Raw genomic sequence first — 86,138 nt, 5'->3', positions numbered from 1 at the left:
CGACCAGCGAATCAACTGCTCACGCTCGACATCAGCCAACACCAGCTCAGCCTTCGGACGCCCGGTTCTCGACATATCCCCATACTACCCACTTAACTCACGAATTTACGACGCGACACACTAGGAGGTGAGCAGGCCGCGGATCCGGTCGTACTCCGCGGCCATCTCGGGCGTGGCCAGCATATCGTCCAGATCGGCGGACACCTGGAAGTCGACGTCCTCGATCGAGCGGATCGCCAGTTCGTAGAGCTCGCCTCGCCGGCCGCCCTGGAGGTAGCTGTTCCAGTGCATCAGGGCGGTCAACGCGGCGACGATCCCGCGGTCGAGGTCGTCGTCGACGAGGATCCCCGCGTCGATCCGCTCGATCAGGGCCCCCAGCTCACCGGCGTCGACGGTCAGGATCGACGCGCGGGCGGCGGCCAGCGCGGCCCAGGCATCTTCGGAGAGCTCGTCCGGCACGGCGTCTTCCACGGCTTCTTCCCGGAGCAGCCGGGTGATCGTCGCGGCGCCGAACGCCGCTGCGCTCTCATCGCTCGCCGCGATGACGAGGTTCAGGATCGCCGTTTCCAGTTCCGGGTATTTCACCCGCCGGACCCTATCCGGTCCGCTTCCGCGACCGCCGCCGGCCGGGCGGCCCGGCGGCGCTCCACCGCCACGCCTGCCACGGCCAGCGCGAACCCGATCGCGCTCACCACGACGCCGGCCCACGCCGTCGCGCGGTAGCCCAGGCCGGCCGCGATGACCACGCTGCCCAGCGCCGCGCCGATGCTGTTGGCGGCGTTGAACGCCGACTGGTTGAGCGCCGCCCCCATCAGCTGGGCGCCCGGCGCCACCGCGATCAGCCGCGCCTGCAGGACCGGACCCAGGAACAGGATCGTCCCGCCGATCAGGAAGGCCCCGGTGAACAGCCCGAACGCCGAGCCGGCGGTCAGTCCGAAGTAGACGTTCGCGACGATCACCGCGCCGAAGCCCGCCACCATGGCCCGCTGCAGGTTCCGGTCGGCGGACCAGCCGCCCAGCACGTTGCCGACGGTCATGCCCAGCCCGACGGCGACCAGGACCCAGGCGACCGACTCCGGCGACAGCCCGGTGACCGACGTCGTGATCGGCGCCAGATAGCTGTCCACCGCGAAGAACCCGGCGATCCCGATCGACGCGGTCGCCACGACCAGCCACACCTGCGGCCGCCGCAACGTCCGCAGCTCGTCGGCCGGCGACCCGCCCGAGGCCGGCGCGTCCGGCACCGTGAGCGCCACGGCCAGCAGCGCGAGCAGGAACACCCCAGCGATGACCAGGTACGCCGTCCGCCAGCCGACGGCCTGCCCCAGCCGCGTGATCACCGGGACGCCCGCCACGTTGGCGACGGTCAGCCCGCTCAGCACCACCGCGAACCCCCGGCCCTCGCTGCCGGGCCCCATCAGCGACGCCGCCAGCAGCCCGGCCGCCCCGAAGTACGCGCCGTGCGGCAGCCCGGCCGCGAACCGGGCCACCAGGACCAGCCCGAACGTCGAGGCCAGCGCGGACGCCGCGGTGCCGAGCACGAACAGCACCAGCAACCCGAGCACCAGGCGTTTGCGCCGCAGCCGCGCGGTGATCGTGGCGATCAGGGGCGCGCCGACGACCACGCCCAGCGCGTACGCGGTGATCATCCAGCCGGCGTGCGCGACGGCGTCCGATTCGGACCGGGCGTACTCGTCCCCGAGCACACTGCGCGCGATGTCCGGCAGCAGCCCGGCCGGCACGAACTCGGTCAGCCCGATCGCGACCGAGCCGAGGGCCAGGGCGAGCAGCGCGGCCCAGCGGCGCCGGCGGGTGAGATCCTCCATTCCGGCGACTTTAGCAACGCTGTTGCGTTAGTTCCAGACGCCGACGGTAAGGTGACGCGGTGCACCTGGCTTTCCTGCGGGACTACCACGAGGCCCTGGTGATCGCGCTGGCGCGGACCCGGCCCACCCTCGAGCGGGGCACGGTCGCCGAGGTCACCGGGCTGACCCCGCAGGCGGTGTCGAAGGTGCTGGCGCGCCTGGTCGAGGAGGGCCTGCTCGCCCCGGCCGGCGTGCGGCGGCCGGCGCTGGGCAAACCGGCCGCGGTCTACCGGCTCGTCCCCGAAAGCCGCTGGGCGATCGGCGCGCAGGTCACCCGCCGCGAGCTGCGCCTGGCCTTGACGGACCTGGCCGGCACCGTCCGCGCGTCCGCCGCGACCCCGCTGCCGGACGACTTCACGCCGGAGCAGCTGCTGGTCCGGCTCGCTTCCGGCGTCACGACGATGATCGCCGAACACCGCCTGAGCACGCCCGATCCGGCCGCCGACGCGGACCCGGCCCGGATTCTGGCGGGCGTCGGCGTCGGCATGATCGGGCCGCTCGACCAGTCGAGCGGCACCGTCCGCGGCGCGCACCGGCTGCGGCACTGGCGCGACGTCCCGCTGGCCGAGCTCGCCGAACGCGAGCTGGGCCTGCCGGTGGTGGTGGACAAGGACGTCACGGCCGGGGTCACCGCCGAAGCCTGGCGTCGCGGCCCCGCCTTCCGCGACGCCGCACTGGTGGTGGTCGACGCCGGGGTCGGCGCCGGCCTGTGGCTGCGCGGCGCCGCCCACCGCGGCGCGCACACCAACGCCAGCGAGTTCGGCCACACGGTCGTCCAGCTCGACGGGCCGCGGTGCGCGTGCGGCCGGCACGGCTGCTTGGAAGCCGTCCACGAACGGGCGGCCGACCCCGCCGCGGCCGCGGCCGTGCTCGCGACCGGCGTGGTGAACCTGCTGCAGACGCTCGACCTGGGCCACATCGTCCTCGGCGGCGCCGACCTGCTCCGCCACGGCGACGTCTACCGGGACGCCGTCGAGCACGCGGTGCGCACCCAGCTCCCCGGCGCCGGCTGGCTCACCGTGGAAGTCAGCTTGACGACGCTGGGCACCGACGTGGTCGCGGCCGGCGCGGCGATGCAGGTGCTCAACAGCCGCTACGGCCTGCCCGACCCCGCGGGCCTGCAGCCGCTCACCGGCCGGCCGGCCTGACCGGCGACCACCGGCCGAGCCACTGCCGAGCGCCGTACGCCTCGTACGTCTCCACCTCGGTGAACCCCAGTTTCGCCGCGAGCCGCATCGAGGGGACGTTGGCGGTCCGGGTGCGCAGCGCCACCGGCTCACCGGGGCGAGCGCCGGCGAACCAGCCGAGCGCCGCCGCGCACGCCTCGGTGGCGTACCCGCAGCCCCACGCCTCCGGCAGGAACAGGTAGCCGAGCTCGGTCTCCGCGTCGCGCCGGTCGAGCGTGATCATGCCGATCATCGCGCCGTCGAGATCGGCCACGAAGAGGCCGAAGCGCCGCCCGGGCACCGCGGCCACCGTGCGCTCCAGCTCGTCGCGCGGCTGCGCGCCACCGATGTAGCTGCCGACCTCGGGCGAGGCGAACAGCTCGACGAACGCCGCGCGGTCCCGGGCTTCGGACTCGCGGAGCACGAGCCGCTCGGTCCTGATCGGGGCCGGTGGCCAGGGTCCGGGCTCGGTCATGGCGGGCAACCTATCGCGCGGACCGGACCGACCTGGCCACACTGGGCTCATGGAGTACGTCGGCCAGGTGCCCGCCCCGCCGCTCGACCGGTTCGTCGACGACATCTACTGCCAGACCGGCGTGCCGCGCCACCGCCTGATGAGCGTCCCGCCGATGCCGTCGGCGCACCTGTTCCTCAACCTGGGCGAGCCCGTCCGCCTGTACGACTCCGACCCCTCGGTGCCGTCGGCGGTGTTCGCCGACGGGTGGTTCATGGGGATGTGGACCCGGCGGTTCCGCGTCGAGTTCCCCGCGCGGGTGCGGCTCGTGGGGGTGCACTTCAAGCCGTGGGGGCTGTCGCCGTTCGTCGGCGTGCCGGCGAGCGAGCTGCGGGACCGGTGGGTGCCGGTCGACGCCGTGTGGCACCGGTCCCTCGACCGGATCCGCGACCGGCTCGGAGAGCTCGGGTCGGCCGGCGAGACGCTGCGGGTGGTCGAGGAGGAGCTGCGCGCCCGGCTCGCCGAGGCGCCGGCGCGCGGTTTCGACCTGGTCCGCCACACCGGCGGACGGCTGGCGACCTCCTACGGCGCCGTCCCGGTCGGCGCGCTGACCGAGGCGGCGGGCGTGAGCGGCAACCACCTGGCCGCGCAGTTCAAGGCCCACGTCGGGATCACCCCGAAACGGGTGGCGCGGATCTACCGGTTCGCACGGCTGATCCTGTCCGTGGACGCGCTGGGCCCGACCGGCTGGGCGGATCTCGCCCACCGCGTCGGCTACTTCGACCAGGCGCACTTCGGCAAGGAGTTCAAGGACTTCACCGGCCACACCCCGACGGAGTTCCTGGCCCTGCGGCGCCGGTTCCCCGCCGAAGGACCGTTCCCGCCGATCCCCGCCGAGTGATTTTCTACAAGCGCGGCCCGGCCCGGGACACCAAGATCGGGCGAAACGACCTGAGGAGGCCTTGTGGGCACGGTGATCATGCAGAACGTGGTGTCGGTGGACGGCTTCATCGCCGACGAGCACGACGACGTCGGCCCCCTGCACGAGTGGTACTTCTCCGGCGACACCCCGATCACCGGGACACCACCCGACGAGCAGTTCGACCACTCCGGGGCGGGCAACGGCTTCCGGGTCTCGAGCGCGTCGGCGCCCTACGTCCGGGCGATGTGGGAGAGCATCGGCGTGATCGTCATGGGCCGCACGCTGTTCGACCTGATGAACGGCTGGGAGGGGAAACCGCCCGCGGGTGAGCACGTGGTCGTCGTCTCCCACCGGCCCAAGCCGGCCGGCTGGCACCCCGAGGCGTCCTACCACTTCGCCGACGGCCCGAAGGCGGCGATCGCCAAGGCCCAGGAGCTGGCCGGGGACCGGACGATCGCGGTGAACGCGGGCGAAGCGGGCAGCCGGATCTTCGCCGCCGGCCTCGTGGACGAGGTGGCGATGGACGTCGTGCCGGTGGTGTTCGGGTCGGGCAAACGCTTCTTCGCCGGTATCGAGGGACAGCAGCTGCTGGAGGATCCGCACCTGGTCATCCAGGGTGACCGGGTGCTGCACCTGAAGTTCAAGGTGCGCCGCTCACCAGCCGGCGGGGCGTAGGTGGGGCAACGACTTCGGCCGGTCCAGGTCGAGCCGGGCGGCGATGTCCGCGGCGGCCCGCTCGTGGTCCCGCGCCGCTGACGGGTCGTCGCCGGTGCGGGCGAGTTCGGCGTGGGCCTGGGCTCGTTCGTGGAGGTGCTCGCCCTTGACCACGAGCGTGAAGTGCTCGACGGCCTCGGTTCCGTTGCCCAGCGCGAGCTGGGTCCGGCCGAGTTCGATCCGGGCGTAGGCCTGGAGGCGGGCGTCGTCGTCGAGCATGGTCACCGCGGCGCGCTGCGGCTCCAGGGCGTCGTGGGCGCGTCCCGCCGCGCGGTGGGCCGTGCCGATGAGCACCAGGGCCTCGGCTTCGCCTTCCCGGTCGCCGATCCGCTGCCGCAGGTCACGGGCCTGGTGGAGGTGGCCGAGGGCCTCTTCGCCGTCGCCGAGCGCGATGAGGCACCGGGCCAGCGCGGTGAGCACGTGGTCGTTGGGGCTGAACCGGCCCAGCTCTTCGCAGCCGGCGTAGGCCGTGCGCAGGAAGGCCAGCGCCGGCTCGTAGTCGCCGTTGAGCCAGCGGACGACGCCGCGGGTCCAGCAGGTGATGATCCGGGCGTCGATGCCGAGCGGGGACAGGCGGGCGAGGCCGGCCAGCTCGTCGGCCGCCGCCTGCGCGTGCCGCGCCGCCGGCTCGTGGTCGCCGCGTTGCAGGTGCATCAAGCCGAGCAGGGCGAGGGTGTGCGCGTGGGACTCGGTGTTCTCCGGCTGCTTCGCCGACGCCGTCAGCAGGTCGAACGCCCGTGAGGTGTGGCCGGCGGACCAGTGGGCCAACGCCAGCAACGTGCTCAGCAGTCCTTCGCCGCCCTCGGCCGTCTCCTGCGCCGCGGCCAGGCTCTGCTCCAGCAGTTCGATCGGGTCGCCGCCGAGGTCGCGCTCCAGGAAGTGCCAGAAGGAGATGGCCAGCTGCCAGGCGTGGGTGCCGTAACCCTCGGCCGCGGCGCAGCGCGTCGCGGCCAGGAGGTTGCCGCGCTCGGCCAGCAGCCACGCGTGCGCCGCCGCCGCTTCCGGGCCGCCGGCCTCGAAGCTGGCCGCGGCGTCGGCGACGGCGGCCAGGTAGTGGTCGAGCATCTTCCCGGTCATCCGCGGGTCGTCGGAGAGCCCGCGGGCGTACTGGCGCAGCAGGTCGTGCTGGCGGTACCGGCCGGGCACGGCCTCCTCGGCCAGGTGGACGTCGACCAGCCGCTGCAGGGCGTCATCGGCCCGCCCCACCGGCGTGCCGGTCATCGCCGCGAGGACGGCGGTGTCCGCGTCGGCGCCGGGATGGCGGCCCAGCGCGTAGAAGAGCTGCTGGTCTTCCGGGGGCAGGTGCTCGTGGGACATCCGGAACGCCAGCGCCACCTCGCGGTCGGCGAACAGCTTCGGCAGCCGCCGGCGCGCGTCGGCCAGCTGCGCGGACAGGTACGCGATCGGCCAGGCGGTGCGGTGCGCGAGCCGGGCCCCGGACAGCCGCAGTGCGAGCGGCAAGCCCGCGCACAGGCGGACGATGCGCGCCACGGCCTCGGGTTCGGCGGCCGCCCGGTCGGTGCCCACCAGCCGGGCGAAGAACGCCGTGGCTTCTTCCTCCGGCAGGACGGCCAGGGAGATCGGCCGGGCCCCGGCGAGGTCCGGCAGCCGGGCCCGGCTCGTCACGATCACGAGGCCGGGACCGGCGGGCAGCAGCGCGGCCACCTGCGTCTCGTCCACGGCGTTGTCGAACACGACCAGCAGCCGCAGCGCCGCGGTCTTCGCGCGCCACTGCGCTTTGGCGTCGCCGGTCGCCGCGATGCCCAGCTGGCCCAGCAGGACCTCCAGCGCCTCGTCCGCGGTCAGCGGCGTCTTCCCCGCGCTGTGCCCCTGCAGGTCCACGAACACGACGCCGTCGGGAAAGCGGTCGGCCAGCAGGTGCCCGGCGTGGACGGCGAACGCCGTCTTGCCGACCCCGGCCATCCCGTCGACCGAGTAGACGGTGGCCCGGTCGCCGGCCGGCGTCACCAGGCGGGCGAGCTCGGCGGCCCGCCCGGTGAAGTCCGGGAGATCGCGGGGCAGGCAGTTGCGGCGGGCCGGGCTCCGGCCCGGACCGGCGGGCGGACGCGCTTCGCGATCGCGCCCCAGCAGCCGCCGGTGCGTGTCCGTCAGCGCGGCGGTCGGGTCGATGCCCAGGTCCTCGGACAGCCGGGTGTGGACCTCCCGGTAGTGCCGGAGGGCGTCGGCCGTCCGCCCGGCCCGGTGCAGGGCCGTCATGTACAGGCCGGCGATGCGTTCGTCGTACGGGTGCCCGGCGGCCAGGGCGGCGAGCCCGGCGACCAGTTCGGTGCCTTCGCCCAGCCGCAACCGCGTCTCGGCCAGGTCGAGCTGGGCCGCCAGCCGGGCCCGCTCCAGCCGGTCGCGCTCGGTGTCGGCCCAGTCGCCGGTCAGGCCGGTCAGCGCCGGTCCGTGCCACAACGCCAGCGCCTCGGTGAGGGTCGACACCACCCGCGCGTCGTCGCTGTCCGCACCGGCCTGCGCGCAGAGGTCCTGGAAGACGTACAGGTCGACCGGGAGCGGCGTGGCGTCGGCGATCAGCGCGTAGCCGCCGGACCGGCGGACGACGGTCACCCCCGGCACCGCGCTCACGGCGCGGCGCAGCCGGGAGATGTAGCTGTGCACGGTTTCGCGGCCGCGCAGCGGCACCGCGGCGCCCCACACCCGCTCGGCGAGCCGGTCGGTCGACACGACCCGGCCGCGCTCGACGACCAGCGCGGCCAGCACGCACCGCTGCCGCGGGTGCCCGAGGTCCACCGGCGCGCCGTCGACGGACGCGGCCACCTCCCCCAACAACCGCAGCACCGCACTCACCTCCCCGAGCGTCACGGAAACCGGACACAGCGTATACGCTCCGTCAGAGGCCTGGCACCGCCCGCGCGTCAGCCGTTCAGGTCGGCCAGCAGCGCGGCCGCCGCGCGTTGCCCGGACACCAGTGCTCCCTGCACCGACGGCGTGTCGCGGTGGTCGCCGCAGACGTAACGACCGGGGGCGAGCCGCACCGGACGTCGCAGCGGCGCACCGGGCCCGAACACCGGCAACGCCCGGGGCAGCGCATAGCCGGCCAGCAGATCCCAGCCGCCGGTCCCGGTGCCGTAGATCCGCGCCAGCCGGCGCCGGACCTGCGGCTCCAGGCCGGGGTCGGCGCGATCGGGCACCGACGCGGAGATCAGCGCCGAGCCGCTCGGGGCGTACCCCGGGGCGACCTCGCTGAGCACGGCGGTGTTGAGCAGCAGCTCGTCGAGCCCGTCGACCAGCAGCGTCGGCGACCGCAACGGCGTCGTCGCGGCGCGGTAGTAGAACGTCGTCACCGCGTGCCAGGCGGGCGCCTCGACGCCGGGCAGGAGCCGGGCGGCGGTGTCGCCGTCGGTCGCCACGATCACGGCTCGCGCGGGCAGGTGCTCGCCGTCGCCCGTGCGGACGCCGTCGGCGGTGATCTCGGCGACCTCGACGCCGGTGCGGACCGTGCCGGGCGGCAGGCCGTCGGCCAGCTGACGCGGCAGGGCCTGCATGCCGTCAGCCGGCAGTACGCCGCCGCCACGCAGGAAACTGCGCCACAGCAAGTGGAACATCCGCGCGGACGTCCGCAACGACGGGTCCAGGAACACCCCGGCGAGGAACGGCCGCAGCACCTGCTCGACGGTGGCCGCGCTCAAGCCCCAGCGCCGCAGCTCCTCGGCGGTGCTGCGCCCGGCGTCGGCCCGGACGGTCGCGTCCGGCGCCAGCAGGTCCCGGGCGGCCAGGGCCGCCATCCGCGCGGCGTCACCGGGATGGCCGGCGGCGAACCCGGCGGCCCCGCCCACGGCGGGCAGCCCGTGCCACGGACCCGCCAGCCAGCGGCGGCCTGTCTCGGTCACGGCGATCGTGCCGCGGGTGAACGGCTTGGGCCGCAACGCTTTCACGTCGACCAGCCGCCGCACCGCGGGGTACGCGGGCAGCAGGACCTGGAACCCGCGGTCGAGCCGGAACCCGTCGACCACGTCGGTGCGGACCCGGCCGCCGACGTCGTCGCCCGCCTCCAGCACGGTGGTCCCGATCCCGGCCCGGTGCAGCCGAGCGGCGGCGCTCAGCCCCGCCAGCCCACCCCCGACGACGATCACACCCGATTCTCCGGCCACGTACGCTCCCTCCGTCACGGTGCGGGGTTCCCGGCCCGGCCGAGTCCAACCGCACCGGTCACGAACCTCACCCGCGCGAGTCGGGGATCGCCGGTCCCCCGATGTCCGCTCTCTGCCACCGTACGGGCGGGCGCGCGATGCTCGCAGTATGGACATCACCGGAAACACCCTCTTCATCCCCGGCGCCACCAGCGGTATCGGGCTGGCGCTCGCGCTCGCCCTCCGGGAGCGGGGCAACACCGTGATCGTCGGCGGCCGGCGCACCGACCGGCTGGAGAAGATCGCCGCCGAGCACCCCGGGATCGGCACCGTGCGGATCGACACCACCGACGCCGCGAGCATCCAGGCCGCCGCGAAGGACGTGCTCGCCCGCTACCCCGAGCTGAACGTGCTCGTCGCCATGGCCGGCGTGATGCGCGTCGAGGACTGGCACCGGCCCGAGTCGTTCCTCGAGTCGGCCGAAGAGGTCGTGACGACCAACGTGCTCGGCCCGATCCGGCTGATCGCCGCGTTCGTCGAGCACCTGCGGAGCCGGCCGGACGCCACCATCGTGACCGTCTCTTCCGGACTGGCCTTCACCCCGCTCAAGCTCACCCCGAGCTACAACGCGTCCAAGGCGGCCGTCCACATGCTCAGCGAGTCCCTGCGGCTGCAGCTGGCGGACACCACCGTGAGTGTGCTGGAACTCGTGCCGCCGTCGGTGCGCACGGACTTGCTGCCCGGCCAGGCCGAGAGCGACCACGCCATGCCGCTGGACGAGTTCGTCACCGAGGTCATGACGATCCTGGAGACCCGGCCGGAGGCGAAGGAGATCCAGGTCGAGCGCGTCAAGTTCCTCCGCTACGGCGAAGCCCGCGGCGACTACGACCAGGTCGTCGCGACGCTCAACCAGGCCGATCCCCACTGAGCACCCGGAACTCGGTGCCGTCCGGATCCGCCAGCACGACGTCGCCGTCGTCGCGGAAGCCGAGCCGAGCGGCGCCCAGGGAGATCAGCTCGTCGACCGCCGCCCGCTGGTCGCCGTCCGCCGGGAGCAGCTCGAAGCGCTGCCGGTTCGGCACCATGGGCGTGCCGTCCCAGGTGTCCCACGCGAGTTTCGTGCCGCCGCGCGGTGACTGGATCGCGGTCTGCTCTCCCTGGTCCCACACCAGGGGCCAGCCCAGCGCCTCGCTCCAGAACCGGCCGACCTGCCGGGTACCGGCACAGGTGAGCTCGCCGAGCGGGCCGCACCCGGCGAGGTAGCCGTTGCCGGGCTCGATCACGCAGAACTCGTACCCTGCCGGGTCGCCCAGGACGACGTGCCGCTCCTCGGGTCGCTGCCCGACGTCGACGTGGCGGCCACCGAGCCCGATCGCCGTGTCCACTGTGTGCCGCTGGTCGTCGAGGTCGGCGCTGGTCAGGTGCAGGTGCATCCGGTTCGCGCCGAGCCGGCCGGGGCGGCCCGGGACGAACCGCAGGCCGAGCTGGGCGTCCCCGCCCGGCAGCAGCACACCGCCGTCATCCTCGACGACCTCCCGGCCGAGCAGCCCGGCCCAAAAACCTGCCGCTCCAGTCGGGTCGTCCGCCTCGAAGGTCACCGCAAGCAGTCTTGAACGCATCACCGGAACGTAGACACCACTCCCGTGAGAGGGCAAGGCGATATCGAACCCGGCGGCCATAGGACTTTCCTATAGCGGCTGCTGACAATTCGTCTTTGCTTCCCGTGCTTTTCCGGACCTACCGTGGCCAAGACGAACACGGAGAAGAAAGGACCGGTGGCATGACCACGATCGGAAACGGATCGGGACCGCGGGAACTCGCGGGAAAACGAGCCCTGGTCACGGGTGGCACTCGCGGCATCGGCGCGGCCGTCGTACGGCAGTTCCTGGACGCGGGCGCCGAGGTGCTCACGACCGCCCGCTCGGCGACGAGCACGGCGCCGGAGGGAGCCTCCTTCGTAGCGGCCGACGTGCGGACCCGAGCCGGCGTGGAAGCGCTTGCCGCGGCCGCGGAGGAGGTGCTCGGCGGGGTGGACGTCCTGGTCCACAACGCGGGCGGGGCACGACCGCACGCGGACTCGTCGGCCATCACCGACGAGGAGTGGCAGGACGCGCTGGACCTGAACTACCTGGCGTCGGTCCGGCTGGATGCGGTGCTGCTGCCGGGAATGCGGGACCGGCGCGCGGGGGCGATCGTGCACGTCTCCTCGGCCGCGGTGCTCACCCCGGTCGGGCCGTTCCTGCACTACACGGCGGCGAAGGCGGCGCTGGAGAACTACAGCCGGGGCCTGGCGCTGGAACTGGCCCCGCTCGGCATCCGCGTCAACGCCGTTTCCCCGGGCCGCACCGCCACTCCCGGCGGCGAAGCGACGCGGGAACAGTGGGCGAGCCTGAGCGTGACGCCGGCCGAGACCAACCCCGGGGACACCACGCCGCTAGGGCGCGACGGCCGGCCCGGGGACATCGCCGACGCGGTGCTGTTCCTCGCGTCCGACCGGGCGAGCTGGCTGACCGGACGGAACCTCATCGTGGACGGCGGCGAATTCCCGATGGGCTGACGCTGTTCCGGGGAATTGTTCCCGGCCGTCAGGACACCGGCGCAAAAGAATGCGACCAGGTTTCCCGGCGCAGCAGTTCGAGCAACGCCGTTTCCGCCGGTCCCGGGCCTTTCCGGAGAACGGCGACGACGGGCTGGGTCACGGCCGGGAAGACCGGGCGGACGAGGTGCGCGTGCCCCTCGGGCACCGCCGAGGCCGGGACGAGCGTCACGCCCAGCCCGGCGGCGGCCCACCGCACGGCCGTCGCCGTCTGGGACACGCGGGCGACCGCGCTCGGCGTCAAGTCGTTGTCCCGCAACACGTTCAGCAGCACGGCGTCGAGCGCGCCGTCCCGGTCGAAGCGCACCCACGGCTCCCCCGCGAGCCCGCTCAGCTCGACCCGGTCCGCGGCGAGCCGCGGGTGCCCGGCGCCCAGCACCACGACGAACTCCTCGTCGCCGAGGTGATGGGCGTCGTCGGGGGTCTGTTCGCAGGCCGCCATCAGGGCGAGGTCCAGCACACCCCGGCGGCCCAGCCGGTCCAGCTCGGCGGAGCTCGGCTCCTCGAAGACGGTGACCTCCAGCCGCGGGAAGCGGCGGCGCAACGCGCCCAGCGCGCCCGGCAGCTGCCGGGTGCCGAAACCCAGCTGCACCGCGACCGTCAGCTCGCCGACCAGCTCGTCGGCCCCGGCCCGCGCCGTCGCCCGTGCCCGCCGCGACGCGTTCACCGCGACCTGCGCCTCCCGCAGGAACGCGCGGCCGACCACCGTGGGCACCAGGCCGGACGGCGTGCGGGCGAACAACTGCACGCCGAGCTCCCGCTCCAGGCCGCGGATCTGCTGCGACACCGAAGGCTGGGCGACGCGCAGCCGTTCGGCCGCCGCCGTCACCGAGCCCTCGTCGGCCACGGCGAGGGCGTACTCGTACTGCCGGAGGCTCATCGGGCGCTCGTGGCGAACGAGTGGATGTAGGCCAGCGCGGCGTTCATCGCCGCTTCGAGCGGCCGCACGTGGAGCATGGTCTGCGAGAGCAGGACCCCGCCCTGCAGGGCGGCGAGCAGCGAGAACGCGAGCTCGTCGAGGTCGGCGTCGGCCCGCAGATCGCCGCGGTCGCGCATCGCGCGCAGGCCCTCCAGCAGGAGGTCCTTCCAGCGGAGGAAGCCGTCGGCCAGGTCGGTCCGGGACTCCTCGTCGCTGACGCTCAGCTCGCCGGCCAGTGCGCCGAGGTTGCAGTCGCTGCGGCAGCCGTTCTCGCGCTGCCGCTCGATCCCGGCGTCGGCCCAGGCACGCAGCGCCTCGAAGCTGTCGAGCGCCGAGATCCGCGGCAGGCCCGAGTCCGCCTGCCGGGTGATCACGGCCCGGATCAGCGCCTGCTTGCCGTCGAAGTAGTGGTACAGCTGCGATCCGCTCACGCCGGCCGCGGCCCGCACGTCCTCGATCCCGGTGCCGGCCACGCCGTGGCGGGCGATGAGCTCGGTCGCGGCTTCGATGATGCGGTCCCTGGTGGCGCGGCCCTTCGGGGTCAGGCGACGCGGTTTCGGCGCTTCGGTCACGGCGTCAGCCTACCGCAAGACTGGGTTGCGCAATCCAGAAACTGTCCCTACTGTTCTGGACAGAACAACCCAGAAAGTGAGGCCGACCCCATGTCCCCCACCCGCACCGCCCTCGTGACCGGCGCCACCGCCGGCATCGGCCGGGCCGTCGCGCTCGACCTCGCCGCCCACGGCATCGACGTGATCGCCCACGGCCGCGATCCCGAGCGAGGCGCCCAGCTCGTCGAGGAGATCACCGCGGAAGGCGGCACCGCGCGCTTCGTCGGCGCGGACCTGACCGACCCCGGCGAGGTCGTCGCGCTCGCCGCGGCAGCCGGTGACGTGGACATCCTGGTCAACAACGCCGACAGCTACGCGTTCACGAGCACGCCGGACACGACCGCGGACAGCTTCGACCGGCAGTTCGCGCTCAACACCCGCGCGCCGTTCCTGCTGGTCGGCGCGCTGGCGCCGGCCATGGCCGAGCGGGGGCACGGCACGATCGTCAACATCACCTCGACCGCGGCGACCTCGCCGGCACCGATCGGCGGCGCCTACGGGGCGTCCAAGGCGGCCGTCGAACTGCTGACGCGTTCGTGGGCCACGGAGTTCGGCGGCCGCGGCGTCCGGGTCAACGGCGTCTCTCCCGGCCCGGTCCGCACCGCGGGCACCACCGCCATGCTCGGCGACAACGTCGACGTCCTGGGCCGGGCCAACCTCCGCGAGCGCATCGGCGAACCCGAGGAGATCGCCCGGGTGGTCCGGTTCCTCGTGGACTCCGACAGCAGCTACATCAACGGCACCGTCGTCGTCGCCAACGGCGGCGAGCCGAGCGGGCTGCCCGCATGAGCACCTACGAATGGCTGCCCGACGGCTTCGACGTCCGCACCGCCGACACGAACGGCGCCCGGCTCTCGGCCGCGGTGGGCGGCCACGGTCCGCTGCTGGTGCTGCTGCACGGCTGGCCCCAGACCGGACGCGCCTGGGCCCGGATCATGCCCGCCCTCGCCGAGGACCACACGGTGGTCGTCCCCGACCTGCGCGGCACCGGGGCCAGCGAGCGGCCCGCCGGCGGCTACACCAAGGTCAACCAGGCCGACGACGTGCGCGGCCTGCTCGCCGCACTCGGCCTGGCCGGGCCCGCGGTGGTCGTGGGACACGACATCGGCAGCATGGTCGCCTTCGCCTGGGCGCTGCACCGGCCCGCGGACGTCGCCGCCGTCGTGCTGCTCGACGCCTTCCTGCCGGGGGTCGATCTCGAGGAGTCGATGAACGTCGTCACCGGTGGCTCGTGGCACTTCGGGTTCTTCATGGCGCCGGTGTTCCCCGAGATGCTCCTGGACGGCCACGAGCGGGAGTTCGTCGAGGCGACTTTCACCGCCCGGAGCACGCCGTCGACGTTCACCAGTGAAGAACTCGACTTCTACGCGCGCTCCTACCGCGGCCGGGACCGGCTGCGCGGCGGTTTCGGGCACTACCGGACCCTGCTCGACGACGGCGTGGAGAACCGGGGCGTCCTCGCCGAGCGCGGGGTGAGCGTGCCGGTCCTGTCCATCGGCGGCCGGGATTCGGTGGGCGGCCAGACCACGGAAGCCCTGCGCCCGTACGCCGGGGACCTCACCGGCTTCATCGCCCCCACCGGCCATTTCGTCGCCGAAGAAGCCCCGGAATGGTTCGTGCGCACCCTGCGCGAGTACCTCGCGGGGGCCCGGCCGTGAAGGTCCTCGTCATCGGCGCGACGGGCTTCGTCGGCGGCGGCGTCGCGCGTCACCTCGCCGGAGCGGGCCACGACGTCACCGGCCTGGCCCGCTCCGGCGAAGCGGCCGGACGCCTGACGCGCCAAGGCATCACGCCGTTGCGCGGGGACGTCGACGGCGGCCTCGCCGAGGTCGTCGCGGCCGCGACGACGGCCGGCGCGGTCGTCTTCGCCGCCCAGCTCGACGCCGAGGCCGAAGAGCGCGTCGTCGCGCACCTGCTCGACGCGCTCGCCGGCTCCGGGAAGACGTTCCTGTTCACCTCCGGCAGCGGGGTCCTCCTCCAGCGCACCGGCGGTGCCTGGAGCGAAGACAGCTTCGCCGAGGACGACCCGTTCACGGTCGAACCGCTGGCCGCGCGGCGGCTGGCGGTCGAGGAGCTGGTGCGGGCCGCGGCCGGCCGGGACGTGCGCGCGATCGTCGTGCGGCCCGGCATGGTCTGGGGTCCGGGCGACCACGGCCACGTGCCGCTGATCCGCCGGTCGGCCGAGCAGACCGGTGCCGCGTGCTACGTCGGCGAAGGCCTCAACACCTACTCCCACGTGCACCTCGACGACGTCGCCCGGCTCTTCGGGCTCGCGCTGGCCCGGGGCACCGCCGGCGCCCTCTACCACGCGGTCGCGGGCGAGACCCCGACCCGGTGGATCGCCGAAGCCGTGGCCCGGGAGCGGGGGTGTGCCACGCGAAGCCTCACCCCGGCGGAGGCCACGACGGTCTGGGGCACCTTCGACGCCCTGATCCTCGCCGCGTCGAGCCGGTGCCGCGCCCCGCGCAGCCGCCGGGAGCTGGGGTGGGCGCCCCGGCACACCGACCTGCTGGGCGCGGTCGGCGCACCCCCGTCCGGCCGTGCCGATGCACGCCCGTTCGCGGGCGTCCGGGACACCGCACTCCCTTGAGCTGCAACGGAACTTCATAGATCCGTCAGGTGACGGATGTCTGTTGTGGTCCGATCGCGAAGCATTGCTTCACGGGGCTCCACGCTCCGGCCTCGATACCGAGGAGGAGCGATGTCCCGTGCTACCCCTGTTTCGACCGTCGTGATCTTCATCTTGGCCCTCAATCTGCGCCCGGCCGTGACGAGCCTGGGCGCGGCCCTGCCGGACATCTCGGTCGCCGGGAGCCTGGTCGCCGCCGTGCTCGTCGCGTTGCCCCTGTGGGCGATCGGCCTCGGCGGCTGGGCGTCGCCCTGGCTGTGCGCCCGGATCGGGACGCACCGGATCGTCACCGTGTCGCTCCTCGGGCTGGCGGCTTCGCTGTTCGCACGGGTCCTCGGCGGCCCGGTGCCGCTGCTGGCCGGGACGGCGCTGGCGTGCCTGGCCATCGCCGCGCTCGGCACCGTGCTGCCGATGCTGGCCAAGGGGTCGGCCGCGTTCACCCTCGGGCTCGGGCTGGGCAGCACGGCGGGGGCGCTGATCACGCCGCTGGCGGTGCTGTCGTCGTCGTGGCGGGTCGGCCTGGGCGTGTGGGCGCTCACGGCCCTGCTGGCCCAGCGGGTGTGGCGGCGCACGCACGTCGAGTTCCTGGCGCCGAAGGTCGCGACCGGGCCGGTGCGGGCCCGGGCCCTGACCCTCCACTTCGGACTCATCTCGACGGTCACCTTCCTGGTCATGGGCTGGCTCCCGGGAATCCTGCGCAGCGCGGGTGTGCCGCCGGCGAGTGCCGGCGCGTACCTCGCGCTGTCGATGGCCATGGGGCTGCCCATGATGTGGCTGGTGCCCGGCTGGACGCGCCGGTGGCGCAACCAGACCCTGCTCGTGGTCGTCCTGGCCGCGCCCAACGTCGTCGGCGTGGCCGGGCTGCTCATCGCACCGGCGGCCGCGCCCTGGCTGTGGGCCGCGGCCACCGGCGCGGGCATGGGGTCGCTCGCGTTCGTCCTGACGACGATCTCGTTGCGCAGCAAGGACAGTTCCCTGGCGCTGTCCGCGGTGGTCCAGGGCGTGGGGTACGTCATCGCCGGCTTCGGCGTGCTGGCCTGCGGCTGGCTGCACACGCACACCGGCGGCTGGCAGATCCCGCTGGTGCTGGTGCTGGCGATCCTGCTCGGCCAGGTGGCCAGCGGGCACATCACGGTGTCCCAGCGGGTTCCGGCGGAACCGGAACCCGAACCGGCGCCCACGCCGGAACCGGCTCCGGAGCCGGCACCGACGCCGGCTCCGCACGTCCTGCTCCCGGTGCGCCAGCAGGACGCGCCCGGGGCCGCGGCCTGATGTTCCCTTCCCGGTCCGCTCCGGGCACACCCCTGGCCGGGGTGTGCCCGGAGTTCACCCGTTTCAGCGATGGCGCTCGCTCATCAGTTCGATAACGTGGAGGGCGTGACGACAACCAGGCGCGTTCCCGCGGATCGGCCGAGCACCCTCGGCTCGTTCGTGGCGGCCGTGCGCCGGTGGTTCCGGCGTTTCCGCCGCGCGATGTCAGCCCGAAGCGGACCGGTGCCGGGCGGCTTCCCGGGCGATGTCGATGCGCGAGTGGACGTCGAGCTTGGTCAGGATGTGCGAGACGTGCGTGCCGACCGTGCGCGGCGACAGGTACAGGCGGGCCGCGATCTGCGGGTTCGACAGTCCTTCGACGACGAGCGCGGCGATCTTGCCTTCGGTCGGGGTCAGGCTGTCCCAGCCGTGCGTGATCTGGCGGTGCTTCACCGTCGGGCCGCGCCGGATGCCGAACGCCCGGAACCGCGCGCGCAGCCTGGCCACGTCCCAGTGCGCGCCGAGCTCGGCGTAGAGGTCGAGGGCGTAGGTGAAGGCGGCCCGCGCCGAGCCGCGGTCATCGGACGGGGTTTCGGCGAAGGCGATCGCGGCGGCTTCCAGGGCCTTGGCCCGCGAGAGCGGGCGGCCCGCGTCGCGGTAGCCGTCGGCGGCCTGCAGCAGCGTCGCCGCGTCCAGCTCGAGCAGGCCGTGGCAGTACGAAGCCAGCGCGAGGCGGTGCGGCACGGTGGAACCGGCGGCGATCTTGCGGACCCGGGCGTCGATCTCCACCGCAGTCCGTGTGTCGCCGGTCGCCGCGGCCAGCCGGGCGGCGTCGGCGAGCAGGTCCTCACCCTCGTCTTCGCCGGCCAGCGCGTCGGTGAGCGCGGCGAGCGCCCGCTCGGGCAAGCCGTCGTGCTCGAAGGCGAGGCTGCGGGCCCGGGCGAGGGACTCCACGACCCGGCCGCCGATGCGTTCCGAATACGGCGACGCGACGTCGAGGTGCTTGCGGGCCGCGGGGCCGTCGCCGCGGTGGAAGTGGATGATCGCGGCGACCCCGTGGTCGCAGCACGCCACGCTCGGGTCCTTGAGGTCGTCCGGGACGACGTCCACCTCGGCCAGCGCGTCGTCCCAGCGGCCGGTGCCCAGCAGCAGCTGCCCGAGCGCGCTCTGGGCCTGGGTCAGCCGCACGACGCTGCCGGTGCGGTCGGCCAGCTCGCGGGCGCGCGTGGCGGCGGCGAGTGCGTCGGTGTAGCGGTCGAGCGCCCCGAAGGTGACCGACTGGTTGATGCGCAGCAGCAGGCCGAGGTCGGTCAGCGCGGGATCGCCCTGCGCCTTGGCCATCGCGCGCTCGAACAGCGGCAGCGCCGCGGTCCACTCGCCCCGCATCATCGCCACCAGGCTCAGCACGTGCAGCGCCCACCCGGTGGCCCAGCGGTCCTCGACCTGCCCGGCCTCCTCCAGCGCCTCGGTGGCCACCCGGCTCGCGGTGACGACCTGGCCGAGGTCGCGGTGCGTGCGCGCGATGAGCACGAGCAACCGGGCCCGGTGCCGGGGTTGCAGGCCCGGCCGGGCCACCGCGTCGTTCAGCGCCGCCAGGGACTCAGCGGAGCGGCCGGTCATCCCGCGGCACTGGGTGACCGTCGTGTGCAGGTCGACGAGCAGGTCGGGGTCGTCGAGGTGCTCCAGGGCGCGGCACGCGATCCGCTCGGCCTGGCCGAAGTTGCCCAGCCGGTAGTGCGCGTCGGCCAGCCGGCAGGTCAGCGCGGCGGTCACGGCGTCACCGGGCCGCGCGTCCCGCACCGCGCGGCGCAGGAGCGCGACGGCGACCGCGGGCGCCTGGCCGATCAACGGCGCGGCCACCTCCAGCAGCCACTGCACGGCCCAGGCCGGCACCGGCACCCGGCTGTCGGTGGTCGACACCATCGGCAGCAGGTGCAGCGCGACCCGCTCGACCGGTGCGCCCGCCTCGGCCAGGGACCGCGCGGCTCCCTGGTGCCAGGCGACCCGGACCGACGTCGGCATCTCGTCGTACAAGGCCTTGCGGATCAACGGGTGCCGGAACGCCAGGTCGTCGCCGGCCGCCACCAGCACCCCTGCGGTCCGGGCCTCGTCGAGAGCGGGCAGCAGGCCGGGAAGCGGGGAGCCCGTCACGGTCACGAGGTCCCCGACCGAGAAGCCGACCCCGAGCAACGCCGCCGCCCGCAGCACGGCCCGCGTCGGCTCCGGCAGGAAGCCCAGCCGGTCCGCGATCGCCTCCGGCAGGGAGTCCGGGGTGTCCCCCTCGGCGAGCTGGGCGATGCCCGCGTCGTCGACGTCCAGGCACGAGCCCCTGGTCAGGGCGTCGAGCAGTTCGGTGAGGTACAACGGGTTCCCGGCGGCGTCGTCGGCCAGCCGCTCCAGCTCGGCCCCCGGTCTGCCGCCGGCCAGTGCGGTCACCAGCTCGATCACCGCCGGTTCGGCCAGCCGGCCCAGTCGTAACCGCTCGCCCGGCCCGACGATCCGGTACAGGGAGCGCAGGTCGTCGCGGCGCGGGACCGGGCGCAGCACGCCGATCAGCAGCAGCGGAAGCTGCCGGACCGAGCGGGCGAGGCGGCCCCACACGGCCACCGTCGTGCGGTCGGCCCACTGCAGGTCGTCGACGACCAGCACCACCGGTCCGTCCTGGCAGAGCTCGTCCACCAGCGCAAGCAGCTGCTCGGCGGCCGCGGCGGCGAGGTCGGCGCCCTTGCCCGCGACCGCACTCCCGTGCAGCAGCCCGGAGATGGCGCTGCGGCGGGAATCCTTCGCGGACGGCGTGATGTGCAACGCATCCAGCAACGGCAGCAGCGGCAGCGCCTGTCCCAGCTCGTCGCCGGCGCCCCAGTAGACCTGGCAGCCCAGCCCGGTGGCGGCGCCGCCACCGGCGCGGACCAGGGCGGACTTGCCGATGCCCGGTTCGCCGTCCACGAGCACGGCGCGACCACGGCCCGCGACCACGTCACGCACCCAGCCGACCAGCCGGGAGACCTCGTCGTCCCGGCCGATCAGGAGCTCGGCACCCTCCGTGAGCGGTCGCACAGGGGAGATAATAGGAGGGAAACTGTTACCCAACAAGATGTACACTGTCGTTGCCGGAACGTCGGCCGGGGTTGCCGAACCCTCCTCACGGGAAAATAACAATTCGGCAATTGATCGGCTTTCCGGTTAAACTCCATTCCGCCACTTGTCGTTGGGGGGTCATTAACCGCCCGTTGACCACCGGTTGCCCCGGCTCTGCGATGGTCCATCGAGGCCCGAACAGATCAGTCACGTACAATTGACCACCGGAGGAATCGATGCGGGTTCACCGAGCGGTCGCCGTCGGCGCCGCAGTTGCCTTGAACGTTTTGGCCCTGGCCGTCCTGGGTACTTACCCCACGGCTGCTGCCCGTGACGAGAACGTGACATCGGCCCTCGTGAGCACGGCCGTTCCGGACGAAATGGGGTACAACCGCGTTTCGACCGACGAAATGGGTTACAACTAGGTCTCCCCGACCTCCCCGGCCACAGAATGGGTTACAACTCGGTCTCCGCGACCCGACGGCCGCAGCCGGATCAATTCCCGGCTGCGGCCGTTCCGTGTCCGCGGAGCGGCTCGTTCGATGATTTCGATGAATCGCCCCGGACTTCCCGTATCGTTTGCCGCGTCCGCGCCGGGTTGCCGATTAATCCGCGGGCAACCGGGTCAGCGTTCGAAAACGCCGGTCAGCCGGCCGCGGGCGAGAACGGGGCCGGTGATCACGGGCAGCAACGTGCGGGGCCGCGCCCGCTCCGGTGACAGTGAGTCGGGAACCGGCGCGGACAGCGCGAACAGCTGGAAGACGTAGTGGTGCGGCCCGTGCCCCTTGACCGGCGCGGGACCGTGGTAGCCCCGGCCGATGGTGGATCGCAGCACCCGGACCCCAGGACCAGGCTCTTTCGCTGTCAGGGCACCGGTTTCCAGCGGTCCGGCCGACGGATCGACCAGCGCTACGCAGTGCACGGCGGGTTTGCCCAGCGGGACGTCGACGTCTTCGACGACCACGAGGAGCTGGGCGGTGCCGGGCGGAAGCGTCGTCCAGGCCAGCTGGGGAGACCGGTCGCCGCCGCCGACGTGCTTGGCGCACTGCTCCAGCGGCAGCGGGCCCCCGTCGTCGAAGTCCCGGCTGGTGAGCGTCAGCTGTTCGGGGCCCTGGAGGTTGGGCTGATTCCAGGCCAGGTGGGCGTCTCCGGCCCGGCGGTTGCGCAGGAGCCGGCCGAGCAGCGTCATCGGGTCGTCTCGACCATGCCGACGACCTCGGCGGTGGTGGTGGTCACCGAGGCGCCGCACGGCTTCGGCGCCACCGAGCCGGCCGTGCGCGACCGCCAGCAGTCGATCACGAAGGGGCCGCCGAGGATCGCGCCAGGCAGCCGGTCCAGCTCAGCGGCCGGCCACGTCGACGAGCGAGAGATCACGAGCCCCCGCCGCCCAGAGCAGAAAGCCCAGCAACCACGACCTGGGGCGGATCGGCGCAGTCATCGAGATCACGCAGCGCGGCCAGCAGAGTCCGCCGGGCGGGCGGATCACCACCGAAGGATCCGGCAGAGCACCGGCCGCCTGATCAGCACCGGCGGCCTTGAGCAGGGCGACCGCCGACGCGATCTCGTCGCACGGCGTGCCTTGCGGGACGAGTTGGTGACGGCCACGGCAGGCCCCGGGCGCGGCGAACACCTTCGGTGTCGCCGGCACTCTCTTGCTCTCGGCGAAATCCGTCACCAGCACCGCCCGGCCGTCGCAGAGGCTGACCGGTTGCTCGTGCGCAAGCCGCGTCATCCGACGCGAACCACCGCGCGGGACGGCGAGGCGCGCGGCCGGCCTTACCCGGCGCTCGCCTGGGGTTCGTCCGGGACGACGACCAGGCTGACGACGCGCCGGATGCGGCCCTCCCGCACGTTCTCGAACCGCGAGACGACCGCCTTCTCGATCTCCTCGACCATCACGGCAAACTCTTCGTCCGTCAGCCACACCGCCGCTTGCCGGTAGACCACGCCGTCCGCGTGCGGGTCGGCGCCGGGGTGGGCCAGGTAGCGGTCGAAGTCCCCCAGCAGCGACGCCGCGAACGTCGTGTACGACCGCAGGTGGTCCTCCTTCGACATCGCCGCGCGCGCCTCGGGGTCGACCACCGCCTCCTTCTTGCGCACCCGGTAGCTGCGCTCGATCGTGCCGCGCACCCGCCGCTCCCGGGCCACCTCCAGCACCCCGGCCTCGGCCAGCACCGCGATCTGCCGGTACATCGTGGCCGGCGCCACGTCGGGGATGCGCTCGCGCAGCTGCGCGGTGGTCAGCGGATCGGCGTCGAATAGCGCTTGCAGGATGCGCATCCGGACGGGGTGCAGGAGCAGATCGGCGGTCGCCATGGACCAATGTTCTCACATGCGATACTGTTCTCACAGTCGAGAACATTTGCATGATCGAGAATGATGGGGGACGACTCATGCGGGACGTCGACACGACGGTCACCGCGGACGACGGACTGCCGCTGGCCGGCACCCTGACGCTGCCCGCGGGCGTCGGCCCGCACCCGGCCGTCCTGCTGCTGCACGGATCCGGACGGCTGGACCGGGACGCCGGCACGCGCCGGCTCCGCACGGGGTACGGCCCCGCGCTGGCCGAAGCCCTTGCGCGCCAAGGGATCGCCTCGCTGCGTTACGACCGGCGCGGCGTCGGCGCCACCCCCGGCGACTGGCTCGCGACCGGGTTCGCCGGCAACCGGCGCGACGCGGCCGCCGCCGTGCGCGCCCTGGCCGCCCGGCCGGACGTCCGGGCCGACGCCGTCGGTGTGGTCGGGCACAGCGAAGGCGCCCTCCACGCCATGGCCCTCGGCGCGCACGCCGACGTCGCCGCGGTGGTGCTGCTGGCCGGGTTCGCCCGCCTCGGCGAAGACGCCCTGCGGTGGCAAGCCGGGATGATCGTCGGCGACCTCCCCGCGTTCGTGCGACCCGCGCTGCGGGCCTTCGCCCGGCGACAGCTGACCCGGATCAAGACCACGGATACCACCCGGGTCGCCGGGTTCCCGGTGAACGCCCGATGGATACGGGAACTGCTCGCCCACGACCCGCGCCCGGACCTCGCGGACATCCGGGTGCCCGTCCTGGCGATCACCGGCGGGAAGGACGTCCAGGTCGACGCCGCGGACCTGGCCGAGATCCGCCGGCTGGTGCCCGGCGAGGCCGAGGTCCACCGGATCCCCGACCTCACCCACCTGTTGCGCCGCGACGCCGGCCGCGCATCGGTTCGGTTTTATCGCCGGCAGCTGCGCCGTCCCGTCGACGCCGACCTGCTCGCCCAGGTGTCCGGCTGGCTCGCAAACCGACTCGAGTAACTCTGACAAAACGAATTGTTCCCGGGCTCGATGCTGCCCATTTTCGAACGAAAGGCATTCGCGTGACCACCATTTCCCCGGTTCAGCGGAAAAGCGGGCTGGCTCTTTTCTGGACCGTCACGTTCACGACGAGCTGGGCGTTCTGGCTCGTCGCGATCCTGCTCGGCGGACCGCCGACGAGCTCCCCCACCGTCGTCCCCTACCTGCTCGGCGGCTTCGGCCCGGTGTTCGGCGCGATCGCCGTCCGGGTGCGGCGCGCCCGCCGCGGTGAACCCGCCCCGGCGCACGCGGTCGGCTCCCGGCCGGGCGTGCGCTGGTTCTGGATACTTCCCTTACTGGCGCTGGCATCAGCGACCGTGGTGGCCGCTGCACTGCTCGCGGACGTCCTCGGCGGTCCCCCGCTGAGCCTGACGGCGGGGCAGCACCTGGTCACGACCGCCGGCGGGCCCGTGGCCTTCGTGATCAGCATGCTGATCGGCGGCCCGCTGGCCGAGGAGCCCGGCTGGCGCGGCACGGCTTATCCGCGCCTGCGCGCGTCGATGACCCGCCTTCAGGCCGGTTTGCTGCTGGGTATCATCTGGGCCGTGTGGCATCTGCCGTTGTTCTTCATTCCCGGCACGATCCAGGCTTCTTTCGGCCTATTCGGCTTGAGCGGGCTGCTGTTCATTCTCGGCGTCGTCCCGATGGGGTTGCTGACCGTTTTCGCCTACGAACGCGGCGGTGTTCCGGCGTCGATCGCGGTCCATTTCGGCGTCAACACGACCATCGCGCTGCTGACCGTCAACGCGCCGCCGGCGCAGGCGATCGTCCTGGTGGTGCAAGCCGTTGCCGCGCTCGCGTTGCTCGGCCGCGGTCCCCGTCCGGCGCGGGCCTGACGCCACGGGAGCCGGCCGGCGGTCGCCGCGGAGGCGACCGCCGGCCTCTTGTCACCGGGTCGGAGTTCTGCCTACCATCATCCTCGTCACGCGGGTTGAAACGATTCATTTCGTCGGGGATCGACCGCCGCCCTGTCAACGGAGAGAGGAACGCGATGTCTTCGCGCCTGATGACGGCTTCGTTGGCCCTGCTGACCTTCCTGACCCTGGGGGTGGCGCCCGTCGAGGCGTTTCCCGCGCTCGGCGACGTCCAGGCCGGCGGCCTGCAGGTCGAGCACCAGACCGACCCGCTCGGGGTCGACGTCGCCCGGCCGCGGTTCGGCTGGGCGCTGACCGCGAAGGACACCGCGCGTCAGTCGGCGTACCGGATCGTGGTCTCCACCGAGGCCGACGGGCCCGCGAACGTGTGGGACAGCGGCGAAGTGCGGTCGTCGCAGTCGTTCGACGTCACCTACGCCGGCCGCGCCCTGAAGGCGCGGACCCGCTACTTCTGGCGCGTCCAGGTCTGGGACGCCGCCCGGCACGCTTCGCGGTGGAGTGCATCGGCGTCGTTCGAAACGGCGTTCCTGGCACCGGGCGAGTTCCAAGGTGACTGGATCGGCGCGCAGGCGACCTCGACGCCGCCGTCGTTGACCGGCGCGAGCTGGATCTGGTACCCCGAAGGGAATCCGGCCGACTCGGCACCCGTCGGCACGCGGTACTTCCGGCGCGCGTTCGACCTGCCCGCCGGCGACCGGATCACCTCGGCCCAGCTCGAGCTCACGGCCGACGACAGCTTCACCGTGTCCGTCAACGGACAGCAGGTCGCCGCCTCGCCGCACGTCGGCGACTCCTGGCGGACGGCGACCGTCGTCGACGTCTCGACGGCGCTGCGTCCCGGCCGCAACGTGATCGCGGCCGAGGCGACCAACGCCCAGCCCGGGCCGGCCGGCTTCCTCGGCAAGCTCCGGGTCGAAAGCTCGGGCGCCCCCTTCGAGCTCGTCACCGACGCGACCTGGAAGTCCGCGAACGCCGCCGCGACCGGCTGGCAGCAACCGGGCTTCGACGACGCGGCCTGGCCGCAGGCGCTGGTCGCCGCCGCGTACGGGTCCGGCCCGTGGGGCAGCTCGGTCTCCACTCCTCCCCCGCCGGAACCGTTGCTGCGCAACGAGTTCACCCTGGACAAGCCGATCAGGTCCGCCCGCGCGTACATCGCCGGTCTCGGCTACTACAAGCTCTACCTCAACGGCGCCCGGGTCGGCGACCACGAGCTCGACCCGGGGTTCACCGTCTACGACAAGACCGCGTTGTACACGACCTACGACGTCACCGCGGCCTTGCGCGCGGGCGGCAACGCGGTGGGCGTGAGGCTGGGCCGCGGGTACTACGCGATGACGAACCCCGACGAGTGGGTCGCTTCCCCGTGGCACAGTGAACCCAAGCTGAAGCTCGAGCTCGACGTCACCTACCAGGACGGCAGCACCAAGCGGGTCACCAGCGACAACACCTGGAAGGTCGCCGACGGGCCCACCCGCACGGAGTCGCTCTGGTTCGGCGAAACCTACGACGCGCGGCTGGAGCGGCCCGGCTGGACCACCACCGGGTTCGACGCCACCGGCTGGCGGCCCGCACTGCCGGTGACCGGACCCGCCGGGACGCTGCGCGCGGAGGCGTTCCCGCCCATCAAGGTGACCGACGACCTGCCGATCACCAGTGTCACCGCGCCCCGCGACGGCGTGCACGTCTACGACGTCGCCGGCCCGACCGCCGGCTGGGCGCGGGTCGGCCTGCGCGGGCCCGCCGGCGCCCAGGTGACGATCACCTACGGCGAGAAGCTGAACCCGGACGGCACGGTGGACAACGTCGGCGGGTTCGGCATGCAACTGCAGTCGTACACGTACATCCTCAAGGGCGACGGCCTGGAGAGCTACCAGCCCAGCTACAGCTACGCGGGCTTCCGCTACGTCCAGGTCGCCGCGCCGGCGGGCGTCACCGTCGCCTCGGTCGACGCCGAGCGCGTCCACACGGCCGTCGCCACCACCGGCGGCTTCACCAGCTCGAGCCCGCTGCTCAACCGCTACGACGACGCCGAAGCGAACACGATCCTGAACAACCTGCACTCCGTCCCGACCGACACCCCGATGTACGAGAAGCGGCCCTACACCGCGGACGCGCACCTGTCCGCCGACTCCGCGATCGCCCACTTCGACATGCGGGACTTCTACGAGAACTGGATGCGCGAGCACCGCGACGACCAGAACCCGGACGGGTCGATCGGCCAGACCGTGCCCGCGACGGTCGGCGGCAAACAGGTCAAGGACCCGGTCTGGTCGGCGAGCTTCGTCCTGATCACCTGGGACCTCTACTGGTACTACGGCGACACCCGCGCCCTCGCCGAGAACTACGACGCGATGAAGGCGTGGCTCGCCTTCTACGAGCAGGACATCGCGAAGACCGGGAACATCTACACCGGCTTCAGCTACGGCGACTGGCTCGCGCCCGGCGCCGCGAACCCGCCCGAGGGCACCCGGCTCTCCGGTACGGCTTACATCGACAAGACCGCCACGACCATGGCCAAGATCGCCCGCACCCTCGGCCACGAAGCTGACGCCGAGCATTTCGACGCCTTCGCGGGCACGGTCGCGAACGCGCTCAACACGACGTTCCTCGACAAGGCGTCGGGGGCCTACTACGACGACCGCGCGGCCGGCTACCGCCAGACGTCGAACCTGCTGCCGCTGAGCCTCGGCATCGTCCCGGCGCAGAACCGCCCGGCCGTGGTCGCCAACCTCGTCAACGACGTCAAGACGCGCGGCGTCCACCTGAACACCGGGGCGCTGGGCACGAAGATCATCCTCCCGGCGCTCACCGACGCCGGGTACGGCGACCTCGCCTACCAGGTGGCGACGAACCCGACGTACCCCGGCTGGGGCTACTGGTTCACCGGTCTCGGCGCCACCACGATGTGGGAGGAGTGGGCCGCCACCTCGCGCTCGCACGACCACGCCTTCCTCGGCACCGTCGACGACTGGCTCTACCAGCGCGTCGCCGGGATCGAGCCGGCGGCGCCCGGCTACACGGCGGTCAAGATCCAGCCCCACCCGGTCGGCGACCTCACGAACGCGTCCGCCCACGTCGAGTCCCCGCTCGGCCAGGTCAGTTCGGCGTGGACCCGCGACCACGGCCGCTTCACGCTGCGCGCCGGAGTGCCGGCCGGAGCGACGGCCGAGATCTCGGTGCCGGCCCGCGAGGCCCGCGCCGTCCAGGCACCCCCGGGCGCCCGGTTCACGAGGGCTCAGAACGGTTACGTCACCTACCGGGTCGGCTCGGGCGACTACGTCTTCCGCTCGACCTTGTGAGGATCGGCCGGGTGACGGGTCAGCTGACCCGTCACCCGCGTGACCCGGCCCGTCACCGACGTGATCCGAGCCGGAACTCGCGTGATCAGGGCCGTGACTCGCGTGATTGGGCCCGGAAGTCGCCGTGGTACTCCCAGGCTCAGCGCAGCGTGCCGGTGGCGGTCCGCCGTCCGTGGCGGTCGCGGACGGCCGTCGTGACTCCGTCCGCCGAGACGTCGGCGCGGGCGATCAGGCCCTGGTGGTCGAACAGCGGTGAGACGAGCCGGTAGTCGAAGGTCTGGTCGCCCTCGCAGCCGGCCGCGTGGGCGGCTTCCGCCATGGCGAGAGCCTGGAGCGGGCCGTGGGTGAGCAGGCCGGGATAACCCTCGACGTCGCGGCTGTAGTCGCGGTCGTAGTGGATGCGGTGGGCGTTGTAGGTCAGGGCGGAGAAGCGGAACAGCAGCGTCGGCGTCACGTCGAGCGCCCGGTCGCCGTCGGCGGGCGGGACCACCGGGCCGTCTCCGGGCAGGCTCGGTAGGCCGGCTTCGCGGTAGACGACGTCCTGCTGCTCGTCGACCACGACCTGCCCGCGCTGCGAGATCCGGTGCGCGACGACGACGAACGTCAGCGCACCCGACCCGCCGTGTTTCTCCGTCGTGGACAGGACTTCCGAGTGCCGGGTCGCGGGTTCGCCGCACCGCAGCGGCCCGGACGTCCGGACCCGGCCGCCCGCCCACATGCGACGTCGTCCCGGGCCCGGCGGGGCGAGGACCCCGCCGCGCACCGGGTGCCCGTCCGGGCCGAGATCCGCCTGCGCGGGGCGCTCCAGCAGGTACAACCAGTGCCACAGCAACGGAAGCCCGGCCTCGACGTCCGGCAGCGGCACCCCGAGCAACGCGGCGAGCGCCTCGGCCGGTTCCGGCTGGATCAGCTCCGTGCGGTCCATGTGTCTCCTTCCGCGCGAGGGTTCAGGACGGGATCAGGTGCCGCTTGACGAGCTGCCGCGCGATGACGTTCCGCTGAATCTCGTTGGTGCCTTCGCCGACGATCATCAGCGGCGCGTCACGGAAGTACCGCTCGACGTCGAACTCGGTGGAATAGCCGTACCCGCCGTGGATCCGCACCGCGTCGAGGGCGATCTCCATGGCCGTCTCCGACGCGAACAGCTTCGCCATCCCGGCTTCCAGGTCGGCGCGCTCACCGGAGTCGTACCGGCGGGCGGCGTGGTGCACCAGCTGGCGCGCGGCCTCGAGCTTGGTGGCCATGTTCGCCAGGAGGTTGCCGACGGACTGGTGCTGCCAAATCGGCTTGCCGAAACTCTCGCGCTCCTGGGCGTAGCGCAGGGAATCTTCGAGGGCGGCGCGCCCGACCCCCAGCGCCCGGCAGGCGACCTGGATGCGGCCGATCTCCAGCCCGCGCATCATCTGCGTGAACCCGCGGCCTTCCGTCCCGCCGAGCAGCGCCGTCGCCGGGACGCGGAAGTCGTCGAAGGCGAGTTCGCAGCTCTCGACGCCCTTGTAGCCCAGCTTCGGCAGGTCCCGGGAGACGTGGAAGCCGGGGCCGGGCTCGGCGAGCAGGATGCTGATGCCGCTGTGGGCCGGGTCCGCCGTGGGATCGGTCTTGCACAGCAGGGCGATGAGCTGGGAGCGGCGGGCGTTCGTGATCCACGTCTTCGCGCCGTTGACGACGTAGGCGTCGCCGTCGCGGCGGGCGGTGGTGCGCAGGGCCTGCAGGTCGGAGCCGCCGCCGGGTTCGGTCAGGGCCATCGTCGCGCGGATCTCGCCGGTCGCCATCTTCGGCAGGTAGGCGTCCCGCTGCTCCGGCGTCCCGTGGTCGAGCAGCAGCTTCGCCACGACCGTGTGCCCGCCCATCGCGCCGGCCAGGCTCATCCAGCCGCGGGCCAGCTCCTCGGTGACGGCGGCGTAGCACCGCGCGGACACGTGCGCCTCGCCCCACGGTCCGGGGATCGCGAGGCCGAAGATGCCCATCGCCTTCATCTGCTCGATGAGCTGCTCCGGGTAGACGTCGCCGTGGTCGAGCTCCCGCGCCACGGGCCGCACTTCGCGGTCGACGAACTCCCCCACCAGGGCGACGATCGCCACTTCCTCTTCGGTGAGCCCGTCCATGACGACTTCCTCTCTGTGGCCGGCCTGCCAGGTAATGGTGGCCCAGCCGGCCGGCCCCGGCAGATCCCGCGCTACCCGGCGACGCCGAGGTACCAGTGATTCGGGCGTGCCGGCCGCCAGTTCCACGGCGGCGGAGTGCTCCTGCCGGCGATCACCGCGTAGGCCAGGCCGGGCTGCTGACCATCCCGATGATGGCGGGCATCCTGGTCTTCTCGATCGTCGCCGGCCGCCGGATCAGCCGCACCGGCCGGCTGAAGCCGTTCCTCGTCACCGGCGCCGTCAGCCTCGCCGCCGGGTTCGCCGGGCTCGGGCTCCTCGCCCACCAGGTCGCCGACCGGACAGCGGCGGGTGTCCCGGCGCCGGCCGCCTACGGGCCGCCACCGGGCACATCTCCGCCATCTCCGCCGGCGTCGCGCTGCTGGGCGTGCTCGCGGCGGTCCTGCTCAAGCCGGTTGTGCGCACCAGCCTGGACGTGCCCGCCCCGGTGAAGGACTCGTCCACGACCGGGTGACGTAAGCGTTTGCGGGCCCAGCCGGTTTCACGCCGGCCGGGCCCGCAACACGTCGGTCAGGAGGTTTCCGCCGCGCAGGACGTGTCGTGCGCCGGGCGCTTGCCCGTGACCAGGAAGTCGGTCACCGCGTTGTTGCCGCACTTGTTCGGGGCGACCACGTAGGCGCCGTGGCCACCCTGGTCGATGGTGACCATCCGCGCCCGGTCACCGAACGCCGCGCGCAGCTTGCGGGCGTTCACCAGCGGGGTGCCCGGGTCGCGCCGGTTCTGCACCAGCAGGACGTTCGACGGCCCGTTCCCGGTGATCCGCACCTTCGGCTCCGTCGCCGGGGCCTGCCAGTACGCGCACGCCGAGATGTTCGCCGAAGCCGCGCCGAGCATCGGGTAGCGGACCCGGTCGACCGCGACGTCACGCTGGTAGCCCGCCACCGACTTCGGCCAGACCGAGTCGGTGCAGATGACGGCGAACCGGGCGGCGAAGGCGTTCTCCGTGGCGGCCTCCGCGGTCAGCGCCGGCACCTTGCCCTGGTCCAGCGACTGCCACGCGGCCGCCAGCATGGGGAACGAGGTGTCGCCGTAGGTGAAGCTGAAGTTCAGCCCGCGGAAGATCCCGCCGGTGAACGCGCCGACCGGCTTCTTGTCCAGGCGGGCGGCCAGGTCGTAGAACTTCGCGGTCACCTGGGCCGGCGTGGTGCCCAGCCCGTACTCCGGGTGCGCCGCGGCGAACTTCGCGAAGTCCGGGAACCGGTCTTCCAGGCCCCGGCCGAAAGCACGCATCGCGTCGACGTCGTAGCCGTCCGGCCCGAGGTTGCTGTCCAGCACGATCCGGTCGCCGCGCCGCGGGAACATCGTCGTGTACACCGCGCCCAGGTACGTGCCGTACGAGCCGCCCAGGTAGGAAACCTTGGTCTCGCCCAGCGCCTCACGGATGCGGTCCATGTCCCGCGCGGTGTTCGCCGTCGTCACGTGCGGCAGCATCCACCCGGTCTTCGAGGTCGCGCACTGCTTGGCTTCCGCCTTCGCGACCTCCGCCTGCTTCACGACGTCGGCCGCGTCCTTCGCGTAGGGCAGGTTGCCGATCGCCTGCTGCTCCGGCGTCAGGTCGCAGGTCACCGGCGTGCTGTGCCCGACGCCGCGCGGGTCGAACCCGATCACGTCGTACGCGTCGCGCACGCTCTGCGGCAGCGGAGCCGGCAATCCCTTGAGCGTCAGCAGCTGCGGGTAGTCCCAGCCCCCGACGCCGGGCCCGCCCGGGTTCGTCAGCAGCACACCGCGCCGCTTTTCCGGGTTCTTGCTCGGCATCTTCGAAACCAGGAGGTCGATCTCGCGCCCGCCGGGGTCCCGGTAGTCCAGCGGCACCTTCAGCGTCGTGCACTGCAGGTCCGGGGTGGGGAACGTGGTGGCCGGACAGGTTCCCCACTTCAGGGTGTCCGGCGGTGACGGCGCGGCGGACGCGCTCGGCACCAGGGCCGTCGCGGCGACCGCGGCGATCGCCGCGGCCAGCAAGAACTTCTTCATCGGTGTCCCTTCTCGTGGCGCCCCCTCGGCGCCAGGCGATGGTCGAATCCCATCGCGGACAGGGCTCACCGAACAGTGCGACGGCATCACCAGGGCGCGTGACGTGACGTCACTGGTGGCGTTGCCTCGAGTACGGGACGCTGGGCCCGGCTGCGGTGTGCAGCCCCAGCGTGACGCCGACCGCGTCCGACAGCCGCGCGTAGACGGGGACACGCACGTCGAGGGCGAACAGGCGCAGCACCCGGTTGACGGAGAACGAGCGCGTCACGAGGGCGATCCGGCGCTGCTCGGCCCGGGCGCGGGCCGCGGCGCCCTCCAGGACGCGCACGCCGGCGATGCCCAGGACCGGCACGTCCGACAGGTCGACCACCGTCGTCGCGGGCAGGTCCCGCCAGAGGGCGCGCTGCAGCAGCCACGCCGTGGTCCCGTCGAGGGTGCCGGCCGCGGCGACCACCAGCACCCCGGCCCCGGCTTCGCTCTGGCGCACCAGCAGCCGCGGCCCGGCGGGCCGCGGCTCCCGACTGGAAGGCGTTCCAGGGAATGGCTGTGCAGGAATCATGGCGCGGTCTCCCGGAGGCGTGGACAGGACCGTCCGCGCGGGGCCTGGGCGCCGACCTTCACTCTCCCGCCACCGTAATGCCCGCGACGGCGCGTCACAAACGCTGACGACGGGTGAGCGGCCAGGTCAACCCGTGCGGCCGACCCCGGTTCGCCCGGTCGGCTGACGCCCGTGACCGCACGGTGATACGACGGCCGGTCCCGGTGGCCGCCCGGCTGCCGTGATCACCACTCCTCCGGCACTGTCCGAAGTGGACTAGTGCGCCGCGCGGAGCGGTGCGCTGACGTCGTGCAGGTAGCGCAGGACGTAGTAGTAGGTCTTGAACAGCCCGCACTGGGCGTAGTCGATCCCGTGGTCGTCGCAGAACTTTCGCACCAGCGGTTGCGCGCGGCGCAGGTTGACCCGCGGCATGCTCGGGAACAGGTGGTGCTCGATCTGGTAGTTCAACCCGCCGAGGGTGAAGTCCACCCACGGGCCGCCGCGGACGTTGCGGCTGGTGAGCACCTGCTTGCGCAGGAAGTCGAGCTTCGTCTTGTCGGTGTAGGTGGGCATCCCCTTGTGGCCCGGCGCGAACGAGCAACCCATGTACACGCCCCACAGCCCTTGGTGCACGGCGATGAACGCCAGCGCCACCGGCGGGGACAGCACCACGAACACCGCGCCGAGGTAGACACCGATGTGGGCGAAGAGCAACACCGCTTCGAGCCGGCGGTGCTTGACCTCGTCGTCGCGCACGGCCTGGATGCCGGCCCAGTGCAGGCTCAGCCCTTCCAGCAGCAGCAACGGGAAGAACAGGAACGCCTGGTACTTCGACGTCCAGCGCACGAGCCCGCGCTTGTCACCCGTTTGCCCGCGGGTGAAAGCAAGCAGCGGGATGTCGATGTCGGGGTCCTCGTCCTCGTGGTTGGGGCCGGCGTGGTGACGGGTGTGCTTGCCCATCCACCAGCCGTAGCTCATGCCGACGATCCCGCCGAGGGCGTAGCCCAGCCGGTCGTTGGCCCGGCCGGTGCGGAAGATCTGGTTGTGCCCCGCGTCGTGGCCGAGGAACGCGATCTGGGCGAACATCACGGCGAAGAACACCGCGGTCGCCAGCTGCCACCACGAGTCGCCCAGCAGCACGAACGCCACGCAGCCGCCGGCCAGGGCGAGCAGCGTGAGGCTGATTTTCACCGCGTAGTAACCGTAACGCCGGTCGAGCAGTCCTTCGCTGCGCACCAGGCGGCCGAGATCACCGAAGTCGTTGCGCGACGTCGCGCGCGCGCCTGCTTCGGCGCTCATCGGAGACGTAGTCATGTGTTTCCTTCCCAGTCCTGCGGCGCCGAGGACTGGGGCGACCACTTGTCTACCCGCGGCGGATTCCCGGGCGCGGCTCGCGCTAAACAAGATCACGCTGTGCCGCGCCTCTCCCATCTCGTTTATCGGGGAGCCGTCCGGGTAGCCGACCACATCACAGGCCGATGTCCGCATCGGTACAGCCGAGGCACGGATCTGCCTCTACCCCCGGAGGTTCGCATGACTCAAGACCGCGACCAGTCACCGCAGCGAGACAACGGGTCGCCCCCGACGCCGGAAGCGGCGGAGGACGAAGCTCGCGAGCCGGTTCCGCCCGTGGCGCCTTACTCGGCCGCGCCGCCGCCCTCGGCGCCGCCCGTGGCCCCGGCCGCGACGCCACCCGTCGCGCCCTACTCGGCCGCGGCCGGACCGGGCGGGTTCGCCGCACCGCAGCCGCCGGAACCGCCGGAACCGTCCTGACCCACGCCCCGGGGCCGCGTCACTCGCCCATCACCAGGCCTTCGATCGTGTGCTTCTGGGTGATGGGCGTCAGGGTGCCGACGATCGGGCAGCGCAGGTGGGCGCGCAGGGACGCCGGCAGCGACGCCCAGTACCCGCGCGTCACGGCGGTGTCGTGGTGGGCGTCGTGGCCCGCGCCCGGCGCGTCGAGGCCCAGCACGAGGACCGGGCGGGCCTTCCTCGACCGGTTCGCGGTACCGCGGTGGACGGTCAGCGCCGACCGGATCGAGATGTCCCCCATCTTCGGGAACTTGCGCGTCGCACGCTCCCGGTAGCGCGGGTAGGTCTCGCGCGCCGGGAACATGCCGTGCTCGAACGCGCGCCGTCGTCCCGGTGCGTACCGGGGGCGATCTCGAACGGCCCCATGTCGGGTTCGGTGTCGACGGCGGTGACGTTGACGGCGAGCGAGGTCAACGCGGTTCCCTCCGGAGCCGGGAAGTCGCGGTGCCACGGCTGGTCGGCCGCGCCGGCCAGCGGGACATCGAAGCCGACCTCGACGATCCGGTACTCCGGGCCCAGCACGGCCTCGGCGATCGCGGTGATCCACGGGTGGGTGGCCAGGCCGGCGAACCCGCGCAGCTGCTCCGGGTGGATCTCGACGTAGAAGCGGTTCGGGCCGCGGCCGACGGCACCGTCCGGCCTCGCGCGAGCTTCGGCGAACGCGGTGTCGATGTCCTCCCCGAGCCGCGTCACCCAGTCGCGGGTGAAGGCGCCCGGGAGGCCGATGATGCCGTCCTCGTGCAGGCGCTCGGTGTGGGACTCGACTTCGGCGGCGGTGAACGGGGTCACTCGGGTCATCGGGAGACCTCCTAACGGCGTGGCTGCCAGTTTGCAACGTGGCATGCCACGTTGCAAGGGCTAAGGTGCGGAGATGAGCCCGAAGCTGCGTGACGTGGCCGAGCACGCCGGGGTGTCGGTGCGGACGGTGTCCAACGTCGTCAACGGCTTCCGGTACGTCGCCCCGGCGACCCGGGAGCGGGTGCAGGCGAGCATCGACGCGCTCGGCTACCTGCCGAACCTGGCCGCCCGGACGCTGCGCCGCGGCCGGACCGGCCTGGTGGCGCTGGTGATCCCCGAGATCGACTCGCCGTACTTCGCCGAGCTGGCCGCGCGGACCGTGCGCATCGCCGGCGCCCGCGGGCTGACGGTGCTCATCGACCAGACCGACGGCGACGCCGAGCGCGAGAAGCAGCTGCTGCACGGCAAGCGCAGCCAGCTCGTCGACGGCGTGCTGTTCAGCCCGTGGGCGGTGGCGCCCGCGGAGCTGGCCGCCCGCACCGACACGGTCCCCCTGGTGCTGCTGGGCGAGCACGACGGCACGGCGGGCGTCGACCACGTCGCGATCGACAACGTCGCGGCCGCGCGCGAGGCGACCGGGCACCTGCTGGCGTCGGGTCGCCGGCGCGTCGCGGCGGTCGGCATCCAGCCGGAGTCCCTGAACGCGACCGCCCGCCAGCGTCTCGCGGGCTACCGCGCCGCGTTGGCCGGCGCGGGTTTGCCGGCCGACCCGGAGCTGGAGGTGCCGGTCCCGCGTCTGCACCGCGCCGACGGTCACCGCGCGATGCTGCGGCTGCTGGACCTGCCCGAGCCCCCGGACGCGGTGTTCTGCTTCACCGACGAACTGGCGCTGGGCGCCCTGCGCGCGGCGGCCGACCGGGGCGTCGCGGTGCCGGATTCCCTGGCGCTGGTGGGGTTCGACGACATCGAGGACGGCCGCTACAGCGTCCCGTCGCTCACGACGGTGGCACCGGACAAGGACCGCATCGCCGAGCTGGCCCTGGACCGCCTCACCCGCCGGGCGGGCGCGGCGGAACCACCGCGGTCGATCGTCGCGCCGCACCGCCTGGTCGTGCGCGGCACGAGCTGACCGGCCGCGGGGACCGGTCCCCGCTCCGGCGGGATACAACCTGCCGATTGATCCACCGCGCGGTGCGCGACCCGGGCAAGACCGTAAGGGAGCAGCACATGACTCACCTCGCCCGCCGGATGTTCGAGCTCCTCGAGCCGATCTGCATGGTCACCTTCGTCGCCGACGAGAGCAACGAGGAGCAGGCCGCGCTCGGCCACCGCACCTACTGGGACGGCTACTTCGCCGGCCGCGCCGCACAGCTGGGGCGGGTGCCGGCGCAGGTCGTGCACGCGGCCTTCTACAACTTCGCCGACGGCGAGGCCGCGCGGCACATCCCGAGCGCGTGGGAGACGATCCCGCCCGAGGCGTCGCTCGCCGCGCGGGAGCGGGGCAGCGCGGCGTCCCTGCGGCGGATCCTCGGCGACGAGCTGGCCGGTTCCCCTGGCCTGGTGCGCGCCGCCGACCTGACGACCAAGGCCGCGACGAGCGCGCCCACCGCGGGCCGGGTGATGTACGCCGGGATGCGCACCGTCGCCGTGCCGGGCGACCCGGTCGCCCGGCTGTGGCATTCCGCGACCATGCTGCGCGAGCACCGCGGTGACGGGCACATCGCCGCTCTCGTCGGCGCGGGCATCGGCGGCACGGAGTCGCACGTGCTCAGCGCGCTGGACATGGGCATTCACCCGGCGGAGTCGTTCGGGCGCATCCACCACCTGCCGAAGGAGCGGCTGGCCGAGGTCATGGCGGGCTTGCGCAAGCGCGGGCTGGTCGACGCCGACGGCCGGTTCACCGACGCGGGCCGCGAGACCAAGCACCGCATCGAAGCCCTGACCGACGATCTCGCCGCCCCGCCGTACGAAGCCCTCTCCCCCGCCGAACTCGACGAGCTGATCACCGAACTGGAACCCATCACCGCGAGGCTGGTGGCCACGGGATCCCAGTGACGAACGGGTTTCAGCCGACGACGACCGGGACGTCGGTCAGCGCCCGGATCGCCGCGGCGATCTCTTCGGGCGACGCGTCGATCGTGTAGGTGAACACGACGAACGAGCTGCCGTAGCGCTTCGCGTGCCACCGCGCGACCCGGCTCGGCGACGCCCCCCGCCGGGACATCGGCTCGAAGATCGCGACCGCGGGCACTGTCGCCCGGTCACGGGGCACGAACGCGACCACCCGGCCCGGGGTCGGGAAGAGCAGCCAGCGGGGCTGAATCCGGCTGATCCGCACCTCCGCGAGCGCCGGCCACGGCACCGGGGCGAACCCCCGTGCTTCGACGCCGTCCGGGCCGCACCGCAATTGCCACGGCTTGCCGCGGGACCGCACCAGCGAAACGACGCCCACGGCCAGCACCACCACGAACACCGCGGGACAGGCGATCGCCAGCCACGGCGCCAGCAGGCCGCGCAGCGCGATGAAGACCTCGAACACGAGGAACACGACCAACACGCCGAGAGACGGCAGCTGTCCCTTGATCGACGGTCTCAGCAGCAACTCCCGCGACTCCCCCATGCCCTCATGATGCCCGAAGGAACTCCCGGATGGCGCGGACCACCTCACCCGGTGCCTGCTCGGCCTGGTGGTGTCCGGAATGGACGGCCACACCGCGGAGCTCGCCGGCGATCCAGGGGCGCCAGATCTCGAGGGGATCGCCGTGGATGTCGATGTCGTCCTCGGTCGCGGCCAGCAGCAGGGTCGGGCAGCGCACCTGGCGTCCGGCCGCGCGGTCGGCCTCCTCGTGCTCGCGGTCGACCCGCAGGCCGGCGCGGTAGTCCTCGCACATGCCGTGGACGACGGCGGGGTCCCGCAGCGCCGCCCAGATGTCGGCGTGGTTGTCCTCGCCCATCTCGTACGGCAGCGGTGTGCGGTACCAGGCGCCGGGGTCGGCGTTGATGACCCGCTCGGCGGGTTTGTCGGTCTGGGCGAGGAACCACCAGTGCCACCACGAGCGGACGAAGTCCTCGTTGAGCCGTTCGAGGTGCTCGGTGACGGGCAGCCCGTCCATCACGACGAGCCGGTCGACGGTGCCCGGGTGGTCCATCGCGGCCCGGAAGGCGACGAGCGAACCGCGGTCGTGGCCGGCGATCGAAAACCGCTCGTGCCCGAGGTGGCGCATCAGGGCCACGATGTCGCCGGCCATCGCCCGCTTGGCCGACTGCGTGTGCCCGGGCTCGTCCGGCGGCAGCGTCGACTGCCCGTAGCCGCGCAGGTCGGGGCAGACGACGAAGTGGTCGTCGGCCAGCTCCGGCGCGACCCGGTGCCACGTCGTGTGGGTCCGGGGATGGCCGTGGACCAGCACCACCGGCGTCCCCGAGCCGCCGTGGCGCACCCGCAACCGCACCGGCCCGACGTCGACGGTCTCCAGCGTGAAGCCACTGAACACGCGTGCTCCTCTCCCGCGAAAGCGGCCCGCCCCCGGAGCCGCTGTCTCGGACTACCCAGGTTCGCCGTGCCGTAACGGGCCGCCGGTGACTGTCCGGTTCCTGACAACAGCCTGGCGATCAGCACGTCTGCGCGACGACGATGACGTGCAGGGTTCTCGGGCCGTGTACGCCCTCCACCCTGGTCAGCTCGATGTCGCTCGTCGCGCTCGGGCCGCTGATCCACGTCTGTGGGCGCGTCGGGTCCAGGGCCGCTATCGCCTGCGGGACGCCTGGGACGATGTCGCCCTCTCGCAGTACGCACACGTGGACGTCCGGGACCAGGCTCAGTGCCCGGCGGCCCTGGCCGGGGCCGTGGTCCAGGACCAGGGTGCCCGTCGTGGCGATGCCCAGCGTCGCCGTGGTGACGACGGCGTCGAACGTGTCCGGGTCCGGTGTGTCGGGGGCGCCGTTCAAGCTGATCGGGAAACCCTCTGGTACCAGCACTTTCCGCGCGGGGCCGAGGGCGTTCCGGATGGCTTCGGGCAGCTCGGCCGCTGTGCAGCGGGTCAACGCCGCGCGGTAGTCGACCACTCGCTCGGCGAACAGGTCCGCTGTGTCCGGTGGTGCCACCGTTCGGTAGCCGCGTGGTACCGGCGCTTCCGTGCGGTCCGCGTTCTGCAGGGCGCCTCGGACGGCGGCCAGGATGTCCTCCCGCGCGCTCATGGGCGGCCTCCCCTGCGCCACCACATCCGGAACGACTCCCGTGACGGTGCCGGCAGGTCGCGGGCGTTCGTCCACAGGGAACCCGGCCACGGGAGGCGGCCCACCGCTCGGCGGCCGCCCGGTAGCACTCGCTTGCCGAAGCGGGTCAACGCGCGGTTGGCGACGCTCAGGCCGCGTTCCGCCACGCCCAGGCGTCGGGCGTCCGACAGCAGCCAGGACGCCGACTTCATCGCCAGCGCCTCGGGTTTCGGTGTGCCTTGGCGGTGGGCGTCGACGACCTTCGCGCGCAGGTGGACCAGGACCTCGGGGATGTCGATGCGCACCGGGCAGGCCTCGAAACACGCGCCGCACAGGCTGGAGGCGTACGGCAGCGAGTCCGTCTGCTCGTCGACGCCGACGCCCTTCAGCAGCGGGTTCAGGATCGCGCCGATCGGACCCGGGTAGACCGAGCCGTACGCGTGGCCGCCCGTCCGCTCGTACACCGGGCAGACGTTCAGGCACGCCGAGCAGCGGATGCACCGCAGCGCCTGGCGGCCGACCTCGTCGGCCAGCGCGCGGGTGCGGCCGTTGTCCAGCAGCACGACGTGCATCTCCTGCGGCCCGTCGCCGGGCGTGACGCCCGACCAGGTCGAGGTGTACGGGTTCATCCGCTCACCCGTGCTGGAGCGCGGCAGCAGCTGCAGGAAGACGTCCAGATCGGACCAGGTCGGCACGATCTTCTCGATGCCGACGACGGAGACGAGCACCTCGGGCAGCGTCAGGCACATCCGGCCGTTGCCCTCGGACTCGACGACCACCAGCGTGCCGCTGTCGGCGACCGCGAAGTTCGCGCCGGACACGGCCATCCGCGCCCGCAGGAACTTCTCCCGCAGGTGCAGGCGCGCGGCGGCGGCCAGCTCGGCGGGCTCGTCCGACAGCCCCGGCGGCGCGGGACGGCCCGCGTCACCCATGCCGCGGCGGAAGATCTCCCGGATCTCCGCGCGGTTGCGGTGGATCGCGGGCACCAGGATGTGGCTCGGCAGGTCGTCGCCGAGCTGGACGATCAGCTCCGCGAGGTCGGTCTCCCAGGCGGTGACGCCCTGCTCGGCGAGCGCCTCGTTGAGCCCGATCTCCTGGGTGGCCATCGACTTGACCTTCACGACCTCGTCGACGCCGTGCGCGTGCGCGATCTTCGCGACGATCTCGCACGCCTCCGCGGCGTCACGCGCCCAGTGCACGGTCGCGCCGCGCGCCTGCAGGGATTCCTCCAGCTGCAGCAGGTACTCGTCGAGGCGGCGCAGGGTGTTGTCCTTGATCGCCGCGCCGGCCAGCCGCAGCTCTTCCCACTCCTCGACCTCGCCGACGACGGCCGCGCGCTTGGCGCGGATGGTGCCGGTGGCGTGCGCGAGGTTGCGGCGCAGCTGGGTGTCGGCAAGCGCTTTCCGGGCCGCCTCGGGAAAGGCCGGCATGCCGACGAACGTCGCGCTCACGCGTCCTCCTCAGTGGCAGCGAGCACGTCGGCCAGGTGCATCACGCGCACCCCGCTGCGTTCGCGCGAGAGCAGGCCACCGATGTGCAGCAGGCACGAGTTGTCCCCCGCCACCAGCACCTCGGCGCCGGTGCCGCGGACGTGCCGGGCCTTGTCCGCGCCCATCGCCGTCGACGTCTCGGCGTTCTTCACCGCGAACGTGCCGCCGAAACCACAGCACTCGTCGGCCGCCGGCAGCTCGACGAGGTCCAGCCCGCGCACCTCGCGCAGCAGCCGCAGCGGCTTGTCGCCGACGCCGAGCAGCCGCAGCGAGTGGCAGGTCGGGTGGTAGGTGACGCGGTGCGGGAAGTAGGCGCGCACGTCGGTCACGCCGAGCACGTCGACGAGGAACTCGCTCAGCTCGTACACCTTCGGCGCCGCCGAAGCGAGCCGCTCGTCGCCCGCCCGGCGCGCGACGATCGAGTGCTGGTGCCGGATCGACCCCGCGCACGAGCCGGACGGCGTGACGATCGCGTCGTAGCCCGCGAAGGCGTCGACGAACGTCCGCACCACCGGCACGGCCTCGTCGAGGTAGCCGGTGTTGACCATCGGCTGCGCGCAGCAGGTCTGCCCGGCCGGGAAGTCCGCGTCGACGCCGAGGCGGCGCAGCAGCCGGAACACCGACTTGCCGGTGTCGGGGAACAGCGAGTCGTTGACGCAGGTGACCATGACGGCGACGGTCACGCGAACAATCCCTGCCGCCGCACCATCGCGACCTCCGAATTGAAAGGTTTCACAAACTCGACGCGGTGACGCTACTATGCGCCCGAAGGCGAAGTCAACGACGTGCGGAAACCCGACATGCGACGGCTTCACCGGCGGCCGTCTCGGATTGTCACGTTTCAACACGCACTGAAGCCCCGCCCGGGTCCACGGCCACCAGGGCAGCGGTGCTGCACGAGAAGCTCTCAATACGTCTAGACCATTGACCCGATGAGTGGCACAGGCCTACCGTCGCGCTACTCCGTCGACGATCGTCGGCCCGTGAAACGAGTTCAGCCGTTCCTGTTCGAGGTGTCCGCGCCCTTCGCGAGGGCGCGCGCTGACAACGTTGTCGCGTTCCGCCTTCGCGTTTTCCGATCGGAGTCACCCCACCCCGGACAAAGGAGTCGCCGATGCGAACTCGAAGAAAGCTGACCGCGATCATCGCCGCGCTGGCGGCGGTCGCGGCGACGGCCGTGTGGGGCGGCGCCACCCCCGCCGCCGCCTCCGGCCCCGCGCTCCTGCCGTTGTCCATCACCAACAACACCGGCCGCGGTGACGCCGTCTACCTGTACGTGCTCGGCGTCAACCTGAGCACCGGCCGGCTCGGGTACGTCAACGCGGGCGGCACCTTCACCGCGTGGAGCCCCGGCGGCAACCCCCCGACCCCGGCGCCCGACGTCTCCATCGCCGGGCCGGGCAACGGCGGCAGCACGACGATCCAGGTGCCGCGCAACATCTCCGGCCGCGTGTACTTCTCGCTGGGCCAGCGCCTGAACTTCTACCTCACGCCCGACGGCCTGGTCCAGCCGGCACCGTGGGCCGGCGGCGACTCGAACCGCGACATCCTGTTCGACTGGAGCGAGTTCACCTACAACGACGCCGGTCTCTGGCTGAACAGCTCCCAGGTGGACATGTTCGCCATCCCGCACACCGTGAGCGTCACGACCGGGGCCGGCGCGGTGAACTCGACCGGCACGCTCGTCGCGAACGGCCGGGACAACGTCATCAACGGCATCAAGGGCCAGTCCGGCTGGGGCGGTTCCGTCTACACCCGCTCCGACGGCACGGTCCTGCGCGTCCTCGCTCCCGGCAAGGCGGCCGACGCGGGGCAGCTCAGCAGCACCTACCTCGACCCGTACATCAACTCCGCGTGGAACGCCTACACCGGCAAGACGCTGACCGTCGTGCCGTTCGGGGACCAGCCGAACACCAAGTACTTCGGCCGCACCTCCGGCAACGTCATGAACTTCACGAACAGCGCCGGGCAGCAGGTGGCATCGTTCACCAAACCGTCCTCCGCCAACGTCTGGGGTTGTGACGGCGCGCTGGCCGCCCCGAACGACCAGGTCGTCGGCCCGATCTCCCGGACGCTGTGCGCCGCGCTCAACCGCGGCACGCTGGGCACGATCGACACCCAGCCGAGCAGCAACGCCGGGGACTTCTACAAGAACAGCCCGACCAACCAGTACGCGCGGCTGGTGCACGCGAACATGGCCGACGGCAAGGCCTACGCGTTCGCCTTCGACGACGTCGGCAACTTCGAGTCCCTGGTGAACGACGGCAGCCCCCGGGCCGCGGGCATCACGCTGAACAGCTTCACCGGCGGCGGCGGGACGACCCCGCCCCCGACGTCGGGCAACCGGCTCATCAGCAACTGGAACGGCAAGTGCATCGACGTGCCGAGCCAGAACTTCGCCGACGGCGTCCACCTCCAGACCTGGGGGTGCAACAACACCGTGGCCCAGAACTGGACGTTCACCGGCGGCACGCTGAAGACGCAGAACAACATGTGCATGGACGTCGCCTGGGGCTCCACGGCGAACGGGGCGGTCATCCAGATCGCCACGTGCAGCGGCAACGCCGCCCAGCAGTTCGTCCTGAGCGCGGCGGGCGACCTCGTCAACCCGCAGGCCAACAAGTGCGTGGACATCCAAGGCTGGAACGGCAACGACGGAGCGGCCCTCGCGCTGTGGGACTGCACCGGCGGTGCGAACCAGAAGTGGCACCAGGGCTGACCCGGTGACGACCGTGGTGGCCCCGAGACCGTCGGGGCCACCACGGTTCCGCATCAATCGATGCGGAACGCGTAAGGTGCCGGAGCGCCCTGCTGGTCTTCTGGGAGCAGGGTTACGAGGACGCCGGCCTGGCCACTCTGACCGACGCGATGGGCATCTCCACCACCAGCACGTACGCGGCCTTCGGCAACAAGGAAGAACTGTACTCGGCGACCAAGACGGCGGCGACCATGCTGACCGTCCAGTACGCGAAAGCGCGGCCCGGCATCAAGTTCAACGCCGTCGAGCCCGGCACCACGGCCACCGACATGACCGCGGGCTTCGGGATCGGCCGGTCGCCGGCGGAGAGCACCCGGGCCGTCGTGCGCCTGGCCACCCTCGACGCGGACGGCCCGACCGGCACCTTCTCGGACGAGAACGGCCCACTGCCCTGGTAGTCCCGGCGCGACTGCCGCGCCGGGACGCCGGGACGTCAGCCGGCCATCAGCACCAGCCGTTCGCGCACCCCGCCCGCCTCCAGCAGGCGGTGCGCCTCGGCCGCGTCCGCCATCGGCAGCTCGCGGTGCGCGCGCAGGCGCAGCTTTCCCTTGGCCAGCAACGTCATCACCTCTTCGAGCGCCGCCGGGGCCTTCGCCGCGTCCGGGCCCGACAGGCGGACGCCGAAGTCGCCGGCGGCCGGGTCGGACAGGGTGACCACCCGGCCCGGGTCGCCCGTCAGCTCGACCGCGTCGGCCAGCACGCCCTTGCCCGCCGCGTCCAGGACGGCGTCGACGTCGCCCAGCTCCCGCACCCGCGCGGTGACGCCGGGGCCGTACCGGACCGGCGTCGCGCCCAGCTCCAGCGCCAGGGCTTCGTCGTGCGCGCCGACCACGCTGAGCACCTTGATCCCGCGGGCGAGCGCCAGCTGCGTGGCGACGACGCCGACCGCGCCACCGCCGCCGAACACCAGCAGCGTGCCGCCGGCGGGCACGGCCAGCTCGTCCAGCGTGCGGACCGCGGCCTCGGCCGAGCTGGGCAGCGCCGCCGCGTCGGCCCACGAGACCGACGCGGGCTTCGGCGTCCAGATCGACGCGAGGACGTGTTCGGCGTAGCCACCCAGTCCGAGCAGGAAGGCCGCCACCTCGTCGCCGACGGCCACGCCGGCCGTCCCCGGCCCGAGCGCGTCGACCGTCCCGGCCACTTCGAAGCCCAGCACCGGGACCGCCGGCAGCGCGAACGCCTTGAGCAGGCCCGAGCGCAGCGGCAGGTCCGTCGGGCTGATCCCGGCCGCCGCCACCTTGATCCGGATCTGCCCCGGGCCCGGCTCCGGCGTCGCCACCGGCGACCAGCGCAGCACCTCGGGCCCCCCGAATCCGGTCATGACCACCGCGTTCGACATGTCCGCTCCTTCCACCTCATTACGTGACATGTCATGTAAGCGGGGAAGGGTCGCGGCTATTCCCCCAGCGTCCGCGGATCCGGCAGGGTCCCGTGGTCGAGGACGTTCTCGTAGACCTGTTCCAGCGCTTCGGTGAGCGGCGCCAGCAGGTGCTCGGGCAGGCCGCCGAAGAACAGGCGCTTGACGAGGTCGACGTGCCCGGGAGCCGCGGCCGCCAGCGCGTCCCGCCCCCGCGACGTCAGGAAGACCTCGGTCACGCGCCGGTCGCCGGGACTCGCGCCGCTGTCGACCAGGCCGCGGTTCCCCATCCGCTTGGCCTGGTGCGACAGCCGGCTGCGCTCCCAGCCGAGCAGTGCGGCCAGCGCGGTGATCGGCATCCGGGCATCAGGTGCGTTCCCCAGCGCGGTGAGGACGTCGTAGTCGGCGAGCGAGAGGTCGCTGTCCGCCTGCAGTTGCCGGTTGATCTCGTAGGTGAGGCGCAGCTGGAGCCGGACGAAGGCCAGCCACGCGCGGCTCTGCTCCCGGTCGAGCCAGCGGTCATCCGTCACGCCCACAGATTACATGACACATCACCCACCGCCGTCTGCCCCAAGCGCCCTGCGTAGAGTCCGAAGCCGTGCCCGACGCCGATCCGCCCGCTGCCCTCCTCCCGGACGTGCTCGCCGACGGCCTGCGGGTGGTGTTCGTGGGCATCAACCCCGGCGGCGGCTCGGTGGCGGCCGGGCACAGTTTCCACAGCGCGGGCAACCGGTTCTGGCCCGCTCTGTATCGCGCCGGGTTCACGCCGAGGCTGCTGCGCGCGGAGGAGGAACGGCTCCTGCTGGGCTGGGGCATGGGCATTACGAGCATCGTGCGCCGCCCCACGGCCCGCGCCTCGCAGCTGTCCCGCGCGGAATTCGTCGCCGGCGGGCAGGACCTGGCCGAGCGGATCGCGGCGATCCGCCCGCAGTGGCTGGCGATGCTGGGCGTGACGGGCTACCGGGCGGCCTTCGGCGCTCCGAAAGCCCAGCTCGGCCCGCAGCCGGAACCGATTGGCGGCGCCCGCGTCTGGATCGTCCCCAACCCGAGTGGCCTCAACGCGCACTACCCGCCCTTGGCGCTCGCCGCGGAGTTCGCCCGGATGCGCGCGGCCGTCGGCATCCCCGACCGCTCCGGCGTTCTCGGCGAAAGCCCGTAAGGGAACCCGGATAGTCCGTGGCGACGCCGATGGCCGTCCCGCGATGAGGATCGGCGTGGAAGAGGCCGCTGCCTCGACGTGATCCGCCGGCTCGCCGAGCACGGCTTCGACCCGGCCGCGCCGGGCTGCGAGGCCGACGTGCCGCGGTCCCGGATGTAGCCCCGCCCGAGCGGTCCTCTTCGGACGGAAGATCCCGTATGGGTGATCAATCGCGCCACGAGGGCCGACACGCGGGGCCGGCGGGCGCGGGCCTGGTTAGGTCTGGCCCCGGGCGGCCCGGGCGGGCCGCCCTTCTTCGGGAAGGGAACGGGCCGGGAACTCATGGCCGATCGGACATCGGTGCTCATCGTCGGCGCGGGACCGGCCGGGCTGGTGCTGGGCAACCTGCTGCGCGCCGCCGGGATCGACACGCTCGTCCTCGAACGCGGCGGCCGGGACCAGGTGCAGGCCCGGGCGCGGGCCGGGTTCCTCGGCGCGAACAGCGCGCGGGTGCTGACCGAGCACGGCCTCGGCACCGGGATGCTGTGCAACGTCGGCGGCCGCGAGCGCACCGAGTCCCACTACCGCGCGCTGCTGGCCGGCGCGGGCTTCGAGCTGGCCGGCGTCCGCCCGCTGGCGCTGGACGCGTACGTCCTGCGCGCGGTGCGGATCCGCTAGGCCCACCGGCCGCCGCCCGGTGTGCGGGGCGGCGGCCGGTGTTTCGTGGCCTCGGCCGCAGTGCTCGGCGCGCTCCTGGTCGGTCATCGCCGCCCGCGCTTCCAGCGTCCCGAGAACACGGAACCTCATCGCATCCCCCTCGTCCTCCAGGCTGGCGCCCGGCGTCCGGAACCCTGGAGGCCCCGCGACCGAGGGGGCTGCCGGGGCGACCCGGTGTGGGGGTGGCGCTCACCACCGGCCGTCGTGACGATCAAGACGCGACGGAGTCGATCAGCCGGTTGTACCGGAGCCGAGAGGCGCGTTCGACCCCGGCGAGGATCCCGGCGCCGCCCATCGCGATCTTCGCCCACGTGGGCAGGTGGATCGGCGAGGTGAACGCGCCGACGTGCGCGGCGACGAGCGGGATCCGGGTGAGGGCCTCCGCGCCGTGGAGCAGGCTGACGGCGAGCGCGACCAGGAGGACGACGAGGGACACGGCCCCGACGACCGCACTGGCGCGGGGATAGCGCTGTCCGAACCGCGCCCGCAGTCCTTCCTGGGACCGGCGGTGCGGCCGCAGCGTGTGCTCGGTGCCGTCGCCGGCCACGAACCGCAGGCGCTTCAGGCCGAACGCGCTGGTGGCGACCTCGATCACCCCGCCGGGCACCGGAAAGGCCGCCGGCAGGTTGGAGCGGGCGACCTGGACACCGTCCCGGTACAGCGCGGCCGGGCTCTTCCCGGCGCCCCTTTCGTGCTGCCTCCGGCTCTTCGCATCGGCGAGGTACCGGACGTCGACCGCGTACGCGTGGCTGTCCGCGAGATCGAGGAAGAACAGCGAACGGGAGAAGAGCTGCCAGGGACGGTAGTCGCGGAGTGCGCTTCCGTCCCCGGGCCGCACCCTGCCGAGCCGAAAGCGCCGTCCGAGCTTCTTGGCCGTCGAAGTCATGCCTCGATTCCAGCCGTCTTCGCGCTCGACCGGCAGTGGCACCACGTCACAACCCCGCCATGACATTCCTCCGCGATGTACGCGGGACCGGTTCAGCTCCACCCCGGCACCACGCCGCCCGACGGGCTGAACCCGGCCGCCGTTCAAGGGGGCAGTTCCACCTCGAGGCCCATGATCCGGGCGGTGCGTCGCCGGCGGATCCAGCGGCGGGCGGTCGTCGTCTCGGGCAGTTCGTCGGCGAACGCCTTGCGCTGGGCCGCGGTCGCCGCGCGCCAGCGCATGGCCAGCGCCGGGCGGACCGGCGGCACCCAGCCCCGCGCCGACTCGTGGGCCGCGGCGAGCCGGGTCTCGTAGCCGGCCGCCGGGCGGTACCCGAGCTCCAGGTCGATCAGCGGCTCGGCGCCGCCGGCGTGGTGGTGGCACCGCGAGAGCATCCGCGCGATCTCCTCCAGCGTGATCTTCAGCGCCGTGGGCACCTGGTCCTGCCACCGGCCGGGGTGCGGGGCGGCCGGCTCGCCCGCCGGCACGACGATCACGGCCCGGACCGCCGTCCCGGTGAGTTCGACGCGGATCCGGCGGCCACCCGCGTCGGCGAAGAACCGCGGCACCCGGCCGGCCACCCCGGTGCCGGACCAGGTGCGCACCCACTGCGTCACACCGCCGGACGGATGTTCCGACAGCACGAACGTGAACTCCAGGTCTTCGCCGGCGAGGTTCATCCGCACCGGGAACAGGGGCCCGAGGTCGTCCATGAACGCCGAGCCGATGACGAGCGCGGCGCTGGAACCGCCTCCGGGCAACGCCGTCTCCTCCCCCGCGGGTGCGCGGCCGCCTATACCTGCAGGTCCGATTCGATGCGCTTAAGGTAGTGCCGGGCCAGCGCCAGGTTCGCCCGCTCCCGGTCCAGCACCAGGTACAGGAACAGCGAGTTCCGCGACGTCACCGTGTTCAGCAGCCGGATCAGGTGGTACTGGCGGTGCAGCGTGATCAGGATGTCCTCGATGGTGTCGTTGAGCGCGAGCGAGGACATCACCCGCAGTTTCGCCCGCACGACCTCGGTGTTGCCGGCCGCGGCGACCTCCAGGTCCAGCCATTCGCCGCTGCCGCTGGTGCCGAGCGACATCCCGCTTTCGTAGTCGACCAGCGCGACGCCGACGGCGCCGGCGATCGACATGGCTTCCTTCAGTGCGGTGTCGATGTTCGTCATGACGTCACTTCCTTCTGTGAAATGGTGATCGACGGCCTCGCGGTCCCGATGGGCGCCGTGCTTCATGCGGCCAGGATCGAGTTGATCCGCTCGATGACGGGCCGGCATTCGAACAGGAGCCGCCCGACGTTGAGTCCCTTGTCCCCCAGCACGACCATCAGCGCCAGCCGGCCGATGGCGCAGACGGCCATGTAGCCCTCGCTGCTGAACACCACGGTCTGGTGCAGCGTGCCCTGCCCGGTGATCTGCGCGGCCTGGCGCGCGATCCCGAGATCGGCGGCCGCGAGGGCGGAGATCTTCGCCGGGTCGACGGTGTCGGCCGCGTCGGCGAGAATCGGTATCCCGTCGACCGCGGCCAGCACGGTGTCGGTCACCCCGGCGACGCTTTCCCGCAGGTTCCGCAGTTCGCCGGCCAATGCGTCGAAGTCCACAGTGAGTTCTTTCTTCCGGAAATGGCAGAAGATCCGGGCGATCAGCCATTCGGATCGCTCTTCCGACGGCAGACCATACCGTCGGCACCACTTTTCGCCTATCGACTCCGGAAGACCCTGACGAGAGTTACACGATCGAGTGAACCGACCTTCGGTTTCGTAACAACGGCGATTCGACCGGATCGATTGTCGTCGATTGATCACGCGCACGGCGAACCGGTGGTTTCAAACTCCCGGGCCCTTGCCGTGAAGAGCCGAAATGCCGCCCGTGCGATCGCGGAAACGAACCACGACCACGGGCGGCATCCCGATTTTCGAAACCGTCACTCAAGGCGACGGGTCAGCACCTTGCTCCATTGAGCCCATCAGAGGATGCAGAGCAACGAACACGCCGTCGCCGAGGACCACTCCGAGTGCGTCGGCGGCGTCCCGGACGGGACGTTCACCGGCACGTAACTCGCCTTCGCGCGGTTGGTGATCGGGAACAGGCTCAGCAAGGCGTACGTCGAGCAGTACACCTGCTTCGACGTTCCCGCCGCCAGCGTGAACGGACCCGTCTGGCACGACGGCTCCACGCTGTCCACCACCTGGCCGGCCGTGATGCCGACCGGGCCCTGGTTCGTCACCGTGATCCGCCAGTACGCCGTCGCGTTCAGCAGGCCCAGGAGACCGACCGGGGCCTGCTTGGCCCACGGCCCCACCCCGCCGGGTCCGCACTTCGACGCCGTCGAGGCCGTGCAGATCTCCTTCTGCACCACCACCTTCGGCGTGCACGCGGTGCCCGGCGCGACCGGGAGCGTCACCGTGTTGGAGGTGAACGCGCCCGTCGTGTCGGTGCCGGTGGCCGTGTTCGCCACCGACGTCACCGCGCAGTCCGCCGCGATCGTCGTCGAGAAGCACAGCTGCGGCGCGTCGCCCGCGTAGTCGACGACCAGCTGCGGCTGGTTGCCGCCGCCGAAGTCGGCCGCGCTGGTGAGCACCAGCGACGTCGTGACCGTGATCGACGGGTGCGCGGTGGCCGAGACGCCGGTGAGGTCGACGGAGCCGTCCGGGGCGAAGCCGGGCGTCGGGACGACCGTGCCGCTCTGGTCGACGACGGTGACCCGCGACGCGGCCAGGTCCACATTGGACGGTGTGATGCCGGACAGCCGCGCGGCCGTGTACCCCTGGACGTGCCCGGTGCCGCCGTCGCAGTAGAAGTCGCCGGGTTTCAGCGTCACCTGGGCGCCGGACCGGACGCACGGCGTGGCGCCGGACGCCGGGTCCATCGAGAACAGCACACCCGCGTCGCCCAGGCCGATGAGGCAGCCCGTGGGCGGGTCGTAGGTGTAGCCGTAGTCCCGCGTGTTGCCGCCGTTCGCCGCCGGGTGCGTGATCGGGCCGGGCAGGCCCGCGCACGCGGCGCCGGTCGTCCAGTCGTGGCACAGCGCCGCCCCGGCGAATCCGCCGTTCCAGATCGCGAGATAGCTGCGCAGGTGGCCGGCCGGGTCGGTGACGACCTCCGGGTTGAAAACCCACACCCCGGCCGGGAGGGCCGCCGCGACCGGCGGAGCCGGGAGCGCCGAGCCGTCCAGCGCGAAGCAGGTGGTGACCTCGGTGGCGCCGTTCGTCGTCGAGCACGCGCCCACCGGGGCACCCGCCGTGCTGAAGAAGGTGTAGGCGTTGTAGGTGTAGTTCCCGGGCGGGCCGGTCGGTTTCGACGCCGCCCAGCCGGCGCACGCCGTCGCCGTCGCGGGGTCGAAGCAGCCCAGCGCGGGCCGGCCGACGCCGGGGACGGAGGACGACGCGAACACCTTGCCCGCCACGACGGTCATCGAGCCGTAGATGTGAGCGAGGGTGTTCCCCGGCTGGTTGTTGCTGGGCGGCACGATCGGCGCGTACGGCTGGCCGCCGCAGGCGCTCTTCGTGGCGATGGTCCAGCAGACGACCGCGCCGGTGCTCACGACGCCGTACAGGTTGCCACCGCTTTCCACGAGGCCCGCGATGCTGTTGACGGCGGACGGGGACCCGCCGGTCGCGGTCAGCGGCCAGTACCCGCAGTTCGCCGCGGCGGCCAGGTCGAGGCAGCCGATCCCGACGGAGGCGGCGGTGAGGGCCGGGTAGTAGACCTGCGTGGGCGCGGCCGGGTCGCGGACGTACTGCGGGGTCAGGGTGCTGGCGATGTCGCCGGTGTTGCCGGTGCCGAGCGGACCGGGCGCGGTGTTGAGCGGCTTCGGCCACGGGCCGCCCGGGCAGCGCTGGCCGGTGCCGGCGTCGGTGCACACGAGCTTCGCGTTGGCGGGGTTGACGTGGTGGAAGACGTTCCACGCCTGGAGCGTGCCGTCGGCGGTGCGGTTCAGCAGCGGGGTGAAGCCGTCACCGCCGGTCGCCGTCGCGATCGTCTGCACGGGCGGGGTGAGGTTGCCGGACAACGCGGTCGCGTCCGCACCGGAGCGCGGGTTCGTCGCGCGCACGGCCGTCACGCCGGAGGCGGGTTCGGTGCCCGTGAAAGCGCTTCCGTCGGTGGACCACGACGGCGTCCAGTCGGGCGGCGCGTGCAGGGAGCCGCTCTGGTAGGACTGTCCCGCGGCGACGGCGTCGGTGATGGTCGCGGGGCCGGTGGTGCTCGCGCGGTCGTCGTAGCGGACGACCCAGTTCGCGGTGGCGCCGTGGTCCGCCGGGGATCCGGTGCCCTGCACCGATTTCGTCAGTCCCGAAAGAGGCGGGGCGGAGGCGGCCGCCGCGGGCAGGGGGAAGGCGGCGGCCATGAGCACGAGAGGCAGGGTTGCCGCCCCCAGGCGGCGCGCACGCATGCGTCTTCGCATGAACGTTCCTCGATTCTTTTCCGATTTTCCGGATCGAAGGAAAATCGTATGCCGCGCGGGGAAACCGTTGAAGGGACGACACCCGGGCGCCGACAGGGCCGACTCTTTCGGCGCAATTCGTGACCACGGTGAAATGGTGCACACCTGTTCCGGCGACGACCGGTTCGCTTTACCGTCACCTGGACGCCGGTACGACGTCACTCGTCCGAGTTACGCCCGAATTGTCCGGCAGGCTAGGATCGCGGCCATGACTACCGGGACGGCCTCGCGCCACGCACGGAACGGTTACCCGGTGCTCTGCTGAGCGCCGCGCGGGCGCCGCCCCCGTCGGGTCGATCACCAGCTCCACCCATCGACCACGACAGGAGAAGCCATGCCCAGCACCACCCTGCGGATTCCCACCCCGGACGGCCAGGCCGACGCCTTCGCCGCCTTCCCCGGCGACGGCGAGCGGCACCCGGGTGTGCTGCTCTACACCGACGCCTTCGGCCTGCGGCCCGAGCTGGAGAGCAAGGCCCGCGAGCTGGCCGGGCACGGGTACTACGTGCTCGTCCCCCACCTCTACTACCGCCACGGCCCGGCACCGGTGATCGCTCTGCCCGAGCACATCGGCGAAGAGGTCCGGCCCGCGATCATCGCCCGGCTGATGCCGCTGCTCGAGGAGCACACCACCGAGCGGATCCTGCGCGACGCCGACGCCTACCTCGGGTTCCTCGCCGCTCAGCCGGAAGTCAGCACCGGGCCGGCCGCGGTGCTGGGCTACTGCATCGGCGGTGCCTTGGCGCTGCGGACCGCGGCGGCGTTCCCCGCCCGGGTGGCCGCGGTCGCCGGGTTCCACCCCGGCTTCCTCGTCACCGACGCGCCCGACAGCCCGCACCGCCTGCTCTCGGCCCTCACCGCCGAGGTCCACCTCGGGCTTTCCGAGAACGACATGCGCCCCGAGGCCGTCGACGAGCTCGACCGGGCCCTGGCCGCCACCGGCGCCGGCTACTCCACCGAGATCTACCCCGGCAGCGTCCACGGCTACACGATGTCGGACACCGACGCCTTCAACCCGGTGGCGCTGCAGCGTCACTGGGACCGCCTGCTCCCCCTCCTGCACCGCACCCTCGCGGCCGGCTGAGGCTCACGGCCGCAGCACGATCTTGCCGTGGGTGTGTCCCCGTTCAAGCTCGCGGAAGGCGTCCCGGACGCGCTCCAGGGGGTAGGTCCGGGCGATCGTCACCTCGAGCTCGCCGCGGGCGGCGAGCCGGGCCAGTTCGCCGACGACGACCGCGCAGGCCGCCGCGCCCTCCCCGGCGGTCCGCGCGCCGACCCGGGCCGCGGCCGACCAGTCGCGGATCGTGTCGATCCGCTCGGGCCGCACGCCCAGCTCGACGGCCAGGTCGACGTAGCCGTCGCCGGCCGTGTCGATGAGCGCGTCGACCGGCCCGCCGGCGGCCTGCCGGATCCGGTCGGCGACGCCGTCCCCGTAGGCGACGGGGATGACGCCGTGGCCGCTCAGCCAGGCGTGGTTCGGCTCGCTCGCCAGCCCGATCACGGTGGCGCCGCGCCGGCGCGCGAGCTGGACAGCCAGGGACCCGACCCCGCCCGCCGCGCCGGACACGACGATCGTGTCGGCCGGTCCGGGGTCGACCGTGAACACCGCGGCGTAGGCGGTCGTGCCGGCCACGTACAGCGACCCGGCGACGTCCCAGGGCAGGCCCGCCGGCCGCGGGGTCAGCCGCACGTCGTCGGCGACGACGTACTCCGCGTGGCTCGCCCGGTCGTGGGTGAAGCCGAGGACCTCGTCACCCACCGCGAACCCGCGCACCTCCGGCCCGGCCTGCACGACGACCCCGGCCAGGTCGCTGCCCTGCCCGGAGGGGAACGTCGCCGGCCAGCGCCCGTGCCGCGCGCCTTCCCGGATCATCACCTCGCCGGGCTGGATCCCGGCCGCGCGGACCTCGACCAGCACCTGGCCGGGGCCGGGCACCGGGCACGCCACGTCGTCCACCCGCAGGACGTCGATCTCGCCGTAGGCGTGGAACCGCACCGCTTTCATCGTCTGCTCCCTCGTTTCGCTCACCCCACGACCGTGCTCCGGTTCCGGCGATCCGGGAACGGAGCGGTCCACCTAGGACCGGCGGTCCGATGATGCGGCCGCCGAACGGTGCTATCCATGGACACATGGGCATGCACCGCGGCGAGCTCGCCGACTTCCTGCGCCGGTCCCGGGAGCGGCTGACCCCGCGCGACGTCGGGCTGGTCGAGGGGCCGCGGCGGCGGACGCCGGGACTGCGCCGCGAGGAGGTCGCGGTGCTCGCCGGGATGTCGGCCGACTACTACATGCGGCTCGAGCAGGCCCGCAGCCCGCAGCCGTCGGACCAGCTGCTGGCCGCGCTGACGCGGGCGCTGCGGCTGACCACCGACGAGCGGGACCACCTGTACCTGCTCGCCGGGCACCGGCCGCCGGAGGGCGCGCGGGCCGGGGAGTACCTGCGGCCGAGCCTGCTGTACCTGCTCGACCGGCTGGACGGCGTCCCGGTCCAAGTGTTGAGCGACCTGGGCGACCTGCTGGCGCAGAACGACCTGGCGCTGGCGTTGTTCGGGTGCGTGTGCACGGTGGCCCGGGAGGACCGCAACGTCGTCCTGCGCTGGTTCACCGAGCCGGCCGTCCGCGCCCACTTCGCGGCCGAAGAGCACGAGGAGCACGGCCGGGAGCTGGTCGCCGACCTGCGCGCCGCGGTCGCCCGCCGCGGCGACGACGAGGCGTCGCGCGCGCTGGTCGCCCGGCTGCGCGCGTCCAGTGCCGAGTTCACGGCGTTGTGGGACCGGCACGAGGTCGCGGTGCGCCGCGCCCACCGGTACCGGCTGCGCCACCCCGGGCTCGGCGCCATCGAGTTCGACTGCGAGCTGCTGGCGACGCCCGCGGCGGACCAGCGGCTGCGGGTCTTCACCCCACCACCCGGCGGCACCGACGCCCTGGACGTGCTGCGCGTGCTGGGCCCGCAGCACCTCTGCGAGGAGGAGCCGGTCTGAGCGGATCAGCCCAGCGCGTCCAGGCCGTCCTGCCAGCGTTGCCGCCGCTGCGCGGAATCCTGCTCCCACCAGGGCGTGCCACGCTCGCCGAGTGCGACCTTGGCGGTGTGCACGCGAGACCGGGCCTCCCGTTCGGCGTCGACGTCCTGGCCGCGGCGGGCCGTGCCGACGTCCCGGCGGGCCCGCATCAGCAGGCTGCGCAACCGGGCCGCGGCCTCCTCCGGGATCTCCGGATCGGTGGCCCGCCACCGCCGGCCGTCGACGACGATGAAGCGCCCGTCCGGCGTGCGCTCCGGCTCAGCCATCGACGCGCCGGATCCGGATCGGTCCCCGCCATTCGCCGTCCGGATCGAGCGACCGGCCGCCCTGGGTGAGCCGCACCTCGCCGGCCCGGGCGAGTTCGCGCGCCAGCTCCCGGGCCCGCGGCAGCAACGGTCGCCAGTCGTCGGCGACGGCCCGGGCCGCGTCGGACGGACAGGTGCTGCTGCCCGCACCGCGCCCGATGGCCAGGCCGAGCATCGCGGCGCGCAGTTGTTCGTCCGGCGCGTCGGCGGTCAGGGCGATCCGGGCCTGGTCCGCACCGGGGCCGTCACCGTCCCGGGCCCGTTCGAGTTCCCGCCGCGGATCGCTCATCCCGTCAGCATCGCACCGCTCGCCGGGCACTGCCGGGTTCGCCCTACGCCGCGTGCCACCACGGCACGTCCGAATCTCCGAAGACCAGCACGAACAACGACTGAGCAACCGGACACCGGCCTCTCGGCGCACAGCGACGACGCGCATCTCCGACGGCCGGTCCGGGTTCGCCTCGACGACCACGTCGGCGCGGACGATGTCGTCGTCCGCCGGGCAGTACACGAGCAGCGCGAAGGGCAACCAGCCCGGCGACCGGTCGTCAAGACGTACGAGAAGCTGACGTCGTCAGAGTCGGCCCAGTCTGCCCTCGGCGGTGCGGTGTTCCCGGGTGAATCCTGTTGCCCGGCAAAGACTCCCGGCTGAGGTAGGGTCGCCGCCGTGACGCGAGCCTCGGATGCGGAGCGGCCGGGCGCCGGCCGGCGTGGACCGGCGCCCACCGGGCGGCCCACCATGCGCGACGTCGCTTCGGCGGCGTCGGTGAGCGTCAAGACGGTGTCGCGGGTGGTGCACAACTACCCGTTCATCAGCGACGACGTGCGCGGGCGCGTCCAGGCCGAGATCCGCAGGCTCGGGTTCCGGCCCAACAGCAACGCCGTCGGCCTGCGGCGGACCGACCGGCCCGCGGGCGGCATCGGCGTGCTCGCCGCGGACCTGGCCGACCCGTTCTACGCCGGGATGCTCAGCGCGATCGAGCAGGTCAGCACGGCGCGGTCGTTCACCACCCTCGTCGCCAGCTCCGACGAGGATCCCGCGCGCGAACGCGGGCTGCTCGGCACGTTCGTCGAGCGCCGCCTCGACGGGCTCATCGTGGTCTCGGCCGACCGCCGGCACGATCACCTGCGCCCGGAGCTGGACGTCGGCACGCGGATCGTGTTCGCCGACCGCCCGCCGCGGCGGCTGCCGGTGGACTGCGTGCTGGCCGCGCACGCCGAGGGCGCCGGCCAGGCCGTGACGCACCTGCTCGGGCAGGGCCACCGCGCGATCGCCTACGTCGGCCACTCCCCCGTGATCCACACGGCGCGGGAGCGGCTGCGCGGCTTCCGCGCGGCGCTGGCCGAGGCGGGGCTCGAACCGCACGCGGTCCGCACGGACGCCGTCGACGCCCCGGCTGCCCACCGGGCCGCCGCGGAGCTGCTGGCCGCGCCCGACGCCCCGACGGCGTTGTTCGCCGACAACCCGCGTCTCGTCGGCGGGGTGGCCCGGGCCATCGCCGAGTCCGGCGCGCCGCGGACGGCGCTGGTCGCGTTCGACGACTCGGAGCTGGCCCAGGTGCTGGGCGTGACGGTGGTGGCCCAGGACCCCCGCGAGCTGGGAAAAAGGGCAGCCGAGCTGCTGTTCGCCCGCCTCGACGGCGACCGCTCCCGCCCACGGCGGGTAGTCCTCCCGACGACGCTCGTGCCGCGCGGATCCGGCGAGGGTCTCGGGGTCGCGCTGCGCTCGGCCGGGCGCTGAACCACCACACCCAAGGCCACATGGGGGCGTTGCGAACCCGCGTCGGACAGCGGTTCTGTCCAGTCCTGGCCATTGACAACGCTGACAACGGCGTCCGAGACTGGGCCGCGTTGCCAACGTTGTCAATCCGCACCGCGATAAGCGTCGGCGCCCGACCCGCACGCTCTTCGAGGGAGCCCTCCGTGGCCGTCTTCCGCCGTCGCCTGGTCCCGTTCGCCGCCGTTGTCGCCGCGACGACAACCGCGCCGTCGTCGTTCCGGATGTCCTTCGACGCCGCCCGGACGTCCGTCGCCGAAGGCGAACTGCTCGGTCACCGCCGACCACGTAAGGAGCGACTCATGAAGTTCCGCCGCACCCTGGCGCTGTCCGCCGCCGTCACCGCCTCCCTCGCCCTCGCCGGACCCGCCGCCGCGACGAACCGTCCACTCCGGATTCTCGGCGCGAGCGCCGACACCGCGCTCACCCAGCGCTGGCAGGACTTCGGCCGGCGTCCCGGCGTCGGCTGGGCCGCGGCCGACGGCACCTACTCGACGCGGCTGCCGTCCGGATTGGACGTCTGGCTGTACAACGACACCTTCTTCGGGCCCGTGCGCGCCGACGACAGCCTGCCGGAGTCGTCGCCGTTCACGCACAACTCGGCCGTACTGTCCACACCGGACGCGAAGCACCTGCTCACCACGATCGCGCCCGGACCGCCGGGGCACCCGAAATCCCTGGTCGGACCGACGCCGAACAGCCCGGGTGAGCCGAACGACTACTGGTACTGGAACGGCGACGGCATCGTCGACGGCGGTCAGCTGCGCGTCATCGAGTTCGAGCAGGCGCCGACCGACGACCCGCCGCCGTTCAACTTCGCCTGGACGAAGACCAAGCTCGCGACGCTGGACCCGTACACGTTCCGCCTGGAGAAGCTCACCGACGTGGCGTCGGCCGGCAACGTCCAGTGGGGCACCGAGCTGACGCGCGACGGCGCGTGGACCTACATCTACGGCGTCGAGGGCGAAGGCTTCACGAAGTACCTGCACGTCGCCCGCGCGCCGATCGGCCGGCTCGACGGGCCGTGGCAGTTCCGGACGGCGGACGGCTGGTCGGCCGACCCGGCGGCGTCGGCCCGGCTGCTCCGCAACGTCGGCAGCTCCTTCGGCGTCACGCCGGTGGGCGGCGAATACCTGCTGACGACGTTCGGCTCGGGCCTGGAGAGCACCATCCACGCCTACCACGCGACGAGCCCGGTCGGGCCGTTCACCGGCGGCGAGACGATCTACACCGCGCCCGAGGCCGGGAACGGGCGCTACACCTACAACGTCGCGGCGCACCCCGAGATCAGCCGGCCCGGGGAGCTCGTCATCTCCTACAACACCAACAGCGAGAAGCTGGCCGACCTCTACGCGAACATCGACAACAACCGCCCGCGGTTCGTCGATCTCAAGCTCTCCCGTTAGGAGCCCGGACCGTGAGCGGTTTGTCCCGTCGTACGTTCCTGCAGTCCAACGCCGTGCTGCTCGCCGCGCTCGGGGTGCCGGCCGCGCTCCCCGCCGCGGCCGAGGCCCAGCAGGCGACCGACCTGGCGCGCTACCGGCCGGTGACGGTGTCCTCGACGGCCTACGCGCCGACGCCGGCCTGGTTCGCCGTCGACGGGCTGGCCGAGACCGGCGTGAAGGGCTCGGGCTGGCGGGCGGGCGCCGGTGATCCACAGTGGATCGCCGTGGACCTGCAGGCCGCCTGCCGGATCGAGTCGGTGGTACTGGTGTTCGAGGCGACCGCCGCGGACCCGGTGTTCACCCCGGCGTCCGGGATCAACCCGTTCCTGAACACCACCGGCTGGGAGGTGCTGTCCAGCTGCGCGGTCGCGTTCACCCTCGACGTCTCGGCCGACGGGCACACCTGGCAGACGGTCCACGACGCCACCGGCTCACCCGGCGGCCGCGTCGAGGTCACGCCGGCGAAGCCGGTCACGGCCCGCTGGGTCCGGCTCAGCGCGAAGCAGCAGGCGAACGCGAACCCCTTGGGTGTCAACGCCTTCGAGGTCTACGGCCGGTCCGATCACGCGCGGCCGGACGCCACCGGCTGGACCGACTGGGGCCGCCACACCACCCGGCCGCCCGCCCTGCAAGCGGCCGCGGACGGGACCGTCGCGGTCGAGTCGGGCTGGACGCTGACCATGGACTCGCGGCTGCCGTCCGCCGACGGCGCCGCGCTCGCCCGCGCCGGTGTCGACACGTCGATGTGGCTGCCCGCGACCGTCCCCGGCACCGTCCACACGGCACTGGTCGAGCAGGGCAAGCTGCCCGAACCGACGTCCGGGTTCGGCAACATGCGGGCCCCGGAAGCGCTTTCGCGGCACAGCTGGTGGTACCGCCGCGAGTTCACGCTGCCCCGTGGGTTCGACGCCGGCCGCCGCGTCTGGCTGGAGTTCGACGGGATCGACCACCACGCCGAGGTCTGGGTCGACGGCACCGCCGTCGGCTCGCTCACCCACCCGGTGGCGCGCGCCGCCTTCGACGTCACCACGGCGTTGCGCGGGAAGGACGCGCACGCGCTGGCCGTGCGGATCGACCCGATGCCGCACCCGGGCAACCCCGGCGACAAGGGCCCGGACGGCGTCTCGACGTTGAACTCCAACGCCGAGCAGCAGGACCTGCCCGGCTACATCTCGATCAGCGGCTGGGACTGGATGCCCGGCGTCCGCGACCGCGGCGCGGGCATCTGGAACCACGTCCGGCTGCGCTCGACCGGTGACGCCGTGCTCGGCGAACCGCGCGTCGACACGCGGCTGCCGAACCTGCCGGACACGTCGGTCGCCGAGGTGACGCTGGTCGTGCCCGTGCGCAACGCCGCCGCGACGGCCCGGACCGTGACGGTCGCCGCCGAGCTGGCGGGCGTCCGGGTCAGCCGCCGCGTCACCCTCGCGGCGGGCGCGGCGGGCGACGTCACGTTCACCCCGGCGACCGACCCGGCACTGCGGCTGCGGCGGCCGGAACTGTGGTGGCCCAACGGGTACGGCGACCCGAAGCTGCACCCGTTGACGACCACGGCGAGCGTCGGCAGCCAGATCAGCGACCGCCGGACCGTCCAGACAGGACTGCGGCAGTTCGGCTACACCGCCACCCAGCCGATCGTGATCGACCCGGCCACCGACCACTCACCACCCCAGACGGTGGAGTTCGACCGGACGACCGCGCGGTACCTCCGGATCCAGGGCGGGAAGCGCGCCACCGGTTACGGCATCTCACTGTGGACGCTGTCCGTTGTGGATGGTTCTGGAGCGGACCTGGCGCAGGGCAAGGCCGCGACGGCGTCCTCTGAGGACAACGCGAACGACCAGGCCGCGAACGCCGTGGACGGCCGCGACGACACACGCTGGTCGTCCGGCTACTCCGACAACCAGTGGCTCCAGCTGGACCTCGGTGCCGCGGTGGCGTTCGACCGCGTGGTGCTCACCTGGGAGACCGCGTACGCGCTGACGTTCACCGTGCAGGTCTCCGACGACGGCGCGACCTGGCGCGACCTCAAGAAGGTCAGCAACTCCGGCACGCCGCTGCAGATCAGCGTCAACGGCGTGCGCGTGCTGGCCAAGGGCGGCAACTGGGGCTTCGACGAGCTGCTGCGCCGGGTGCTCCCCCACCGGATGGCCGACGCCGTCGCGCTGCACCGCGACATGAACTTCACGATGATCCGCAACTGGGTCGGCTCCAGCAACCGCGAGGAGTTCTTCGCCGCCTGCGACGAGAACGGCATCCTGGTGTGGAACGACTTCTGGGCCGGCGACGCGATCTTCCCGCCGGACAACGACGTCTTCCTCACCATCGCGACGGACACGGTCGTGCGGTACCGGCATCACCCGTCCATCGTGGTCTGGTGCGCCACCAACGAGAGCGACCCGCCCGCCGCGATGGACGCCGGCCTGCGGAAGATGCTCGCGGCGCAGCAGCCGGAGCTGTGGTACCAGGGCAACTCGGCCGGCGGCGTCGTCACCGGGCACGGGCCGTACTCGTGGATCGACCCGGCGCGCTACTTCGACGGCGACACCTACTCGATCGGCAGCTACGGGTTCCACAGCGAGATCGGCCTGCCGACCGTGCCGGTCGCGGAGAGCATGCGACGGCTGGCCGGCGACCAGCCGTCGTGGCCGATCGGCGACGTCTGGTTCCACCACGACTGGTGCACCCGCGGCGGGCAGAACCCGGACACCTACCGCGGCGCGATCGAGGACCGCTTCGGGCCGGGGACCTCGCTCGACGACTTCTGCGCGAAGGCCCAGCTCGTCAACTACGAGAGCATGCGGGCGATCTTCGAGGCCTACAACGCGGCGCTGTGGGACGACGCGTCGGGCGTGCTGCTGTGGATGTCGCACCCGGCGCACCACAGCACGGTCTGGCAGACCTACGACTACGACCTCGACACCAACGGCAGCTTCCACGGCGCGCGCAAGGGCTGCGAGCCGCTCCACGTGCAGGCGCGGCTGTCGGACTGGCAGGTGCACGCGGTCAACCAGACCGCGCGGAACCTCGACGGCGCCACGGTGCACGCCGAGCTGCTCGACCTGCGCGGACGCCCGCTCGGCGAGCCGGTGACCGCGCCGGTGTCGGTACCGGCGTCGTCGGTGAAAGCGGCCTTCACCGTGCCGTTCACCGCCGCGCTGCCGGCCCTGCACCTGCTGCGCCTGCGGCTGGTCGGGCGGGACGGCGCCGAGCTGTCGCGCAACGTCTACTGGCGCTACCGCACCCCGGCGGACGCGCGGGAGCTGACCAGGACCCCGGCCGACGTCTCCCTGCACGCCGGCCCCATCCGGCGCGACGGCGACCGCGGCGAGGCCGTGGTGACGCTGCGCAACACCGGCCGCGTCGTCACCGCGGGGGCCCGGGTCTCGGCCCGCGACGCGCGCACCGACGCACGTGTCCTTCCCTTGCGCTGCAGCGAGAACTACCTGTGGCTGCTCCCCGGCAAGACGGCCGCGGTGACGGTGTCGTGGCCGTCGCACGCCCTCGCGTCGGGCCGCCCGCGATTCGTGGTGGAGGGGCTCAACGTACCGCGCCGCACCAGCTGACGGATCGCCCGCGAACGTCACCGAAACGGCGAAACACCCCGTATCGTCTGGTCACCATGGGGAGTCGAGCCGGAGCGGTGGGCAAGTTCGCGCTGGTGGTGGCGGGGGCCGCACCCGCGATCGTGGCGGTCTGGGCCGGCCACCCGGTGCTGTCGGGCGTGCTGCTGGCCGCGTACGCGCTGGTCGTCGCGCTGCTGACGGTCACCGGGGAGATCGCGCGGGAGCTGCGCGAGCGGTGGCGGGCGCGGATCGTGGACCGCCTCGACCGCTGGCTGGTCCGGCGGTTGTCCCTGTTCGGCCGGCGGTACCGGGAGTTCGTGCTCGGCAGCCTGCGGTTCATCGACCTCAAGGGCCTCGCGACCATCGGCTTCCACACGCCGGAGCTGGACGAGGTGTTCGTCGACGTCAGCCTCACGTTCCGGCCGCCGCAGGACGTCGCCGACAGCCTGCTGCCCGACCTGCGGGCGAACGCCACCGACCGGCAGTCGCTGCAGGACTTCCTCGACCGGCCGCGGCCGGTCGTGCTGGCCCTCGTCGGCGCGCCCGGCAGCGGGAAGACCACCCTGCTGCGCCACACCGCGCGGCGGATCTGCCTCGGCCGCCGCGGCCGGCACCGGCGGGTGCCGATCCTGCTGCACCTGCGCGACCACATCGACGCGGTACTGTCGGCACCGGACACCGGCCTGGCGGACCTCGTGCGCGGTGTCGCCGGGCGGAACTGCGGTGAAGAACCGCCCGGCTGGTTCGAGCAGCGGCTGCGGGACGGCCACTGCGTGGTGCTCCTCGACGGGTTGGACGAGGTCGCCCGGCAGGAGGACCGCCGCAAGGTCGCGGACTGGGTCGAGCGCCAGATCCAGCACCACCCGAAGAACGACTTCGTGATCACCTCGCGCCCGCACGGCTACCGGACCACGGGCATCGGCGGCGCGACCGTGCTGCAGGTCCGCAGTTTCACCGACGACCAGGTGAAGCGCTTCGTCGAGGGCTGGTACTCGGCGGTCGAGCGGTACAGCACCGGCGACCGCGCCGACGAGGTGCGGACCCGGGCGGCGGCCGCCACCGAGGACCTGCTCGAACGGCTCGGCGAGGCGGTCGCGCTGCGCGACCTGACCGCGAACCCGTTGCTGCTGACGATGATCGCCAACGTGCACCGGTACCGCGGCGCCCTGCCCGGCAGCCGCGCCGACCTCTACTGCGAAATCTGCCAGGTCATGCTCTGGCGCCGCCAGGAAGCCAAGAAGCTCCCGATCGCACTGGGCGGCGACAAGAAGGAGATGGTGCTGCGCAGCCTGGCGTACTCGATGATGCGGGACCGGGTGCGCGACCTGGCCCGCGCCGACGTCCTGACCGAGGTCGGGAAGGCGCTGCGGCGGGTGTCCCGCGACCTCACCGCGGAGGCGTTCCTCGCCGACGTCGGTTCCAACGGGCTGCTCGTCGAGCGGGAAAGCGGGCTGTACTCCTTCGCCCACCACACGTTCCAGGAGTACCTCGCCGCCGTCCACACCCGGGACAAGGGCCTGGTCGACGTCCTGACCGGCGCGGTCGACGACCTGTGGTGGCGCGAATCGACCCTGCTGTACGCCGCGCAGTCCGACGCCGACCCGATCGTCCGCGCCTGCCTGCGCGTCGGCGGCGTCACGGCCCTGTCCCTCGCCGTCGACTGCGCGGAGCAGAACAGCGAGCTGGCACCGGAACTGCGCAGCCGGCTCGACGAGTTCCTCGAACCCGCGGCCCGGCCCGGCGAGGACGCCGGGCACCGCCGGCTGCGGGCGGCCGTCCTGCTCACCCGGCAGCTGCGTCCGCAGGTCCAGGTCGGCGACGGCGGCCGGGTCTGCGCCCGGCCGGTCACCGGCGGTCTCTACGACCTCTACCGGCTGGACACCGGGGCACCCGCCCCGGACGGGCCGCCGGCGCCACCGGACGCCGCGGTCACCGGCGTGCGGGGCAGCGACGCCGCCGCCTTCGTCCGCTGGGTCAACCACGTCCTCGTCGGCGAGGCCGTCTACCGCCTGCCCCGGCGGGCGGAACTCGACGACCCGGCCCGCGGCCGCTCGGTCGCGCCCTGCGCCTGGCTGGAAGGCCTCGACCTGTGGCTGGCCCCCGGGACCGGCCACCCCCACCTCGTCCCCGCGCGGACGCTCGTCGACTACGTGCGCGACGACATCGCCCGGTCGACCCCGTCCCTGCTGCGGCCGCTGCTGCTCAAGCTGATCCCGAACGACCGCGTCCGCTCGATCGGCCACACCCTGCCGCCGGCCGGGCTCCGGAAGCTGGCCCACGACCTCGCGGTGGAACACGACGCCGTCCTCGATCTGGCGGACGAGCTCGACCTGAACGTGGACCGGGATCTCGACAGCACGCTGATCCGCGTCCTCACCCCCGAGCTCGCGCGGATCCGGATGCTCAGCCTCGACCAGGTGCTGGGCCGGGCCCTGGCCCATGCCCAGGCCGGCCTGCTGCGGTCCGCCACCCCCGCCACCGCCTGGGCGAAGAACCTCGCCGCGGCCTTGACCGAAGAGGCGGGGGCCGCGGCCGCCACCGCGCCACAGTCCCCGGAGACGTTGGCGGGCAAGGTGTCCCGGGCGCGGGAGCACACGACGGGGTCGTCATGGGCCCGCCAGGTCGCCGCGAAGCTGGAGCTGGAGGCGCGGCCCGTCTTCGCGCGGGAGCGGCCCCTGACCTCGAACTCGGCCACCGCCCTGCGGCTCGCGGCGTTGTGCCTCGCCGCGGAGATGCGGGCGCACGACCAAGCTGAGCTCGGGGCCGCGTTCCACGAGATCGCCGCCGGCGTCACCCTGCTGCAACGCCGGGCGGCCGGCCAGGCGCCGCCCGCCGAGCGGATCGTCCTCGCCCTCGCCTGATGCTCAGGGGTCCGGCTGGGTGCCGCTGTGGTGGAAGAGCGTCCGGTACTCCTGCGGCGACGTGCCGATGTGGCGGTGGAACGCCGCCCGGACCGACGACGGCGCGCCGAGCCCGGTGCGGCGGCCGATGCGTTCGACGGACAGCGTCGTCGTCTCCAGCAGCTCGCGCGCGCGGTCGACGCGCGCGTCGGCCAGCCAGGCCATCGGCGACGTCCCCGTCTCCTCGCGGAAACGGCGGATGAGCGTCCGCCGGGACACGTGGGCGCGCCGCGCGAGGACGTCGATGCTGAGGTCCTCGCCGAGGTTGCCGAGCATCCAGCTCCGCAGCGGGGCGAGCCGGTCACCCGTCGCCTCGGCGCGCAGCTGCTCGACGAACTGCGTCTGGCCGCCGGTGCGCCGCGGCGGGGCGACCAGGAACCGCGCGCGGCTGTTGGCGGCCGCGGGGCCCTGGTCGAGGCGCACGAGGTGCAGGCACAGGTCGACGCCCGCGGTCACGCCGGCCGACGTGAGGATGTCGCCGTCGTCGATGTAGAACCGGTTCGCCACGACCTCGACGCGCGGGTACAGCCGCCGCAGGAGGTCCGCGTACTTCCAGTGCGTGGTCGCGGGGCGCCCGTCGAGCAGCCCGGCCGCGGCGAGGGCGAACGCGCCCGTGCAGATGGAGACGAGCCGGGTGCCTCGGCCGTGGGCCGCCCGCAGCGCGGCCAGGACGCCGGCGGCCGGCGGGGTCTCGACGCCCTCGAAGCCCGGGACGATCACGGTGCCGGCGGCGGCCAGCGCGTCAAGGCCGGCCGTGGCGGTGACGGTGAAGCCGTCACCCGGCACCGGCCCGGGCCCGCCGGTCGTGCAGACGGTCATCGCGTAGAACGGGTCCGTCGCGAAGATCTGCGTCGCGATGCCGAATTCGAGCGCCGGCACGCCGGGCAGGACGAGCACCGCCACCTGGTGCCGGTCCGCCGTGGTCATGGCCCGATCATAGCGCCGATTGGCACTCGGGCCACTTTCGCGCGTCGCCACCCCGGTCACCGTGTTGGCCGTTCCGGTCACCGTGTTGGCCGTTCCGGTCACCGTGTTGGCCGTTCCGGTCACCGTGTTGGCCGGTCCGGTCACCGTGTTGGCCGGTCGCGAACGACCGAGCCGTCCACCAACTGCTCCCACAGCGACCCGAAGCGCCAACACAGTGACCGGAACGGCCAACACGGACACGAGAGCCGGCCGTAGATCGAGCCGCCCGCTCCGGGTGGTCGATGACCAGGTCGAGCGGCGGCGTCCGGCGGGTCCTGGCCGGCGCGGCGTCGGTCCTGCCGAGGGTGGCCCGGCGACCGGGATAGCCCGCGGATAGCGGCCCGCAAGCCGGCCCGGCCAGACTGGGCGCACCCGCCGGCCCCGGTCGCGGGCCGACCCCGGGACGACTCAGTGGAGGGACGCCGAAATGGCGCCTGCGGGAGCAGGGGAACACGCCCGGCCGAGTGCCGGCGCCGTCGCACTCGGAATCGACCACGTGCGGCTCAGCTACCACTACCTCGATATCGGGGACATCGACGGATACGGTTCCCTTTTCACCGCCGACGCCGTTTTGCACTATCCCGGAATAGCGCCGTTACGGGGTCGCCGCGCCATCGAAAGATTCCGCGCGGCCCGACCCGGACGGCGGCACACCCTGCACAGAGTGACGGTGACGCACGGTGAGGTGGTGACGGTCGGCGACATAACCACGACTGGGCCGAACGGTGGGCGTACAAATACCGCCTTCGTCGACAGCTTCACGCTTTCGGACTATGGGCTTATCACGGTCCAGAAGACAGACTTCCGTTCCGGGGGAAATTCACGAGCGGTCGGGTGAGGCGGGGAAGCCCGGCCCTCCCCGGCCACGGAACAGGCATTGAGGAACAGTGTGAGTTCGACGAGCGTGCCCTCCGGCGAGCAGCCCGTCTACCGGATCCTCGGCCCCTTGGAGATCCGGGACGTCGCCGGTGGCGAGCTCCGCATCCCGCCCGGCCGCCAGCAGATCGTGCTCGCCACGCTGCTGGTCGACGCGAACCGCGTGGTGAGCCTGGACCAGCTCATCGAGGCCATCTGGTACGACGATCCCCCGGCGACGGCGCGGACGCAGGTGCAGATCTGCGTCTCCCGGCTGCGGCGCGCGCTGGCCGACGCCGTCGGCCCCGACACGCTCGTGACCCGCGGCCCCGGCTACGAGCTGCTGGTGGCCGACGGGCAGCTCGACGCCCGGACGTTCGCCGAGCTGGTCTCCGCCGCCGCCGAGCAGACCCGCGCGGGCGCGCTCGAAGACGCGTCCCGGCTGCTCGACGCGGCGCTCGCGCTGTGGCGCGGCCCCGCGCTGAGCGGCACCGGCAGCCGGCTGCTGGAGGCCAAGGCCAGCCACCTCGAGGAGCAGCGCCTCAACGCCCTCGAAGCCCACTTCGACCTGGGGCTGCGGCTCGGCCGGCACCACCAGCTGATCGGCGAGCTGGCCAGCCAGGTGACGGCGAACCCGCTGCGCGAACGGCTGCGCGGCCGGCTGATGCTCGCGCTCTTCCGATCCGGGCGCCAGGCCGAGGCGCTGGAGACCTACCGCGCCGGCCGCGAGCTGCTCGTCGACCAGCTGGGCCTCGAGCCCGGGGACGAGCTGCGCCGGCTGGAGTCCGCGATCCTGGCCGACGACGCCGGGCTGCGCCGGAGCCCGGCACCCGAGGCGCCCGCGGCCCCGGCGCACCCGCCCGTGGTGCCGTTCCAGCTGCCGACCGACATCGCCGACTTCACCGCCCGTGACGCGCTCATCGAGCAGACCGAACAGCTGCTGCTCGGCCATCCGGGCCGCCGCGCGACCCCGGTGGTGGTGCTGGCGGGCAAGCCCGGCGTCGGCAAGACCGCGCTCGCGGTGCACATCGCGCACCGGATCGCCGACGACCACTGCCCCGACGGCCAGCTCTACTGCGACCTCGGCGGGACCCGCGCCCACCCGGCCGACCCGCTCGACGTGCTCGGCCGGTTCCTGCGCGCCCTCGGCGTCCCCGGCCCGGCGGTGCCCGGCTCGGTCGACGAACGCGCGGAGATGTACCGGCACCGGCTGGCGGGCAAGCGGATGCTCGTGGTGCTCGACGACGCCGGGTCGGAGCGCCAGGTCCGCGACCTGCTGCCGGGCACGGCCAGCTGCGTCGTGCTGGTGACCAGCCGCGTCCGGCTCACCGGGCTGGCCGGCGCCGGCGTCCTGGACGTCGACGTGCTCGATCCGGACCAGGCGACCGGGATGCTCGCCATGATGATCGGGGCGGAGCGGGTGGCCGCCGAACCGGCCGCCGTCGACGCGCTGGTCCGGCTCGTCGGCGGGCTGCCGCTCGCGCTGCGGATCGTCGCCGCCCGGCTCGCCGCGCGGCCGAGCTGGTCGCTCGCGTGGATGCTGGAACGGCTGTCCGACGAACGCCGCCGGCTCGACGAGCTCGCGCACGGCGAGCTGATGGTGCGGGCCAGCCTCGCGCTGACCTACGACGGCCTGGCCGCCGACGCCCGGCGCCTGCTGCGGCTGCTCAGCGCCCTGGACCGGCTCAGCTTCCCGGTGTGGGTGGCCGCGGCGCTGCTGGAGGTCGACCCGCTGCAGGCCGCCGACCTGCTCGAACGGCTCGTCGACGCGCAGATGCTGGAGATCTCGGCGGTCGAGCGGGACGCCAGCCCGCGCTACCGCTTCCACGACCTCATCCGGCTGTTCGCCCGCGAGCAGCTCGACGAGCACGAGCAGGCGAGCGGCCGCCGGGCGGCGCTCGCCCGCGTCGCGAGCGGCTGGCTGGGCCTCGCGTGCGAGGCGCACCACCGGATCTACGGCGGCGACTTCACCGTGCTGCACGGCTCGGCGCCCCGGCTGCGGCCGCCCGACGGCGCCGTCGACCGGATCCTGGCGGACCCGCTGGTGTGGTTCGAAGACGAGCAGGACAACCTGTGCTCGATCGTCGCGCTGGCCGCCGAGGCCGGGCTGGACGAGCACGCCTGGGACCTCGCCGTCACGATGGTCGCGCTGTTCGAGAACCGCTGCTACTTCGACGACTGGGAGCGCACGCACCGGCAGGCCCTGACCGCCGTCCGCGCGGCGGCCAACCGCCGTGGCGAAGCGGCTTTGCTGTGCTCACTGGGTTCCCTGCACCTGAGCCGCGCGCACCCGGACGCCGCGGCCGAGCCGCTCGCCCGCGCGCTGGCGACGTTCGAAGACCTCGGCGACGCCCACGGCAAGGCGATGGCGCACCGCAACCTGGCCCTGGTCGACGAGGCCCGCGGCGCGGACCCGCAGGCGCGGTTCGAGCGAGCGCTCATCGAGTTCCGGGTGGCCGGGGACCCGGTCGGCGAGGCGTACGTGCTCGGCCGGCTCGCGCAGACCGAGCTGGACGCGGGTGACGAGGACCGGGCCGGGACGTACCTGGCCGAGGCGCTGCGGATCTGCGACCGGACGGGGACACCGCGCGTCGAGGTCCAGCTGCGGTACCGGCTGAGCGGGCTGATGATGCGCCAGGGCCGGCACGAGGAGGCCGCCGACGTGCTGACGGAGCTGCTGACCCGGGCCCGCGCGGCCCGCGATCTCGCGGGCGAGGCGCGCATCCTGCACCGGCTGGGCCTGGTGCACGCGCAGCTGGGCCGCCGCGACACGGCGGAACGGCTGCTGGTGGAGGCGTTGGAGCTGCACGAGCGGATCACCGGTGGCGCACCCGATGACGGGGTGCGCGCCGACCTGGCGGCATTGCAGGCGCTGTCTGGGTGACCGGTTCGCCCGGCTTGCGTGCGGTGCCGGTTGTCGTGAGTGGCAATGAGGGTTCTAACCCGAATTACCACTCACGACGGCGTGGGCGGCGACGGCCGGGGTCACCACGGGGTGTCGGACGCGGTGCCGGTCCAGGGCGTGTCGCCGGTGCCGGTCCACGGGGTGTCCGACGGCGCCGCCCAGGGGGTGTCGGCCGGGCCGGTGCCCCACGGCGTGTCGCCGGCCGTCGCCGGCCACGGGGTGTCCGCGGGCGCCGCCTGGGCCGTCGTGGCGGCGAGGACCGGGAGGAGAACCGCCGCGGCGATCGCGGTGAGGGCCGGGAGAATACGCACCGTCGTCTCTCTTTTCGTTCGTGAGCTGATGAATTACTGCGCTACCTGCCCCACCGACGTTAGGAAAGCTCGGCATCGCGCCGCTATCGCGTGGGTGTCACAGTCGTTATCGTCCGGGTTATCGCCCCCGCAGTGGCTCCGTGATACCGCCGGGATAGCCGTGCTCACGATGCTCGTCCCATGGCGGAAACCGCATCCGGACAGCCGGGCCCCGTGATCGGGAACGGCGCTGACAGGAACGGACGATTCGTGCAGCGGAAATTCGGTGAACTGCTGAAGGCGCATCGCACAAAACGCGGTGCCACCCAGCGTCAATTGGCGGACCTGTCCACGGTGAGCATTCGCGCCATCCGCGATCTCGAGTCCGGGCGGGCGCACCGGCCGCGCCGGGACACCGTGCGGCTGATCGCCGACGGCCTCGGCCTGCGGGGCCGCGAACGCGCCGACTTCGAGGCGGCCGGCTATCACGTCGCGGCCGGCGACCTGCGGCTCCGGTGCGCCGACCCGGCACCACCGCCCACGCCCCTGGACGCGCTGCTCGGCCGTGATGAAGAGGTCGCCGCCGTCCACGAGCTCCTGGCCGCGGGCAGCCACCGGCTGGTGACCATCACCGGGCTGGGCGGCGTCGGGAAGAGCCGGCTGGCCCAGGAGGTCGCGGGCGGCGTGCACGAATCCGGCGGCGTCCTCGTGCTGTGGTCGTCCGAGCGGAACCCGCTGCTGAGAACCGGCGGGCCGGCCGGCCCCGGCGACCTCGCCGTGCTCATCGGCGACCGCCCGGCCCTGCTGGTCCTCGACGGCCACGAACCGGACCGCGTCCGGCTGGACGATCTGGCCGTCCTGCTGCGCGAATGCCGCGGGCTGCGGGTCCTCGCCACCGCCCCGGCGCCGTTCGGCCTGCCCGGCGAGCGGGTCTTCCCGCTGACGCCGCTCGCCGTCCCCGAGCCCGGCACCGACGACCCGGTCGCGCTGGCGGCGGTGCCGTCGGTCCGGCTGCTGGTCCGCGAGGTTCGCCAGGTCCGGCCGGGGTTCACCCTCGACCGGACGACGGCCGCGGACGTCGCCGCGCTCTGCCGCCGTCTCGACGGCATCCCGGCCGCACTCGAGGCGGCCGCCTGCTGGTTCCTGGTCTACGAGCCGGCGGCCGTGCTGGAGCACGTCCGGACCGACCCGTTCGCTCTGACCGCGGACCACCTGCCGGGCCTGCGCGACACCCTCGACTCGGCGGTCCGCGGCCTGGACGCGGCCGAGGTGTCCCTCCTGGCCCGCCTGACGGGCCTCGACGCGGGCTGGTCGGTGGTCGACGTCGCGGGCCTGACCGGAATCCCGGCCGCGGCCGGCGCCCGGTTCGTCCGCCGTCTGGTCCAGCACGGCCTGATCCGCCCGGCCGGCCCGGACCGCACCCGGTTCCGCACCCTGGACCTGGTGAACGCCCTGGGCCTGGACCACCGCCTGGCGGTCTGACGAGACTCCGCCGGGCTGGGGTCGTGAGTGCTCAGCGGGGTTGGGGCCTGCTTTTGGTGACCTCCCGGGTTCCGGCTGCCGCTGCCGGGTCTGCCGCGGCTTGTCGTGAGTGTTTAGGAGGGTTCTAACCCCCCTGAACACTCACGACCGGTACTGGTGTGGCGCATGTGACTTCTGGTGCGGTGGCTGGGTACCGGGCCTGCTTGGCGCGGACCGGCGAGGTTCCGGTCGTGAGTGGTGAGTCGGGTTCTAACCGCCCTCAACACTCACGACCAGCCTGCCTCGGCCAGCCTCGCCGCCACGACGGGGCCGATCCCGGCCAGCGATCCGGGCCGCATCAGCTCGCCGTGCCGGGCCGCGACTTCGTGCACCGCCAACCGCCCCTCGACGTACGGCTCCCACATCGACGGCGACGGCGAACCGGCGTGTTTCCCCTCCGTGGCGCGGAAGAACAGGACATCCCCGGCGAACCCGCTCGGCCGGTGCGTCCGGGCGAGCGTGCTGTTGTGCGCGAACACCTCCGGCAACGCGTCCACCGCCCCCGGCGCCAGCGCGGCCAGCGGGCTGCCCTCCGCGAGCAGGATCGAGCGGAACTCCGGCAGCTCCAGCGGCGCCGAGTCCGGCCGAGCCGACAAGTCGTGGCCGAGCGAGCCCAGCAACGCGGCGAGCGGCTCATCCGAAGGCGCAGCACCGCTCGGCGGGTAGCCGTCCAGCATCGCCAGCAACCCGACCTCCTCGCCCTGGGCCTGCAGCTGCGCGGCCATCGCGTGCGCGACCTGCGCGCCGAACGACCAGCCCAGCAGGTGGTACGGCCCGTGTGGGCGCACCCGGCGGATCTGCTCCAGGTAGTCCTTGACCAGCTCGTCGACGGTGCCCGGCCGGCGATCGGGCTGGGTCAGGCCGCGCGACTGCAGCGCGTACACCGGCCGGTCGACGTGCGCCAGCAGACCCGAGTACACCCAGCCGATGCCCGCCGCCGGGTGGACGCAGAACAGCGGCGCCCCCGCGCCGTCCGCACGCAGCGGCAGCAGGACGGCCAGCTCGTCGCGGTCGGTGCCGGTGGCCGTGCCGGTACCCAGCCGCCGCGCCAGACCGGCGACGGTCGGGGTCTCGAACAGCACCCGAATGCCCAGCTCAGCGCCCAGTTCCCGGCGGATCAGGCTGATCAGCCGCCCGGCGAGCAGCGAGTGGCCGCCGAGGTCGAAGAAGCCGTCGTCGACCGACACCTCGGGCACGTCGAGCACCTCGGTGAACAGCCCGCAGAGCGCGCGCTCCAGCGCCGTCCGCGGCGCGCGGCCGGCCGCGACGACCCGGGCCGGAGCGGGCAGCGCCGTCCGGTCGAGCTTCCCGTTCGGGGTCAGCGGGAGGTCGTCCAGCACGACGATCGCCGACGGCACCATGTTCGCGGGCAGGAACGCCTCGGCGTGGGACTTCGGCGAGACGCCGGACTCCGCGGCCAGGTACGCGACGAGCCGGTCGTCACGCAGCACCGTCACCGCTTGGCGGACGCCGGGGCAGCGACCGAGCACGGCGTCGATCTCGCCCAGCTCGATCCGCACCCCACGGACCTTGACCTGCTGGTCGGCCCGGCCGAGGAAGTCGAGCCCGCCGTCGCGCCGCCACCGCACGACGTCGCCGGTGCGGTACATCCGCTCCCCCGGCCCGCCGAACGGGTCCGCGACGAACGCGCCCGCGGTCAGGCCCGGGCGGCCGAGGTAGCCGCGCGCGAGCCCGGCCCCGGCCAGGTACAGCTCCCCCGGAACCCCGGCCGGCACCGGGTTCAGCCGGCGGTCCAGGACGTAGACCCGGGTGTTCGGCACCGGCCCGCCGATGCCGGGCGGCCCGTCGCCGTCCGGCGTGACGTCGCCGCCGGTGGCCATCACGCTGCACTCGGTCGGCCCGTAGCCGTTGACCAGCCGGAAACCGTCTCCGGCCGACGGACGGCGCCGCAGCCGGTCACCCCCGGCGACGACGACCCGCAGGTCCGGGCCGGCGAACCCGGGCTCGTCGAGCATCAGTTCCAGCCGGGGCGTGGGCAGGAACGCCACGGTGATCCCGGACTCCGCGAGCCACTCGGCGAGGGCGCCGGTGTCGTCGAGCACGCGCTGCGCCGGCAGGTGCACCGACGCGCCCACGGTGAGCAGCGGCCAGGTCTCGAAGACGGTGGCGTCGAACCCGAGTGCGGCCACGTGCCCGCCTCGATCGGCGGCGGTGACGCCGAATTCTCCTTGGTACCAGGCACAAAGGTGAGCCAGGCCGGTGTGGTCGAGGACGACGCCCTTCGGCTTGCCCGTCGAGCCGGAGGTGTAGATGACGTACGCGGCGTCGCGCTGGCTGAGCGAGACCGGCGGCGCCTCGATCGGCTGGGCCGCGATGGCGGCGGCTTCGGTGTCGAGGCACAACACGCGGGCGGTGCCGGCCACCCGCGCGGCCAGCGAAGTGGTCGTGACGACGATCGGCGCGGCGGCGTCGGCGAGCATGTACGCCAGCCGGTCGGCCGGATAACCCGGGTCGAGCGGCACGTACGCGCCCCCGGCCCGCATCACGGCGAGCTGGGCGACGAGCAGTTCCGGCCCGCGCGGCAGGCAGACGCCGACGAGCGTGCCCCGCGCGATCCCGAGGTACCCCGCCAGCTGGTTGGCGCGCCGGTTCAGCTCCGCGTAGCCGAGTTCGCCGTCGTCACTCACGACCGCGACGCCCTCGGTGCGGGCGACCTGGTCCGGCACCGCGCGCCACGGGCCGAAGTCCACCGGGTCCGGCGCGGCCAGCAGCCGGCGTCGCTCCCCCGGCGCCAGCAGCTCCAGGCCGCCGATCGGGGTGTCCGGCGACGCGACCGCCGCCGTCAGCAGCCGGACCAGCCGCGTCACGAAACTGTCGACCGTGGAGCGGTCGAACAGGTCGGTGCGGTACGTGAGCCCGCCGCCGATGCCGGACGCCCGGCCGGGGTCCAGCTCGTGCAGCGACAGCGCGAGGTCGAACGCCGCGGTCCGCACCGCGACCGGCTCGCCGCTGACGCGCAGGCCGGGCAGTTCGAGGTCGGCGTCGTCGGCGTTCTGCAGCACGAACAGCACCTGGAACAGCGGGTGCCGGGCCAGCGACCGGGCCGGGTTCAGCTCGTAGACGAGCCGCTCGAACGGGACGTCCTGGTGCGCGAACGCGCCGAGGTCGGTTTCGCGGACGCGGGCGAGCAGCTCGCGGAACGTTGGCTCCCCCGCCGTGTCGACGCGCAGGACCAGGGTGTTGACGAAGAACCCGACGAGGTCGTCGAGGGCTTCGTCGGTGCGACCGGCGACCGGCGTGCCGATCGGGATGTCGTCCCCGGCGCCGAGCCGGCTCAGCAGGACGGCGAACGCGGCCTGCAGCACCATGAAGAGCGTGACACCGCCGTCGCGCGCCAGCTCTCGCAGTCCATTGTGGAGTTCGGCGTCGATCTCGACCGGCACCGAGTCGCCGTGGTGCTCGGCCACGGCGGGCCGTTGCCGGTCGGCCGGCAGCGCCAGCTCCTCCGGGAGCCCGGCGAGGCGCTCGCGCCAGTACGCCAGCTCGGCGCCGAGGATCGAGCCGTCGTCGTCCGGATCACCCAGGACGTCGTGCTGCCACAGGGCGTAGTCGCGGTACTGGACCGGTAACGGCGTCCACTTCGGACGCTCGTCCGCGCACCGGGCGGTGTAGGCGGCCGAGAGGTCGCGGACGAGCGGGCCCATCGACCAGCCGTCGCTGACGATGTGGTGCTGCACCAGCACCAGCACGTGGTCGTCCGCGCCGAGCGCGAGCAGCTCGGGCCGGAACGGCCGGTCGGTGGTGAGATCGAAGGTCGCGGCCGCCGCCGCGTCGAGTGCTTCGGACAGATCGGACTCGGCGATCGCGCGGACGTCCAAGGGAATCTCGGAGACGTCCAGGATCTGCTGGCACGGGCTGCCGTCCAGCTCGGGGAAGATCGTGCGCAGGGACTCGTGGCGGCCGGTGACGTCGGCGAGCGCGCCGGCCAGGGCCCCGCGGTCGAGCTGGCCGGTGAGCCGCAACGCGCAGACGACGGCGTACCCGGCGTCACGGCCGTGCAGCTGGTTGAGGAACCAGAGCCGGTGCTGGGCGTGGGACAGCGGGATCCGGTCGGGCAGCGGACGCGGGCGCAGCGCGGGCCGGACGGGCCGGCCGTGGTCGATCCGGGCCGCGAGCCCGGCGACGGTCGGCGCCTGGAACAGGTCCCGGATGCCCAGCTCGACGCCGAGCGCGGTGCGGGCCCGGCTGATCAGCCGGGTCGCCAGCAGCGAGTGGCCGCCGAGGTCGAAGAAGCCGTCGTCGATCCCGACCCGGCCGGCGCCGAGCAGCTCGGCGTACAGTCCACAAAGGATCTCTTCGGCCGGGTCCCGCGGCGCGCGGTACGAGCCGGCCTCCGCGTCCGGGGCGGGCAAGGCGCGACGGTCGATCTTCCCGTTGGGGGTCAACGGGAACTCCGGCAGCGCGACGACCGCGGCCGGGACCATGAACTCCGGCAGGACGGCCGCGAGATGGTTTCGGACGTCGGTCGCGTCACCGGTGTAGTACAGGACGAGCCGCCGGTCGCCCGGGACGTCTTCCCGCACGACGGTGACGGCCTGCGTGACGCCCGGGTGCCGGGCCGCCGCGCCGGCGACTTCGCCCAGCTCCAGACGTTGTCCGCGGAGTTTGACCTGGTCGTCGGTGCGGCCGAGGTACTCCAGCTCGCCCGCGTGGGTCCAGCGCACCAGGTCGCCGGTGCGGTACATCCGCGCGCCGGGGGTGCTCGGGTCGGGCACGAACCGTTCGGCGGTCAGGCCGGGGCGGTGCAGGTAGCCGTCGGCGAGCTGGATCCCGGCGAGCCAGAGTTCACCGGGCACGCCGGGCGGGACCGGGTCGAGCCGCCCGTCGAGCACGTACGCGCGGGTGTTCCACACCGGACGTCCGATGGGGACAGTGGATTCTCCGGAGGTGAAAGGATGATGACTCGCCTCGACGGCGAACTCGGTCGGTCCGTAGAAATTGGACAGTCGCGCGGGCAGCGTCGCCGCGCACCGCTCGGCCAGTGCCGGGGTAAGCGCTTCACCGCCGCAGAAGATCTGCCGCAGCGGGGTTTCGCCGGAGCCGGGTTCGGAGAGGAACGCTTCCAGCATCGCCGGGACGAAGTGCGCTACGGTGACGCGTTCGGCGCGGATCACGTCCCGGAGGTACGCGGGATCGCGGTGCCCGTCGGGCCGCGCGATCACCAGCGTCGCGCCGGTCAGCAAGGGCCAGAACAGTTCCCACACCGAGACGTCGAAGCCGGACGGCGTCTTCTGCAGCACCCGCTCGCCGGGGCCGAGGGGGTAGTCGGCCTGCATCCACGCCAGGTGGTTGACGATTCCGGCGTGCGACATCAGCACGCCCTTGGGCCGCCCGGTCGAGCCGGACGTGTAGATCACGTACGCCGGGTGGCTCGCGGTGATCGCGGGCAGCGGCCCGGCACCGGTGAGGCGAGTGTCCTCGGTCAGCACCAGCGACGGCCGCGCGTCGTCGAGAAGGAACTTGATCCGCTCGGCCGGGTAGCCGGGATCGACCGGCAGGTAGGCCGCGCCGGCGCGGTGGACGGCGTGGACCGCGACGACCAGGTCGAGCGACCGCGGCAACTGCACCGCGACGACGTCGCCGGGCCGGACGCCGTGGCCGCTCAGCGCCCTGGCCAGGCTCTCGATCCGGCCGTCGAGTCCGGCGTAGGTCAGCGACTCGCCGTCGAAGACCACCGCGGTCGCGTCCGGTGTGCGCGACACCTGCTGGGAGAACAGTTCCGGCAACGTCTCCGACGAGAGGGGCGCCTCGGTCGCCGTCCACTCCGTGAGCGACCGGCGGTCCACATCGGACAGCAGATCGATCCGGTCGACCGGGGTGTCCGGCTCGGCGACGACGACGGACAGGAGACGGACCAGCCGGTCGGCGAGTGCGTGGGCGGTCGCGTGGTCGAACAGGTCGGCGGCGAAGGACAGCGAGCCGGTGATCCCGCCGGCGTGCTCGGCGAGGTTCAGGCCGAGGTCGAACTTCACCGCGTCGGAGTCCAGGACCTCGGGGGTGACGTCGAGGCCGGGCAGGCTCAGGTCCGCGTCGCCGGTGTTCTGCAGGACCAGGAACACCTGGAACAGCGGGTGCCGGGCCAGTGACCGGGCCGGGTTCAGCTCGTGCACCAGTCGCTCGAACGGGACGTCCTGCCGGGCGTAGGCGGCGAGGTCGGTTTCGCGGACGCGGCCGAGCAGGTCGCGGAAGCTCGGGGCGCCGCTGGTGTCGGTGCGCAGGACGAGGGTGTTGACGAAGAACCCGATGAGGCCGTCCAGGGCCTCGTCGGTGCGGCCGGCGATGGCCGTGCCGATCGGGACGTCCTCGCCCGCGCCCGACCGGGTCAGCACGGTGGCGAGCGCGGCCTGCAGCACCATGAACAGCGTCACCTGCGCGGAGCCGGCCAGCGCGCGTAGCCGATCGCTCAGTTCGGCGCCGATCTCCACCGGCACCGAGTCGCCCCGGTGGGACGCCACCGCGGGGCGCGGCCGGTCGGACGGCAGCGGCAGCTCGTCCGGGATACCGGCGAGCTGCTCCCGCCAGTAGGCCAGCTGGGCGGCCAGCAGCGACGCCGGATCGTCGGCGTCGCCGAGCAGATCCCGTTGCCAGAGCGTGTAATCGCCGTACTGGACCGGCAGCGGCGCCCACTCCGGCGCGTGGCCGTCGCGGCGCGCGGTGTAGGCCTCGGTGAGGTCGTCGACGAGCGGGCCCATGGACCAGCCGTCGGCGGCGATGTGGTGCAGCGTCAGCAGGAGCACGTGGTCGTCCGGCGCGTCGGCGACCAGCGACGCGCGGAACGGCGGCTCGCACGTCAGGTCGAACGGCCGTGCTTCGGAGGCCGTCAGCTCCGGCCGCCGGCCGTCCAGGACCACCTGGTGCGGCTCGCCGTCGACCGACGGGAAGATCGTGCGCAGGACTTCGTGCCGCTCGACGACGTCGCCGAGGGCCGCGCTCAGCGCGTCCCGGTCCAGCTCGCCCCGCAGCCGCAGAGCGAGCGGCATGTCGTAGGCGCCGGTATCGTCACCGAACTGCAGGATGAACCACAGCCGTTGCTGCGCCGGGGAAAGCGGCATCAGCTCGGGTCGTGACATCGGCTTCAGCGCCGGTCGGGCAGCGTCCGCTGTGGACAGTCGCGGGGCGAGCGTGGCGACGGTGGGCGCGTCGAACAGGTCGCCGATGCCGATCTCCGCGCCGAACGCGGCGCGGATCCGGCTGACCAGCTTCGTCGCGAGCAGGGAGTGGCCGCCGAGGTCGAAGAAGCCGTCGTCGATTCCGACCCGCTCGACGCCGAGGACGTCCGCGAAGAGTCCGCAAAGGATTTCTTCACGGGCGTCACGCGGTTCCCTCGCAGCTCCGGTGACGAGGTCCGGCACGGGAAGAGCGTTGCGGTCCAGCTTGCCGTTCGGCGTCCTCGGCAGCTCGGCCAGCGTCACGAACGCCGACGGCACGAGGTGCCGCGGGACGAACGCCGCGACGTGGTCCCGCAGCGCGTCCGGGTCGGCGGCGCCGACGACGTAGGCGACCAGGCGCTGGTCGCCCGGCCGGTCCTCGCGCAGGACGACAGCCGCCTCGCGCACGCCCGGGTACTCGGCGGCGACGGCCGCGATCTCGCCGGGTTCGACGCGCAGGCCGCGGAGTTTCACCTGCTCGTCGGTCCGGCCGAGGTAGTCCAGCTCGCCGCCGGCGGTCCAGCGGACCAGGTCGCCGGTCCGGTACATCCGCGCCCCCGGCCCGCCGAACGGGTCGGCGAGGAACCGGTCCGCGGTCAGGCCGCCGCGGTGCAGGTAGCCGTCCGCGAGCTGCGCGCCGGCGAGGTACAGCTCCCCCGGCACGCCCGGCGGTACCGGGCTCAGCCGGCCGTCCAGCACGTACGCGCGAGTGTTCCACACCGGCGCGCCGATCGTCACCGGTCCGGTGCCGACGGCGTGGGCGGTGGCGTCGACGGCGACCTCGGTCGGGCCGTAGAGGTTGATCAGCTCGGCGGTCAACGTGGTCGCACAGCGGCCGGCCAGCGCGGCGGTCAGGACTTCGCCGCCGCAGAACACCTGCCGCAGCGCCGGGCAGTCCTCTTCGGACAGCCCGAGGATCCCGTCGAGGATGCCGGGCACGACGTACAGCACGGTGACGCGCTCGGCGCGGATCGTGTCGAGGAGGTACGCGGGATCGCGGTGCCCGTCGGGCCGCGCGACGACCAGGGTCGCGCCGGCCAGCAGCGGGCGGAAGAACTCGAGGACGGAGACGTCGAAGCTGGACGGCGTCTTCTGCAGCACCCGGTCGCCGCCGGTCAGCGGGTGCTCGGCCTGCATCCAGGCGAGGTGGTTGGCGATCCCGGCGTGCGACATCAGCACGCCCTTGGGGCGGCCGGTCGAGCCGGACGTGTAGATCACGTAGGCCGGGTGATCCGGGGTGAGGACGGGCAGCGGGCCGTCGCCGTCCAGGTCCGTGCCGGGGGTGAGGACCAGCGCGGGCCGGGCGTCGGCGAGCATGAACGCCACCCGGTCGGCCGGGTAGCCCGGGTCCACGGGCAGGTACGCCGCACCGGCGCGGTGCACGGCGTACACCGCGACCACCAGGTCGATCGAGCGCGGCAGCTGCACCGCGACGACGTCGCCGGGCCGGACGCCCTGGCCGCTCAGGGCCCGTGCGAGCCGGTTCACGCGGATGTCGAACTCCGCGTACGTCAGCGAGTCGCCCTCGAACACGACGGCGGTCGCGTCCGGCGTCCGCGCCACCTGCCGGGCGAACAGCTCCGGCAGCGTCGCGGCCGAGACCGGCGCCGCGGTGTCGTTCCACTGCGCCAGCTGCCGGTGGTCCACATCGGACAACAAGTCGGCACTGTCCACTCGCGACTCCGGGTTCGCGGCGACCACTTGCAGGAGACGCACGAGACGGTCGACGATGTCCTGCGCGGTGGCGCGGTCGAACCGGTCGGTGGCGAACTCGAGGCTGCACCCGAGCCCGGCGCGGCGGTCCTCGACCGTCAGGCCGAGGTCGAACTTGGCGGTGCCCGACACGGTGTCCCCGGCCGTCACGGTCAGCCCCGGCAGGCTCCACCCGTCACCTGAGGTTTCGCTGCCGAGGAAGGAGAGCAGCACCTGGAACAGCGGGTGCCGGGCCAGCAGGCGCGGCGGGTTGAGCTCTTCGACGACGCGCTCGAACGGCAGGTCCTGGTGGGCGAAGGCACCGAGGTCGGCGTCGCGGACGCGGGTGAGCAGCTCGCGGAACGTCGGCGCGCCCGAGGTGTCGGTGCGGAGCACGAGGGTGTTGACGAAGAACCCGACGAGGTCGTCGAGCGCCTCCTCGCCGCGACCGGCGACGGGCGTGCCGATCGGGACGTCCTCGCCCGCGCCGAGCCGGGTCAGCAGCAGCGCGAACGCCGCCTGGACGACCATGAACAGCGTGGCCTGGTTGTCCCGGCCCAGGGCCTTGAGCGCCGCGTGGGTGGCCGCGTCGACGTCGGCGGAGACGACGTCCTTGCGGTAGCTGGGGGTGACCGGGCGGGGCCGATCGGCCGGGAGCGCGAGTTCGTCGGGCAGCCCGGCGAGCGTCTCGGTCCAGTAGTGCAGCTGGCGGGCCGCCAGGCTGTCCGGGTCGGCCTCGTCGCCGAGCAGGTCGGCCTGCCAGAGCGCGTAGTCGGCGTACTGGACCGGCAGCGGCGGCCACGCCGGCGGCCGCCCGGCGAGCCGGGCGGTGTACGCGGTGGCGAGATCGGCCATCAGCGGGCCGGTCGACCAGCCGTCGGCGGCGATGTGGTGCAGGCAGAGCACGAGGACGGACTCGTCGCCGGCGCGGAACAGCCGCGCGCGCAGCGGGATCTCGCGGGCCAGGTCGAACGCGGCGCTCCCGGCCGCCTCGGCCAGTACGGCCGGCTCGTTCGGCGCGCAGTCGACGACTTCGAGCACCTCACCGGGCGGCAGGACGTGCTGCCACGGCTCGCCGTTCGCCACCGGGAACACCGTGCGCAGGGTTTCGTGGCGGGTGACGACGTCCCGGCAGGCGGCGGCCAGCGCGGCGACGTCGACCGGCCCGGTGAGCCCGAGGGTGAGCGGGATGTTGTACGCGCGGTCCTGGCCGTCGATCCCGGCGAGGAACCACAGCCGCCGCTGCGCCGACGACAGCGGCACGCGGTCCGGGCGCGGTCGCGGGGTGAGGGCCGGGCGGACCGGGCCGGGCGCCTGGGCGTCGAGAGTGGCGAGGATTCCGGCGACGGTCGGGGCGCGGAAGAGCGCGCGGACACCGAGTTCGGCGGTCAACGCCGTGCGGACACGGCTGATCAGCTGGGTGGCGAGCAGGGAGTGGCCGCCGAGGGCGAAGAAGCCGTCGTCGAGGCCGACGCTGTCGAGCCCGAGGACGTCGGCGAACAGGGCGCAGAGGATCTCTTCCCGGGCGGTCCGGGCGCCGCGGAAGGTCACCGGCGCGACCTCGGGAGCGGCTTCCGTCTCGACGGCTTCGACTTTTGCGAGTTCCAGAGTCCCGAGTGGACGGTCCGGATCGGACAGTGCTAGGTCGAGCAGGCGCACCAGCATGTCCGCCATTGCATCCACAGTGGACTTCTCGAACAGGTCGACGGCGTACTCGAACTGGCACGAGACGCCGTCCGCGTGCTCGGCGAAGACCACGCTGAGGTCGAGCTTGGCGGTCGCCAGATCCAAGGGAACCGGCTGGACGTCGAGGCCGGGCAGGGTGACCGCCGTCCCGTCGTCGTGCTGGAGGACGACCATGACCTGGAACAGCGGGTGCGCGGACCGGCCGGCGCCGAGGCGGTCGACCAGCCGGTCGAACGGGACGTCCTGGTGGGCGTAGGCGTCGAGGCCGGTGTCGCGGACCCGGGCCAGGAGTTCGGTGAAACCGGGGTCGCCGCTCAGGTCGGTGCGCAGGACCAAGGTGTTGACGAAGAAGCCGACGAGGTCTTCCAGGGCTTCCTCGCCGCGGCCGGCCACCGGGGTGCCGAGCACGATGTCGTCGCCCGCGCCCCAGCGGTGCAGCACCGCGGCCAGCGCCGCCTGGAGGCCCATGAACGGCGTGCAGCGCGCGGCGCGCGTCACCGCGACGAGCCGGGCGTGCACGTCAGCGGGGATGTCGATTTCGACGAGCCCCGCGGCGCCGGTCGTACCGCCGGTGCGGTGGGCGGGCAGGACCATGCGTTCGGGGATGCCCGCGAGCCGTTCGGTCCAGTAGGCGAGCTGGGCCGAGAGCAGGCTGTCCGGGTCGTCCTCGGTGCCGAGCACCTCGCGCTGCCACTCGCTGAAGTCCAGGTACTGCACCGGGAGCGGTTCCCAGTCCGGCGCCCGGCCGTCGAGCCGCGCCGTGTAAGCGCTTGCCAGGTCACGGCCGAGCGGACCGAGCGACCAGCCGTCGCAGGCGATGTGGTGCAGCACGAGCAGCAGGATGTGGTCGTCCGGGCCGAGTTCGAACAGCGTGACGCGCAGCGGGAGGTCCGCGGCGAGGTCGAAGGGCCGGGCGATCGCTTCGGTGAGATCGTCGCCGGACCGGACGTCGAAGATCAGCCGTGCGGCCGCGTCCACAGTGGACAGGACCTGCTGGCCGGGTACGCCACCGTCGACCGGGATGACGGTGCGCAGGATTTCGTGCCGGCCGAGGACGTCGGCGACCGCCTGCCGCAGCGCGCGGCGGTCGAGGCGGCCGCGCAGGCGCAGCGGGAACGGGACGTTGTAGGTCGCACTGGGGCCTTCCAGCTGGTCCAGGAACCACAGGCGCTGCTGGCCGAACGACAACGGACGCACGGGAGATCCCTTCACTGGGGCAGGCGCAGGGCCCGGGCCGCGAACACCGGACCGCCGAAGGCGAGCAGGGCGCTGCAGATCCAGGCGACGACGGGAGTGGTGAAACTGGCGATGGCGCCGGACACGGCGTAGGCGAGCGGCGCGCAGCCGATGCCGGACAGCGACACCATCGACATGGCGACGCCGAGGCGGTCCATCGGCGCGGCCTGCTGGTAGAGCGTCACCGCGGCCGGGCCGTTCTGCCCGGAGCACACGCCCAGCAAGACGGCCATCCCGGCCATCGCCCACAGCGACGGCACCAGGACCATGCCCAGCAACAGAACCGCGATGCCGATCCCGCTGCCGACGAGCCGCACCGAAATCGGCACGCGGTCGCCGAGCAGGGCGCCGAGCCCGGCGGACACCAGCGCGCCCGCCGCCCAGCAGGCGATGAGGAGACCGACCGCGGAAACCGCCCAGCCGCGTTCGATGACGACCTCGGGCAGGCCGGGGTTCATCGGCCACGCGAACGCGAAGTCCAGGCACAGCCCGGAAAGGAACAGCAACCGCAGCCGGCGGTCGGCGCGCAGCAGCTTGAGGCCGTCACCCGAGCGCCGCCACAGCGGAACGCTCGACACGGTGCGCGGCGCGTCGATCGCCTTCGTCGCCGGGGCGAGGCAGACGAGCGAAACCATGCAGCCGCCGCAGACCACGGCGAGGGCGACACCGAGGTGCCCGGTCGCGACCAGCCAGGCGCCGAACGGCGACCCGAGGATCGGGGCGAACCGGGCGACCATGGTGCGGACCGAATTCGCCGTGCTCAAGCGGTCCTTCGGGACCATGCGCGGCATGAGCGTGCCGAACGACGGCGACCCGAGCCCGAGCATCGCGCCTTCGAGCGCCGCGACGACGACCAGCAGCGTCACGGACTGCGCGGACAGCGCGACCACGACCGAGACGGCCAGCACGGCGATCCGCACCGACGTCGTGCGCAGCAGGACCGAGCGGGGCCCGAAGGCGTCGCAGATGACGCCGCCGAAGATCATCGCGAGCGCGCGCGGCACGGACTCGGCCAGGGTCACCCAGGTGACGGCGGCCGTCCCGCCGAGCTGGGCGGCGGCCCAGACGGCGGCGATGAAGAACACCTGGTCGCCGATCAGGGAGACGCCCTGGCCGGTGAGCAGGAGGCCGACCTTGCCCCACATCGCGGCGGGCCTTGTCTCTCGCACGGGTGCTTGTGTCATGGCTGGTGTCCGTTCCGTCGCGCTCAGCGGGCCCGCAGGCGCACCGGGAGGTGGTCGAAGCCGAAGTTGATGATCGAGCGGTTGTGCACCGCGTCGCCGGCCGGTTCCAGCACGGCGACCTGATCCAGCAGCGCGGCGTAAATCGCCTTCAGCTCGGCCTTGGCCAGCGGCGCGCCGACGCAGTAGTGCGCGCCGACGCCGAGGGCGAGGTGCCGGTTCGGCGACCGGTCGAGCAGGAGCTCGTCGGGCCGGTCGAACATCGTGGGGTCGTGGTCGGCCGACCACGTCCAGACGGCGACCTTGTCGCCCGCGTCGATGACGTGCCCACCGAGCTCGACCTGGGTGGTGGCGGTGCGCAGGACGTGCAGGCCGACGGAGGTGAACCGCAGCAGCTCGTCGGTGGCGAGGTCGAGGTCGGCGCCGTCGGCCAGCGCTTTCCAGAGGTCGGGGCGCTGCATCAGCGCGTGGACGCTCATGGCCGCGGTGTGCCGCACGGTCTGCACCCCGCCGACGACGATGTTGTCCAGGTTGAGCACGACGTCCTCGATCGGCAGGCGCCGTCCGTTGATGCGGTGGGTGGCGAGGGTGCTGATCAGATCGTCGGCCGGGTTCTTGCGCCGCTGGACGACCTTCTCGAACAGGTAAGGCAGGAGCTTCTGATGCCCGGCGCGGCGCGCGTCCGGCGTCTGGGCGAGGAAGGCTTCGTCGCAGACGGAGACGACCAGATCGCGATCGTCGCCGGGAATGCCGAGCAGATCACACATCACGACGAGCGGCACGGTGGCGAGGACGTCGACGAGATCGGCTTCACCCTGCTCGACAGCGCCCCTGACGACTTTCTTGGCCAGCTCGGTGATGCTCTGAGCCGCGCCGCGCACGCCCTTGGGCGAGAAGTACGGCAGGACGGGCGCCCGCAGTTCACGATGCCGCGGCCCGTCGGAGAGCGCCATCATCTTCCCGGCGCCGGCCGGGGTGCCACCGGTCCCGAGCAGCGATCCGCCGGTGGAGCTGAAGGTGGCCGCGTCGGTGAGGACGCGGGAGCCGAGGTCGTAACCGAGCACGGACCAGACGGCCCCGTCGAGCGCGTTTTCGGTGCGGTGGACGGGAGCCTGAGCCCGCAGATCGGCGACGATGCCGCCGACGTCGGGCCGGGCCCAGAGGCTGGGATCGGTCAGATCGACGGTGGCGGTGGACACGAGTGCCTCCTCAGGCGGGCATTTCCGGTGGTGCTGGGCGGGTTGCGCGAGCCGGGCGGTGCGACGCGGGTCCGGCGGGTCCGGCGGACGTAGCGCAGGCGCCGGTGGCGCCTGCCGCGCCTCGGGTGGGCAGCGATTAACGGTGTGGCGGTCTAACCGCCTAACCGTCTAACAGCTTGGTGGCCTAACTGTGTGACGGTCTGACCGTCTGACGGTCTAACCGACTAACGGTCTGGCGGTCTGGCGGTCTGGCGGTCTGGCGGTCTGGCGGTCTGGCGGTCTGGCGGTCTGGCGGTCTGGCGGTCTGGCGGTCTGGCGGTCTGGCGGTCTGGCGGTCTGGCGGTCTGGCGGTCTGGCGGTCTGGCGGTCTG

General features: G+C 73.0%; 68 protein-coding genes. 28 read left to right on the top strand and 40 right to left on the bottom strand.

Annotated elements, in window-relative coordinates; all coding sequences use genetic code 11:
• Positions 1-120 precede the first annotated feature (120 nt).
• Both ACLJQZ_RS41970 and ACLJQZ_RS41965 read right to left on the bottom strand, forming a co-directional pair.
• On the bottom strand, positions 121-585 hold the full coding sequence (locus ACLJQZ_RS41970) for a hypothetical protein (protein ID WP_328649324.1): 465 nt from the start codon (positions 583-585) through the stop codon (positions 121-123).
• The gene (locus ACLJQZ_RS41965) at positions 582-1,826 is read right to left on the bottom strand and encodes an MFS transporter (protein ID WP_410626569.1); all 1,245 of its coding nucleotides are present in this window, start codon (positions 1,824-1,826) and stop codon (positions 582-584) included. Before ACLJQZ_RS41965 ends, ACLJQZ_RS41970 begins: the two co-directional genes overlap by 4 nt.
• 59 nt (positions 1,827-1,885) lie before the next feature.
• Here ACLJQZ_RS41965 and ACLJQZ_RS41960 point away from each other — a divergent pair, with 59 nt between their 5' ends.
• A complete protein-coding gene (locus ACLJQZ_RS41960; RefSeq protein ID WP_410626568.1) occupies positions 1,886-3,013 on the top strand; it encodes an ROK family protein in 1,128 nt (375 codons plus the stop codon).
• Here the strand turns inward: ACLJQZ_RS41960 and ACLJQZ_RS41955 are convergent.
• Positions 2,994-3,506, bottom strand: coding sequence for a GNAT family N-acetyltransferase (locus tag ACLJQZ_RS41955; RefSeq protein WP_410626567.1), 513 nt, complete (start codon positions 3,504-3,506; stop codon positions 2,994-2,996). The genes ACLJQZ_RS41960 and ACLJQZ_RS41955 overlap by 20 nt on opposite strands.
• 49 nt (positions 3,507-3,555) lie before the next feature.
• On the opposite strand from ACLJQZ_RS41955, the gene ACLJQZ_RS41950 reads away from it, so the two are divergent.
• Together ACLJQZ_RS41950 and ACLJQZ_RS41945 are read left to right on the top strand one after the other, a co-directional pair.
• Positions 3,556-4,386 carry a helix-turn-helix domain-containing protein gene (locus tag ACLJQZ_RS41950; RefSeq protein WP_410626566.1) on the top strand — a complete coding sequence of 277 codons (831 nt, stop codon included), beginning with the start codon at positions 3,556-3,558 and terminating at the stop codon, positions 4,384-4,386.
• A gap of 63 nt (positions 4,387-4,449) precedes the next feature.
• Complete coding sequence (locus ACLJQZ_RS41945) at positions 4,450-5,082, top strand: dihydrofolate reductase family protein (protein WP_410626565.1); 633 nt, start codon at positions 4,450-4,452, stop codon at positions 5,080-5,082.
• Here the strand turns inward: ACLJQZ_RS41945 and ACLJQZ_RS41940 are convergent.
• Both ACLJQZ_RS41940 and ACLJQZ_RS41935 read right to left on the bottom strand, forming a co-directional pair.
• Complete coding sequence (locus ACLJQZ_RS41940) at positions 5,062-7,923, bottom strand: BTAD domain-containing putative transcriptional regulator (protein WP_410626564.1); 2,862 nt, start codon at positions 7,921-7,923, stop codon at positions 5,062-5,064. The two genes, ACLJQZ_RS41945 and ACLJQZ_RS41940, sit on opposite strands and share 21 nt — an antisense overlap.
• Before the next feature lie 77 nt (positions 7,924-8,000).
• The gene (locus ACLJQZ_RS41935; RefSeq protein ID WP_410626563.1) at positions 8,001-9,236 is read right to left on the bottom strand and encodes an NAD(P)/FAD-dependent oxidoreductase; all 1,236 of its coding nucleotides are present in this window, start codon (positions 9,234-9,236) and stop codon (positions 8,001-8,003) included.
• 148 nt (positions 9,237-9,384) lie between these two features.
• Here ACLJQZ_RS41935 and ACLJQZ_RS41930 point away from each other — a divergent pair, with 148 nt between their 5' ends.
• Positions 9,385-10,143, top strand: a complete 759-nt coding sequence (locus ACLJQZ_RS41930) for an SDR family oxidoreductase (RefSeq protein WP_410626562.1) — start codon at positions 9,385-9,387, stop codon at positions 10,141-10,143.
• On the opposite strand, the gene ACLJQZ_RS41925 is transcribed toward ACLJQZ_RS41930, so the two are convergent.
• Positions 10,121-10,834 carry a VOC family protein gene (locus ACLJQZ_RS41925; protein WP_410626561.1) on the bottom strand — a complete coding sequence of 238 codons (714 nt, stop codon included), beginning with the start codon at positions 10,832-10,834 and terminating at the stop codon, positions 10,121-10,123. The two genes, ACLJQZ_RS41930 and ACLJQZ_RS41925, sit on opposite strands and share 23 nt — an antisense overlap.
• A 161-nt stretch (positions 10,835-10,995) precedes the next feature.
• Between ACLJQZ_RS41925 and ACLJQZ_RS41920 the strand changes: the two genes are divergently transcribed.
• The gene (locus ACLJQZ_RS41920; RefSeq protein WP_410626559.1) at positions 10,996-11,772 is read left to right on the top strand and encodes an oxidoreductase; all 777 of its coding nucleotides are present in this window, start codon (positions 10,996-10,998) and stop codon (positions 11,770-11,772) included.
• Positions 11,773-11,800: 28 nt separating this feature from the next.
• On the opposite strand, the gene ACLJQZ_RS41915 is transcribed toward ACLJQZ_RS41920, so the two are convergent.
• On the bottom strand, positions 11,801-12,691 hold the full coding sequence (locus ACLJQZ_RS41915) for a LysR family transcriptional regulator (RefSeq protein ID WP_410626558.1): 891 nt from the start codon (positions 12,689-12,691) through the stop codon (positions 11,801-11,803).
• On the bottom strand, positions 12,688-13,302 hold the full coding sequence (locus ACLJQZ_RS41910; RefSeq protein ID WP_410626557.1) for a TetR/AcrR family transcriptional regulator: 615 nt from the start codon (positions 13,300-13,302) through the stop codon (positions 12,688-12,690). Before ACLJQZ_RS41910 ends, ACLJQZ_RS41915 begins: the two co-directional genes overlap by 4 nt.
• Positions 13,303-13,392: 90 nt before the next feature.
• On the opposite strand from ACLJQZ_RS41910, the gene ACLJQZ_RS41905 reads away from it, so the two are divergent.
• The 4 genes from ACLJQZ_RS41905 to ACLJQZ_RS41890 all read left to right on the top strand — a co-directional run bounded on the left by ACLJQZ_RS41905 (position 13,393) and on the right by ACLJQZ_RS41890 (position 17,242).
• Entirely contained in the window at positions 13,393-14,130 is a 738-nt protein-coding gene (locus tag ACLJQZ_RS41905) for an SDR family NAD(P)-dependent oxidoreductase (RefSeq protein ID WP_410626556.1), read from the top strand.
• A complete protein-coding gene (locus ACLJQZ_RS41900; protein ID WP_410626554.1) occupies positions 14,127-14,999 on the top strand; it encodes an alpha/beta fold hydrolase in 873 nt (290 codons plus the stop codon). Before ACLJQZ_RS41905 ends, ACLJQZ_RS41900 begins: the two co-directional genes overlap by 4 nt.
• Positions 14,996-15,931, top strand: coding sequence for an NAD-dependent epimerase/dehydratase family protein (locus ACLJQZ_RS41895; protein WP_410626553.1), 936 nt, complete (start codon positions 14,996-14,998; stop codon positions 15,929-15,931). The genes ACLJQZ_RS41900 and ACLJQZ_RS41895 overlap by 4 nt, the downstream gene beginning before the upstream one ends.
• Before the next feature lie 111 nt (positions 15,932-16,042).
• Positions 16,043-17,242 (top strand): MFS transporter, encoded by a 1,200-nt coding sequence (locus tag ACLJQZ_RS41890; RefSeq protein ID WP_410626551.1) that lies wholly within the window; start codon positions 16,043-16,045, stop codon positions 17,240-17,242.
• 204 nt (positions 17,243-17,446) lie between these two features.
• On the opposite strand, the gene ACLJQZ_RS41885 is transcribed toward ACLJQZ_RS41890, so the two are convergent.
• From ACLJQZ_RS41885 to ACLJQZ_RS41865, 5 genes are all read right to left on the bottom strand, one after another.
• Entirely contained in the window at positions 17,447-20,278 is a 2,832-nt protein-coding gene (locus ACLJQZ_RS41885; RefSeq protein WP_410626549.1) for a helix-turn-helix transcriptional regulator, read from the bottom strand.
• A 646-nt stretch (positions 20,279-20,924) separates the two neighbouring features.
• Positions 20,925-21,488 carry a YbhB/YbcL family Raf kinase inhibitor-like protein gene (locus ACLJQZ_RS41880; RefSeq protein WP_410626548.1) on the bottom strand — a complete coding sequence of 188 codons (564 nt, stop codon included), beginning with the start codon at positions 21,486-21,488 and terminating at the stop codon, positions 20,925-20,927.
• Positions 21,485-21,673 carry a hypothetical protein gene (locus tag ACLJQZ_RS41875; RefSeq protein WP_410626547.1) on the bottom strand — a complete coding sequence of 63 codons (189 nt, stop codon included), beginning with the start codon at positions 21,671-21,673 and terminating at the stop codon, positions 21,485-21,487. The genes ACLJQZ_RS41880 and ACLJQZ_RS41875 overlap by 4 nt, the downstream gene beginning before the upstream one ends.
• On the bottom strand, positions 21,639-22,031 hold the full coding sequence (locus ACLJQZ_RS41870; RefSeq protein ID WP_410626545.1) for a hypothetical protein: 393 nt from the start codon (positions 22,029-22,031) through the stop codon (positions 21,639-21,641). Before ACLJQZ_RS41870 ends, ACLJQZ_RS41875 begins: the two co-directional genes overlap by 35 nt.
• Positions 22,032-22,075: 44 nt before the next feature.
• Entirely contained in the window at positions 22,076-22,615 is a 540-nt protein-coding gene (locus ACLJQZ_RS41865; RefSeq protein WP_410626543.1) for a helix-turn-helix domain-containing protein, read from the bottom strand.
• 77 nt (positions 22,616-22,692) lie between these two features.
• Between ACLJQZ_RS41865 and ACLJQZ_RS41860 the strand changes: the two genes are divergently transcribed.
• The 3 genes from ACLJQZ_RS41860 (at position 22,693) to ACLJQZ_RS41850 (ending at position 27,793) form a co-directional block, all read left to right on the top strand.
• Positions 22,693-23,580, top strand: a complete 888-nt coding sequence (locus ACLJQZ_RS41860; RefSeq protein WP_410626541.1) for an alpha/beta hydrolase family protein — start codon at positions 22,693-22,695, stop codon at positions 23,578-23,580.
• A gap of 62 nt (positions 23,581-23,642) precedes the next feature.
• Complete coding sequence (locus tag ACLJQZ_RS41855) at positions 23,643-24,455, top strand: CPBP family intramembrane glutamic endopeptidase (protein ID WP_410626540.1); 813 nt, start codon at positions 23,643-23,645, stop codon at positions 24,453-24,455.
• Between the two features lie 170 nt (positions 24,456-24,625).
• Positions 24,626-27,793 (top strand): family 78 glycoside hydrolase catalytic domain, encoded by a 3,168-nt coding sequence (locus tag ACLJQZ_RS41850; protein WP_410626538.1) that lies wholly within the window; start codon positions 24,626-24,628, stop codon positions 27,791-27,793.
• Positions 27,794-27,932: 139 nt separating this feature from the next.
• Here ACLJQZ_RS41850 and ACLJQZ_RS41845 read toward each other — a convergent pair whose 3' ends face one another.
• Positions 27,933-28,718: a MaoC family dehydratase N-terminal domain-containing protein gene (locus ACLJQZ_RS41845; protein ID WP_410626536.1), complete on the bottom strand. Its 786-nt coding sequence runs from the start codon at positions 28,716-28,718 to the stop codon at positions 27,933-27,935.
• Between the two features lie 22 nt (positions 28,719-28,740).
• On the bottom strand, positions 28,741-29,898 hold the full coding sequence (locus tag ACLJQZ_RS41840; protein ID WP_410626535.1) for an acyl-CoA dehydrogenase family protein: 1,158 nt from the start codon (positions 29,896-29,898) through the stop codon (positions 28,741-28,743).
• A gap of 191 nt (positions 29,899-30,089) precedes the next feature.
• On the opposite strand from ACLJQZ_RS41840, the gene ACLJQZ_RS41835 reads away from it, so the two are divergent.
• The gene (locus tag ACLJQZ_RS41835; RefSeq protein ID WP_410626533.1) at positions 30,090-30,386 is read left to right on the top strand and encodes a hypothetical protein; all 297 of its coding nucleotides are present in this window, start codon (positions 30,090-30,092) and stop codon (positions 30,384-30,386) included.
• A 79-nt stretch (positions 30,387-30,465) separates the two neighbouring features.
• Here the strand turns inward: ACLJQZ_RS41835 and ACLJQZ_RS41830 are convergent, their stop codons facing one another.
• The 5 genes from ACLJQZ_RS41830 to ACLJQZ_RS41810 form a co-directional block, all read right to left on the bottom strand.
• Positions 30,466-31,926: an alpha/beta hydrolase gene (locus ACLJQZ_RS41830; RefSeq protein ID WP_410626531.1), complete on the bottom strand. Its 1,461-nt coding sequence runs from the start codon at positions 31,924-31,926 to the stop codon at positions 30,466-30,468.
• Positions 31,927-32,035: 109 nt separating this feature from the next.
• Positions 32,036-32,413 carry an STAS domain-containing protein gene (locus ACLJQZ_RS41825; RefSeq protein ID WP_410626529.1) on the bottom strand — a complete coding sequence of 126 codons (378 nt, stop codon included), beginning with the start codon at positions 32,411-32,413 and terminating at the stop codon, positions 32,036-32,038.
• 327 nt (positions 32,414-32,740) lie between these two features.
• The gene (locus tag ACLJQZ_RS41820; protein ID WP_410626528.1) at positions 32,741-33,763 is read right to left on the bottom strand and encodes a fatty acid desaturase family protein; all 1,023 of its coding nucleotides are present in this window, start codon (positions 33,761-33,763) and stop codon (positions 32,741-32,743) included.
• Between the two features lie 493 nt (positions 33,764-34,256).
• Positions 34,257-34,517 carry a hypothetical protein gene (locus ACLJQZ_RS41815; protein WP_410626527.1) on the bottom strand — a complete coding sequence of 87 codons (261 nt, stop codon included), beginning with the start codon at positions 34,515-34,517 and terminating at the stop codon, positions 34,257-34,259.
• Positions 34,487-35,074 carry a phytanoyl-CoA dioxygenase family protein gene (locus tag ACLJQZ_RS41810; protein WP_410626526.1) on the bottom strand — a complete coding sequence of 196 codons (588 nt, stop codon included), beginning with the start codon at positions 35,072-35,074 and terminating at the stop codon, positions 34,487-34,489. Before ACLJQZ_RS41810 ends, ACLJQZ_RS41815 begins: the two co-directional genes overlap by 31 nt.
• A 73-nt stretch (positions 35,075-35,147) precedes the next feature.
• Here ACLJQZ_RS41810 and ACLJQZ_RS41805 point away from each other — a divergent pair, with 73 nt between their 5' ends.
• Together ACLJQZ_RS41805 and ACLJQZ_RS41800 are read left to right on the top strand one after the other, a co-directional pair.
• Positions 35,148-36,143 carry a LacI family DNA-binding transcriptional regulator gene (locus ACLJQZ_RS41805; protein ID WP_410626524.1) on the top strand — a complete coding sequence of 332 codons (996 nt, stop codon included), beginning with the start codon at positions 35,148-35,150 and terminating at the stop codon, positions 36,141-36,143.
• A 98-nt stretch (positions 36,144-36,241) separates the two neighbouring features.
• On the top strand, positions 36,242-37,069 hold the full coding sequence (locus tag ACLJQZ_RS41800; protein ID WP_410626523.1) for an SCO6745 family protein: 828 nt from the start codon (positions 36,242-36,244) through the stop codon (positions 37,067-37,069).
• 10 nt (positions 37,070-37,079) lie between these two features.
• On the opposite strand, the gene ACLJQZ_RS41795 is transcribed toward ACLJQZ_RS41800, so the two are convergent.
• The 5 genes from ACLJQZ_RS41795 to ACLJQZ_RS41775 form a co-directional block, all read right to left on the bottom strand.
• Complete coding sequence (locus ACLJQZ_RS41795; RefSeq protein WP_410626521.1) at positions 37,080-37,634, bottom strand: hypothetical protein; 555 nt, start codon at positions 37,632-37,634, stop codon at positions 37,080-37,082.
• 4 nt (positions 37,635-37,638) lie between these two features.
• A complete protein-coding gene (locus ACLJQZ_RS41790; RefSeq protein ID WP_410626519.1) occupies positions 37,639-38,505 on the bottom strand; it encodes an alpha/beta fold hydrolase in 867 nt (288 codons plus the stop codon).
• A gap of 118 nt (positions 38,506-38,623) precedes the next feature.
• A complete protein-coding gene (locus ACLJQZ_RS41785; RefSeq protein WP_410626518.1) occupies positions 38,624-39,208 on the bottom strand; it encodes a LutC/YkgG family protein in 585 nt (194 codons plus the stop codon).
• Positions 39,205-40,656, bottom strand: a complete 1,452-nt coding sequence (locus ACLJQZ_RS41780) for a lactate utilization protein B (protein ID WP_410626573.1) — start codon at positions 40,654-40,656, stop codon at positions 39,205-39,207. The genes ACLJQZ_RS41785 and ACLJQZ_RS41780 overlap by 4 nt, the downstream gene beginning before the upstream one ends.
• A 17-nt stretch (positions 40,657-40,673) precedes the next feature.
• On the bottom strand, positions 40,674-41,399 hold the full coding sequence (locus tag ACLJQZ_RS41775) for a (Fe-S)-binding protein (protein ID WP_410626517.1): 726 nt from the start codon (positions 41,397-41,399) through the stop codon (positions 40,674-40,676).
• A 431-nt stretch (positions 41,400-41,830) separates the two neighbouring features.
• On the opposite strand from ACLJQZ_RS41775, the gene ACLJQZ_RS41770 reads away from it, so the two are divergent.
• On the top strand, positions 41,831-43,435 hold the full coding sequence (locus ACLJQZ_RS41770; protein ID WP_410626515.1) for a beta-1,3-glucanase family protein: 1,605 nt from the start codon (positions 41,831-41,833) through the stop codon (positions 43,433-43,435).
• A 56-nt stretch (positions 43,436-43,491) separates the two neighbouring features.
• Positions 43,492-43,872 carry a TetR family transcriptional regulator gene (locus ACLJQZ_RS41765; protein WP_410626572.1) on the top strand — a complete coding sequence of 127 codons (381 nt, stop codon included), beginning with the start codon at positions 43,492-43,494 and terminating at the stop codon, positions 43,870-43,872.
• A 35-nt stretch (positions 43,873-43,907) separates the two neighbouring features.
• On the opposite strand, the gene ACLJQZ_RS41760 is transcribed toward ACLJQZ_RS41765, so the two are convergent.
• Positions 43,908-44,813 (bottom strand): NADP-dependent oxidoreductase, encoded by a 906-nt coding sequence (locus ACLJQZ_RS41760; protein ID WP_410626513.1) that lies wholly within the window; start codon positions 44,811-44,813, stop codon positions 43,908-43,910.
• A gap of 56 nt (positions 44,814-44,869) precedes the next feature.
• Positions 44,870-45,361 carry a MarR family winged helix-turn-helix transcriptional regulator gene (locus tag ACLJQZ_RS41755; protein WP_410626511.1) on the bottom strand — a complete coding sequence of 164 codons (492 nt, stop codon included), beginning with the start codon at positions 45,359-45,361 and terminating at the stop codon, positions 44,870-44,872.
• A gap of 68 nt (positions 45,362-45,429) precedes the next feature.
• Here ACLJQZ_RS41755 and mug point away from each other — a divergent pair, with 68 nt between their 5' ends.
• Together mug and ACLJQZ_RS41745 are read left to right on the top strand one after the other, a co-directional pair.
• Complete coding sequence (gene mug, locus ACLJQZ_RS41750) at positions 45,430-45,990, top strand: G/U mismatch-specific DNA glycosylase (protein ID WP_410626509.1); 561 nt, start codon at positions 45,430-45,432, stop codon at positions 45,988-45,990.
• Between the two features lie 321 nt (positions 45,991-46,311).
• The gene (locus ACLJQZ_RS41745) at positions 46,312-46,647 is read left to right on the top strand and encodes an FAD-dependent monooxygenase (RefSeq protein WP_410626507.1); all 336 of its coding nucleotides are present in this window, start codon (positions 46,312-46,314) and stop codon (positions 46,645-46,647) included.
• Between the two features lie 250 nt (positions 46,648-46,897).
• Here ACLJQZ_RS41745 and ACLJQZ_RS41740 read toward each other — a convergent pair whose 3' ends face one another.
• The 5 genes from ACLJQZ_RS41740 to ACLJQZ_RS41720 all read right to left on the bottom strand — a co-directional run bounded on the left by ACLJQZ_RS41740 (position 46,898) and on the right by ACLJQZ_RS41720 (position 52,014).
• Positions 46,898-47,572, bottom strand: coding sequence for a hypothetical protein (locus ACLJQZ_RS41740; RefSeq protein WP_410626505.1), 675 nt, complete (start codon positions 47,570-47,572; stop codon positions 46,898-46,900).
• Between the two features lie 143 nt (positions 47,573-47,715).
• The gene (locus ACLJQZ_RS41735; RefSeq protein ID WP_410626503.1) at positions 47,716-48,372 is read right to left on the bottom strand and encodes a hypothetical protein; all 657 of its coding nucleotides are present in this window, start codon (positions 48,370-48,372) and stop codon (positions 47,716-47,718) included.
• Between the two features lie 32 nt (positions 48,373-48,404).
• Positions 48,405-48,779 (bottom strand): hypothetical protein, encoded by a 375-nt coding sequence (locus tag ACLJQZ_RS41730; protein WP_410626502.1) that lies wholly within the window; start codon positions 48,777-48,779, stop codon positions 48,405-48,407.
• 62 nt (positions 48,780-48,841) lie between these two features.
• Entirely contained in the window at positions 48,842-49,210 is a 369-nt protein-coding gene (locus tag ACLJQZ_RS41725) for a roadblock/LC7 domain-containing protein (RefSeq protein ID WP_410626500.1), read from the bottom strand.
• A gap of 365 nt (positions 49,211-49,575) precedes the next feature.
• Positions 49,576-52,014, bottom strand: a complete 2,439-nt coding sequence (locus ACLJQZ_RS41720; RefSeq protein ID WP_410626498.1) for a hypothetical protein — start codon at positions 52,012-52,014, stop codon at positions 49,576-49,578.
• A 373-nt stretch (positions 52,015-52,387) separates the two neighbouring features.
• Between ACLJQZ_RS41720 and ACLJQZ_RS41715 the strand changes: the two genes are divergently transcribed.
• Complete coding sequence (locus tag ACLJQZ_RS41715; protein WP_410626496.1) at positions 52,388-53,137, top strand: dienelactone hydrolase family protein; 750 nt, start codon at positions 52,388-52,390, stop codon at positions 53,135-53,137.
• Positions 53,138-53,140: 3 nt separating this feature from the next.
• On the opposite strand, the gene ACLJQZ_RS41710 is transcribed toward ACLJQZ_RS41715, so the two are convergent.
• The gene (locus tag ACLJQZ_RS41710; RefSeq protein ID WP_410626571.1) at positions 53,141-54,058 is read right to left on the bottom strand and encodes an NADP-dependent oxidoreductase; all 918 of its coding nucleotides are present in this window, start codon (positions 54,056-54,058) and stop codon (positions 53,141-53,143) included.
• Positions 54,059-54,183: 125 nt separating this feature from the next.
• Here ACLJQZ_RS41710 and ACLJQZ_RS41705 point away from each other — a divergent pair, with 125 nt between their 5' ends.
• Positions 54,184-55,035 carry a helix-turn-helix transcriptional regulator gene (locus ACLJQZ_RS41705; protein WP_410626494.1) on the top strand — a complete coding sequence of 284 codons (852 nt, stop codon included), beginning with the start codon at positions 54,184-54,186 and terminating at the stop codon, positions 55,033-55,035.
• Positions 55,036-55,040: 5 nt separating this feature from the next.
• Here ACLJQZ_RS41705 and ACLJQZ_RS41700 read toward each other — a convergent pair whose 3' ends face one another.
• Both ACLJQZ_RS41700 and ACLJQZ_RS41695 read right to left on the bottom strand, forming a co-directional pair.
• Entirely contained in the window at positions 55,041-55,340 is a 300-nt protein-coding gene (locus ACLJQZ_RS41700; protein ID WP_410626492.1) for a hypothetical protein, read from the bottom strand.
• Entirely contained in the window at positions 55,333-55,668 is a 336-nt protein-coding gene (locus ACLJQZ_RS41695) for a DUF3253 domain-containing protein (protein ID WP_410626490.1), read from the bottom strand. The genes ACLJQZ_RS41700 and ACLJQZ_RS41695 overlap by 8 nt, the downstream gene beginning before the upstream one ends.
• 378 nt (positions 55,669-56,046) lie before the next feature.
• Between ACLJQZ_RS41695 and ACLJQZ_RS41690 the strand changes: the two genes are divergently transcribed.
• The 4 genes from ACLJQZ_RS41690 to ACLJQZ_RS41675 all read left to right on the top strand — a co-directional run bounded on the left by ACLJQZ_RS41690 (position 56,047) and on the right by ACLJQZ_RS41675 (position 65,028).
• On the top strand, positions 56,047-57,120 hold the full coding sequence (locus tag ACLJQZ_RS41690; RefSeq protein ID WP_410626488.1) for a LacI family DNA-binding transcriptional regulator: 1,074 nt from the start codon (positions 56,047-56,049) through the stop codon (positions 57,118-57,120).
• A gap of 182 nt (positions 57,121-57,302) precedes the next feature.
• Entirely contained in the window at positions 57,303-58,562 is a 1,260-nt protein-coding gene (locus ACLJQZ_RS41685) for a hypothetical protein (RefSeq protein ID WP_410626486.1), read from the top strand.
• 11 nt (positions 58,563-58,573) lie between these two features.
• The gene (locus tag ACLJQZ_RS41680; RefSeq protein WP_410626484.1) at positions 58,574-62,167 is read left to right on the top strand and encodes a discoidin domain-containing protein; all 3,594 of its coding nucleotides are present in this window, start codon (positions 58,574-58,576) and stop codon (positions 62,165-62,167) included.
• A 56-nt stretch (positions 62,168-62,223) separates the two neighbouring features.
• Positions 62,224-65,028 carry an NACHT domain-containing protein gene (locus ACLJQZ_RS41675; protein ID WP_410626482.1) on the top strand — a complete coding sequence of 935 codons (2,805 nt, stop codon included), beginning with the start codon at positions 62,224-62,226 and terminating at the stop codon, positions 65,026-65,028.
• 3 nt (positions 65,029-65,031) lie between these two features.
• Here ACLJQZ_RS41675 and ACLJQZ_RS41670 read toward each other — a convergent pair whose 3' ends face one another.
• Positions 65,032-65,994: a GlxA family transcriptional regulator gene (locus ACLJQZ_RS41670; protein WP_410626480.1), complete on the bottom strand. Its 963-nt coding sequence runs from the start codon at positions 65,992-65,994 to the stop codon at positions 65,032-65,034.
• Between the two features lie 466 nt (positions 65,995-66,460).
• On the opposite strand from ACLJQZ_RS41670, the gene ACLJQZ_RS41665 reads away from it, so the two are divergent.
• Both ACLJQZ_RS41665 and ACLJQZ_RS41660 read left to right on the top strand, forming a co-directional pair.
• Entirely contained in the window at positions 66,461-66,871 is a 411-nt protein-coding gene (locus tag ACLJQZ_RS41665) for a nuclear transport factor 2 family protein (RefSeq protein ID WP_410626478.1), read from the top strand.
• Between the two features lie 51 nt (positions 66,872-66,922).
• The gene (locus tag ACLJQZ_RS41660) at positions 66,923-69,772 is read left to right on the top strand and encodes a BTAD domain-containing putative transcriptional regulator (RefSeq protein WP_410626476.1); all 2,850 of its coding nucleotides are present in this window, start codon (positions 66,923-66,925) and stop codon (positions 69,770-69,772) included.
• Between the two features lie 101 nt (positions 69,773-69,873).
• Here ACLJQZ_RS41660 and ACLJQZ_RS41655 read toward each other — a convergent pair whose 3' ends face one another.
• A complete protein-coding gene (locus ACLJQZ_RS41655) occupies positions 69,874-70,104 on the bottom strand; it encodes a hypothetical protein (protein ID WP_410626474.1) in 231 nt (76 codons plus the stop codon).
• A 180-nt stretch (positions 70,105-70,284) separates the two neighbouring features.
• On the opposite strand from ACLJQZ_RS41655, the gene ACLJQZ_RS41650 reads away from it, so the two are divergent.
• Entirely contained in the window at positions 70,285-71,565 is a 1,281-nt protein-coding gene (locus ACLJQZ_RS41650) for a helix-turn-helix domain-containing protein (RefSeq protein WP_410626472.1), read from the top strand.
• Between the two features lie 266 nt (positions 71,566-71,831).
• On the opposite strand, the gene ACLJQZ_RS41645 is transcribed toward ACLJQZ_RS41650, so the two are convergent.
• The 3 genes from ACLJQZ_RS41645 to ACLJQZ_RS41635 are packed head-to-tail and all read right to left on the bottom strand — an operon-like array spanning position 71,832 to position 85,767.
• Positions 71,832-83,348, bottom strand: a complete 11,517-nt coding sequence (locus tag ACLJQZ_RS41645) for an amino acid adenylation domain-containing protein (protein ID WP_410626470.1) — start codon at positions 83,346-83,348, stop codon at positions 71,832-71,834.
• A gap of 11 nt (positions 83,349-83,359) precedes the next feature.
• Positions 83,360-84,556, bottom strand: a complete 1,197-nt coding sequence (locus ACLJQZ_RS41640) for an MFS transporter (RefSeq protein WP_410626468.1) — start codon at positions 84,554-84,556, stop codon at positions 83,360-83,362.
• Between the two features lie 38 nt (positions 84,557-84,594).
• Positions 84,595-85,767 (bottom strand): cytochrome P450, encoded by a 1,173-nt coding sequence (locus tag ACLJQZ_RS41635; RefSeq protein WP_410626466.1) that lies wholly within the window; start codon positions 85,765-85,767, stop codon positions 84,595-84,597.
• Positions 85,768-86,138 lie beyond the last annotated feature (371 nt).

The sequence above is a fragment of the Amycolatopsis sp. cmx-8-4 genome (genome assembly GCF_046548675.1).
GTDB lineage: Bacteria > Actinomycetota > Actinomycetes > Mycobacteriales > Pseudonocardiaceae > Amycolatopsis.
Note: the sequence above shows the minus strand (reverse complement) of the source record. Positions and strands in the feature narration are given on the sequence as shown.

What these genes read in the sequence shown, in the direction of transcription:
- ACLJQZ_RS41965 (WP_410626569.1), bottom strand. Translation starts at nt 1,826, where the DNA reads ATGGAGGATCTCACCCGCCGGCGCCGCTGGGCCGCGCTGCTCGCCCTG.
- ACLJQZ_RS41955 (WP_410626567.1), bottom strand. Translation starts at nt 3,506, where the DNA reads ATGACCGAGCCCGGACCCTGGCCACCGGCCCCGATCAGGACCGAGCGG.
- ACLJQZ_RS41950 (WP_410626566.1), top strand. Translation starts at nt 3,556, where the DNA reads ATGGAGTACGTCGGCCAGGTGCCCGCCCCGCCGCTCGACCGGTTCGTC.
- ACLJQZ_RS41930 (WP_410626562.1), top strand. Translation starts at nt 9,385, where the DNA reads ATGGACATCACCGGAAACACCCTCTTCATCCCCGGCGCCACCAGCGGT.
- ACLJQZ_RS41925 (WP_410626561.1), bottom strand. Translation starts at nt 10,834, where the DNA reads ATGCGTTCAAGACTGCTTGCGGTGACCTTCGAGGCGGACGACCCGACT.
- ACLJQZ_RS41920 (WP_410626559.1), top strand. Translation starts at nt 10,996, where the DNA reads ATGACCACGATCGGAAACGGATCGGGACCGCGGGAACTCGCGGGAAAA.
- ACLJQZ_RS41915 (WP_410626558.1), bottom strand. Translation starts at nt 12,691, where the DNA reads ATGAGCCTCCGGCAGTACGAGTACGCCCTCGCCGTGGCCGACGAGGGC.
- ACLJQZ_RS41905 (WP_410626556.1), top strand. Translation starts at nt 13,393, where the DNA reads ATGTCCCCCACCCGCACCGCCCTCGTGACCGGCGCCACCGCCGGCATC.
- ACLJQZ_RS41900 (WP_410626554.1), top strand. Translation starts at nt 14,127, where the DNA reads ATGAGCACCTACGAATGGCTGCCCGACGGCTTCGACGTCCGCACCGCC.
- ACLJQZ_RS41890 (WP_410626551.1), top strand. Translation starts at nt 16,043, where the DNA reads ATGTCCCGTGCTACCCCTGTTTCGACCGTCGTGATCTTCATCTTGGCC.
- ACLJQZ_RS41880 (WP_410626548.1), bottom strand. Translation starts at nt 21,488, where the DNA reads ATGACGCTGCTCGGCCGGCTCCTGCGCAACCGCCGGGCCGGAGACGCC.
- ACLJQZ_RS41870 (WP_410626545.1), bottom strand. Translation starts at nt 22,031, where the DNA reads ATGACGCGGCTTGCGCACGAGCAACCGGTCAGCCTCTGCGACGGCCGG.
- ACLJQZ_RS41865 (WP_410626543.1), bottom strand. Translation starts at nt 22,615, where the DNA reads ATGGCGACCGCCGATCTGCTCCTGCACCCCGTCCGGATGCGCATCCTG.
- ACLJQZ_RS41860 (WP_410626541.1), top strand. Translation starts at nt 22,693, where the DNA reads ATGCGGGACGTCGACACGACGGTCACCGCGGACGACGGACTGCCGCTG.
- ACLJQZ_RS41850 (WP_410626538.1), top strand. Translation starts at nt 24,626, where the DNA reads ATGACGGCTTCGTTGGCCCTGCTGACCTTCCTGACCCTGGGGGTGGCG.
- ACLJQZ_RS41845 (WP_410626536.1), bottom strand. Translation starts at nt 28,718, where the DNA reads ATGGACCGCACGGAGCTGATCCAGCCGGAACCGGCCGAGGCGCTCGCC.
- ACLJQZ_RS41840 (WP_410626535.1), bottom strand. Translation starts at nt 29,898, where the DNA reads ATGGACGGGCTCACCGAAGAGGAAGTGGCGATCGTCGCCCTGGTGGGG.
- ACLJQZ_RS41835 (WP_410626533.1), top strand. Translation starts at nt 30,090, where the DNA reads ATGGCGGGCATCCTGGTCTTCTCGATCGTCGCCGGCCGCCGGATCAGC.
- ACLJQZ_RS41830 (WP_410626531.1), bottom strand. Translation starts at nt 31,926, where the DNA reads ATGAAGAAGTTCTTGCTGGCCGCGGCGATCGCCGCGGTCGCCGCGACG.
- ACLJQZ_RS41820 (WP_410626528.1), bottom strand. Translation starts at nt 33,763, where the DNA reads ATGAGCGCCGAAGCAGGCGCGCGCGCGACGTCGCGCAACGACTTCGGT.
- ACLJQZ_RS41815 (WP_410626527.1), bottom strand. Translation starts at nt 34,517, where the DNA reads ATGGGGGACATCTCGATCCGGTCGGCGCTGACCGTCCACCGCGGTACC.
- ACLJQZ_RS41810 (WP_410626526.1), bottom strand. Translation starts at nt 35,074, where the DNA reads ATGACCCGAGTGACCCCGTTCACCGCCGCCGAAGTCGAGTCCCACACC.
- ACLJQZ_RS41805 (WP_410626524.1), top strand. Translation starts at nt 35,148, where the DNA reads ATGAGCCCGAAGCTGCGTGACGTGGCCGAGCACGCCGGGGTGTCGGTG.
- ACLJQZ_RS41800 (WP_410626523.1), top strand. Translation starts at nt 36,242, where the DNA reads ATGACTCACCTCGCCCGCCGGATGTTCGAGCTCCTCGAGCCGATCTGC.
- ACLJQZ_RS41795 (WP_410626521.1), bottom strand. Translation starts at nt 37,634, where the DNA reads ATGGGGGAGTCGCGGGAGTTGCTGCTGAGACCGTCGATCAAGGGACAG.
- ACLJQZ_RS41785 (WP_410626518.1), bottom strand. Translation starts at nt 39,208, where the DNA reads ATGAGCGCGCGGGAGGACATCCTGGCCGCCGTCCGAGGCGCCCTGCAG.
- ACLJQZ_RS41780 (WP_410626573.1), bottom strand. Translation starts at nt 40,656, where the DNA reads ATGCCGGCCTTTCCCGAGGCGGCCCGGAAAGCGCTTGCCGACACCCAG.
- ACLJQZ_RS41770 (WP_410626515.1), top strand. Translation starts at nt 41,831, where the DNA reads ATGCGAACTCGAAGAAAGCTGACCGCGATCATCGCCGCGCTGGCGGCG.
- ACLJQZ_RS41760 (WP_410626513.1), bottom strand. Translation starts at nt 44,813, where the DNA reads ATGTCGAACGCGGTGGTCATGACCGGATTCGGGGGGCCCGAGGTGCTG.
- ACLJQZ_RS41745 (WP_410626507.1), top strand. Translation starts at nt 46,312, where the DNA reads ATGGCCGATCGGACATCGGTGCTCATCGTCGGCGCGGGACCGGCCGGG.
- ACLJQZ_RS41740 (WP_410626505.1), bottom strand. Translation starts at nt 47,572, where the DNA reads ATGACTTCGACGGCCAAGAAGCTCGGACGGCGCTTTCGGCTCGGCAGG.
- ACLJQZ_RS41730 (WP_410626502.1), bottom strand. Translation starts at nt 48,779, where the DNA reads ATGACGAACATCGACACCGCACTGAAGGAAGCCATGTCGATCGCCGGC.
- ACLJQZ_RS41720 (WP_410626498.1), bottom strand. Translation starts at nt 52,014, where the DNA reads ATGCGAAGACGCATGCGTGCGCGCCGCCTGGGGGCGGCAACCCTGCCT.
- ACLJQZ_RS41715 (WP_410626496.1), top strand. Translation starts at nt 52,388, where the DNA reads ATGCCCAGCACCACCCTGCGGATTCCCACCCCGGACGGCCAGGCCGAC.
- ACLJQZ_RS41710 (WP_410626571.1), bottom strand. Translation starts at nt 54,058, where the DNA reads ATGAAAGCGGTGCGGTTCCACGCCTACGGCGAGATCGACGTCCTGCGG.
- ACLJQZ_RS41705 (WP_410626494.1), top strand. Translation starts at nt 54,184, where the DNA reads ATGGGCATGCACCGCGGCGAGCTCGCCGACTTCCTGCGCCGGTCCCGG.
- ACLJQZ_RS41700 (WP_410626492.1), bottom strand. Translation starts at nt 55,340, where the DNA reads ATGGCTGAGCCGGAGCGCACGCCGGACGGGCGCTTCATCGTCGTCGAC.
- ACLJQZ_RS41695 (WP_410626490.1), bottom strand. Translation starts at nt 55,668, where the DNA reads ATGAGCGATCCGCGGCGGGAACTCGAACGGGCCCGGGACGGTGACGGC.
- ACLJQZ_RS41675 (WP_410626482.1), top strand. Translation starts at nt 62,224, where the DNA reads ATGGGGAGTCGAGCCGGAGCGGTGGGCAAGTTCGCGCTGGTGGTGGCG.
- ACLJQZ_RS41670 (WP_410626480.1), bottom strand. Translation starts at nt 65,994, where the DNA reads ATGACCACGGCGGACCGGCACCAGGTGGCGGTGCTCGTCCTGCCCGGC.
- ACLJQZ_RS41665 (WP_410626478.1), top strand. Translation starts at nt 66,461, where the DNA reads ATGGCGCCTGCGGGAGCAGGGGAACACGCCCGGCCGAGTGCCGGCGCC.
- ACLJQZ_RS41650 (WP_410626472.1), top strand. Translation starts at nt 70,285, where the DNA reads ATGGCGGAAACCGCATCCGGACAGCCGGGCCCCGTGATCGGGAACGGC.